A 90,876-nucleotide genomic window follows, 5' to 3' on the forward strand; every position below is an offset into this window, starting at 1 on the left:
CAGTTTTTGTTGACCACTACATATAAACCCCTGTTAGACTTGATAGGGGGTAGCTCACAGTGACCTACCGTTACTACCAATCATCACATAGCACTCACCCTGTGTAATGCCTTTCTATGTGTGTGCCATAATCCCCCTATATTCCCTGTGTAAATCATAGAATAATGCTCTCTATTCCCTGTGTAATTCCATACTAAAAAATTCAATGAAAAGCAGCTTAAAAGTGCAATTCTTACTTTCTTCACTTTTACATCACTTTCGCAAAACCTTGTGTGATGCGGCTTACAGCACACCATCAGAAATTGTTGGCTAAAAATTGTTCTGCTTGTTTCTGAACGAGTTTTCTCGTTTGTGCAAATTTTAAAATTTATTTTGTTTTTACAGCCTTATTTCGTGTAATGCGTGGCATAGCAAGCCCTTTTCTTGTGTTGTCAAGACATTTGGCAACGTTCAAACATCTGTTTAGAAATGCCAAATTGTTGATCTAACAAATAAACCTGTATAAACAGAACACCATTTAATCTATTCCCCTGTGTAATCCACTACATCACACGATAAAAACAAAAAAAACCTTTAATTATATTTCATAGCATACAAAAGTCAACATAAGCCCTCTCGTGCTCCTACGTAAAAAATCCATCACTTTTCCCCTGATACATCAATTCAAGGCGTTCTATGTGTTCCTTAGTGCATATTACGTTTATTATGTTAAATGGATTTTGGCCTATATTTTGACCTGCACCCGCATAAACACTGGTTTCATCGCTTACAGCCCTTGTGAGACGTGGTGCTGTTTCTAGCATCTGATCCGACATAAAACCGATCATTCTCGTGTTTAGTGAAAGTTTAGTGAGAGACATTACAGAAAGGCTTTCTGTGTAATGATTTAATAGGTAAAAACGATGTTGATTACGCAAGAAAATTCCTTGCTGATATTTGGGGATTCTGGATTTTCCAGATCGGGGGGCGCTGAAAATCGCGTTAAGCACTTCTCGCAATCTAGCCATAAGGGAAGGGATATAGGTATTTAGATGTATTTATAGCTATTTATGGCTATTTATTTTTTATTTACCTTTATTTAAAAACAACCTTATAAATCAATAAGATACAGAACTATCTGTTTATATTTTAATCAATTAAATCAAGTTTAATACCCTTAAATACCCTGAAAATAGCCTTAAATACCCCAATAATTAATTTTAAGGCTTTCCGTGTTCTCTTCTGCATTATGAAAATGCAAAATAAGGCACAAAACAAGCTCACAGACGCATTAAACACACATCACCTGTACATTCCTATACCAAGCAATGAAAACAGCGTTAGAATGCGTCCTGTTGCGTTCTGGAGATTTTCAGAAATCCTCTCTAAGCCATTTCAACTCACTAAGGAGTTTTCTTTCTTCGTTCTCTCTCTGTTTACGCTCTAGCCAGGCTTTTCCTTCTGGCGTAGACAGGAACTTACGAGCGTGAATCTTGCGGTTATTACGTTTTATAGCTGCAATGTTTTTCATCGTGTGCCTCTGTATTCATATGAAAATTAACAAGTTACATACTACACAGGGAGACTACGCATAAAACACAATACAAGTAAAGATACATTTTCAAGACAATAGGAGCCATAAAGCGCCTTTGATGGTTATACCAAAAAATAAGCGCCGTAGGCGTATCCACTAAAAAGGGCTTTTTCACAAAAGCTATGAAGTCTTAGCAGTTCTTCTCTTATCAGGCACCCGTTGTACTCCGGTGGACGAAACCGTGCTAGAGCTTGATTCTTTCCCGATCAAGTTAGGTTTTGAAGAGGTGGGCTTTAATCCACTATTGCACTTAAAACTCTTCCCATCATTTAGCCTGTTTATCCTCTGCAACGTCTCACGACGTGTAGCATCATTGGACACCGCGCCAGGTGTGGAACATCTTGCTAAGAGTTTTGGTAGAAGGTTTAGAGACGGTGGCACGTCTTCCAGCTTCAAAGGAACTTGTTACGAGGTTGAGCCTGGGAACTACTCGCCCATACGTGTTACACTACCAAAGCCCATAACAACGTATAGGCGTTTGTAAGTGATAACAGAAGATACAATTTCTTAGAGAAGTTAAGCTAAGTTATTGATTTTCTTGATGGTGCCGATAATAGGAGTCGAACCTACGACCTTCGCATTACGAATTATAAGAATCCGATTCTAATTCAAAGCATTACCCCATCAACACTGCGCTCACACGTCCCACCACATCAAAACATGTAAAGCCTTGCAAGCCATTGTGAGGCCTTATGTGTCTCAGTTTTGTCCCATCTTGTATTACGACTCGCATAGCCAATGAAGATAAACGTGACGACAAACGGCTCAGCAGTCTTCTTTTCTTTCACTACTTCCCCACACCCAACATGCATACCTTTCTGCCATAACTGTAGTGAATGTCTGCTATGAGCGAAGAGCGGAAGTTTAAATTTCGTTATAAATTGACATACCTAGTGTGAAAAAAGTAATAAAGATGCAACTAAACGATTGTGCTCACATCTGGATTCAAAAAATGAAGAGATATCTCAAGATGTGGAGTCGTGTTGCCGATATACATTAGTCAATAAGCTATGGGAGCTAAGCATGTTAAGAAACATGACTGACTTAGAACAAATAACCGCACTATTGTTAGTCGAAGCCGGTGAGTGTGCACGCTGGGAATACTCTGCTTCACTTCATTGCCCTAAAGGTCCGCTACTCGAATTCAGTACAGAAAAACTAGAGAATCGAGCAAATCCCTCTTCAGCATTGCTGGACTCAATCAGTAATCGGCCTAACTTTGTATTGCATCATAACCACCTGAGCGGGGAGTCCTTGAGCTTCGCTGATTGGCGAGGAGCATCCGTTTACTTCAATGAGATATACGCACACTGCAATGATGGAACCTCGTATTATGGTAGAGTGTTAAATAAAGAGAAAGTGTTGTCAGTAATACAAAATAAAAAAGACTTCATAGAGATGAATGCTGAGAACCATCTCTTTAATTATACAAAAAACATTCAACTTGATGCTTTTTTTAGAAAAGAAGTAATTTGTAGGGCTTTGAAAATCAGAGGGTACGTAGAGTATGGGTATTTATGGGGGGCGAAACAGGTTAACCATCAAGCTATTTTGACAATGAATATCCCTGGTATCCAAAGCATAGGGCAATTGGGAACTGCCTATGAGCGATGGATTCAATCTGCAGCCCTTGATTTATCAAAAGATAACTGGTGACCAGTCCTGCTAAGGGGATAGCCTGATGTTATTAAATTCCGCTTGTGACATACAGTGAGCAGAGTTAGGATAGGACTGAAAATGCTGCGAATTTGGTTGCGCTCCACTGCCGGAGCAGAGTTCAACTCTGATATTATCACCTACTTTCATGAGGGTTAAATTATCATGTATGAAGTTTTTTCGCGCCAATCATTACCGTCAAAAAAATATAGAGAACTTGTTGGCACTGCCGTTTGTGTTTTCAACTCCAACAATGGTTTTATCATTGAAAATATTTTAAGGGAAGATGATGATGAAAGTTACAACTGGTATGCGTTAATAGATAAAACTTCTGGCCAGCTTAAAATCCCTATCAAAGAAACCATTTCAAAAAAATCAGACGATACTATTGCTACTCTTTTTGAAGAGCTTGTCATTATCCGCAATAGAATAATGCATAGTTTTCGCATCACCGCTCCGGAAGGTATCTCATCAGATAATGATAACCAGATGTTAGCAACTAAGTATAAGGATGGAAATCAAATAATAATAACTGAAGAGTATTTATTAGACTTCATAAAAAAGAATGAAGAGCTATCTTCAAAATTACATGAATTTAGAGGTTTCTGAAAAATTAATATTTATCCTTTTTCTTGTATAAAATCTCACTTGTAATAAATAATGGATGAACTCCAGTCAGGGTTTAATCTTTCATATTCTATTGGAAATATATCCCATATGACTTGTTTCTCGTAGATGATCTCATCATCACGTTAGTAACGTCCGCTCCTGGCACCAAGCGGACAGCCTCTTGGATCTGAAGGTCCCCCTTTAAGCGAGAAAAGGACATTTAATTTTCAAGTCGTGGAAATCGAAGGCAGTACCTGCCGGAGCCATTGCATCGAAGCCTGGATAATATCCAGGCTTCACCAGGCTCATTTATAAAATGCTGTGGTAAGGATTACTCAACGGTCACGACTATTTTGCCTACCTGGCCATTGGCCTCCATATAGCGCTGGGCGTCTGCAATCTCTTCGAACGGGAACGTTTTATCGATGACCGGTTTCAGTTTGCCAGCTCGTAAGCCTTCTGTTATGAAGGATTTTGCGCGCGCCATTTTTTCAGAATCAGTCGTGATTTCAAACAGCTCATATCCACGCAGAGTGAGATGCTTACCGAGAATATTAAATACAGGCACAAGCATGTCACGGCTATCGAGCGCGCCATACTGGAAAAACATGCCCTGTGATGCCATCACCTGCGTCAGTTTTGCCACGTCCGGCCCGCCGACGGGATCAAAAACAATATGGGCACCTACGCCATCTGTTGTTCGATTGATTTCAGCAACCATATCCAGCTCTGCAGTAGCAATGACGGCAGCTGCGCCAGCTTTCAGTAGCATTTCACTTTTTTCAGAGGTCCGAGTGAGTGCAATTGGGTTTGCACCCAGCATGTTAGCTATCTGTATGGCAGCCAGACCTACGCTGCTTGATGCTGCGCGGATCACAACATTCTGACCAGCCTGAAGATTGCCATATTCAACCAGCGCACCATAAGCGGTGACATACATCATCCAGCTTGCAGCGGCTTCCTCAAAAGAAAGGTTTTCAGGATGCTTCACGATAGCATGCACAGGTGCATTGACCACTTCACCGTACATACCGTATTCATTAAACATAAATGAAGGGATAACGCTGACCAGATCTCCAATGGTAAACTCATCAACATTCTCACCTACGGCCTGCACAACGCCAGCCGCTTCATAACCAAGACGTGCCGGAAATTCCGGCTCAATAACATACTGGCCGTTGCGGTACATGATTTCTGCACGGTTGATACCTATCGCATGTACGCGGATCTGCACTTCACCCGCTGTCGGCGCAGGCACCTGTACATCAACAAATTCCAGCACTTCCGGGCCTCCGGTACGGTTAAAGGTAATAACTTTAGACATATTCAGCTCTCTTCAGTTAAAGGCACTCCTTCAGAATAATGCCGAAGGGATGCCCGAATCATTTGTGAACAATCTACGTTGTTACAAACACACCAGAAATAGCTGAGAGGGAACTTCAGTATTAATTATCCATTAACAATCCGCCTGCTTCAGCGGATCTGCGTGGCCAGAACATCACTGAACCAGTCGATAAAGACGCGCACTTTTGGAGAAAGGTAGCGCCTGTCGGGATACATCACTGACACGGGCTTTGACACCGATGGGTATTGCGGCAGAATCTCTTCAAGAGCGCCGGAAGCAATATGGGGAGCAACGGCATCATAGGTAGCTTGGATAATGCCCAGACCAGCCAGAGCACAGGAAAGCAGAATATCGGAATTATCAACCAGCAGGCTGCCCGCAGGACGTAGCGAAACAATGCTCCCGTTTTCGATAAACTTCCATTCCATGACGTCACGACTGTGGTCGCTAAAAAAGTTAATTGCCCGATGTTTATCCAGATCCGCAAGTGTTTCTGGCCGCTCATGCTGCTGCAGGTAAGACGGGGCTGCACAGGTAACCATCCGGATGTCACCAAGACGTCTGGATATAAAACTAGAATCCTGAAGCGCACCCAGGCGGATAAGGCAATCTACGCCTTCCGTGATCAAATCAGTTTTTTTATCCGAAGAAACCAGCACAACTTCAATACCTGGATACAGTGTCTGAAAATGCCTAAGATTAGGGATCAATATGGAATGCGCCAGCGCCAGGGGCACATCAAGTCTCAGGCGTCCTCGCGGTGGAAGAGTCGGTGAAAAACTGGCCATCATGTCATTAACTTCGGCCAGGACATGCCTGGCATGATGATAGAACTCATCCCCTTCAGCAGTAACGCTCAGCTTTCGGGTTGTGCGATAAATGAGTTTTACACCCAGATCATGCTCTATCTGCTGTATTGCTTTGCTCACGGTGGGGCGATGGATCTGAAGTACATCAGCAGCTTTAGTGAAGCTACCCTGCTCAACAACCTGTATGAAAATATTTAGGTATTCAATCATGTTGGCATGCACGTGATCACCTGTTTTGTAGGCTGTTTAAAACTGACATTGTAAAGTAAACCATCCCAACGACATTATTTTTTTCGTTCAGATAAGGGCTTCCTGGCTGTCATAATGTCCGCTTCTGGCACATAGCAGCCCTAGAAATGGTGGCGTATAGTCATAGATGGTCGGTGGGAGGTGGTGCAAATCCTCTCATGCAAAAAAATACGTAAAATCTATAATGGCTGGAAATCATTCCATACTCGCACTATCGATAGCTCACCAGCCAGCCGCAGTATTCCGCCATGACAAGTTGCTGCGACTTTTTATGTTGAACGGATAAATACCCAGACCAGCAGACACGCCACCACCGGCACAGAAAAATCCATCAGGCTTGCTACATCCCACGCGCGTGGATCAAAACCGCCCCACCACGGCATATTCATACGCTTGCCGTGCCCGAACATTTCAATCCAGCGATATTCTGCCTGGGTGTGTTCACGCGCAATGAAGAACGTACAACCGGCTATAGCTCCGTAAGCCCAGTTTCCGGTAAAAAGGCCAATCAGTACCTGCGCAGCCACAGCACAAAGTGCATGAAGGAAAGGTGTTATATCCATTTTCATCCTACCCAATAAAACGGGGCGCTCGGCCCCTTAATATTATTTAGACACAAGCGTCGCCTCAATTGCAGATAATCTTTGTCTTAATTCTGCGTTTTCTTCTTCCAGTGCTGTTATTCTGTCGTCTGACTCTCTGGCTACCTGAACAAGCAAGCCAGTAACACCAGAATAATCTACAGTGTAATACCGTTCACCTTCTTCTCCATCTAATCCACTCCCACCGTCTGGATATTTCATCATAGACCCTACGGCTTCGGGGATGGCTTCCAGGGCTTCTTGTGCAATAACACCAGCGTAAGGCATACCGTTTTCTTTAAGCGTGTATGTATAGCCGTTCATTTTACGAATGCGGTCGGTTGCATTATCGATCACCTGAATATTGTCTTTCAGATCCCGGTCAGAGCCTTGATTAAATGCACTTGCATTACACGCGCCGTTAACCGTTAATTCGTAGGTATTGCTGGTAGTTTTCTGTGCGTAGAACATATACAGAGCCTCATCTACGCCAACTTCATAAACAACCGGGCGGCTAGAATTGCCCCATATTCGAGTTGTTACGCCAGCGTGAGCGGTTCCCTGTGTATTTAATGTCATGGTTGACCCATGATTAGCATATTTGATTTGTAATGTGTCTGTGTAATCAAATTTAATCATGGCGTTATCAACACGATTCCCATAAGACATGAGGCACTTACCCATTTTCAAGTAACCTTCATTTCCTGGGAAAATCAATGTCCCACCGTAAAGATCGCTAAAATCCCAGAAGATACCTTTTGTTCCATTGTGTGTGACAATCCTTGTCATTGTATCTTTAGTGCCGTCAATATTTTTTCTGGTGTACATCTCACTATAAGCGTTTTCGGTTTCTCCTGTCTTATTTGACAAGTGCATCTTACCGCTAAATATAGTTCCAGTTGTGGGCAATGACTTTTGATCATAGATTACATTACAATAACTATTCCATGTTGTTTTATTGTCTACATATGATTTTGTTGCATAGCTTCCTTGATCAGTTTTTAGTTTACTAACATCGGATTTTAGCGTTTTGATGTCATCAGGAATTACTGTCGATGTAGCCATTTTTCTTCCTCACATCCAGCCACGAAGTTGATGCTCAACAGCAACCACGTATTCATCGAATATTGACGGTGTTTTCACATCATTAATGATGCGCATGTTTACAAAATATCCGTCTTCCTTAACACATACCGGCTCGCCATCTTCAGTAAGTTCTCCGGTTTCTTTGTACACGTTACCTATCACGTCAATAAGAATATCATCCTGCATCGACTCGTCATCATAATAGCCCGTGCTATCCATGAAGGCCGAAAAGTCGGCCCTGTCTGCAAATTTGAGTGTTAAATCTTTCATTTAATACTCTCCCCCATTTGCGCATCAGTTAATTCTTTATGCCATATTCTCAGGTTACGAACGTGACCAAACAAGTGGCGGTCTCCGCCAGCAGAAGTTCCCCCAATACGTATTTCATGTGCAGCTCCGGTATTCTTCCATGACGAAGTCTGAACAGGTGACAGGTAACCATTACAACAGCAACGAAATTCAGTCGAGCTATTACAGACAAAACCAGCAATCATTTTGCGCCCGGCCTTCACAGATGGACTAAGATATGCAGATCTCACTCCAAACTGAACATAAGGTAAAGGCTCTACATCCGGACTTGTAGGCTTCCTGAAAGCAAATACCAGTTGTTCATCATTAGTCGCCACGCCAATAGTGGTTAAAATTCGTGGGGCCTGATTTGGCGTAGAGTCCCAATTTTTATGTATTTCAACAAGACAGCTTAAAGGGACAGAACTTATGTTATTTCTGGTTGAAAAAATAACCATATCACTGGCGCGCGTGGTTGGTGTGTTTCCGGAAATAATAAACGATGAAGCGCATGGCCCTTTTTCAATTTGCGGCGTAGTCATTGTTAATGACGAATCAGAAGAAAAACCACCATCTTCAGGATTGGTTATAAAAAAACCGCATACCACTTCGTCAATATTCTCTGCGGCGGTATATGTTGTTTCAAAGTAACACCAGTCCCCCTGTTTTTCCGTTCTGAATGTCACCAGCGCCTTATTACCGTACGCCTTAACCTCACCTGTATCTGGCTCCAGACATACATCAACGGATGTTTTAACATTTTCGCCAATAACAAGAGATATATGGACGCGACAACGTGAATTAACTCCACGAAAGCGGGCAGAAAAAGTGCAGGTTTCACCGATGGACAGAGAAAACCTGTTCTCTCCTGTTACACTATGAATCTGATAACTACTGGTTGTGCCTACAAGACTGTCTGTCACGGTGACGGTTGCATAATTAAAACCGTAATTATCAACCCCATACTCTTTCGCCAGTAAACTGTGGTAGTACCACAATTCCGGTGTATTAGAATTTTTTAGATAGTTAGTTCTCTGCCCTTCAATTAACAGCCCTTCTTTTTCAAAACGTGGCTCATTAATTTCTGCAATGGTAAGAGCGCCGGACTTATTGATATAGGTCGCGGAACTCGCGCGGGAAAACGGGACAATTTTGTCGGATGGTATAGTGACCACATCATCGCGCACTGTTATTTTTTTATATCCCGGGCCAAATCCGGTGATCATATCCATCGAGTCATTAAACGGTATCCACACATCAGGCAACGGCTGCAAAACTTGTTTATACGGCTCAGCTGCCTGGCTTGCGTACTCCCTGGCTGCATCTTCACTTGCTTTAGCCGCTGTCTGGCTTGCAGCGGATGCTTTCGCCGAGTTAGCCGCCGCAGTCTCGCTCGCCTTTGCGTTGGTTTCACTGGTTTTTGCAGCTTTTTGACTGTTGGCTGATGCAGTGGCAGAAGAAGCCGCCGCACTTGCAGAACCAGCTGCGGCACTCTCGCTTTGGGCCGCTGCATCCTGACTGTTTTTCGCCGCAGTTTCGCTGGCTTTGGCATTTGTTTCGCTGGTCTTCGCTGCCGTCTGGCTGGACTTTGCGTTAGTTTCACTCGTCTTCGCTGCTTTCTGACTGTTAACCGCAGCAGTTGCTGATCCGGCTGCTGAAGTCGCAGAACCGGCTGCCGCGCTCTCACTTTCAGCTGCTGCAGCCTGGCTGTTTTTCGCCGCAGTTTCACTGGCTTTGGCATTCGTTTCGCTGGTTTTCGCTGCCGTCTGGCTGGACTTTGCGTTGGTTTCGCTCGTCTTTGCGGCTGTTTCGCTATTTTTCGCGTTGGTTTCTGATTTTTTGGCTGCTGTCGCGGAGTTTGCCGATGCAGTCTGTGAGGCCGCTGCCGCCTGTGCGCTGTTAGCTGCATTCGTTTCTGAGGTTTTCGCCGCGTTCTTCGATGATGCCGCTGCAGTTTCGGATTTCTTTGCCGCCGCTGCGCTCTGAGAGGCAGCTTCAGCGTTACGTGCTGCTTCTTCCACCATAGCCTCAAAACGGCGCAATGCCTCCGGCATGACATCATCTTCCGTCATGGCACCGAGAAAATCATTCAGCGTCCCCGGACTGGAACCTTCATAGACGGTAATGGTTCCGGCATGTGAAGGCGGAAAACCTTCAACCAGCAGGATAACGCTGTACTGGCCATACTCAACATCCATGCTGTAACGCCCGGCTTCATCCGGATTTTCAGAGGCCACCGTGTTCACCAGTACCGTGGTGCTGTTACGCTTTGCCTTCAGTTGAATAGTGCAGTTCTGTATTGGTTTTCCCGCACCATCTTTCAGCACACCTGAAATCTGTACTGCCATACTCACTCCACAAATATAAAAGGCGCCATTTCTGGCGCCCGTATTGGGGTTATAAATATTTCAACGGATACTGATACCGGAAGCAGCTTTTTTGGTCACAATCACCGTACAGTCTGTGATGTTACCTGCGCCCTGATTGCCTTTCTGGAAAATCTTAAACTCCAGAGTGACACTACCACCACCACTCGGCATATCAATAACCGCACTGTAACTACCGGGAATGGCTCCTTTAGTTTCTCTGGATGCGATTAATACGCCGTTTTTGCGAACTTCAAAACCATAACCCGTGTATCGCGTACCTCCCGGGTTATTACCGCTCCCCGGATCGTCATACGCCACACCATTAAAAATAATGGGCGGAATAATAATCTGGCGATCAAAGTTATGATCATCGTAAATGGTGACTGTAACCGTCCCGCCTGGTGTTTCCGTATCGCCCCACGAGCCAGTTTTTTTCGGGAATGGCTTAGATACAGCTTTAACGAAGTCACCTCTGACCTGAGTAGCCTCGAGCATTCCCTTAATCGTACAGTTCTCATTTATCGTGACGTTGTTGAGCGTCCCGGAGTTCGCATTCACGTTACCGCTGATATCGGCATTTTTCGCCGTCAGCCGCCCGTCCGGTGTCAGGGAAAATACCGGCGGATTGCCGCCGCTGGTAATGGTGGGAGCCGTCAGATACTTCAGGAACACTTCGTTCATGAATATCTGGTTGCCCTGCGCCACAAACATCGGCGTTTCATTCCCGTTTGCCGGGTCAATAAACGCGATACGGTTAGCGGCAACCAGGAACTGGCTCAGTTTGCCTTCCTCTGTATCCTCCATGCTGAGGCCAAGCCCCGCGACATAATGTTTGCCGTCTTCGGTCTGCTCAATTTTGACGCCCCACATGGCATTCCATTTATCGTTGGCGTCTTTCCACTCTTTCGAGAACTCCTCCAGTTTGCTGGCGTTATCCTCCGTCAGCTCGACTTTTTCCAGCAGCTCCTTGCCGAGATGGGATTCGGTTATCTGGCCTTTGAAAAAATCCAGGTAACCTTCCGCATCATCGCTCGCCCGACCGACAGCCTCCACGAATGCCGATTTGCCAACGGTGTTCACACTGCGGATATAAAAATAATAATCATGGCCCGGTTTGATATTGATACTGGCGGCTATCCAGTACAGCGCCGTGCCAAGATAGTGGGCTGTGGTTTCAACCTGCCTGATATCCGCAATCCGCTTTTCCGAGAACCAGAATTCAAACTGTACCGTCGGGTCATAAACGGCAAGATGCGGCGTGGCGGTTATCTGAAAATAGCCCGGCGTCAGCTCAATCCGCGACGGCGCTGCCGGTGCGGCAATCCGGAACGATACCGACGCCGGATCGCCCTGCTGCCCCCAGGCATTTGCCGCCCGGACTGTCAGCCTGTAGTTTCCCAGCGCCAGTTGCGTGAAGCGGTATGTGGTTTCTGTCGTCCGGGCCGTGCTGACCAGCCGCTCACTGCCGTCATCCGCTGCCACGGTCAGGCGAAGCATAAAGCTCACCCCCTTCACCACCTTCGGCGTATCCCAGCGCGCCAGCACCTGGTATTCCCCGCTGTCTGCGGTGACTTCTGCGGTCAGATGCTGCACCGCTGGCGGCGTGACACCATTCACCGTGCCGCTCTGGTCGCCGTCAAAGTGCGCCCCGTTATCCACGATGGCCTCTTTCTCCGGCACATGCTGCACAGCGGTGATGGCATACGTGCCGTCGTCATTCTCACGGATACTCACGCAGCGGAACAGGCGCTGGCGCAGCGTCGGCAGCTTCAGCCCCCATACGCTGTATTCAGCTATCCCGTCAGGAACCCGACTCACTTGCACTTTCACGCCGTCGGTGACGGACTGGACCTCCACACTGACCGGATTACCCTCACCGTCAACCAGGCTTATCAGCGTGGTGCCGGAGGATGGCAGCGTGATTTCACGGTCGAGCGTCAGTGTCCGCGTCTGGCTGTTCACCGCCAGCACGCGCCCGCCGATGCTGATCCCCGCGTAGTCATCATCGCAGATTTCAATAACATCGCCCGGCACATGGCGAAGCCCTTCTGCGCCCACGCTGAAATCCACGGTCTGCGTTTCCAGCAGTTCCGTTTTAATCAGCCACAGCCCGGCGCGGTGCGCCTGCCCCCGGCTGGTACAGCCAAAGGCATCCATCTTCGTGACGTTACGACCGTAACGGGCAATGGCCTGCGTGTCCTCCACAAGCTCTGTCGCCGTCTCCCAGCCGTTATCCGGGTCAATCCAGTTCACCTCAACGGCATTATGGCGGTCCTTCAGGGCGCTGAAGCTGTAGCGGAACGGCGCGCCATCATCCGGCATCACCACATTACTGCGGTTATAGGTCCACACCTTATCTGATGGTCGGTCCTGCACGAACGTCAGCGTCTGCCCGTTCCATACCGGCATACAGCGCATCGCCGAGCAGAAATCACTGAGCACATCCCACGCCTTGCGCTGTGTGGTCAGGTACGCATTACAGGTGATGCGCGGCTCCGTGCCGCCAAAGCCGTCCGGCACTGACTGGTCGCAGTACTGGCCGATGACATACAGCGCCCATTTATCCACATCCGCCGCACCAAGACGTTTCCCCATGCCGTAGCGCGGGTGGGTCAGCATATCCCACAGACACCATGCCATGTTGTTGCTGTATGCTGGCTTAAACGTTCCGTCCCAGATACCGCTGTATTGTCGCGTCTGCGGGTTATAGTTCGACGGCACCTGCAGAATGCGCCCGCGAAGATGATAATTACGGCTCACCTGCTGGCTGCCGAACTGCTCCGAGTCCACCTGTACGCCAACCAGTGCCGTGTTCGGGTAGCACTGTTTCACATCGATGATTTCGGTGTATGACGACCAGAGTGTTTTGTTCTGCAGCTGGTCTGTGGTGCTGTCCGGCGTCATCCTGCGCATCCGGATATTAAACGGGCGCGGCGGCAGGTTATCCACCACCACTGAGGCCAGATACTGCGACGTGGTTTTGCCCTTAATGGTGATGTCTTTTTCTGTCACCCAGCCACCGTTACGTTGTATCTGAACCAGCAGGCGGACTTCCGACGGATTCCTGTCACCCTTTGAGGTGGTTTCCACCAGTGCCTGCACACCGAAGGTAAAGCGCAGACGGTCGATATTTGCAGACGTGATAGTCCGGGTGATCGGCGTGTCGTATTTCACTTCCGTACCCAGTACCGTCTCGGAACCGGAGGATTCAAATCCCTCCGGCGGTGTCTGCTCCTGCTCACCTGCCCGGAACACCACCGTGACACCGGAGATGTTGGTATTCCCCTCACTGTCCAGCACCGGTGTACTGTTCAGCAGCACGCTTTTTAATCCATCCACCGGACCTTCAATCGGCCCTTCGCTGATAGCATCGATCACACTCAGCAACTGCGTGGATTTCAGGTTGTCCTTCGCTTCGCGCGGGGTATGCCCCTTACTGCTGCCTTTACCCATTCGTCATGCTCCATAAACGACAAAACCGCCCGGAGGCGGTTTCACATAAAACATTTTGCATCAGCGACCAATCACCACAACCTGACCACCGTCCCCTTCGTCTGCCGTGCTGATCTCCTGAGATACCACCCGTGACCCCACGCGCATTTCACCATACAGAACAGGCATAACATTGCCCTGGGCAACCATGTTATCCAGTGAGGAGAAATAGGTGTTCTGCTTACCGTTATCCGTTGTCTGTATGCGGGAAGTTCTGGCTTTCGGTGCCAGCATCTGAGCCACACCGCCGAGCACCATACTGGCACCGAGAGAAAACAGAATGCCGGTCATACCACCGGCACCAATGGCAGCCCCCCATGCTGCAAGGGTGGCTCCGGCGGTAAAGAATGATCCGGCAATGGCGGCTGCCCCCAGGACAATCTGGAATACGCCACCTGACTTGGCCCCTGCGACTCTGGGAACAATATGAATCACAGCGCCGTCAGGCAGAGCCTCATGTAACTGCGCCGTTAATCCGGACGTGCTGACATCCCGCCCGGCAATCCGTACCTGATACCAGCCGTCGCTCAGTTTCTGACGAAACGCCGGGATCTGCATGGCCAGCGCCCGGATGGCTTCGGCCCCTGTTTTCACACGAAGGTCGATGCGGCGGCCAAATCGTTGCAAATCCCCGTAAAGGCAGATGCGTGCCATGCCCGGTGACGCCAGAGGGAGTGTGTGCGTCGCTGCCATTTGTCGGTGTACCTCTCTCGTTTGCTCAGTTGTTCAGGAATATGGTGCAGCAGCTCGCCGTCACCACAGTAAATGGCGGCATGATTCGGCACCGATGAACCAAAACAGCACAGCAGCACATCGCCCGGCTGCGCCGCTGGCAACGGCACCTGATACAGCCCTGTGGCCTCCAGATTATCCAGATAGAGATTCTGGCCGTTACGCCACCAGTCATCCTCGCGAGTAAAATCCGGCATCTCAATCCCCGCCAGATGGTAAGCGTCCCGGAACAGCGTGTAACAGTCCGTCACCCTGTGCTCAAAGCGCCGCCCGGTAAGATGCGGCACACAGCGGAACTTGTGAATCGCCCCCCGGCAGACCAGCCACCACGGCAAATCACTCTGCACCTGCAGCCGCCGGTCGGCCTCACTCAGCCAGGGCAGACCACCGGGATGGCTGTGCACCAGCGCCACAATCTCACCCTGCATTTCTGCCCGCAGCCAGTCCTCCGGCGACATCCGGAAATAATCCTCCGGCTCACCGGAGATATTCACGCAGGGAAAATATCTTTCCCCCTCCGGCGTTCTCACTACGAAGCCGCACGACTCCGCTGGCGCACATCGTCGGGCGTGCGCCAGAATCGCTGATTCTGTCTCTGTCATGGGATTTACTGCGAAAGTTTGTTAATGGAAAGGAAGCCGCCAAAGTTGCCGACATTATTGCGAAACTTACAGCCACTCAGGCATTTGCTGCATTTATCCTTCGTGATATCGGACGTCGGCTGGTCATATTCATCCGCGACAGCCGGACCGTTATAACCGCACTCATCACCGCGATAGCTCCAGGTGCAGGTGTTGGCCAGCATGATGCGCCCCGGAAAAACAGCGCCGTCCGTTTCCGTCGGTGTGGACAGTACAAAAGAGGCACTGACCGCGCTCAGTTCGCTGCACTGTTCGATGCGCCAGCGGCTGATCACCTCCTGCTCCGGATCGGCGTCACTGTTTCCGTTGACGAAGTTCACCGAATCCAGAAAACGGGCGTAAACCTTACGCCGGACCACCGTTCCGCCGACCAGACTCTGCAGATCTTCCGCCATCCCGGTGACCATACCGTGCAGATTAGATACTTTCAGCGTTGGTCTGGCACTGGCTCCTTTGCCGTTCATCTCAAATCCGCTCCCCTGAATGGGATACGCCTGATACTGCCGCCCCTGCCAGGTGACCGGCTCACCTTTTTCGTTCTGCTCATTACAGAAAAAATAACGTTCTCCACCGACCTCTGTCAGATCGATCTCCCAGAGCACCACGCTGGCCGACTGCTCCGCACGGGTGCATTCATTCAGTGTTTCCTGCCGGATATCCTGCATCAGTTCACCACCTGCTTAAACTCTGCGCTGAACTCAACACGCAGCATACTGACCCGCGACGTCCATTTTGCGCAGGTCACCTTTATCTGCCGCCAGTCATAAGGCGGCGTCCACAGAAAGGCTTTCCAGCCTCCGTGCTCTGCCAGAAACGATTCCAGCGCCGTGGCCTCCCAACGGGGAACAGAAATCGTCACGTTGTACGTTTTCAGGTTGGCATTCAGCCCGGCAGGCGCGCGCTGGGAGTAACCATCACCAAAGCGCACCTCCCTGACGGAAGGAGCCGAAGCCACATCCATACCCGGTTTCACTTTCCAGCGGAAGGTTTTCATCGCCCACCTCCGGAGAACAGACCACCATCACGCATCTGCCCGGTCACGACATCCATTGCCGCCTTACGGGCTACGTCATAAACAGCCTTCAGCGCCTGTGGCCCTATCTGACCGTTCGTGCCGTCGTTATTAATCACCACATGGTTATTCTGCTCAAACTTCCCGGACGCCTGCGACCGGCTGTCCGCCAGGCTGCCCGGTGTACCGACATAACCACCGGTGGCATAGCCGCGCATCAGCCGGTAGAGATTCCCCACGCCAATCCGGCTGGTTGCCTCCTTCGTGAAGACAAATTCACCACGGTGAACAATCCCCGCTGGCTCATATTTGCCGCCGGTTCCCGTAAATCCCCCGGTCGCAAAATGGAATTTCGCCGCAGCGGCCTGAATGGCTGTACCGCCTGATGCTGATGCGCCGCCACCAACAGCCCCGCCAATGGCGCTGCCGATACTCCCGACAATCCCCACCATTGCCTGCTTAAGCAGAATTTCTGTCATCATGGACAGCACGGAACGGGTGAAGCTGCGCCAGTTCTGCTCACTGCCGGTCAGCATCGCCGCCATATTCTGCGCAATACCATCAAAGGTCTGCGTGGCAGCACTTTTAACCTGCGACATACTGTCCGTGGCGCTCTCTTTCCACTCGCTCCAGCCGGACTTCAGGCCTGCCATCCAGCTTCCACGAAGCTGGTCTTCAGCCGCCCAGGTCTTTCTCTGCTCTGACATGACGCTATTCAGCGCCAGCGGATTATCGCCATACTGTTCCTTCAGGCGCTGTTCCGTGGCGTCCCGCGCTGCCTGCCGGTCAGTCAGCCCCCGGTTTTTCGCCTCAATGGCTGCCCGTTTTGCCCGTTGTTGCTGTGCGAATTTATCCGCCTGCTGCGCCAGCGCATTCAGGTGCTCCTGATACGTGACCTTATCGCCAAGTGCAGCCAGCTGGCGTTTGTACTCCAGCGTCTCGTCTTTATGCGCCAGCAGGGATTTCTCCTGTGCGGACAGCTGGCGACGTTGTGCTGCCTCCTCCAGTACCGCGAACTGACTTTCTGCCTTCCACAAATCCCGGCGCTGCTGGCTGATTTTCTCATTCGCTCCGGCATGCTTCTCCAGTGTCCGGAGTTCTGCCTGAAGCGTCAGCAGGGCAGCATGAGCATTGTCTTCCTGACGATCGCCCGCAGACACCTTCACGCCGGACTGTTTCGGCTTTTTCAGCGTCGCTTCATAATCCTTTTTCGCCGCCGCCATCAGCGTGTTGTAATCTGCCTGCAGGATTTTCCCGTCTTTCAGTGCCTTGTTCAGTTCTTCCTGACGGGCGGTATATTTCTCCAGCGGCGTCTGCAGCCGTTCGTAAGCCTTCTGCGCCTCTTCGGTATATTTCAGCCGTGACGCTTCGGTATCGCTCTGCTGCTGCGCATTTTTGTCCTGTTGACTCTGCTGTTCAGCCTTCTTTCGGGCGGCTTCAAGCGCAAGACGGGCCTTTTCACGATCATCCCAGTAACGCGCCCGCGCTTCATCGTTAACAAAATAATCATCCTTGCGCAGATTCCAGATGTCGTCCGCTTTCTTAAACGCAGCCTCTGCCTTAATCAGCATCTCCTGAGCGGTATCAGGACGACCAATATCCAGCACCGCATCCCACATGGATTTGAATGCCCGTGCTGTCCTGTCTGCCCAGGTTTCCAGCGTGCCCATGTTCTCTTTCAGGCGTCGGGTCTGGTCATCAAACCCTTTCGTTGCGGCCTCGTTCGCCGCCTGCAATGCCCCGGCTTCATCGCCGGAACGCTGCAACTGAGCAACATACGCAATCTGCTCCGCCGTCACGTTATGGAACTGGCGCGCCATCGCTGTCAGCCCTGACGTCGGGTCTGTGGTCAGCTTCCCGAAGGCTTCAGCGACCTTGTCCACCTCCACGCCGGATGCAGAGGAGAAACGCGCCACACTCTGGCTGATGGACGCAATCTGAGCCTCACCGCTTACCCCCGCCTTAACCAGTGCGCTGAGTGACTCGCTGGTCTGGTTAAACGTCAGCCCTGCCGCCTGCCCTGCTCTGGACAGGACCAGCATACGATCTGCCGTCAGACCCGACTGATTGCCGGAAAGGACCAGCGTTTTGTTGAAATCGGACAGGGTTGAGTTGCCCTGATACCAGGCATACGCCAGCGCACCGGTCACCACCGCCAGCGAGGTGGCCCCGACCATCGGCAGGGTGATCGCACCGGCAAGCCCCCTGAACATGGGGATCATCCCGCCGAAGGAGTCCTTCACCTGACCACCCTGTTGCAGCAGGATCAGCCACGGACTTTGCCCGCCTGCAAGCTGCGTGGCCACGTCGGTGAACTGCGCAGGCAGCATACGCATGGCGGCTTTATACTGCCCGACGGAAATCCCCGCTTTCTGTGCAGCCAGCGCCTGCCGGTTCATTGACTGTTCAACGACTGCCGCTGTTTTTTTCGCATCAGTTTCCGTACCGGAAAAATGACGCCTGACTCTGGCCATCTGCTCGTCAAATCTGGCCGCATCCAGACTTAAATCAACGACCAGATCGCCTACCGGTTCAGCCATACCGGACTCCTCCTGCGATCCCTTCTGATACTGTCATCAGCATTACGTCATCCTCCGTCATGTCCGCCACATCCGGGGAAGCGGGGATAACTTCATTCCCGTCCGGGCCAAAACGAACGCCTCCGGCAAGCCCTGCCGCTTTCTGCATCAGCACATCATCTTCAGGCTCTTCGTCAGCCTCGCGCCGGTTCAGCAGACTGAAATCCAGCGGATGCATATCCGGATCGCTGAAAAACAGGCTGAGCACGGTGTACGTCAGCCCGGAAAAGTGCATATCCAGCAGAACATCATGAAAATAATGGGTGCTGTAAAAACGGTGCCAGTCGGCATACTCCGTGGATGACATCCCGGCAAGCATGGCGCGCCAGTCGGGTCGCCCCATCTCACGCGCCAGTTTCAGGGCAAAACTCAGCTCACCGTCGAACACTTTCCCGCAGAAACAGGCTCTGCAGGCCCGGCGTCCTCTGCCTGTTCAGGGGCATTATTCACCACAAACTCATACATACCGGACAGCCGGTACACCACGTTTTCAGCATGAGAAATTGCCTCTGTGGGCCAGGTGGTAAGCACTTCCTGCTCAATCTGTTTAACGGCTTCATTCATGGACGGCATCTGCGTCTTCTTCGGATGGTTATGCCACAGAGACATCGCCACCACAAAAGCGCCGGTTCTGATGACGTCTTCCACAGTAAACTTCCGGTTACTGTCGGATTCTGCCTGCTGTTTCATCAGGGCAAGATGCTCAATACGCTGCAGGGCTGACAGTTCAGAAAGCGTGACGGTCACGCCGTTATATTCAAATGATTCGGTTTTCAGGAACATCGCTGACTCTCCGGATTAACTGGCGGTGACGGTGATTTCTGCAACCGCAGCAAACTCACCATTACCGGAGACAACCGGAATGTTGACCTTGCCTGCAGCAACGCCGTTCACGGTGATGGTCATACCGCTGACCGACACGGTGGCTTTTGTTTTATCCGCAGACACCGCACGGAAGCTCTTGTCGGTTGCGCCCTCCGGCTGGAATGCCACGGTCAGCGTAGTGCTCTGCCCTTTCACTACGGAAGCACTGGCGGGTGTCACCGTCATGCCGGTGGCCGCCGTCACCGTGCTGCGATCTTCTGCCATCGACGGACGTCCCACATTGGTGACCTTCACCGTGCGGGTAATCACTTCCTTAGCCGTCACCGCTTTACCGATACTGCTGACCCAGCCACGGAACACATCGACCGTGCCGTTCGGGAAGCGGATTTTATAGGCACGGGTATCACCTTCATTAAACCACGCCAGCAGCGCCTGCTGCCCCTGCTCTCCGGGCATCCACGCCAGCGTGAAGCTGGTATCTCCGGCTGATTTCTGCCCCTGCCCGGTCGCAGTCCAGTCTGCATCTTCATCATCGAGATAGCTGTCGTCATAGGACTCAGCGGTCAGTTCGCCGGGCGTCAGGTCTTTAACTTTTGCCAGACGCGACCAGTCAACGTCTGAAAGTGGGTTCGCATAAGGGTCACCGTTCCCCTTATAAACCCACAGTGTGGTCCCGGCACCTTTCACCGGCATTGTAGGATTTGGTACAGGCATAGCGTCCTCACATTTCATAGGTAATGACATAAGTCAGATCGGCTGAACTCCACAGGCCCGCATCATCGTCGCGTCGGTAGTCATAGCCACTGGCCACCATACTGGTGATCAACTCTGACAGTGCCGGGATATCGCTCATCACCGGATAAATCCGGGACTCCATCCACGAATCCAGCTCTGAATCCGGCACCTGAGCAGGCAGGAAAACTTCAATATGCAGCTCCGCCTGCCAGGTATCGCTGTCCAGCTCTTCGCCCGTGTATTCAGCGCCGGTGAGATAAACGGCAATTGCCGGAAAATCTTCCTCATCAAAAACAGCGGGGCGACCATCAAAAAGCGTCGCCCCGGTGTCATGCTTCTCCAGTGCATCCAGTACGGCTGCACGGAGTTCAGTATGTTTCATCGCTTTATTACCATTCTCAGTTGATGCTGCAGCGCATAGCCCAGCTCTTTCGGAAGACGCTCACGCCGTATCCGCTCAATATTCTGTTTAAACGCCGTGGTCAGCGGCACCGCCATCGGGATTTTCACCACATCAATGGGGTAACGGTTTTTCCCGGCCACACGCTGCATGACATGCCACCGGCCATTTTTCAGTTGCTGAATAAACGCGCCGGGAATACGACGGTTACCCACCACAAGCACGCTACCGCCACCTTTCAGGGATGAACGCTGCCCCTTTTTACGACGCCTGCGGCGGGACAGGACAACCCGCGCATTACCCAGCTTGATTACGGGCAAATCCCCCCGGTTAACTTTGATTCTGGCCTGCGGATTTTTGACCGTGGCCCTTTTCAGCCTGGCCCTTTCCTTTACCAGTTTCCGGCGTACCTTTGTCTCACGGGCAACCTGTGACGCCGACTGCGATATCGCGGATGAAGCAACGCGGTTAATGGCCATTGCGGCGGCACCGGGCACCGCCGTTTTGCTGATACGGCTGAGGTTTTCAACGGCCTGCTCAAGACCTTTTATGGCCATGCATCCCCCTTTCAGCGGCGACGGTTAACGGCAGGCGGCACGCCACGCCCAAGCCAGAGATGACAACTTCCGCCATCATCCGGCGAAACCCGGTCTACCCAGAAGTTTTCCTCACCGATGGTCAGCGTGTCTCCACGCCGCAGCTGCCGCACATCATCAGTCCGGACAAACAGGGACGGGCTGGAGCCTTCAACGCGCACGCCAGGACCGGCATAGCTGATATTTTCAGGGTCATCAAAAACACCACGTATTACAGCACCGGACTGCTCACCGGATGTAATGGTGGCTGACGTTCCCATGTACCCGCGTATCGTTTCATCGGCGTGGGCAATGGCAGCATCGAACAGGTTATCGAAATCAGCCACAGCGCCTCCCGTTATTGCATTCTGGCCAGGCCGCGCTCTGTCATTTCGGCTGCCACACCGGCAGAGACACGGAACGCCGTTCCCGGCAGCACAAATGCCACAGGTTCATCCCGGATGGCGTGAAGTGCATCAGTATGCAGCGTCACCAGTGCCACGACCGTGACCAGTTCAGCCGTATCCTGAATCACAGTATCCGGCTGCGCTGATACCACCTCATTTTCATGTCCGGTCAGCGCATTTTCCGGGCTGAGAAGGGTATCCTGAACGGCAATATCACTCGTGTCATCAAGCTCCTCTTCCAGCTCTGCCACACGGAGCGCCAGTTCTTCTTTCGTCCCCGTCAGGCTGACATCACGGTTCAGTTGTTCACCCAGCGAGCGGAGACGGGCAATCAGTTCATCTTTCGTCATGGACTCCTCCACAGAGAGAAAATGGCCCCGAAGGGCCATGATTACGCCAGTTGTACGGACACGAACTCATCAGGATCAGCCAGCAGCATCAGCGGTGCTGACTGAATCATGGTGAACTCACGCGCCGGATCGCCGGATGTCTTCCAGTTTTTCGGATAACGAGGAGACGCATTAATACCCTCACTCAATGCATCCGCATCCTGAATACAGCCATAGGTGCGCAGACCGCGTGCCTGAGTGTTCCCAAGCACCATCGTGTTGTCCGGCAGGAAGTTCTTTTTGACACCGTTTTCCACGTACTGTCCGGAATACACGACGATGGCCACATCGCCATACATCCCCTTATAGGACACCGCTTTACCCAGGTCTTTCACCGCTGTCTCCAGCTCGGAATGAGAGCCGCGACGGGTATCCAGCTTCTCCCTGACGGCTTTGAAGGAACGGAACAGCGCCCAGCCTTTCGGATCGAACACTATGATATTCACCACACCGCTGGCGTTCAGCGCGTAGGCTTCGATATCGTCGGTCGGGTCATACGTGGACTTGTCACGCTTGCTCCACTCCGTGCCGCCGGACTGCGTGATGTTATTCGCCGCACTGCGGCCCATATCCACCTCAACCGGATCGAAGGCTTCACCGGTCATGGTGTATTTGCCCTTAAGCACGGCAGAAACTGCCTGCATCTCTTCGACCTGGGCAATGGCCAGCTCTTCGTCACGCATGTTCTGCATGATGATGCGACGGCGACGGTAAGCCGGATCCGCCAGATTCTGCGGATCTTCATCCGGCAGGCGACGCAGGGTCATCTGCGGATTCACTTCATGCTTGGGTTTGACATATCCCGGCGTAAATTCAGAGGTGGAGCCGCCACGGGAACGGATAACCTCACCGGAAACAATCGGCGAAACGTACAGCGCCATGTTTACCAGTCCCGGAATTTGTGAGAGATAGACTTTCTCCGTGGTGAAGGGATAGCTTTCACGGAAAAAGAGACGCAGAAACAGCGGATCAAACTTAAATTTCTGCTCATTTGCCGCCAGCAGCTGGGCGGTTGTGTACATCGACATAAAAAAATCCCGTAAAAAAGCCGCACAGGCGGCCTTTGTTGATGAAGGGTAAAGTTAAACGATGCTGATTGCCGTTCCGGCAAACGCGGTCCGTTTTTTCGTCTCGTCGCTGGCAGCCTCCGGCCAGAGCACATCCTCATAACGGAACGTGCCGGACTTGTAGAACGTCAGCGTGGTGCTGGTCTGGTCAGCAGCAACCGCAAGAATGCCAACGGCAGCACCGTCGGTGGTGCCATCCCACGCAACCAGCTTACGGGTGGCGGTGTCCAGCATCAGCGGGGTCATTGCAGGCGCTTTCGCACTCAATCCGCCGGGTGCGGTTGCGGTATGAGCCGGGTCACTGTTGCCCAGCGGCTGGTAATGGGTAAAGGTTTCTTTGCTCGTCATAAACATCCCTTACACTGGTGTGTTCAGCAAATCGTTAACGGCATCAGATGCCGGGTTACCTGCAGCCAGCGGTGCCGGTGCACCCTGCATCAGACGATCCAGCGCAGTGTCACTGCGCGCCTGTGCACTCTGTGGTGCTGCGGCCAGAATGCGGCGGGCCGTTTCCACGGTCATACCGGGGGTTTCTGCCAGCACGCGTGCCTGTTCTTCGCGTCCGTGAGCCTCCTCACAGTTGAGGATCCCCATAATGCGGCTGTTTTCTGCCGCAACCGCTGCGGTGATCTGCGCGTTCACGTCCGGCTGCGCCGCGCTGGCGTTTTCGCCCTCCGTCGCTGGCACCACCTCAGTAACGTCAGCCTGCGAAGCAGTGGCTGAAACAGTTGTTGATTGAGTCTCTTTGGTCATTCGCCCTCCTGAGAGACGGGATTTACGTGCATCCAGTGCATCACGCATGACGGTGATCGCATCGGTGCTGTTAACAAGTTCATCAGCCAGTCCGGCATCAATGGCCTCCTGACCGCTGTACACTGCAGCCTCGGTATCCAGCACAGCCTGCACAGACAGGCCGGTATATGCCGACACCTTCTGTGCAAACATCTGGCGGGTTGCGTCCATCCGGGACTGCAGTGTCTCCCGGACATCATCCGGAAGATGGCTGTAGGGGTTGCCATCCACCTTATGGCTGCCGCTGTAAATCAGCGTGATTTCCACACCCTGTTTCTCCAGCGCAGCGCCGTAATTACTGTGAGCCATCATGACGCCGATGGAGCCTGTCCGGGCGGTCTGCGTGACCAGACGCCGGGAGGCAGCACTGGCAAGCAGCTGACCTGCACTGCAGTTCATGTCGTTGGCCAGCGCCCATACCGGTTTTATGTCACGCACACGGGCGATGATGTCAGCGCAGTCAAATGCTCCCGCCACCATTCCGCCTGGTGTGTCCATATCGAGCAGAATGCCGTCCACCATCGGGTCGCTGGCAGCCTGTTGCAGACGGGCGATAATGCCGTTGTAACCGGTCATCCCCGAGTACGGCTGCAGCGCCCGCGTCCGGCTGACCAGCGTGCCGGACACCGGCAGCACGGCGATGCCGTTCATGACCTGATAACTGCGGGCCTGTCGTGGTCCGTCATCATCACCGGATAATGCCAGCGTCGCGAGTGCCTCCTGGGCAGTCAGGCTGTCGCCGGACACCGCATCCGTCAGGCGGCTGATCCCAAGCTGGCCTGCAAGCGCACAAAAGAAAACCCGCGCATAGGCGGGTTCAAGCATCAGCGGCTCATTAAAGGCCATGCTGGCAATATGCGGGAGATTACGCAGCTCTGCTGTCACTCTTCTCCTCCTCTGTTGATTGTCGCAGCCCGGATTCAAATGCCGCAGCCGCCCAGGCGGGCGGTTTAAGACCAGCCGCGCGGCGCTCCATCGTTTCACGGACCTGCTGGGCAAAAATTTCCTGATAGTCGTCACCGCGTTTCGCGCACTCTTTCTCGTAGGTGCTCAGTCCGGCTTCTATCAGCATCACCGCTTCCTGTACTTCTTTCAGACCATCGATGGCCATACGACCGGAGCCTATCCAGTCACAGTTCCCCCAGGCACTGCGGGCTTCCTGAAAGCTGAAGCGCGCTTTTGAAGGTAACGTCACCACGCGGCGAACGATGGCCTCTTCCAGCCAGCACAGAAACATCTGGCTCGCCTGACGGGATGCGACGAATTTTCGCCGCCCCATAAAGTGCGCCCACGACTCGTTCGCGCTGGCCCGTGCCGTGGAGTAGCTCATCTGGGCGTAATTCCGGGAAAGCTGCTCATATGAGACACCCAGCCCGGCAGCGATATACCGCAGCAGTGACTGCTCAAAAACGGAGTAGCCGTTATCCGTGTCCTGAGCCGTCTGCAGGTTCAGTGAGTCACCTGGCATCAGGTGTGGCACTTTTGCGCCTCCCAGCCGGACCGGCGCTGCGGCGTAATACGCGGCAATTTCACCAATCCAGCCCGTCAGCCTTTCCCGCTGCTCCTGACTGTTCGCGCCCAGAATAAAATCCATCGCTGACTGCGTATCCAGCTCACTCTCAATGGTGGCGGCATACATCGCCTTCACAATGGCGCTCTGCAGCTGCGTGTTCTGCAGCGTGTCGAGCATCTTCATCTGCTCCATCACGCTGTAAAACACATTTGCACCGCGGGTCTGCCCGTCCTCCACGGGTTCAAAAACGTGAATGAACGAGGCGCGCCCGCCGGGTAGCTCACGGGGTATCCATGTCCATTTCTGCGGCATCCAGCCAGGATACCCGTCCTCGCTGACGTAATATCCCAGCGCCGCGCCGCTGTCATTAATCTGCACACCGGCACGGCAGTTCCGGCTGTCGCCGGTATTGTTCGGGTTGCTGATGCGCTTCGGGCTGACCATCCGGAACTGTGTCCGGAACAGCCGCGACGAACTGGTATCCCAGGTGGCCTGAACGAACAGTTCACCGTTAAAGGCGTGCATGGCCACACCTTCCCGAATCATCATGGTAAACGTGCGTTTTCGCTCAACGTCAATGCAGCAGCAGTCATCCTCGGCAAACTCTTTCCATGCCGCTTCAACCTCGCGGGAAAAGGCACGGGCTTCTTCCTCCCCGATGCCCAGATAGCGCCAGCTTGGGCGATGACTGAGCCGGAAAAAAGACCCGACGATATGATCCTGATGCAGCTGTACGGCGTTGGCGGCATAGCCGTTATTGCGTACCAGATCGTCCGCGCGGGCATTGCCACGGGTAAAGTTGGGCAGCAGGGCTGCATCCACACTTTCACCCGGTGGGTTCCACGACCGCAACTGCCCTCCAAATCCGCTGCCACCGCCGTGATAACCGGCATATTCGCGCAGCGATGTCATGCCGTCCGGCCCCAGAAGGGTGGGAATGGTGGGCGTTTTCATACATAAAATCCTGCAGGTCCCCTGCGTCGCTGTGTCATGCCGGTCTGCACTTCCAGCTCTGCAATATATTTTTTCAGGTCAGACACGGAAGTGGCCGTAAACTCCACTCGCCGTCCGTCTTTCTGTACTGTTGCCACCCGTTTACCTGTCATCAGGTCATGCAGTGCCGCACGGGCAGCGGCAAGTTCTTCCTGTCGCGTCATTCATCCTCTCCGGATAAGGCACGGGCGTAATCTGCCAGTGTTTTCTTGTTGGTTGCTGCACCATCCTCTTCCTGCAGGCTCGCCAGCAGCGCACTGAGATCCAGCTGCCAGCGGGAAATACTGATGCGCAGCGCCGCCAGCGCATAAACGAAGCAGTCGAGTGCCTCATTGCGTCGCTTTTTGCTGTCCCACAGTATTTTTTTCCTGCCATCCACCCATTTTTCGACCTGCTCTTCAGCAGTCAGCTGCTGCGCTTCGGTCAGATCAAAAATATCCGGGTTATTCGGGAAGTGAACGGCACCGGGAAGCGGTTCATCCCCTTCCGGCGTCAGTGTGAAGCGGTTATAAATCTGCTCTTTCGCGGTATCCGTACCGATTTCGGTAAGGTAAACCCCGTTTTTGTTTCGCTTACGTGGCATGCTGGCCACAGGCTTTCCGTAGACGGATGCCCCTTTAATGGGGATCACCCGGAACAGCCCATGCTTTTTCGAGCGTTCATACACAATGGTCGGGTCAATGCCCCCAATATCCCAGCAGATACGGGATACCGACATTTCTGCACCATTCCGGCGGGTATAGGTTTTATTGATGGCCTCATCCACACGCAGCAGTGTCTGTTCATCGTCGTGGCGGCCCATAATAATCTGCCGGTCAATCAGCCAGCTTTCCTCACCCGGCCCCCATCCCCATACGCGCATTTCGTAGCGGTCCAGCTGGGAGTCGATACCGGCAGTCAGGTAAGCCACACGGTCAGGAACGGGCGCTGAATAATGCTCTTTCCGCTCTGCCATCACTTCAGCATCCGGACGTTCACCGATTTTCGCTTCCCATGTCTCACCGAGCGTGGTGTTCACGAAGGTTTTACGTTTTCCCGTATCCCCTTTCGTTTTCATCCAGTCTTTGACAATCTGCACCCAGGTAGTGAACGGGCTGTACGCCGTCCAGATGTGGAAAGTCACGCTGTCCGGCGGCTCAATCTCTTCACCGGATGACGAAAACCAGAGAATGCCATCACGGGTCCAGATCCCGGTCTTTTCGCAGATATAACGGGCATCAGTGAAATCCAGCTCCTGCTGGCGGATGACGCAGGCATTATGCTCGCAGAGATAAAACACGCTGGAGGGATCATCCGGCGTCCATTTGAGGCCAAACGGCGTCTCTTTATCGCCAAATTTAAGGTACTGCTCCTCCCCGCAGTGTGGGCATGCAACATGAAAACGCATGAAATGCGGGGATTCACTGGCAGCACGCTCAATCTGGCAGGTGCCTCTCACTTTGGGCGTGGAGCCACGGATGGACTTTGGCCAGACCGAGCCTTCAATACGCTTATCGCCCAGGAACGTCGGAGAGCCTTCCTGTTCAATATCATCATCAAAGGCAGCAAGTTCATCATAACCCGCCACATCCACCGACTTTTCACGGTAGTTTTTTGCCGCTTTACCGCCCAGGCACCAGAAGCCACGACCATTGGTGAAACGCTTCATGGTGAGCGTGTTATCCCGGTGCTTTTTGCCATACCACGGTGCCAGCGCCAGCAGCGACGGAATATCACGGATGGTCGGCTCAACGTGAGTTTTCATAAAGTTCTCGGCATCACCATCCGTCGGCAACCAGATAAGGGTGTTGCGCTGCTTATGCTCTATGAAGTAGGCATAAACACCCAACAGCATTTTGGAATAACCAACACGGGCAGACTTCACCACATTTACCTCGCGGATGTAGTCGCTGCCCATCGCATTCATGATGGCCCGCTGAAAGGGCAGTGTTTCCCAGCGCCCTTCCTGGTATGCGGATTCTTTCGGGAGATAGTAATTGGCATCCGCCCATTCAACGGCGGTCTGTGGCTCCGGCCTGAACAGTGAGCGAAGCCCGGCGCGGACAAAATGCCGCAGCCTGTTAACCTGACTGTTCGATATATTCACTCAGCAACCCCGGTATCAGTTCATCCAGCGCGGCTGCTTTGTTCATGGCTTTGATGATATCCCGTTTCAGGAAATCAACATGTCGGTTTTCCAGTTCCGGAAAACGCCGCTGCACCGACAGGGGGATCCCGTCGAGAATACTGGCAATTTCACCTGCGATCCGCGACAGCACGAAAGTACAGAATGCGGTTTCCACCACTTCAGCGGAGTCTCTGGCATTTTTCAGCTCCTGTGCGTCGGCCTGCGCACGCGTAAGTCGATGGCGTTCGTACTCAATAGTCCCTGGCTGGAGATCTGTCTCGCTGGCCAGCCGTAATTCTTCAACCTCCCGGCGCAGCTTTTCGTTCTCAATTTCAGCATCCCTTTCGGCATACCATTTTATGACGGCGGCAGAGTCATAAAGCACCTCATTACCCTTTCCACCGCCTCGCAGAACGGGCATTCCCTGCTCCTGCCAGTTCTGAATGGTACGGATACTCGCACCGAAAATTTCAGCCAGCTGCTTTTTGTTGACTTCCATTGTTCATTCCACGGACAAAAACAGAGAAAGGAAACGACAGAGGCCAAAAGGCCTGTTTTCAGCACCTGTCGTTTCCTTTCTTTTCAGGGGGTGTTTTAAATAAAAACATTAAGTTACGGAGAAGAAGAACGGAAACGCCTTAAACCGGAAAATTTTCATAAATAGCGAAAACCCGCGCGCCTTCCGCCCCGTAACGTTCTTGATTGCCGGAAAGGACCCGCCAGCCATTCGGGTTTACTTCGCAATGGGATTTAATATCTGAACGACCAAAGTCGTGCGACCACGGTCGCACAGACCTGAATACACGTCCTGTTTCTTCCACCCCCGCACAGGACTGGCGAGCATGAGGGACAACCCCGCGAATCATAAACGCGGTAAAAACCCGGTGTGCATCGTTTTTGATTATTCCCGCACACTCGCGCAGAAGGAGTTCCCCGTCGGGCTACGGTCATGGTTAATGCAGGAATACAGCGACGATACAGCGCATGATGTGTCAGGCTTGAATACCTTTATCCGTTAAAAGGGATATCAGTTAAGTTATCCCGTGTAGGGTATAAGCCATTATCAAGCCCACCAGTAGATGGGCTTTGTAATGGCTACTTCGCTTTTGCTTCCGCTCGCTTACGCCGGCGCTCTTCTTTCCTCTCGGCTTTTGCCATGTCCATGAATGCCTGCATGATCGAGTTCCGCATCATGTAGCTAACAAAGTGATGATTGACACAGCCGTTGAGGCGCAGCTGCTCGCCAAACTCATCCACCGAGGCCAATGCTTCCATCATGCCCTTCTCGCCTTTCATGAACTCTGAGAAGTCGCGCCCCGCTCTGGAGGCGCATTCAATGACACGATCACTCATCCCGGAAGCCCGGGGATCGTTATCTGCAGCTGGTTAGCCAGGGAGTTAATCTCAGCGACCAACACTGGCTTCGTATAGCGCCATGCCGCCAGCCCTTGTCCACAGAAGCTCGCCATATCTTTTTTCTGATCAAACTCATGACACTTCATATTGAGCTGCGCACTTAAGCTGTTGCGATGCTGAAGTTCTCCGGTGAAGTAGTCATCCAGGACTTTATAGGCTGCATATTTAAATCCGGGGTTTAGCCATGCTGCATAATCATAAGCAACAAACTTCCCGCCATATGTTCCACCGTGTACACCGCGCTCAGTAAAAACCACAGATTCGTGGTTTTTCTCCAGCTCGGCTAAGAACTCTTTGGTCTGCTTGTTTCGCAGGTAGTGGTACGGAGATTCAGATTCACTTTTACCACTGGCTTTCCACATATCAGTGAGGCAGATCATGCCATCTTCACCGATACGAATTGGTTGATTGAAGAGGGTTAATGATTTCATAGCGTGTACCTACTCTTTGAAACGAACCTTTGCCGCACAGGAAACCAGCCCACCGAGGCTCGCCAGCACTAACTGGTATCCTCAAAGGCCCATTCCAAAGGGGCAGGTTCGGTGTAAAAAACATGCGTTGCGGTACGCATTTATTGCAAAAAGCCCCGCATCGCGAGGCTCATTAAATTGACTTTGTGATTTGCAAAAAAATTATTTCAGGCATTGCGTCCTGATGTACTCCTGCAGGTAGTTAACCTGCGCGGTTATCCTGTCGATTCCACTTCTGAGACGGTAATAATTGAGTTCAGCATCTGCTGTAAGTCTTGGGCTTTCTCCATCGCCCATGCTGCTGGCTCCGGTCGTTGACTTTGCACAGGTGGCGGAGACTTGCAGGCGCTTACGACCAGCAGAAACATCAGCACGGAGACTTTCGATAGTCGCGTTAGCATCAGCAAGCTCCTTTGTGTATCTGGCGTCGAGTACTGCTACATCACGTTGACGCTTCTGCATATCAGCGATGATGTACGTGGCTTTATCGCGCTGTTCTTTGTAGGTAATGGCGTTATCACGGTAATGATTAACAGCCCATGACAGGCAGACGATGATGCAGATAACCAGAGCGGAGATAATCGCGGTTACCCTGCTCATTGCTGCCCCCACAAACAGACCTCACGCTCAATCTCACGACGAGTCATCAGGCCTTTCCATTGCTTACCGCCAGCGTATGTCCAGCGACGTAGCTGGTCACATGCGCCCTTGATATCGCCCTGGTTTATTTTGCGAAGAAGAGTAGATGTTCTGAAATTGCCTGCGCCCACGTTATAGACGAACGAGTAAAGAGCGCCGCGCGTTGTTTCCGGTATATCGACTTTGATGTACGGGTTAATTTGTCTGGCGACAGTGGCAAGGTCTTTATTCAGGAGGGCTTTGCATTCTGCTTCGGTATACGCTTTACCGAGCATAATGTCTTTTCCGGTGTGCCCGTAACATACAGTCCATACGCCAACGATATCTTTATATGGTATGTAGCTGACACCTTCCAGACCATCGTCACCACTCGGACCAGTGATGAGCACAGACGCTATGGCAACAGCCCCACCACCAATAGCAGCTGCAACAGCCTTGCGTAATGATGGCGACATTATTCACCTCTCGCAGCCTTACGCTTATCTTCTTTAATCTTGAAATAAAGGTTTGTCAGGTACGTCAGCAGGCCAAATACCAGACTACCCAGCACACCTATTGCCGCCCACTGTGATGGCGTGACTTTATCGAGCAACTGTAAAAACCAGTAGCCAGCACTGCCTGCAGAGGTGCCATAGGCGACACCTGTTGTTAACTTATCCATTGATTTCATATCCTCACCCCGATGTACACGGATGGTGCAATATGTTTGAAAAGATCGGAGTCTACGGGTTAGTTTTTACAGCAAACGTTGTTCTCAACGACGCTCAAAAAACAGAAAATTAAAATAATGTGGTTAAATATTTTAAAAGAAAAACCATCTATTAAATAATAATGCGGGATATATTTTTCTATTTAGTGTAATGTATACGGCCATTTATACAGGAAAAGCCTATGTCAGAACGTAAAGACTCAAAATCACGCCGTAATTATCTCGTAAAATGTTCCTGCCCAAACTGTACCCAAGAATCAGAACACAGTTTTTCTAGAGTACAAAAAGGTGCCCTTTTGATCTGCCCTCATTGCAACAAAGTATTCCAAACAAATCTTAAAGCTGTTGCCTGAGTGTTTTGATTACTTACAAAGAGTTTTTATATTTTAATAATATATTTAAATCAGATAATAAAAAACCCGCCTGCGCGGGTTTGAGATTGTGGTGCTTTTTGTGGTAGTTACCCACTTACGCACTTTGTATTGCTATGCCAGCAGTTAGCTTCTACTGTAAAACTATTCATGCAGCAAACCTGCACTTCACCACAAAATGGGATTCAATACCCACAACTCTATCTGCATCTCTACTCAGGCATCAGCCTTCTTCGTTATCGTATACAGACAAGCTATGAATTTTAATCAGTAATAATGACATTTGCTGCTGCAGGACCTTTAGCACCACTCTCTACAGAGAAGGTAACCTTTTGGCCTTCAAATAAGGTTCGATAATTATCATTCTGAATTGCAGAAAAATGCACAAACACATCTTTACTACCATCAACAGGAGAAATAAAGCCAAAACCTTTATCAGCGTTAAACCATTTTACTAAACCAGTCATTTTATTTGACATTCTACATTCCTTAACTTGAGCCTTTCGGCATAAATGATTTGTATAACAGAAACGACTTCGTACTTAATTGGAGAGACTCAAAGAAGGAATAAGTGAATAACACCTGAAATGAGAACTGCTTTAGTAAACTACTTCGTATATCGTCTGTTCTTCAAACCGACGCAGCCATTAACGCATAGTTGTACACTTGGAAGCAATGTTTATTTTAGACATCCAGCCACCTCCCCATTTAAAACACAAAACCCGCTCATTAGCGGGTTTTCTACTTTTTCTCAACACCGGACATACAAAGCCCATCGTTGAGAAAATCCTATCCATATTTTTTGAAAAATGCAAGCATCATGTCGATATCTTCGGCGAAAATTATTTATCTTGTCACCTTTCTCAACTGTGCTTCTGCATATGCTTCTTCCTGCCAGCACTTTGTAACCAGTTTATCAATAACATCAGCATACCCCTTGTACCACTGATAATCCGTCAGGTCCGGTACCAGTTTCTGGACATGATGCCGCGCCAGTGTGGTTGGTAAACGGCTAAACCGGTTTCCATTGCAACGCCCACAAATCTTATAAACAGGCGTGCCATGAAGCCGGGTCCTTTTTTCATCCAGGACAATACCTTTACCCTTACACCCTCTGCACGCTGTGCTGACTTCTCCCTTACCATGACAATGCTGACATAGTTCCTTCACCCACTCTTCCTTGATAACGGATTCCCCGCTTCTGGAATGTTTCACCACTTCGCGCAATACATTATGAAATCCCGTACCAGCACAATGCTCACAGCGAGCCTTACTTGCCGCAGACCTGGAATAATCAGCAAAGGCAAAATTCACGAGGTAAGGAATAATCTGTAACCGTGTTTCTGCACTCAATTTATTCAATGTCGGGTTATCCAGTGCCATCGCGTAATTGAGCAGACCTTCAATCGCAAACTGAGGGTCCTGAACACCAACTTTTGCCAGGAATAAGGCAAACCCAAGCGGTGCTTTCGACTGCACCATCCCCTGCGCAGCCATCACATCCGTAATTGATAAACCACCTGAGTCTGTCGCCGGTGCGTCATCGCTCAATTTTGGAGATTTTGGGGAGTAATATTTTGGTAAGGCCTCAAGATTCATTCTCGCTCTCCATTTACACCAGCACGCCAATTGGCAGCAAAAAACAATAAAACGGCATCAACCGATCGTTATCTCTGGCTTCATACAATTGTCTCTGCCAGTGTTTTGGCGTAATTCTTCAGTATCCGGTAATCGGTCAAAACAGAACCGGGAAACGATATAAGCGCAGGCGCCCCCAGCGGTAGCGAAGGAGTTCTGCCATATATGACTCACACATCATTCATCCCCCAGTTCGGTGATGATCAGTTCCAGCTTTCCACCCTTGGTAACGGGCATTTTCACAACGCGATAATCAACGACCTGAGCATCATCCAGCCAGAAACCTGCTTTGGTGAGTGCGTCAAAAGCTGCTTTTTGCAGATTATCCAGGTCACGGCGACGGCGATCCGGCATGTGGCACTCAATACGGATTTTCACTGGCATAGCCAGACCGATATCCAGCATGGAGCCTTTGATGATTCGGGCGACGTTATCGCGGTATACCTGCCCCTCTGCGCTGATGTGCGTGCGCCCGCGATTATGGCGGTAGTAGCGGTTATTGCTCGGCGGCCAGGGTAGTGTGATGTAGTAAGTATTCACGCCTTGATTACCCCCTCTTTCAGCCAGATAACCTGCGTTCTCGCCATACCTTCCAGCGCGCATTCTTTTGCATACTCAGCATCGACAAAATGTGTGCGGCGGTCGATTTCGTCGTGACAGGCAGAACATGCAATGGTGGCAATCAGGTCTGGCGGTTTGATACCGGTACCGCACAATCCAGCCAGCCGGATATGTGCCAGTACAGACGTTTCAGGATTGCCATTACATACGCCAGGGATTCTTACCTGGCATTCCCGACCACGCGCTGCTTTTCTCAAATCAGCCATGATTCCTCCTTGCTGCCAGTCGCAACCATTTTTTATCAACCAGGCTGGCGGTATATCCGAGCAGTGTTGGTATTTCGGATGGTTTCAGCTCAGGCTTACGCTTACGACGATTTGGTACTCTGTAGATGTGTCCGCTCATGACACGAATAAGCGGTGTAGCCATTACGCCTCCTGCTTGTCGCGCAGCAGCTGGAACTCGCAGCTCTGCGGAATAGTCAGGTGGCAGCCAATATTCATCGCCCAGGCTTCAACCTTACACAGGAAGACATACATCTCTCCGGTATCAAGATCGGAGGTATGGCGTAACGACTGGATCGTAGTGATTTCGCCGGTTACGACATCAACCAGGTCCTTGGTTTCATAACCGAGGTATGTGTGTTTGAGTGCATCTTTTACCCATACTGCAGTAGCGAACGTTTTACCCCTGCTGATGAGGTACTCACTGATTTCGCTGTACCACATGTGGCTGAGTGCATTCTGGGAAAGACTGCGTCTCTCGCGCCACGGTTTAAGCACCATGCGAAAGCATTTGCCATCCTCCAGATAAGGCTGGATCTGCTGACCGATAGCGGTGAAGTTGCCGCGATGTAATTTGATGCCGTCTTGTGGGAGGTTCACGCTTCACCTCCGCAGAGGTCAAACGTTGGATGCAAAAAATCGCAGGTGCATTTCTGCATCTGTGAAGGGAGAAGAGAGTTTAGATTGTGTGTGCGCATAAACGTCCCCGTTTAGCGCAGAAGTCACCGGAGGTGTTCAGGCTCCGATGACATGATTATGGCGAGTTGATTATGGAAAATCAATTGAAGATGAAATTCAACAATGCCCCATGGTGCTATGGCGCTCAATTAATTATATAACTTCAGAGAAAACTGATAACCCATTGATGATGACATTAGCTCAGACTAAGAAGACTGACAACGGGGACGAACATGAACAGCAACGCCTGACATAGGTAAATCTCAAAAGCGAATCATATAATCCTTACCCCATCACTCAGAGACATCGCATAATAACATTCATACCACTATATAACCTCCAAATAACAACAACAATTCATTGGTTGCATTAATATCAGCGTGTTCCGTTGTTCAGGAATAAAACTTTTTATTTAACAAACAAAGAGAGTTCAATGATGAGCAAAATTACAGGCGTGTTAGTTGATAGCCATATCTATGATATTAAAAATGATATGGAGAGTGGTTACTGTTTCCCTAACAGTTTGTTCCCAGGAGCAACCTTCAAGATGGTCATTGATAATGACCCTATTAATAATGACAAGGTAAAATGGACCTGTAGCACTAATGCAGACAATAATGTTCTGGCGGTTAGCCAGGATGGCACAGTAACTTTTCCGGGCGTAGATGAAAAGTGCGTTGGGAAGATTTTTGTCATTTTCGCCACTGATAAATCAACAAACAAATCTGCCGGCATCTATGTTTTTATTGTGAAGCGTTTTTTCAAATACAGCATTGAACTTTATAACTCAGTTAAAGATATTTTACCGTGGATTGAAAACATGAACGGGAATTTTCCTGAGGCACGTGACATCTATAGTTACGATTATGATAACTATAGTGGACCGCATATTATCAATCGAGAAGTTAACGCAGGGCTTTACCAGGAATGGGGCACGTTATCTAATAGTGGATGGGACGCAAGTTGTGAGCTTGAGGGTATTTGTAGCATTTACGCTTTTGATAAAGACAATAATACTTATTATTGCCTGCGTGATTATGGAGAAATAGAGTGTATTGATCGTTTTTGCGTCGCTCAGGCAGTTGCATCCTACGGAGAATCCATCGACTGATTGTGTTTTTTCAACTATCATTTGCATTATTACAGCGTAAAGATTCACTGAAATTATAAAATTTAACTTGCGCAAAACCACCCGTTCAGCGGGTGGTTCTCATTTTTATCCACTATGTATATGAAGCTTAAAAAAATAAACGGACTTAAGCGCTCCTTTTTATATTGCTACAAACAATTAATTCTCGACACCTAATAACTAAAGCCCCGCCCCCATATACCGCCAATACCCGTTTCATAACAAAATGCTGGTGACATTTCTCACCGGAAACTTTATTGCTACTGCTCAGAACGCAAATGCGGCAATACTCGGCTCCACTTATCATCCTGCCACGGCTGGAATCTTACATGTGCCGTTTCTCTGGCAAGGATTTCGCGCGCCTTATGTAGTATCTGGGGATATTCTTGCTCAATAGAAGTAAAGCGACCGGCTTCGCGATGCTCCGCAACCTGAAGAAGTGGAGTAACATTCTGGCAGGCGGTTAACATCACATCCCCTGCTCGCCATAACCAGGCGAGTGTGCAAAGTTCGTTATCAGTGAATTGTTTTGTGATTGGGGATTGTTGAACTTCTCGATCGAGAATATCCAGAACCCAGCGGCGGAATTCTTTGGCTACAGGAGTGCGGGCGAACATAGCGATCAAATGGGCACCACGGAGGGAGAAAATGCGTATTGTTTTCTGGTAGTTCCCTGAGACACTCAAATTGAGGGTCTCAGTCATATCTGCCCTAAATTCATCGGAATTTCGATCGTAGATCTGAGTTACGGCATCAGATTTTTTATATCCGAGAGCTTGAGCAATCTCAACGGCAGTAAGCCAGATACTGTTGTTGTGTTTAACAGGATGGAATTTTGTTTGATGAAAGACTAGTTGTGTGCTCATGATGATTACCTATAAATCAAGTTAACCACCACCGCTGACGCCAATCAGTTTGGTGGTGAGACATGTAGGGTTGGCGTAACCGGGGTAATCAACCGGCCCGACCGAAGTCGGCCCTACACGCCCCACCATAATTCAGATGTGCGTATGCTTACGACAATAAAAAACACGCTCGCGGCGTGTAGTAGTCGCGATTACCTTATCCGGGACGCCAATCCCGTGTGCCGATTTTGCGGCAACGCACAGAATATAGCGCCAGATATTAGTTATCGTCAACCTCACTGATTTCCTCCCCCCGCCGCATAAACAAATAAAACCCGCTTCATCGCGGCACTCTGGCGACACTCCTTGAAAATCAGATTCGTGCTCACCTTTCCTTCCCGTTCTTCCCTGGTAGCGAACCTGTAATACACCGTTCGCCAGACCTTACCATCAATGACCAAGATTCCTGCCCGCGCCATTTTAGCCGCAGCCTGATTTATGCTGGTTACTGTTGCGCCTGTTACCTCAGCAACGTCCTGCGCACAGAAGCTCTTATGCGTCCCCAGGTAATGAATAATTGCCTCTTTGCCCGTCATACACTCGCCCCTTTCAGCCCAAATTTCGCTTTGATTTCGGCGATCTTCGCCAGCGCCTGAACACGATTAAGCGGCCTGCCATCCATGACAGGAAGTTGTTTTACTGGTTCAGGTATCGCCTCTCCACGGTTAATTCGCGCGGTCATACAGGCCAGTTCATCGGCAGCCTTGCGCCGTAATTCCGCATCAGTAAGCGCATTGGCCCGCATGTTCTGGTACAGGTTGGTAACCAGCCAGTAGTGCGCGTTTGATTTCCACGGATAAGACTCTGCATCTGGATACAGGCCACGCTTCCGGCAATACTCATAAACCATATCAACCAGCTCGCTGACGTTTGGCAGCCCGGCGTTAACGGATGCTTCTTCCCGGCACCAGGCGACAAACTGCCCGGGTGATGGCAGGAATGGTCGATTCTGCCGACGGGCTACGCGCATTCCAGCGTTAACCTGTTCCATCGTGGTGATCCCATTTTCCCGGAAAGCCAGAACCCACTGGCGGCGGATTTCGTTCAGTTCGTTCTGGTCACGGTTAGCCAGGCTCGCCGGGAAAGTTGCCAGTAACTGGCTGAACACACCATTGATAATCTGCGCTACCTGCTGTACCTGCGGCTTTTCGTCGTACTGTTCCGGCATGTTATTGGCGATCCGGCGCATCTGCTCACGGTCAAAATTAACCATCTGTGCGGCGATGTTTTTCATAGCTCCACCCCGTAAATCCAGTCAGTGTTCGTCAGGTCGAGTTTTGGTTTTCCGGCTGTCACGCCAGCCTGTTGCTTGTTACGGTTGATTTCGAGTTGGGTCCACTTGTCGCGGAGTTTGGCCGGACTTAGCACGTTACCGGACCAGAAGTTGTCCTGGCATGCCCAGCGGAACAGCACGCACATGTCGCGGTGGTTACGTCCGTCACGTTCACGCATCAGGCGGATATCGTTAGCCCACCCTGCAAAATTCGGTTTTCTGGCTGATGGCGCGATGGTCTTCACCATGTCAAACATCCACTCTGCGGCGGTCAGGTCTTCTGCTGTCCCCCACTTGCTGCCGCTCTGAATCGCAGCATCCGGTTTCACCACAGGAAGGTCGTTTTCTGGCTGGTCAGAGGATTCGCCAGAATTCTCGGACGAATAAGGTTTTATATTGTCTTTTGTTAGTTTGTCTTTTGTGTTTACCTGATTCAGGTAAACGTCTTTACCTGATTTGGGTAAACTTTTTTTACCTGATTCAGGTAAATTTACCTCTTTCAGGTAAACTTTATTTTTCTTACCTGATTCGGGTAATGTTGACCATTCACTGACCACATTATTAATGCCGGTATTCCGCCCGCTCTGAATAAAAATCCCACGCTTTACCAGAACACTTTTTGCAGCAGAACACTTGTGCGGCAATATCCCGGTTAACTCGGAAAGTTGCTCGTTGCTCACCCAATCCATTTTTTTATTAAAGCCATATGTTTTGCGCATGACAGCCAGGAAGACCAGAAGCTGGTGCTGTGTTAATCCGGCCAGCATCACAGCTTCCAGCAACTCATTAGCAATGCGCGTATAACCATCATCGAGATCTGCCACGCGCGGCTCCTTTTGTGCCACATCCGGCACTGGAAAATTGAATATCTCAGCAGTGTTTGCCATAATTCCTCCCGCAATGAGTGCGTTACGATTTGCACCTGAAAGTCGGTTCTGTTCCAGCAGACCGGCTTTCGCCATTTCTGAACCTGTCATATTGCCCCCAGCATGGTGGTGACCATCGCCATCAGTGGACCAGCCAGATCTGGGTCCACACGAAACATCGACACAATACCTTCACTCATTTCCTTCAGTTTCTGGTGGCGTGGTGCGTTGAGAATGACCGCCTGCTTTGCCTCACTGAGTTCCTTTTCCATTTCAGCCAGCCGAGCCATAAAGCTATCCTGCTCAACCAGGTGGCCGCGATATTCCAGCGGTAGTACCGCCAGAATTGCCGGGGTCAGTTCACGCACGTTATTTCGGTATTTTTCAGAATCGAATTTGTTATCGAGGAAGCGGAACAACTTCTGGCGTGCACGGCTGACATCATCAGGGAAATCGATGGTGCCGCCGCCCAGCTCCCGATACTCATTCACAATGAGTGCGGCAACAACATCCTGATTATCTGCAGCCGACCAGGCGCGAACGGCATCACGGATTTTTTCGTGGCCTGGCGCCTGTTTTGTTTGAGAACGATTTATCACCGCAGTCGGGCTAAATCCGCTAGTCTGTTGGTATGTAAGTGGTTGCATAGTAATTGCCTTATCAGTTAACGCCGCAGATTAGGCGGCAGAATTACTCGCGTTAAACAATGGTGCGAGGTCGGGACGAATATCTGCTGGTTTAATCTTTCCACCAGTGGCTGAGACAATTTTCATTACATAGCGGGCATCAATTCCGCCACCGTGTAGCCAACGCCAAACCGTGGGTTGGGCTACACCGCAGAGATCTGCCAGTCGTTTTTGACTACCTGTAATACTGATTGCGAGTTGAATGGTTTGATTTGTCATTATCAATTCCTATTGGTATTGCAATAAATAGATAATAGCAATGCGTATTAACTCAAGCAATAGCAAAACGTTTTTGACCATCAATACGCAAGCGTATAAATTAAAACTTATGAAAAAAGAAACTCTTGCTGATCGCTTAAACCTAGCGATGGAACAATCTGGAATGTCTCAAGGCGCTCTTGCAAAGGCGTCTGGCGTAGCTCAACCCACAATCTGGAGACTGACAAGCGGCAACGCGCGCGGCTCAACAAAAATTGTTGAAATAGCTAATGCATTGGGTGTTCGAACAGAGTGGCTCTCGTCAGGCATAGGCCCGATGAGAAATGACGGTCAACAATCAGAAAAGCCTGCTGTCAACCATTCCAAATACTTCAAGATTGACGTTCTTGATATAGAAGTCAGTGCCGGGCCGGGTGTCATCAATCGTGAGTTTGTAGAAGTTCTACGCTCGGTTGAGTACTCGTTTGACGATGCTCGTCACATGTTCGATGGCAGGAAGGCGGAAAATATCCGCATCATTAACGTGCGCGGTGACAGCATGTCAGGAACGATCGAACCAGGTGATCTGCTGTTCGTTGATATCACAGTTAAATCTTTCGACGGTGATGGTATCTATGCGTTTCTGTACGACGACACAGCCCATGTAAAGCGCCTGCAAATGATGAAGGATAAGCTGCTGGTTATCTCTGATAACAAGAGCTACTCACCGTGGGACCCGATCGAGAAAGACGAGATGAACCGAGTGTTCATCTTCGGTAAAGTCATTGGAAGCATGCCGCAGACATATAGAAAACACGGATAATTTTTTTGCCAATTTATTTGTTGTATATTCAAAACAAAGGAAATGTCAATGAGAAAACTATTCGTTACAGCAGCTATTCTGATTAGCATCTCTGGATGTGCTCAGAAAATAGATCCCCAAATTGCCGCACAAGCTCAACAACCAGTTTACTGTCAAGGTAAAGAGCAATGCGATACATATTGGTCGAGAGCCAAAGCTTGGATAGCAATGAATTCTGGTTGGAAAATTCAGATGGCAGATGAAACGGTAATTTCCACATACACTCCTATTGGAAATAGTGCCGTGCTTGGATATCAGGTTGTAAAAACACCTTTAGGAAACGATAAGAACGAAATTGTTGTTCAAACTTCATGCGCAAATATGTTTGGATGCATTCCTAGCGCTGTAGAGCAAACTGCAAAGTTGAAAAATTACATTAAAGCCCAATAATCCCTCCCCCCTGACGCAATTGTCGGGGGTATCCCTCCTCAATACCATTGTTATCAACGCTTACAACTATCTTCGTGGCAAGTAATTTGGCCTATCTAGTTCTCCGTAATGTTTTCATTGTTATCAATTGGTTATTTAATTGCAAAATCCATTTTGAGTCGAATGTCACAAAAAACCTCAACATTAAATTCTTTTCAGTATCAACAGCATAACAACAAACGCTATCGCTCGATACTTATACGTATTGATATAATCAATAGCAATAGGTATTATAAATCCATCACAACGGCACAGGAATGCGGCAATCTCCTGATTTACCGCTTCACCGTTGCGATGACCGCTTAGATCCGCAGCTTGAATTTCAGCAGGCTACGGGGAGTGCGAGGGGTGAAACGGACGCGTGAACGTCGGTGTGACCAGCTGAAATCAACTCGATACTTCATACCTCAGTCGCTTCAACGAGGCGGCTTAGTTATGACACCGGCGGCCATCCACCGCCTGAATACGCGCAGAAGTCTCTATATGTTCAGCAGCCCAGCTTACGGGCAGGGGTTTTTATGGTTCATCAACATTACGGAGCGCAGACCGTTAATCGCGGTGCGGTCATGCCAGGAATGCTGGTCAAACACAAAGATGGTACCTGGACAGCATCAGCTAATTTACGCGGACGGCTTTATCTGCATCGCGGCATCGAGCGCACTTATACCCGTGACTTGCTCGTGGAAGTTTTTCTTGACGGACGCGGCAACGGCCTGAATCACTAATCCCCTTTCCTGTTTTTCTAATCAGCCTGGCATTTCGCTGGCGATATTTTCACAGCCATTTTCAGGAGTTCAGCCATGAACGCTTGTTACATTCAGGATCGTCTTGAGGCTCAGAGCTGGGCGCGTCACTACCAGCAGATCGCCCGTGAAGAGAAAGAGGCAGAACTGGCAGACGACATGGAAAAAGGTCTTCCACAGCACCTGTTTGAATCGCTATGCATCGATCATTTGCAACGCCACGGGGCCAGCAAAAAAGCCATTACCCGTGCGTTTGATGACGATGTTGAGTTTCAGGAGCGCATGGCAGAACACATCCGGTACATGGTTGAAACCATTGCTCACCACCAGGTTGATATTGATTCAGAGGTATAAAACGGATGAGTACAGCACTCGCAACGCTGGCAGGGAAGCTGGCTGAACGTGTCGGCATGGATTCTGTCGACCCACAGGAACTGATCACCACTCTTCGCCAGACAGCATTTAAAGGCGATGCCAGCGATGCGCAGTTCATCGCATTGCTGATCGTCGCCAACCAGTACGGCCTTAATCCGTGGACGAAAGAAATTTACGCCTTCCCTGATAAGCAGAACGGCATCGTTCCGGTGGTGGGCGTTGATGGCTGGTCCCGCATCATCAATGAAAACCAGCAGTTTGATGGCATGGACTTTGAGCAGGACAATGAATCCTGTACATGCCGGATTTACCGCAAGGACCGCAATCATCCGATCTGCGTTACCGAGTGGATGGATGAATGCCGCCGCGAACCATTCAAAACCCGCGAAGGCAGAGAAATCACGGGGCCGTGGCAGTCGCATCCCAAACGGATGTTACGGCATAAAGCCATGATTCAGTGTGCCCGTCTCGCCTTCGGATTTGCGGGTATCTATGACAAGGATGAAGCCGAGCGCATTGTCGAAAATACCGCATACACTGCAGAACGTCAGCCGGAACGCGACATCACTCCGGTTAACGATGAAACCATGCAGGAGATTAACACTCTGCTGATCGCCCTGGATAAAACATGGGATGACGACTTATTGCCGCTCTGTTCCCAGATATTTCGCCGCGACATTCGTGCATCGTCAGAACTGACACAGGCCGAAGCAGCGAAAGCTCTTGGATTCCTGAAACAGAAAGCCACTGAGCAGAAGGTGGCAGCATGACACCGGACATTATCCTGCAGCGTACCGGGATCGACGTGAGAGCTGTCGAACAGGGGGATGATGCATGGCACAAATTACGGCTCGGCGTCATCACCGCTTCAGAAGTTCACAACGTGATAGCAAAGCCCCGCTCAGGAAAGAAGTGGCCTGACATGAAAATGTCCTACTTCCACACCCTGCTGGCTGAGGTTTGCACCGGTGTGGCTCCGGAAGTTAATGCTAAGGCGCTGGCCTGGGGAAAACAGTACGAGAACGACGCCAGAACCCTGTTTGAATTCACTTCCGGCGTGAATGTTACTGAATCCCCGATCATCTATCGCGACGAAAGTATGCGCACCGCCTGCTCTCCCGATGGTTTATGCAGTGACGGCAATGGCCTTGAGCTGAAATGCCCGTTTACCTCCCGGGATTTCATGAAGTTCCGGCTCGGTGGTTTCGAGGCCATAAAGTCGGCTTACATGGCCCAGGTGCAGTACAGCATGTGGGTGACGCGAAAAGATGCCTGGTACTTTGCCAACTATGACCCGCGCATGAAGCGTGAAGGCCTGCATTATGTCGTGGTTGAGCGGGATGAAAAGTACATGGCGAATTTTGACGAGATGGTGCCGGAGTTCATCGAAAAAATGGACGAGGCACTGGCTGAAATTGGTTTTGTATTTGGGGAGCAATGGCGATGAAGCATCCTCGCGATAATATCCGGGTAGGCGCGATCACTTTCATCTACTCCGTTACAAAGCGAGGCTGGGTATTTCCCGGCCTTTCTGTTATCAGAAATCCACTGAAAGCACAGCGGCTGGCTGAGGAGATAAATAATAAACGGGGGGCTGTATGACTGATTTCACCGGAAGCAATACTCCTGCCGAACATCGCGACAGCTGGCGCACACCACCAGAGATTTTTGCTGCGCTTAATGCAGAGTTCGTTTTTCAACTTGATGCTGCAGCCAACGAAAAAAACCGGCTATGTCGGCTTTTTATCTCACAGGAGCAGAACACATTAACCACTTCATGGCCTGAAGCAATGGGATATGCCTCTGGTTATGTCTGGCTGAATCCACCATACAGCAATATTTCCCCTTTTGTGAAAAAGGCAGCCACTGAAAACAAATTCAGTAGTGTGGGATGTGTAATGTTACTGCCTGCTGACACATCTGTCGGATGGTTTCATGAAGCGATACAAACCGCCAGTGAGGTCAGATTCATCACGGCAGGACGACTGGCATTTATTAACCCACTCACCGGGAAACCCGTGAGTGGAAATAATAAAGGCTCGATGCTCATTATCTGGCACCCATACCCCCGTACACACTGCCACTTTACGACCGTTGATCGTGGCGAGTTGATGGCGTTCGGCTCAAGGATTCTTGCCCGTCGGGAGGCTGCATGACAACCACGGAATGCATTTTTCTGGCAGCGGGCTTCATATTCTGTGTGCTTATGCTTGCCGACATGGGACTTGTTCAATGACACATCAGCAAGAAAACGCCCTTCGCAGCATTGCCCGCCAGGCTAATTCTGAAATCAAAAAAGCCAGACAGCAGTTTCCGGATAAAAACGTCGATGACATTTGCCGTAGCGTACTAAAGAAGCACCGCGAAACGGTAACGCTGATGGGCTTCACACCGACTCATTTAAGCCTGGCGATCGGCATGTTAAACGGCGTCTTTAAGGAACGGTGAACATGAAAAGCAAAATCATCAGGGAGCTACAGGCTCCTTTTTTATTATTCGCATTCACCCTCACGCGTATTAACCAACAATTCAGGGATTAATGAGATGGCAGACCTCATTGATTCAGCATCAGAAATCGAAGAATTACAGCGCAACACAGCAATAAAAATGCGCCGTCTGAACCACCTGGCTGTATCCGCCACTCATTGTTGTGAGTGTGGCGATCCGATAGATGAACGAAGACGACTGGCCGTTCAGGGTTGTCGGACTTGTGCCAGTTGCCAGCAAGATCTGGAGCTTATCCGCAAACAAAGGGGGATTAAGTGATGGCTAACCTGCAACTTGCTGTTAAAAGTGAATACTTCGATGCCATGATTCGCGGAGAGAAAACGGAAGAGTATCGCCTTGTTAATGACTACTGGAAAAAGCGCCTCGTTAACCGCGAGTATGGCAGTCTGATCATCACGAAGGGATATCCGAAGCGTGACGATTTCAGTCGCAGAATTGATGTTCCGTATGACGGATATGAAGTGAAGACAATCACACATCCGCACTTTGGCGATAAACCGGTAAAGGTGTTCGCTATAAAGGTGAATATCAGCACTGAATATCAATCCGCACAACACAAGGCCAAGAATGTTCAGAGTGATTTACCCTAACACCTGGTACGTCGACCAACACGGCACTCCCTGCAAAATCCTGCGTTCCACTCACAACAAAGTTCACTACATCCGAAAAGGCAGAACATGTATCGCCAGCATGTTCCGCTTTAATCATGACTTTGAACCTGTGAATAAAGCTGATGCAGATCGGATAGCAGAAGAGATCGAAACGGCAGAACACATTAAGAAGTTACGTGACATGCGTTCAAAAAGCAGAGGTAACCATGGAATCATACAGCCTCACACTCGATGAGGCCTGTCAGTTTCTCAAGATATCCAGACCTACCGCTACCAACTGGATACGAACAGGCCGCCTACAGGCAACACGCAAAGACCCCACTAAACCAAAATCTCCTTACCTCACAACACGACAAGCCTGCATTGCGGCGCTTCAGTCTCCGCTGCATACTGTCCAGGTGAGCGCGGGTGATGGCATAACAGAGGAAAGAAAATGTCACTCTTCCGCAGAGGTGAAATATGGTACGCCAGTTTCACATTGCCGAACGGTAAAAGATTTAAACAGTCTCTTGGAACAAAGGACAAAAGGCAGGCGACAGAGCTCCATGACAAGCTAAAGGCTGAAGCATGGCGGGTCAGCAAACTTGGTGAAATACCTGATATGACGTTCGAGGAGGCGTGTGTCAGGTGGCTCGAAGAGAAAGCACATAAAAAATCACTGGACGATGACAAAAGCCGGATCGGATTCTGGCTTCAACATTTCGCAGGAATGCAACTAAGAGACATTACTGAATCAAAAATTTATTCAGCAATGCAGAAAATGACGAACCGGCGTCATGAGGAAAACTGGAAACTCAGGGCAGAAGCATGCAGAAAAAAAGGGAAACCAGTTCCAGAATACACGCCAAAACCAGCGTCCGTTGCAACGAAGGCAACGCATCTTTCATTTATAAAGGCCCTGCTAAGAGCCGCAGAGCGTGAATGGAAAATGCTGGATAAGGCACCAATTATTAAAGTGCCTCAACCAAAGAATAAACGGATCCGCTGGCTGGAGCCTCATGAAGCACAAAGGCTGATTGATGAATGTCCGGAGCCATTAAAGTCTGTTGTTGAATTTGCACTGGCAACAGGTTTAAGACGCTCGAACATCATCAACCTTGAATGGCAACAAATAGATATGCAGCGCCGGGTGGCATGGATAAACCCGGAAGAGAGTAAATCAAACCGCGCAATTGGCGTTGCGCTGAATGATACTGCATGTCGCGTATTGAAAAAACAAATCGGGAATCATCACCGTTGGGTATTTGTGTACAAGGAAAGCTGTACCAAACCAGACGGAACGAAAGCGCCAACAGTAAGGAAGATGCGGTATGACGCAAACACAGCCTGGAAAGCGGCGCTGAGACGGGCTGGTATTGATGATTTCAGATTTCACGACTTGAGACACACCTGGGCAAGTTGGCTGGTTCAAGCCGGAGTCCCGTTGTCAGTGTTACAGGAAATGGGAGGCTGGGAGTCTATCGAAATGGTTCGTCGATATGCTCACCTTGCACCTAATCACCTTACCGAACACGCACGGCAAATAGACTCGATCCTGAACCCATCGGTCCCAAATTTGTCCCAGTCAAAAAATAAGGAAGGTACTAATGATGTGTAACTTATTGATTTAGATGGTGCCGATAATAGGAGTCGAACCTACGACCTTCGCATTACGAATGCGACGTTATTATACTTTTACCCCTTTAAAAACCTACTCTTAAAACAATTAGTTCATTATAAAACATTAACTTATAAAACACACCTGTTGATAAAAATTGACAGGTGTTGATGTGTATTCCCCTAATTTACTTACACCAGCCGTTACATTATGGTGATGTAACCTTTCTCATCTGGAGCCCAAAAATGGCACTTCCGAGACAAAAACTCACCTTCGAGCGTATTCGAAAATTTGCTTTAACTGAAGGGAAAAACCAAGCATTTCTTTGGGATGCGGATGTAACAACTCTGGCATGCCGGGCAACTCGCGGAACAAAAGCTTTTGTGTTCCAAAGCGTATATGCGGGAAAAACCCTTCGCATGACCATTGGCAACATTAACGATTGGAGGATTGATGATGCCAGGGCCGAAGCCAGGCGGCTGCAAACATTAATCGATACTGGGATAGATCCGCGTATAGCTAAAGCAGAAAAAATTGCTGAAGCGGAATCACAGCAGGCTGAATCTCGTAAAACGAAGGTAACCTTCTCAAGCGCTTGGGAAGATTATCTTCAAGAATTGAGAACCGGAATCAGCGCAAAAACTAAACGTCCTTACTCTGCACGTTATATTGCCGATCACGTGAACTTGTCCAGCCGTGGAGGAGAAAGTAAAAAAAGAGGCCGGGGCCCAACCTCGGCTGGACCATTGGCTAGCTTGCTCGACCTACCGTTATCGGAACTAACACCAGAGAACATTGCCGCATGGCTAAGTACAGAAAGACAAAATCGGCCTACCGTCACTGCTCATGCCTACCGTCTGTTGCGTGCATTTATCAAATGGGTTAATTACCAGAAAAAATATCAGGGAATAATCCATGGCGATCTTGCACAAGATCATAACGTGAGAAAATTGGTTCCAGTATCAGCGAGTAAAGCGGGAGATTGCTTACAAAAAGAACAGTTAAAAAGCTGGTTCAGTGCCGTGCGTAACCTCAACAATCCCATTGCATCGGCCTATCTCCAGGTACTTTTACTCACCGGAGCGCGACGCGAAGAAATTGCGTCACTTCGGTGGTCTGACGTCGATTTCAAATGGTCAAGTATGCGGATTAAAGACAAGATCGAAGGCGAACGTATCATACCTCTTACTCCTTATGTCACTCACCTGTTACGCGCATTGGTGCAAACACCAAATTCTGACGTAAATAAGGAGGATTGGGTTTTCAGGAGTAATAGCAAAAGCGGCAAAATTATTGAACCGCGTTCCGCACACAATCGGGCCTTAGCTAAGGCTGAATTACCACACATCAGCCTGCATGGATTACGTCGTAGTTTTGGTACGCTCGCCGAATGGGTCGAAGTGCCAACTGGCATAGTTGCGCAGATTATGGGCCATAAACCTAGTGCTCTAGCTGAGAAACACTACCGTCGTCGTCCATTAGATTTGTTGCGTAAATGGCATGAAAAAATTGAGAGCTGGATCTTAGAACAGGCCTCTATTTATGAAAAAATCGAGTGTTGATACGCGTTGATTTCATTAAATATCAATATGTTACATTAACCCTGAAAAATAAAAGAGTTATTGACAGATATTGAAACTTGGATAAAAATCGCCTCATTAGTTCACGACCCTAGAGGAGAAATATCAGAATGTTTAATAGTTACAACCCCGTGTTAGATGATAGTCAAGAGATTCTGGCGAATCTGCTTGGACTGCCCGAGATCAATTTTGAAATCCAATACCATTCACCATCATCTAATGGACTCCCCATTGAGCAATGGTTTAAAAACCACTATAAGAAAGTCGCCCTTCATGTAATGGATCAGGCTATTTATCGGAAAAATGTACGAAACAAGGCATGCAAAATTGCTTTAGCTAACGTGATTTCTCGTTCAGTGCCATTTAAAACTCATACCTCGAGAGCGCATCGTAGTAGCACCAAGTCAGCAAAGGGATCTTTTTCCACCGGTTCAAGTGAAGGTGGTGATCCCGAGCCTGCAAGTGTACTCAGATCATCCTCCTTATTCTCTATCCTTTCCTTAAACGCCTCCTATCTCTTAAACAAAGCCTGCGTCCTACCTATTGCTTCATTTGCCCACGTTTTTATCTCCGGGGTGGCATCATGAGCAAATTTCAAATAAGTGAAGCATCATCTCCAAGCAACATCCGACTTGTTTCTACTAATGATTTAGCACAACTGTTGAATTGTAAACCGCAAACAATCAGAAAATGGTTGTGCCAAGATCAATTACCATCTGGTTTGGTAAGACCAAAAAAAATTAACAAAAAAAACTACTGGCTCTGGGATGACGTTCAAAGCTATATCCACACTCTCTTCGCTTCTGAAGAAAAACGATGAAAGGAGGTTATTATGTTAGATAAAAATTTCCCTGTACACACGCTGCCCTCACTAGCCAGAAATGCTGTCTATGAAGTAGAACAGCATACTCAAGCCCCACTATCATTGATTTCTTCAGCTATACTAAGTGCCATTTCTTTAGCCTGTCAGAATAGTATAGATGTATGTAGGATAAATAACATTACTGGCCCTGCATCATTATATTTGTTGACAATCGCCGATTCTGGAGAAAGGAAAACAGGTGTTTACAAACAAATATTTAACCCGATATATGAATTTGAAGAATTGTTATTTGAAAAGCATCTAAATGAAATGCTATCATACAAAAACACAATTGAAATAATAGATATTGAAAAGAAATTAATTATAGCAAAAATCAAGTCAGACATTCGCTGCAATAGAGATATTTCTGAGCATCGTAAAAGACTTGAAGAACTTCTTTCTTCTTACCCAGAAGAACCAATAAAATATAGGATGATATTTAATGACGCGACACCCGCTGCTTTAAAAGATTATCTTTCCGGTCATTGGCGTTCTGTCGGAATTTTTTCTGATGAAGCAGGAACTGTATTTAATGGCTATATCCTAGGTGACTTACCCTTCCTCAACAAAATGTGGGATGGTTCTACATACACACTGCAAAGAAAGAATGAACCGGATAGATTAATTAAAAATGCAACCCTAACAGCAGGATTGATGGCGCAACCTAGCGTTATTAGCAGATATATTAAAAATAAAGGTGATATAGCAAAGGGAATTGGGATATTCAATCGATTTTTGATTTGTCAACCTCACTCGAAACAAGGTTACAGAACAATAACTAACCCAGTCACTTCAAATGAACATCTTCCATTGTTTCATAAGAGATTAATGGAGATTATTAAGACAAACATTGCATCAAATAAAAACAGCAAACGGACCTGCCTCTACTTTTCTCCGGAAGCACAAGAAAGATGGATACAATTTCATAATCAAGTAGAGTCCGAAATGGGGATGCTTGGATTTGGATTATTTTCTGACATCAAAGATTATGCTTCTAAAATTGCAGAAAATGCAGCAAGAATATCAGCACTTCTATTTTATTTTAACCATGGGGAAGGTGATATTTCTTTAGAAGCCATAGAGGCAGCAATTGAAATTACACTTTGGTTTACAGATGAATATATCCGTATATTTTCACCTCCTAAGCTCCTAGATAAAAAAGAGGAACAAGTTGATTCTGAAGAATTATTTAACTGGGTTATAAAATATTGCGAAGACAACTCCATAATTTATTTTAACAAAGTGTTAATTTACTCCTTTGGACCTAATCGATTGAGAAGAAAGAAAGTCGCAGATGGTTTATTGGAAATTTTAGTTCAGCAAGGAAAAATCAGAATAGCTAAACGTGGAAGATCTTTATATATCGGTCCTGATATAGACTATATGCAATCTATCAGCACACAATACATCGTGTAAAAGTACAAAGCTAAATGCAGAGCGAATTGCACTCGTAATCTTTAGGCTGGAACAGACCTGATATAGGTAAATGGTGGTGGAAAGGTAATATATTGTCGTTTCTATTGATAACTAATAGAAGTGTTGTATGTGATTGCCAAAACATTAATTCATTTGCTCTATAGAAAAGATATTAATCAACATGCTCTTATTTAAGATAAGAGCAACTATGGTCTTATTATTATGAAAATCTATAATGGTACTCATGGCAATCATATCATCTCTTATAGAGACAATATTGCTACCGTGATTAACAATGCTATTCATCAATTCTCCAAAACTATGGCGTTAAGGGTTGATCTTCATTATCCGAAAATCCTTGATAATGGCGACACAGTTTGTTGTTTTCATAATCTTGAACCTGGAGCAATATCTCGCTTTATAAATTCATTAAAAGCTATATTAGCTGCTAGTGAAAACCGTAGAGTATGCGCTGGGATTAGAATAAAACCAAATTCAATACGCCAACTCTGGGCAAGGGAATACACGCAGAGTGGAAAATGTCATTTTCACACTTGTCTATTTTTCAATAAAGATGCTTACTATCACTTGGGTCATCATGAACATAGCGGTACGCTCACTAATATGATAACTAGAGCATGGTATAGTGCTCTTAATCTTGAACCTGAGGATTGCAGGAATCTGGTTCATTTCCCGGAGAATTGTAGATATGTATTGAATGTTAACGATCCGGATTTTGACATTGTGTATAACGACCTTCTCACCCGTCTAGACTATTTAACCAAGTTAGATACAAAAATATTTGGTGAAGGTGACAGAAATTTCGGATGCAGTCGAGGGTAGTTGGTTATAATACAACCCCATTAAATTCCAGTAAAAGTTTATAAGCACTTATATCATTCCATAATATAAATCCGAATATCATAAAAGATATTATTGATTTATCGCACTGCCAATGTGCCCCCGGTAACTTCGAAAGAAACTGCCCATCTAAAACTTATAGATGGGCAGTTTTATGCAAACATCACATATACTTCATTCTACGATTATCAAATGCAGGCATAGTTCCTTCAAGAACATCAACCACTTTGTTATTAATTACGCTACACTCAATAGCTCCTGGGGTATATGTTATTTTGTGCCCCTTTGTGCGATCAAACTCACAATGGATAATTTGCTCTGCATCACAAACAACTGCAAGATTCGGATTATGTGTAACCATAATAATCTGTCGTTTTTGCTTTGCTTCCGTTAAAACAGGTACAAGCAGGCTAACAATAGTTTCATTGTCAAGATTCTCTTCAGGCTGGTCCAGAATTATTGGTGTATTTCCTTTATCCACAAGCAGATAGAAAATCAGAAGTAAGGCCCCTCTTTGTCCAGGAGACAATTGTCCTATTTGAGCATCTTGAAACATTAATGTATATCTTGGCTCAAGGTACTCTAAGCCAAAAATAAGGTCATAAACTTCATTAGCTGTACGATCTTTGCGTAACAATGAAGCTACACCAACTGGATTCTTAGAAGAACTCTCTAGTTTTCTGTGCAATTCCTGGACAAACATGAGTAAAGATTCTTGGTCATTTAAATCATGTCGATCCATAAGGTCTTTAATTACTGAAAGACTCTCTGATTCGCCCCTAAATTCACCCGACGCTTGCTTAACAATGGAAAATAATCTATTTGAAATTAGATCTGCAGTGCTACTTAGTTCAGCTCTAAATTGTAGTTTGTATTCATCACGGATAAGAATATTATTTTGAATAAGTGATTGTACTGGTTCGAAAAGGGTTTCACGATTCTCTTTTTGCTCATTAAGAATTGTAAAAATTTTTCGAGTCAAATCGTTTCGTTTCTCATGTAATTCTAATCGTTGACTTGGAAGTTGCTCCAGTTTAGATATTCTATGCTTGATACCTTCGAGTGTATCTGGATCATCTTTGTTTCCTAATAATGCTGCATGTTTCTCACCCCAAGCTTTGAGCTGTTCTTTAAACAACTGGTATGCTTGTTGTGGGGCATTCAACTGTGCATTTAGTGGAGCTTTTTTCTCCAAAATTAATTGTTTACTAGCCACTTGGGTTAATTGACGTTCTTTGATTTCTTTTTCACGAAGTGAACCAGCATCGTCTAATGCAGAGAGAGTTTTTTCATCAACATCAACTCTAACTAAACTCTCTATATCCAAACCAAGGAGTTTAGCATCTGAATCAAACTCTGACACAAATTGATTAACTGCACGTTTGACGATTTCAAAACCAGCCTTAATATTCTTGCTTGCTTTTCTCTTTCCGGCTAACTTTGTAAGTTCTTCTAGGTCTGATTCTTGCTGCTTCTGTAACTTTTCTAATTCTTGATTGATGTTTGATAGCTGTTCAGATATTTGTTGTTGTTCCTGTGTAAGCTCATTAGATGGTTCAGGAACTTCTTCTGGCTTTGCTTTGATCAACTCTTCCAGTAATCTAACTTTTTGAGCCAACATTTCATCAAGTGCTTTTTTTGCTTCATCGGTCATTTGGCTCTCAATAAACATTACTTGTTCATTGAGTTTATGCATCTCACTACGATAGCTTTCTAGTTGGCTTCGAAGAGAGCTCTCCTGCTTTTCTATCAGATCTTCAAAATCATGAGCACCTAAGCGTATAGATTCATCTGCATGTGAGAAGATTACAGATCTTAGTTCTTTTTCAAATGCATCTGATTGGCCCGATACATGAGCATTACACAACTCTTCAAAATGGCCTTGTGGAATGTATTTTATTAATTCAACATTTTCAGTTGCTGGATTATCATTAAGGTTTTTTGTTAACTCTTTTTCATCACTCCATACTATTTTTGCATTGAAGTGACGTGCTGGCTCACCTGTTTTTCCTCTAAATCGATTTTCCTTTAGGAAGGAAAAATGATGACTTTGTTTAGAGTTACCAAGCAACGCTGCAATATCAGCCAATGCACTTTTACCACTACCTTTATTACCAATAATAGCGACTAAATCGTGATTTAAATGTATATCCGTATTGTCGAGCCAGGATTCATTGATTGATGAATCAATTGATTTTTTAACTTCTAGCTTTTCAATAAATAGACTTCTGTTTTCGCTTACTAATTTCCGTTTTTTAGGAATAGCACCAATAAATGAACGTTTTGCTGGTTCTCTTATTGCTTGCATTAATCCGTCAAATGTTGGATTAGCCTTTATCCATGTTGCCTTTCCTGAAGGGTAGTCACCATATCCTCGGCGATCATTGTTACCAGGTTCTCCAACAAAGCAGTGAGCATCACTCCCTGAAATAGCAAGTCTAGGTTTATTATTTAAAGCCTTTTGAAAAGCATCAAACCACCTTTCATTTTCAGGGACCTTTACACCAGCGAAAGCTGCCCACGTAGCATAATCCCTTGTTTCAAATATTGGTGATGTCTTGAAAAGAGTTAATGCGAATGCATAATGCGCGTTACGCTCAATTTCAGTAAGCCCATCATTGGTATCAAATGGCATGTACCCAATAGCTTGATTTTTGCTGACACTGTTAATTGCTTTTTGATAACTCTCACATGTAACCTCGGCTATTATTGAACCAGCCTTGAGAGCATCAGCATCAGATTGAAGAATCTTTTGTTGGTTGAGACTATGATGCCGCAATTTATCTGGTGCAGCCTCCCTAGCTATTTGGATTAAGGCTGAATCTGATAATGACTTATTTATTAGAGCAACCTCTAGTTTACTCTTGAAATCAATAAGCTCCTGATCTGGTATATGATCAGAAAAAAGAACGTGAGCATTTAGCCTTCCACGCATTGGCGCCATCAACCGCAATTCAATTCCAGGAAAAACGGTTTTTTCTAGCTTGGGGGCATCTTCTTGCGTCAATCGATGTTTTAACGCAAACCATCCATCAAAGGTCCAATAATCCATAATCGCAAATGCGATTGGTTCTGCTGCATTCATAGCATTGATCATTGCATCCACTAGTGGGGCGTTCTCTGGTGAGCGTGGATCTGACTTAAATCTCGGGCCATTCCAATGAAAAGATGCTGGAGTGTGAATATGTAAATCCCACTTATGCCATTCTGAACCCCGGGGATACTGGCTACTAACCATTTGCTTTTCCTTGTCATCAATAGAATTGGGCGAACGAACACAACCCAATACCTCTTGAAATTCAGTAAAAAGGGATATCAGGCTCAATTATTTTAACCAAATTCAATATGTTATCAACAGAATGATACTCTAGGATATCTTGAATAAGATCAACATCATATATGAATCCATTCTAAAAACATTAAGATATATATCATTCCCCTGAACATTTCCTTTTAAACGGTAAAACCATTTGGTTTTACCGTTTTATGTTTTACTTTTCAGCGGAGTTGAGATGAAAAAAATTGAAGGTCTACTTGACCTGCAGGACTCGCTTTCCGACCTGCCGCAATGGGCATCGGAGCGTATTCTGCAGCAGATAAACCAGCTTACTCACTACGAGCCTGTGATCGGCATTATGGGTAAAACCGGGGCAGGAAAATCGTCGTTGTGCAATGCCCTGTTTGCCAGTGAGGTTTCACCGGTTAGCGATGTAGTCGCCTGCACACGCGTCCCCTTACAATTTAGCCTGCAAGTGGGCGAGAGCGTTATGACCCTTGTTGATCTACCAGGCGTGGGGGAAAGTAGTTTGCGCGATACTGAATACGCCGCCCTGTATCGCGAACAACTTCCCCGGCTCGACCTGGTACTGTGGCTGATTAAGGCTGATGATCGGGCGCTGGGGGTGGATGAACAATTTTACCATCAGGTAATTGGGGAGGCTTACCGACATAAGGTGCTGTTTGTTATCAGTCAGTCGGATAAGGCTGAACCCACCAGCGGCGGTGATAAGCTCTCCAGGGAGCAAAAGCAGAACATCAGTCGCAAAATCTGCTTGCTGCATGAGTTATTCCAACCAGTAAATCCGATCTGTGCGGTGTCGGTTCGTCTGCATTGGGGACTGCGGGTGATGGCAGAGCGTATGATTCGTTGCCTTCCGCGTGAGGCCAGTAGCCCGGTAGCGGTACAGCTTAGTGCTCCTCTTCGTACCGATGCCGTTAATAAAAAAGCCCGTGACGATTTTGGTGAAACAGTAGGCTCGGTACTGGACACTGTAAGTTCCCTGCCACTCATACCGGCCCCGGTTCGGACAGTTATCCAGTCTGTACGCAACATCGTGGTATCAGTCGCCCGTGCAGTCTGGGATTTCTTCTTCTGAACATTAACCATTCCAACCCGTAGTTTCCTGAGCCCTGCCGCGATTTTGCGGCGGGGCTTTTTGTATGTATTTTCCATCATGAGGAGTCTGCTTATGACCCGTCTGGCTTCGCGCTTTGGCGCAGCAAATCTTATCCGTCGTGACCGGCCGTTAACCCGTGAAGAGTTGTATCGCGTGGTACCCAGTGTGTTCAGTGAGGAGAAGCATGCGTCCCGGAGTGCCCGGTATACCTGGATACCAACAATTACTGTACTTGAAAACCTGCAGCGCGAAGGCTTTCAGCCGTTCTTTGCCTGCCAGACTCGAGTACCTGACCCAGGGCGTCGCGAGCATACAAAGCACATGCTGCGCCTGCGTCGGGAGGGGCAGATTACCGGTAAGCAGGTCCCGGAAATTATTCTGCTCAATTCTCACGACGGCTCCAGCTCGTATCAGATGCTACCGGGATTATTCCGTGCGGTATGCCAGAACGGACTCGTCTGCGGTGAGTCGTTTGGCGAGGTGCGTGTGCCGCACAAAGGGGATGTGGTGAGTCAGGTGATCGAAGGAGCGTATGAAGTGCTGGGGATTTTTGACCGTGTGGAAGAGAAGCGGGATGCCATGCAGTCGCTGATGCTGACGCCACCTGCACAACAGGCTCTGGCACAGGCTGCACTGACGTACCGTTTCGGTGAGGACCACCAGCCGGTGACAGCACCTCAGATACTCTCCCCACGCCGCTGGCAGGATGAGAGCAATGATCTGTGGACCACATACCAGCGTATTCAGGAGAACCTGATTAAGGGCGGGCTCAGTGGTCGGAGTGCAAAAGGTGGGCGAACGCATACCCGCGCCGTGCGTGGTATCGACGGAGATGTGAAGCTCAACCGGGCTCTCTGGGTGATAGCGGAAGCGATGCTGAGTGGGTTTCAGTCCTGAGCTTGTTATCAGTATGTTGGGAAAGGACACTCCCTGTCCGTTTTACCACCATTGGATTGAGTGTTTTATCACCGTATTTCACGGTGTGCCGCGTCGGGCCTGCCTCCGGTGGCAGAGAAAAAATAGTTCATTCCGTGTCCATACCCTGTCCGCCCCCCTCTTTAGAATCATTTCATATTCAGTCAGTTAATTATTACGGAGATTCGAGATGACACAGGCAGAGCGCCGTCACGACCGGCTGGCTGTCAGGCTGTCACTGATAATCAGCCGCCTGGTTGCCGGTGAAACGCTGAACATGACGCGACTTGCTGCAGAGTTTGGTGTGTCAGTCCGTACCCTGCGACGGGATTTTCGTGAACGGCTGCTGTACCTCGACCTTGAGTATCGACGGGGGCAATGCCGCCTGCGTAGCACCGGTGGGGGCGTACAGGGCGAGCTCGATGCGCTGACCTTCGCGCACCGGGCCGGACTGGCCGATATTTTTCCGGGGCTGGACCGGCGTCTGGCGGGCATGCTGCTCACTGCAGGAGGGATGCCGTGCCTGGTGTGGCAGCCGCCACAGACTATATCACCGTCCATCTCACTGGTGTTCTACCGTCTTGTCAGTGCCATTACCGCCTGCAAGCGGGTACTGCTGCTGGCCGAGGGAGAGCGCTGTGACGGGCTGGCCCCGTACCGCCTGATATCACTCGACGGCTGCTGGTACCTCACTGGTGAACTTAACGGGCATATCACCGTGCACCCTCTGGCGACCATCCATGCGGTGACAGTCCTGAACACCACTTTTACCCCGCGAAAACGTCTCAGCCAGTTAACCACACAGGCGGGCTTTATCCGGGCTCTTCCGCACTTCAGCTGTATTCGTGAAGTCCTGTCTCCTGGGCCCTCTGAGGAGGAGCAGGGCAACACACTGATTTAATTACCTCTGTTAAGAAGGAAAAACAATGACCTGGCATTACGAGAAAAATGGCATACGTCACGACAATGTGACCGAAGACGACATCACTGGCCTGATTGCGCGCGGTGAACTCACCGCTGCCACGCTGGTGTGGCGACAGGGCATGACAGACTGGCAACCGGTCTCCGCCACCCCGCTGGCTTCAGCGCTGCTCCACAGCACTACACCACCAGCGCTGCCGGGGAACCGCATTCCGGGTGCAGTGGTATGGACGCTGGCATTTGCTCCCTTCATTGGTTATGCGCTCGAGCTGTGGACTGCAGGGCTGAACGGAATGTCTTTTGACGAGGCATATGAGGCTGTCTCGGGCGGGCAGTACTGGTTTATCACGCTGCTGCTCAATATCGCTCTGGGGTATCTCGATGAACGACGCCTGCGTAAGGCCGGAGTGGACACCGCCACGTTCGGCAAACTGGCCTGGCTGGTGCCGTTCTATCTGTGGCGTCGGGCGAAAAACCTCGGTCAGAAACCGGCTTACTTCTGGGTATGGCTTGTGATGCTGGCACTGACTGTATGGGCCTGAATCACCGCTACCTGATACTTCCCTGTTAAGGACCAACGTAATGAAAACACTGATTAAAATACTGGGCATTACCGGCAGCCTTCTGCTTTGTGCAGGGGCTCAGGCCCAGCCCTATAACCGGACGCTACCTGCTGTCGTCAATGACAACAACGGGAATATTTTCTGGTGTGATGCGCATCGTCAGGTTACCGGAAAATGCGAAGCCATGTCTGTTGACCGTCAGGGCGGGATGGTCACGGTGCGTTCAGCACCTTTTAAAGACTGCGAAGGCGGCCTGTGGGGCTGGATAACTATCATGCGCAACGATGTGTCGAAGGGATTCACCATTACTCCGGACAAGAAGTTCGGTCTCACCGTAAAAGACCTGTGCCGTCCGGGCACAGTAGTGACCTTTATGCCCAACCAGAAGAAGCCGGAATATGACGACCTGGTGGCGTTGTACCAGGGCAAAGAGCTGTTTCGCTACCGGCGCTTCTGATAACACCCGATACCTACCTCCCTCATTTTGCCCGACAGCGGGCTGGATTAATTCAGGAAGAAAACCATGCTGAAAATAATGACCTCTGCTGTACCCGCTCTCATTCTGTCACTTGCCGCATTCAGTGCCGGTGCCGCTCAACTTCCGGCAAGCCTGATGGATAAAGACAATCCCGGCCAGGAGTACTGGTGCCAGGGAAACGACATCAACACCTCCATGTGCTCACTGACCGGTGTCAGCGACGACCATAAATTTGCCCTGATTCAGGACCTGCCGGGCCCGGCCTGTGAGGACTTAAGCTTCGGGATTATTGATCTGGTGCGTCAGACCGGCGTCAACATTCCTTACGATGGTGGTGACTGTAAGGGCGATGTGCAGGCCGGTTTTGTGCGAGGCACGAAAGATAATGCCCTGTATGTGAAAATTGTCCGGGGCAGTAAAACCCTGCGGCTGTATAAGGTACAAACCGGTTACTGACAATCACCCGACACCTGCATACTCCCAAAGCCCCTGACGCGTCTGCGTCAGGGGCTTTTGCTTTTAAGGTACACCGAATGTCTGAATCTCATATGTTGCCACCGGGACCGTTCACCCGACAGCAGGCTGAAGCGGTTACCTGCCGGTATAAAAATATCGCTATTGAAGATGACCAGTGCAGCCACTTCCGCCTGGTGGTTCGAGACTCTGAAGGTCGAATGGTCTGGCGGGCGTGGTGCTTTGAACCTGATGCCGGTGAAGGGCTTAACCGTTATATCCGCAAGTCAGGCATCCTCAGAGCATCCTCCTCCTGACCACACCCATTCATCATCCCTGCATGCCCTTTATTTCCCATACGCCAGCCATCGTCGCTGGCGTTTTTATTGACGGAGAATATCCATGACGACACAAACTAAACGCGAATTGATGTCCGCTAATGAACCTCAATTTGACCTCACTGCAACACCAGTACCTGACGAACAGCGCCTCGATTTCTGGCCGCTGTATTTTGGCGCTATTCCGCAGTGGATAACGCTGGAACCCCGTATTTTCGGCTGGATGGAGCGCTTCTGTGATGAGTACAGCGGTGGTATCTGGTCCTTTTACACGCTCAGCAATGGCGGTGCGTTTATGGCCCCTGATGCTGACGGTGGTGATAAATGGCATCTGTTCAACAGCATGAACGGTAATGGTGCGGAAATGAGTGTGGAAGCCGCAGGTATCGCGGTCTGCCTGATTGAATACAGCCATCACGCCTGTCGTACAGAATGTGACGCAATGACCGCACACTATTATCGCTTGCGGGACTATGCCCTGCAGCATCCTGAAGCTCACTCCATTCTGCGTATCATCGACTGAACGGAGGAACAACGGATGAAACAGCTCTCCTTTTTACCCGGCGAGATGACGCCACAGGACCGGCGTCTCATTCAGCGGGCGCTCAGGATTCTGGACCGGCATCTGCATGAGCCCGGGGTAGCCTTCACCTCCACTCACGCCGTTCGGGAGTGGTTGCGACTGCATATGGCCGCACTTGAGCGGGAAGAGTTCCGGGTGCTGTATCTGGATAATCAGAACCAGCTTATCGCCCATGAGACGCTCTTTAGTGGCACGATTAACCGCACCGAGGTTCATCCCCGGGAAGTGGTCAAACGTGCACTGCACTTCAATGCGGCGGCGGTGATACTGGCGCATAACCATCCTTCCGGCGAGACGACGCCCAGCCAGGCTGACAAAGCCCTCACGCAGCGACTGACTCAGGTACTTCAACTGGTGGATATCCGTGTCCCTGACCATCTGATTGTTGGTGGCAGGCAAATCTATTCGTTCGCAGGACACGGTCTGCTGTGAGGTATTACATGAAAATTATCAGTAAACGCCGGGCAATGACGATATACCGCCAGCATCCTGAGTCCCGAATCTTTCGCTACTGCACCGGAAAATATCAGTGGCACGGTAGCGTCTGTCATTACACCGGTCAGGTGGTTCCTGACATTCCCGGTGTGCTGGCGGTATACGCCCAACGCCGCCAGGACCGCAACGGACCGTATGCCTGCCTGATGAGTATCACCCTGAACTGACAATAAAAGAGGTTATAAATGAGCAACACCACATGGGGCCTGCAGCGGGATATCACGCCGCGCCTGGGAGCCCGCCTTGTGCAGGAGGGGAACCGGCTGCATTACCTGGCTGACCGGGCCAGCATCATCGGTAAGTTCAGTGACGCCGAATGCCGGAAACTGGATGAAACTTTCCCGCACTTTATCAGCCAGATGGAATTGATGCTGATCACCGGTGAACTGAATCCCCGACATGCCCACTGCGTCAACCTGTACCACAATGGTTTCACCTGCGAAGCCGATACCCTTGGTAGTTGCGGCTACGCATACATCGCTGTTTATCCCACTCAACGCTAACTAATTCACGAGAGCAAGCATGAAAACTCTACCTGCTACAATTTCGCGGGCGGCGAAGCCCTGTCTGTCGCCCGTAGCTGTCTGGCAAATGCTACTGACACGCCTGCTGGAACAGCACTATGGCCTGACACTGAACGACACGCCGTTCAGTGATAAAACAGTTATTAAGGAACATATTGATGCCGGAATTACCCTGGCCGATGCAGTCAACTTCTTGGTAGATAAGTACGAACTGGTTCGTATCGATCGCAGAGGGTTCTACTGTCGGGAACAATCACCCTATCTTCGAGCGGTAGATATCCTGCGAGCACGACAGGCAACTGGCTTGTTACGACGAAGCCAAAGTGACCTAGGAGGCTGAATTCTACGAGCAGCATTCCCAATCTTCATCACTAATCTTTCTTCTTTATTTACTCCTTGCATAATGCGTCCGCTACTTACAGTGGACGCAATACATCATACGGACAGAACATCATGTAAACAGATAGTAGTTTTTTTCGTGCTCAGTTGAGGCATTTTACTCAACCAGCATTAGACAATGCTTATCTGATCCAGATGATGCCCATAGTACTAATGAATTTTAGTCCTCTGATAAATCGAGGATTCCAAAACAAAGTAGTAGATTGCCTTGTCATACAGTAATCAAGTAACTAAGCTGACCGGTTCAATGGCGACGATACTGCTTGTTTTGTACAATTTGTTGCGTAATGGTCTCTGATCAGATAAATATACAACTGTTTTTATATACAGGTTTAATGGCATGTTACAATATACATCTGTAGAGATTTGTGCAGGGGCAGGAGGTCAAGCTCTAGGGTTACATAACGCTGGCTTCGCTCACCGCGCACTCGTCGAGATTGATCCAGCAGCCTGCGAAACTCTTCGCCTCAACAATAACCTCCATTCTTTAGGTTGGGGAGATATCATAGAGGGTTGCGTTAAGCATTTTGCTGAACACACTGCATATAATTTTTCTGATGTTGACTTGGTTGCAGGGGGAGTGCCCTGCCCACCATTCTCAAAAGCAGGGAAGCAACTTGGCAAAGATGATGAACGTGATTTGTTTCCGACAGCGCTCAAAATTGTGAACACTATTAAGCCAAAAGCAGTAATGATTGAAAATGTTTCAGGTTTGTTAGACCCAAAGTTTAAACAATATCGGCAAGAACTAGATCATGCTTTCTCTGCAATGGGTTATAAGACCTTTTGGAAACTTCATAATGCTTCTGATTACGGAGTTCCTCAGCTTCGCCCACGTGTTCTTTTAGTCGCATTGCGTGGTGAATATGCAGCTCATTTTCATTGGCCGAGTGAAACGTTGATACCGCCGACTGTGGGTGATGCCCTCTTTGACTTAATGTCAATGGGAGGTTGGGAAGGAGCTGAAGCCTGGAGAAAGGCAGCAGATAATATAGCTCCTACACTTGTTGGCGGTTCCCATAAGCATGGGGGGCCAGATCTTGGCCCGACAAGAGCCAAAAGATCCTGGCAAGCGCTTGGAGTCAATGGACATTCCATAGCGGATAATGGCCCTGAAAAGGGGTTTATCGGGTATGTTGGAAGAGACGGAAAGGTTCGGGCTGGTTTTGAAAATATGCCTCGTTTGACTGTAAGAATGGCTGCACGAATCCAAGGTTTCCCCGACTGGTGGAAATTCTCTGGTAAAAAAACAGCTGCTTATCGTCAAGTCGGTAACGCTTTCCCCCCCCCTGTTGCCGAGGCAACAGGAAGGCAAATCCGTAAAGCACTCGAAGCTGTTGACATCATGAAAAAACAACAGTTGGCGTTACCACTCGAGTCAAATGATATTCAGAGCTTGCGTATTGCGTAGGCAACGATTTCGTCTAATGAAATCCCATTTGCATCGGCTAGCTGCTGAGCTTTTCTTAAAGCAGCTTCTGGCAGATGGAGCATTGTAGTAATCCCGAACTTTTCAGGGAATGCCCATGAGCATGTGTAACAATCATCAGTACACCCCTCACATGCTCTTCTCTTACCTACGTTGCAATTGTGGCAAAGAGCTTGCCAATTGGTTAACTCATTTCCACCACCACGTGACAAAGGTATTTTGTGATCCGCTTGTAGCCCCCTGACCCCACCTGCAACAGTTTTACCACATGTTGCACATGTATTGCTGTGGTTAGAAAATAAACCGGATCGTTGTGATTCTGTCAGGTATTCCCTTTCCATTGGTGGGGCAATCATACTTGATTTCAGCCGCCAAGCATGCCCCGAGAACTCCGCAATGTACGAGCTTTCGAGATCACAGCCTAGTTCATCTCGCAATTCTCTTGTTCGTCTATCGAAGTACTTTTGCCCTGTCAGTTCCAGTAGTTCTATTGATGAGACCCAAGGTTTAGGAAAATCAATATCATCCGAGCCCCATAATCTCTTCAGGATAGTCAACTTGACTTCACTCAATCGCTTTTTTTTAGGTAACGCTGACAAATAATTTTCGAATAATTCCATGCTATCTCTCGAAAGAAACCTTAATCTCGCAAGGGATTACACCACACATGGAAGTAGACAGGGAAGGGCTATCTTAAAATCAGCCATATAGAGCGACAATCAACAAAACGACATGTATTGGGATCAGTTTGGGAAACGGAAAATCTTGTATGTTTAGCTCGTTATTTAACCACACCAGCCCATAAGGGATTGATTTAGCGCCAGTGGCTATCGGTTTTAAATTATCGTCTTGGCAGCATCGCGTTTAGGTTATCCGGTTAGGGAAAAGCCACTCCAAATGCCATATAGCGGGGGAGTACACCCTATTGCGATAACACCACCCGTTCAAAAACGGGCATACCGTACAATAATTCTCGATCTCTAAACCGCCCCTAGGTAAGTCAGGCCTCACGTCGTGAAAGCATAGTTGCAGTAAGGTAGAATTACAGCCTAATCAGAAAGATGAAGGTGAGGAAGGATGAACATCTGCAAATGCTTCAAATGCGATACCTGCGGTACATTGATCGATTGCAGGATTGGCATGTCCAACAGAGAAGTACAACCATTTCAGTTTGCTTGCCCGGTATGTGAGGAATGTATTTCTTTCATTATTGGCCATCCGGATGGAACGTTAAAAGGGGCAGAGGACATTGTTGATTTTGATGGGCCATTTAAAGGGGAAAACCCATTTGTCGATTTGCATCTAGATTTCCCTGCCTACTTTGGCAAGTACGAAATGGGGAAAACGACATTCATACGGGTTGTCAGTGAACTTGGTGAAGACGCATATTATCATCTTGCTCAACGCCTTGAGGTATTGAATCGCCTTCTTCCGATGCAAAGAGACTTGCAGCGCATTATTACCCAGTACAAACGTGGCGACATCGATAAGTTAGATGGGATCTGCAACAAGATACCCGGGGTTACATTGCGTTCTCATAAAAAACAAGACGTATTGGCCGCGTTGTACTCAGCTACTTCAATCATGTCATCCCCTTTTACTATTCATGAGCAAAACGAAGAGCTTTCTAATGAACTACCTGGTCTTTATCAATGGCTTCACGCGCATCATCATGACAAAACTGTCGCTTATATTGATGAGATTCTGGCAAATAATTTCCTCCAAAATCTGCATCAAGACTGCCTTAGTCTTTACCCTAAAATCATCGAGTTAGATCTGCCATTTCGCGCGACGTTCTTTTATGACTACGTTAAAGAGGGGGAGTACAACCCGGTTGCTGCAAGGATTTCAACAACAGATTTTGATACCTGTAACAACTTTTATAAAGACTTAGCAGAAGTGTTTTCTAGGCAGTTGATCTTATTGGCGGGGCTTAACAATCTTCTGCATCGCGGTGATCACAATGAATTTGAACCCTCTTTGAAAGTGACGAGAAGGAATGAGCCGCGCCGGGAGGCTGTTTCATTGAATGCTTTTGCCGATGCCGACCTGGGAACCAAACTCCAGTTTATTGATAAATGCTTCTACAAGATTGATGAAACGGCAATTGATAATCGACTAAGAAACGGGATAGCCCATTACAAATATGAGTACAAGGAGTCTACTCAGGTCATCACGTATTACCCTTTCAAAGAAGGGATGAATAGAGAGAAAGCACAAGAAATTACGTTCATTGAATTCATTCGTAAGTCACTGCTTTTATTTAGAGAAGTTCACAACTTGAATCATCTGATCAAGACAACGCTTTACTACTGTGTGTTGGTATTGAAAAAGGATTTCTGATGTAGGATTGGTTAAATAACACCCTAAATGTGCTAGATTTTCCGTTTCCAAACCGCCTCCTGTATAGGCCTGTTAAGCTGCTATTCTTGCTGCCTAAGCAAGAATAGCAGCTTAACATTTCGTGCATATCACTAAAAATGTCCGACATCAATATCTGGAACATCGTTTCATCAAGATGAAAAAATCAACAAGACTGAACCAATCAGATATACGGATGTTCTATTGTTGATGTACGTTTACGAAAATTACTTACACATGCAGTTACACGAAAAAATTCATGATGCAGACAAAGAGGGGTGTTAATCGTAACTAATTGATTTAATGGTGCCGATAATAGGAGTCGAACCTACGACCTTCGCATTACGAATGCGCTGCTCTACCAACTGAGCTATATCGGCCCTGAAAGGACATGTTCACGAACGTGAATCACGGTGGACAAGGTTAAAACTAACCGGGCGATGCGTCAATGGCCTTGTGAATCAAATGGCTACTTTTGCATCACCCGATTTTATTTACGCACGAATGGTGTAATCACCAATGCCGATCCACTTGTAGGTGGTCAGTGCTTCCAGCCCCATTGGGCCGCGCGCGTGCAGTTTTTGCGTGCTTACCGCGACTTCCGCGCCCAGACCAAACTGGCCGCCGTCGGTAAAACGCGTAGAGGCGTTAACGTAAACAGCGGAGGAATCCACTTCGTTAACAAAACGCTGGGCGTTGCGCATATCGCGGGTCAGGATCGCATCGGAGTGTTGCGTGCCATGCTCGCGAATATGGGCAATGGCGTCGTCCAGATCGCTGACGATTTTAACGTTCAAATCTAATGACAGAAACTCATCGTCATACTCTTCGGCTTTAACAGCAACCACCTTCGCAGGGCCTGGCTGCAACTGTGCCATTGCGGCAGCATCTGCGTGTAATGTCACGCTGCTTTCCGCCATTTGTTTGCTTAATGCGGGCAGGAAGCTATCGGCGATGTTTTTATTCACCAGCAACGTTTCTACCGTATTACATGTGCTCGGACGCTGAGTTTTCGCGTTGACGATTACTTTCAGGGCTTCAGCGATCTCTGCACTTTCATCAACGTAAATATGGCATACGCCTATACCGCCTGTGATCACCGGGATTGTCGACTGTTCGCGGCATAGCTTATGCAGACCAGCGCCGCCGCGCGGGATCAGCATGTCGATGTATTTATCCATACGCAGCATTTCACTGACCAACGCGCGGTCAGGATTATCAATTGCCTGTACTGCACCTGCCGGTAAACCGCAGGATTTCAGGGCGTCCTGAATCACCGCCACCGTTGCAGCGTTAGTGCGGCAGGTTTCTTTGCCGCCACGCAGGATCACCGCGTTACCCGTTTTCAGGCACAGCGAAGCAACATCGACCGTCACGTTCGGGCGCGCTTCATAAATCACGCCAATCACCCCCAGCGGCACGCGACGACGCTCCAGACGCAGGCCGCTGTCCAGCATGCCGCCATCGATTACCTGCCCCACCGGATCGGCGAGGTTACACACCTGGCGCACATCATCGGCAATGCCTTTCAGCCGTGCGGGCGTCAGTGCCAGACGGTCAAGCATCGCTTCGCTAAGGCCGTTGGCACGCGCGTCAGCAACATCCTGCGCGTTAGCGTTGAGAATGATTTCGCTTTGTGCTTCCAGTTCATCGGCGATTTTTTCCAGCACGCGATTTTTTTCGCGGCTGGAGAGTTGTGCTAATTTATACGAGGCTTGCTTCGCGGCAATGCCCATTTGTTCCAGCATCGGCCTGCTCCTTAACGGGTAATCATGTCATCACGGTGAACGGCTACCGGGCCGTATTCATATCCCAGTATTGCATCAATTTCTTGCGAGTGGTGTCCGGCAATGCGGCGCAATGCATCGCTGTTGTAACGACTGACGCCGTGGGCGATATCGCGGCCTTCAAGGTTGCAAATGCGGATGACTTCACCACGCGAGAAATTGCCAGTCACGCTCTTAATGCCTTTCGGCAACAGGGAGCTGCCGCGTTCAAGAATGGCGGCGGTTGCCCCTTCATCTACCGTGATTTCACCCGCCGGCGGCGCACCGAAAATCCAGCGTTTACGGTTTTCAAGCGGAGTCGCCTGGGCATGGAACAGCGTACCGACGGAAATACCTTCCATCACATCACCAATGACGCCCGGCTTGCTGCCCGCGGCAATAATGGTGTCGATACCCGCACGGCAAGCCACGTCAGCGGCCTGCAATTTAGTGCTCATGCCGCCGGTTCCAAGACCTGAAACGCTATCACCGGCAATCGCGCGCAGTGCGTCATCAATGCCGTAAACATCTTTAATCAGTTCTGCCTGCGGATTGCTGCGCGGGTCAGCGGTATACAAACCTTTTTGATCGGTCAGCAGCAACAGTTTATCGGCACCCGCCAGAATCGCCGCCAGAGCAGAAAGGTTGTCGTTGTCACCAACTTTAATTTCTGCCGTAGCGACAGCATCGTTCTCATTAATTACTGGAACGATGTTGTTATCGAGCAGCGCACGCAGGGTGTCGCGGGCGTTCAGGAAGCGTTCACGGTCTTCCATATCAGCACGAGTCAGCAGCATCTGCCCGACGTGAATGCCATAAATCGAAAACAGCTGTTCCCACAGTTGAATCAGTCGACTCTGCCCTACCGCCGCCAGCAGTTGTTTTGAGGCAATAGTCGCTGGCAGTTCCGGGTAACCCAGGTGCTCACGTCCGGCGGCAATCGCGCCCGACGTCACAATGACTATCCGATGCCCGGCGGCATGTAACTGCGCGCACTGGCGAACAAGTTCAACGATATGGGCACGGTTCAGGCGGCGCGATCCACCTGTTAGCACACTGGTGCCGAGTTTTACCACCAGCGTCTGGCTGTCACTCATGATTCTCTGCCATTCAATTTTAGGAAAAATGATATCAAACGAACGTTTTAGCAGGACTGTCGTCGGTTGCCAACCATCTGCGAGCAAAGCATAGCGTTTTGTTGCGCGGGATCAGCAAGCGTAACGGCAGTTGTTTACGCTTTTATTACAGATTTAATAAATTAGCACATTTTAAGAATATTATTAAGCTGTAATATATCTTTAACAATCTCAGGTTAAAAACTTTCCTGTTTTCAACGGGACTCTCCCGCTGAATATTCGCGCGTAAATTAAAATCAGGAAAGAAAATGAAAAAGAGCACTCTGGCATTAGTGGTGATGGGTATTGTGGCATCTGCATCCGTACAGGCCGCAGAAGTATATAACAAAGACGGTAATAAACTGGATGTCTATGGCAAAGTTAAAGCCATGCATTATATGAGTGATAATGACAGTAAAGATGGCGACCAGAGTTATATCCGTTTTGGCTTTAAAGGCGAAACACAAATTAACGATCAACTGACTGGTTATGGGCGTTGGGAAGCAGAGTTTGCCGGAAATAAAGCGGAGAGTGATACCGCACAGCAAAAAACGCGACTCGCTTTTGCCGGGTTGAAATATAAAGATTTGGGTTCTTTCGATTATGGTCGTAACCTGGGCGCGTTGTATGACGTGGAAGCCTGGACCGATATGTTCCCGGAATTTGGTGGCGACTCCTCCGCACAGACCGATAACTTTATGACCAAACGCGCCAGCGGGCTGGCGACTTATCGTAACACCGACTTTTTCGGCGTTATCGATGGCTTGAATTTAACCTTGCAATATCAAGGAAAAAACGAAAACCGCGATGTGAAAAAGCAGAATGGCGATGGCTTCGGCACCTCGTTAACCTATGACTTTGGCGGCAGCGATTTCGCCATCAGTGGGGCCTATACCAACTCCGATCGCACCAACGAGCAGAACCTGCAAAGCCGTGGCACAGGCAAGCGTGCAGAAGCATGGGCAACAGGTCTGAAATATGATGCTAATAATATTTATCTGGCAACTTTCTATTCTGAAACGCGCAAAATGACGCCAATCTCTGGCGGCTTTGCCAATAAGACGCAGAACTTTGAAGCGGTCGCACAATATCAATTCGACTTTGGTCTGCGTCCATCACTGGGTTACGTCTTATCGAAAGGGAAAGATATTGAAGGCATCGGCGATGAAGATCTGGTCAATTACATCGATGTCGGTGCTACGTATTATTTCAACAAAAATATGTCAGCGTTTGTTGATTATAAAATCAATCAGCTGGATAGCGATAATAAGCTGAATATCAACAATGATGATATTGTCGCGGTTGGCATGACCTATCAGTTTTAATGAATATTGCCGGATGCGGCGTGAACGCCTTATCCGGCCTACGAAAACCAATATTTCAGGCCGGAATAGATGCGTAAACATCACATCCGGCACATTTCATTCACGCCGTTAACTTCACCGGCTCGTCACGAAAATCATCCGCCGGTTCCAGTTTCAGATTCAACGTCACCAACAGTTCACGCAGCTTCTCGTGAAACTCACGCAAGGTATACTCCAGCCGCTCTACCACTTCGGCATCTTTTACCGGAACACTCGTCCAGTCGCCTGCTTTATCGAACAGACCAAACTGATAGCTGTATGTAAAACGGGATTCCTGCGCTTCCAGTTCCATCCACCAGCCCCAGAACTCACGCACTTCCGGCGCGGGTTTCACGTTGACGCATACAGCCAGACAATCGAAAAAGAATCGATTATCTTCGCACTTACCTTCACGAATATACGGGCCTAGTGCGGTAAATTTTTTGATCAATCTGCTTTTCGGGTGTCCACTCGGTAACGTCATTGCGATCTCCTGTTGTGATGCAACTGTTTTACCAAATTGACAAAATTTAGCAAATTTTTAACACAATCGCTTTTCGATCCAGTTGGTGATTTCCTGAAGCGCCTTGTCAAAATTCCGATACACGGGGTTAAGCGGAATCTCTAACAATTTACCATCCGCAGATGACGACGTGATTAAGCGTGAATCCTCTTCCGGGCTGAACGGATCGTTCTTCCAGTACCCTGATAACATTGGCGTTGGGCAACGACGTCCCAGCAATCCTTGCACTTTTAATGAATAGCGATTCAGCTCAACACGCAATGCTTCATCAGAAGCATCATGCATTCCCAGTCGGCTCGCCAGAACGTCAAGATACATTTCCGGCACTTGTTGCTGGCACTTAAAATCACTCAGCAAGGTGTGAACCACCGGGCCAAGACAGGCCACCGCTTTCAAACGTGATGCCTCGAGATAAGCCAGGCGTACAGCAACGTTAGCACCGAAACGAAAACCAAAGGCGGCAACGCGAGTGTGATCTACCCATGGAACGTTAGGCAGCGCCTTTAAGACATGTTGGTGCAGCAGGCTGGAATCCTGGGTGAGTTTCCATTTTGAGGAAAAACCGACTGAAGGCATATCAATAGTCAGCATCGCAATGCCGCGCGGTGCAAAATAGCGCTCATAAAGGGAGTAATAGTCGGTTTGCATCGCATCCAGACCACCACACATTAATACTGTCGGGAATGGACCATCACCTTTTGGCATATGCAAAAAGCCAGTGATGGGCGCGCCCCCCGGAACGGTAAACTCCATTTGCCGCATTGTTCCAGGCAGACGTTGCGCAGCTTCTTCATACGCGCGATTTGACAACGCCTGTACCTGTTCAGCCAGATCATCGCCCTTCAAGTGCGGATAGGCGGCAATATTGTACAACGTAGCTGCGTGCAGCCAGTGACGCCCGCTGAGTTGCGGATCTTCTTCCGCACAGGCTTTCTGTTGCCACACCATCGCCTGGGTGGCCCACTCGTAAATCCAGTTGCCGCCACGGTAGCCAATCACCGTATCGTATAAATCATTGTCGGTGCGTTCAGCATCGCTCATCACAATGCGCGCCTGAACGTCGAGGATTTCACGCGGATCAACACCGCGCCAGATCCACATCAGGCGGTTAATCATGCGATACCAATGAGGAATATTTTTGCCATCAAGGGCCGACTGCACCGACGGTTGCGCACCGTGGTTAAAACGGCGGACTAGCGTCGAGGTTTCAGGATGTTTAAAGCGGGGTTTGAACAGGGTTTCGCTCAGGTTAGCCTGTGTCATGGATGCAACCTCCAGGAATACTTACTGGAAGCTATTGTAACCTGCCTGACGTTAAAAAGAACAACGCCCGGCAGTGCCAGGCGTTGAAAAGATTAGCGACCGGAGATTGGCGGGACGAATACGACGCCCATATCCCACGGTTGCTCAATCCAGGTATCTTGTGGGATATCAACCACATAATCATCAACCAGCGGGCGACCAGCCGGTTTCGCGAAGATAGTCACAAAGTGTGCTTTAGGATACATTTCACGAATCGCAACCGCAGTACCACCGGTATCTACCAGGTCATCAATGACGATAAAGCCTTCACCGTCACCTTCTGCGCGTTTCAGTACTTTCAGTTCGCGCTGGTTGTCGTGATCGTAGCTGGAAATACATACGGTATCGACATGACGAATACCCAGTTCACGCGCCAGTAACGCACCCGGTACCAGACCGCCACGGCTTACGGCAATAATGCCTTTCCATTGTTCAGAAGGCATCAGTCGGCTTGCGAGTTTACGTGCATGGATCTGCAACATGTCCCAGGTGACGATGTATTTTTCGCTCATGTGAAGTGTCCCAGCCTGTTTATCTACGGCTTAAAAAGCGTTCGAGGGGAAAATAGGTTGCGCGAGATTATAGAGATCTGGCGCACTAAAAACCAGTATTTCACATAAGTCCGCGTCTTTTTACGCACTGCTACTACCTGTCGCTAGATAAAGTGGTATTCTCAAACATATCTCGCAAGCCTGACTTGTGCTGACAACATTTTCTGCTAACCCTGTGACCTGCAATACTGTTTTGCGGGTGATCGACAAGGAGACTTAACGTGTCTGAACTGTCTCAATTATCTCCACAGCCGCTGTGGGATATTTTTGCAAAAATCTGTTCTATTCCTCACCCGTCCTATCATGAAGAGCAACTCGCTGAATACATTGTAGGTTGGGCAAAAGAAAAAGGTTTCCACGTCGAACGCGATCAAGTGGGGAATATCCTGATTCGTAAACCTGCCACCGCAGGTATGGAAAACCGTAAACCGGTTGTCCTGCAGGCTCACCTCGATATGGTGCCGCAAAAAAACAACGACACCGTGCACGACTTCACCAAAGATCCTATCCAGCCTTATATTGATGGCGAATGGGTTAAAGCGCGCGGCACCACGCTGGGTGCAGATAACGGCATTGGTATGGCGTCTGCACTGGCGGTTCTGGCTGACGAAAACGTGGTTCATGGCCCGCTGGAAGTGCTGCTGACTATGACCGAAGAAGCCGGTATGGACGGCGCGTTCGGTTTACAAAGCAACTGGTTGCAGGCTGACATTCTGATTAACACCGACTCCGAAGAAGAAGGTGAAATCTACATGGGATGTGCGGGGGGTATCGACTTCACCTCCAACCTGCATTTAGATCGTGAAGCGGTTCCAGCTGGCTTTGAAACCTTCAAGTTAACCTTAAAAGGTCTGAAAGGCGGTCACTCTGGTGGCGAAATCCACGTTGGCCTGGGTAACGCGAACAAACTGCTGGTTCGCTTCCTGGCAGGTCATGCAGAAGAACTGGATCTGCGTCTTATTGATTTCAACGGCGGCACACTGCGTAACGCCATCCCGCGTGAAGCCTTTGCGACCATTGCTGTCGCAGCTGATAAAGTCGACGCACTGAAATCTCTGGTGAATACCTATCAGGACATCCTGAAAAACGAACTGGCAGAAAAAGAGAAGAATCTGGCCTTGTTGCTGGACTCTGTAGCGAACGATAAAGCTGCCCTGATTGCGAAATCTCGCGATACCTTTATTCGTCTGCTGAACGCCACCCCGAACGGTGTGATTCGTAACTCCGATGTAGCCAAAGGCGTGGTTGAAACCTCCCTGAACGTCGGTGTGGTGACCATGACCGACAACAACGTAGAAATTCACTGCCTGATCCGTTCTCTGATCGACAGCGGTAAAGACTACGTGGTGAGCATGCTGGATTCGCTGGGTAAACTGGCAGGCGCGAAAACCGAAGCGAAAGGCGCATATCCTGGCTGGCAGCCGGACGCTAATTCTCCGGTGATGCATCTGGTACGTGAAACCTATCAGCGTCTGTTCAACAAGACGCCGAACATCCAGATTATCCATGCGGGCCTGGAATGTGGTCTGTTCAAAAAACCGTATCCGGAAATGGACATGGTTTCTATCGGGCCAACAATCACCGGTCCACATTCTCCGGATGAACAAGTTCACATCGAAAGCGTAGGTCATTACTGGCGGCTTCTGACTGAACTGCTGAAAGAAATTCCGGCGAAGTAATAACGATTGCGTCCACGCCTGCGGGCGTGGACTGTTCAAGGATGAACAATGATCCCTAAAAAATTACACCGTATCTGGTATCCGTCTCTCGAAACCTTTTCCTGTTCAACGCCATATTCCATTGATGAAGCCCGTCGGCAATTAATCAACGCTATTGATGACGACGATGAAATGAAAGGTAAGATTGGTCATGAGCAATTGACTATCTCGCATACGACCTGGTATTGGGGAAGAAGCCATACAACGACGTTCCGTGGTTCCTGGCAAGAAACACCTTCGGGGGTAATACTTGAAGGCGTATATACCAACCTGGCGTTTATGTCGTTATGGTTCACAGTAGTTCTGATAATAGGCACATTTTCTGTCATAGCAGGTGTCTTCTCTCTGATATCAGCCTTAATAACATCCCCCCTGCAACAGTCAGCCATCCAGGAAGCTCTGATTTTCATGTTTGCGCCGCCGGGTATGCTCGCACTGGGAACCCTTCTGATGCCCTTCATAACCGCTCATCAGAATCACTTTAATCCAACGTTCGAAAAACTCATTCGGCAGGCATTAAAATAACGACCATTCACCTCAGGAAAGAAGGGCTGAATCGCATGGCGATTTACATTGAAATAACAAAGCATTATGAAACCTATGAAAAGGTCGCATATTTATATAGCTGCGATCATATTTCTTGGGGGAAATTTCTAATCACCAAAGAAAATCTCGCGCTGGAATCCGTGAAAGAACTTAAGGGTGAAAAACAGAATTTTTATATGTTCAGAGCCTGGGGAAAAGTCAGAAGAACATATTTAACCACGGGAGAATTTCCCCAGGAAACATGTTACGCCGCCTGAAGTCAGAAGAATTTTTTATTCTTCGCGATACCTGCCCATACCAATGTCGCCGCCAGCAGAGCAAACCATAATAATGGCCAATGTGTAGGGTAAAGATGATGATGTCGTTGCCCGTTATCAACCAGATAGCACCAGAAAAGAGCAAAATCGGGCGCAACGTCCCCAACTAAGCCAATAACCATCGCCCAGCGCGCATGACGAGCAATCAGCGGCAAACGTTTCATTAAAGTACAAGTTATTAAATAACCAGCCGGAAGATGACCGATAAACATGACTATTCCTTTCGTTTTGCCCGCCGCTTTCATCTAGAAAACGGCGGGAGACATTCCTCAATTACACAGCGATAAAAGCCATCCCTGTAAACGTTCGTCGCGGGTTGCCACGTTCAATCTGGTGATGGAACATTCGCCGCTGCGATTTCAGCGCCGCGCTATTTTCCTGTTGCTGTTGTTCCAGCTTCCAGGCAATCAGCAATCGCGCCAGCCATTTGTTCGCATGCTGGCTGCGCTCTGACTGAACCTTCACGCTAATACCGGATGCCAGATGCGTGGCGCGCACCGCCGAGTCGGTTTTATTGACATATTGACCGCCCGGCCCCGACGAACGCAGCGTCTCATAACGGATTGCATCCGATTGTTCCTGCTCATTAGCGGTAAAACGCCCAATGCCCAGAAACCAGTTTTTGCGCCCATGATGAGGCCGATACGGACTCGGGCAAATCCACTGAATGGCGGGCGTTATTTTCATTGCAAGCTGGATTTAATGTTGCGGTTTATATCGCATATAAAAATTAGTAAACCACGCTCCCCGGCATTCAACGCGCTGCTGCTTAACTGTCTGAAAACCATAACGTTCAAAAAAGGGTTTTGCGGTTATGCTGGCGTCCGCCGTAAGTTCAGATTCAGACTTAATCAAAGGTTTTAACAAAGCGCTGGCAACTCCACGGCGGGTGTATTCAGGGTCAACAAATAACATATCGATATAATGTTCAATGCGGGAAATAAAACCAACCGGTTGTGCATTAATGACTGCAACCCGCACTTGTGATTTCGCGAGTTTCTCCTTCCAGCGAGATTCGTCAATCTGCGCCCAGGCGGCAATTTGTTGTGGAGAATAGTGCTGACTGGCGGTCATCGTAACCGCTCTAATAAAAATAGCGCATATGTGCTGAAAATCGCCAGGCTGATAGTCTCTTATTTGTATGTTATTCATAATATAAATTCAAAAACGCATGCGAAACGCTTCTGCCATTTTCCCAATTTTATGCATTTGGTTGTTATCTCGAGCCAGTTTATGAGGTTCAGGTTTCAAAATGGCAATGAGCAACCATGCTTGCTCATCAAACGCACCCTGACAATATACCAAATGCGCTTCGTCATTCGTTCTGCTGAATTGGCGCAACTGTGGCGGAAATGGGTTATTCTCATTTGCCAGATGAATATGAGCAACTCGCTCAAATTTAATTAATGGCCAGGTAAACGAGTCGTCGTAGAGTGCATCGCGACCAAATATATCTGGCAAAACACCGTCACGCTTATAGGAAATAAAATCCGCCGTTAACGCATCAAGTTCCTCTGCTGTAAGTTGCAGGCGAATAAGTTTTGTTTTGAATACCCGCATCCTTATTCCTTAAAGTCATTGAAATCATCATCCGTCATATCATTAAGATATTGTTCAGCGCGGCGTGTAATTTCCTCTAATCTTGCAGCACTCGGACGGAAGCGCGCCTTCACTGGTTTTTTCTCCTCTTGTTCAGCAAGCATGTCCATTAATGCTTCAAATGCGCTGGCACTTAAGAGATATCCTGCGGGGCGATTATTAGAAAGAACCGCAACCGGTTGATCAATAAAGTATTTTGCTGGATTTTTACGTAACTCAGTGATATTGACCGATTTTTCAGCGAGAATTCGATGCATACAGTGTTCCCCTCATAATAATGCACACTATAATATACATAATAGTATACATTATAATCCCAACACCAGTTGTCTTTCCATTTGAGGGTCAAGCAACGTCACATGCAGCCCCACCAGTCGCACACCGCGCCCGCCGCGACGTTCATCCCAGGTTTTACGCGCGGTGGCGATTAAGTCAGCTTTATTCAGCCGCGGCCAGACGTGCTCCTGAGTTGTTTGCTGAAAATCGTCGAACTTTAATTTCACCCCCTGGCGAGCAATCAGTAAATTAGGTTTTACCTTTGCCAGACGGCGTTCAAGTTCCGGATACAGCCGCTCGATAATCGCTTCACATTCAGACCAGTGATGAATATCTTCCGCCATCGTGCGTTCCACGCCGACGGATTTTCGCAACCGTTCGCTGTTAACGTCGCGCTCGTCAATCCCCTGACTACGCTCCCACAAAATGCGGCCAAATTTGCCAAAGCGTTTAAGCAGAATCACCAGCTCACACTTTTGCACATCACCGCAGGTCCGCAGCCCCATCGCTTCCAGTTTTGCCGCCGAGACTTTGCCGACGCCGGGGATTTTTGCCAGCGGTAAGGTTTGCAGAAATGCCGGAACTTCTGCCGGAGTAATCACAAACTGGCCGTTGGGTTTATTCATGTCGGAGGCGATTTTGGCGAGAAACTTAACTGGCGCAACGCCCGCAGACGCCGTCAGGTGCAGCTCGTTGAAAATCGTCTGGCGGATTTCCTGGGCGATGAGGGTCGCAGAACCATGGCAATGGACACTATCGGTGACGTCGAGATAGGCTTCATCCAGCGACAGTGGTTCAATGCGCGAAGTGTAACGCGAGAAAATTTCGCGGATATGATTCGAGGCTTCTTTGTAGGCGTCAAAGCGCCCCGGAAGCAAGGTGAGATGCGGGCATAATTTGAGCGCCATCCCTGTCGGCATAGCGCTGCGTACGCCGAATTTACGCGCGGGATAATTGGCAGTGCTGATCACCCCCCGACGTTCGCGGCTGCCGCCAATAGCAATAGGGATATCGCGCAGGGCGGGATTGTCGCGCATCTCCACCGCTGCGAAAAAGCAGTCCATATCCACATGAATGATTTTACGCATTACTCACCTCTCAACACTGGTAAAGTATACAGTGATTTCAGGGTTTGAGAAATGCGTAAAGATTCAGCATTTAACGCGTTCGCTGCGAAAGCACCTGCTGCTTATCCAGCTTTTGCACCAGCGGCTGCACCACTTTATCCCCATGCTGACCAAAGTATTGATACAGCGTATCGGACGCGCTTTTAGTCAGCACCATAATCTCGATGCGCCGATTACCCGCGCTTTGCGGATTTTTGGCGTCCAGCAGCATCTGGTCCGCCATTGCGCTCACCTGCATCACTTTATCTTCCGGCATTCCGGCCTCTTCCAGCACCCGACGAGCCGAAAGCGCGCGATCGCCCGAAAGGTTCCAGTTGTTGTAGATATTGTTTTTGTAGGCCATCGCATCAGTATGCCCGGTAATAATAATTTTGTTATCGAGCGAGTCGAACACTGGCGCGAGTTCCACCAGCAGCGTTTTAAAGAACGGCATAATCTTCGCGCTGCCACGTTCAAACATATTGCGGTTCTGGTCGTCTTTAATCAGCACGCGTAATCCCTGGGGAACAATCTCCATCTCCAGATTCGCTTCCATATGCGCATCACGGGCGATGGTGTTAATACTGGTTGCCAGCTCGCCAAGCTCGGTGGCAGATTTCTTCTTCAGCAGCGCCGTTTTCTCGTTAACGTCGCGCACTTTTTTCTCCGTCTCTTCCGGCACCGCCACGGTGGCAGGTTTTGGCGGATGAGACGGGCTAATTTTATTTAACGGCGACAGCCCGCCGCCATTGAAAATCGACTGCCCGTGCAGCGCGGCGATAATGCTTTCACGCTCGGATTTACTGACGCTGTTGACAATCAACTTTATCGTCGTCACCAAAGGGGCCGAGCGTATTTCCGAGGTTTCTGCCCGCTTTACCTTAGACGCGATGCCCGGCAAACAGATGGCGATTGACGCCGATCTTAACGCCGGGTTGATCAACCAGGCGCAGGCACAAACGCGGCGTAAAGATGTTGCCAGCGAGGCTGATTTCTACGGCGCGATGGACGGGGCATCGAAGTTTGTACGCGGGGACGCCATCGCCGGGATGATGATTCTGGCGATCAACCTGATCGGCGGTGTCTGCATCGGGATCTTTAAATACAACCTGAGCGCCGATGCCGCCTTCCAGCAATATGTGCTGATGACCATTGGTGACGGCCTGGTGGCGCAGATCCCTTCCCTGCTGCTCTCCACCGCGGCGGCGATAATCGTCACCCGCGTCAGCGACAACGGCGATATTGCCCATGACGTGCGCCACCAGCTGCTGGCAAGCCCGTCTGTGCTCTACACCGCCACCGGGATTATGTTTGTGCTGGCGGTGGTGCCGGGAATGCCGCACCTGCCGTTTTTGCTGTTCAGCGCTCTGCTGGGCTTTACCGGCTGGCGAATGAGCAAACGCCCGCAGGCGGCGGAGGCGGAAGAGAAAAGCCTCGAAACGCTGACCCGCACCATCACCGAAACCAGCGAGCAACAGGTCAGTTGGGAAACCATTCCGCTGATCGAGCCCATCAGTTTAAGCCTCGGCTACAAGCTGGTGGCGCTGGTGGATAAAGCGCAGGGTAACCCGCTCACCCAGCGGATTCGCGGCGTAAGGCAGGTGATATCCGACGGCAACGGCGTGCTGCTGCCGGAGATCCGCATTCGGGAAAACTTCCGCCTTAAGCCGAGCCAGTACGCTATTTTCATCAACGGCATTAAGGCTGATGAAGCGGATATTCCGGCGGATAAACTGATGGCCCTGCCCTCCAGCGAAACCTACGGTGAGATTGACGGCGTGCTGGGGAACGACCCGGCGTACGGGATGCCGGTCACCTGGATCCAGCCTGCGCAGAAAGCGAAGGCGCTGAATATGGGATATCAGGTGATCGACAGCGCCAGCGTGATTGCTACCCATGTGAATAAGATTGTGCGCAGCTATATTCCTGATTTGTTTAACTATGATGATATTACGCAGCTACATAACCGTTTGTCGTCGATGGCACCGCGCCTGGCGGAGGATTTAAGCGCGGCGCTCAATTACAGCCAGTTGCTAAAAGTGTATCGCGCGCTGCTTACCGAAGGCGTTTCCCTGCGCGATATCGTCACCATCGCCACCGTGCTGGTCGCCAGTAGCACGGTGACCAAAGATCATATTCTGCTGGCAGCTGATGTGCGCCTGGCGCTGCGGCGCAGCATCACCCATCCGTTCGTTCGCAAGCAGGAGCTGACGGTATATACGCTGAATAATGAACTGGAAAATCTGCTGACCAACGTGGTGAATCAGGCGCAACAGGCCGGCAAAGTGATGCTTGATAGCGTGCCAGTGGACCCAAATATGCTCAACCAGTTCCAGAGCACGATGCCGCAGGTAAAAGAGCAGATGAAAGCGGCGGGGAAAGACCCGGTACTGTTGGTGCCGCCGCAGTTGCGTCCTTTGCTGGCGCGCTATGCAAGGTTGTTTGCGCCAGGGCTGCATGTGCTGTCGTATAACGAAGTGCCGGATGAGCTGGAGTTGAAGATTATGGGAGCGTTGAGTTGATTGGGGATTCTTTTCCATGCTTTGCACCATCTGACACCATTGATTGACGTCACACTGCAAACAGACTACGATGACACCATACAATGACGTCATGGATTGATAGTATGATTAAGGTCAGCGCGCTAGGCTCTCGTCATAGAAAAACATTCGACGATGTAATGACGGAGCCGCCAAAATCTGGAATTAAATGGGATGATGTTGTTGCACTCATTAAAGCGGTGGGTGGAACAATAAAAAATAACAATGGTTCCAGAAGGAAATTTCAGATTGGTACGACCAAATTCAGTACTCATGAGCCACATCCAAAGAATGTGATGGATAAAGGCGCAGTAACAGGTCTTAAGGAGTGGTTTGTTAACTGTGTAGGGGTAGATTATGAATAAAGCATCAAACATTATCACCATTAAAGGTCAACCGGCTGCAGTAACATTTGAAGCTGATATCAACGCATTTCGCGGCAAATTCCTCAATGTAAATGGTTATTGCGACTTTGTAGCGACAAGCATTGAGGCATTGTACCGGGAAGGTGAAAGTGCGCTGGATGAGTGGATGGCGGATTGTGAAGAGGACGGCATTGCCCCTTTTCGTGAAGAAGAAGAGCAAAAACGCCTGACGCTTCGTGTTCCTCATCACATCGATTCACGGCTGACCATTGTCGCCAGACAACATTCCATTTCAAAAAATCAGCTTATTGTTGATGTATTAGAACGTGAGTTTTCATCCCAGATGTAAACAGGTCGGATGCCATATGGCATCCGATTTTTTGCCTGATCGTCAGTATTCTCCATTTACAAAATCGTCTCTTCCGTCAAAATCCGCCGCGCGCCCAAAAAATGGTCCTGCCAGAAAGGTTCGGCTAACCGGCTTACTCGTATGGTTTCCCCCGTGCGTGGCGACTCGATAAATTGCCCGTCTCCCAGATACACGCCCATATGGTCGGCAATCTCGCGGCTGTGGATATGGAAAAACAGCAAGTCTCCCCGGCGCAAATCGTTGTTCGCCACAATCGTTGCCCGATGGTAGTGATACATCTCATTAGCCGTGCGCGGGAGCTTCGCCTCGAGGATCTTGTTGTAGGCATAAAAAACCAACCCGCTACAGTCGAAGCCTTGATCGGGCCGCGTACCGCCCCAGACGTAAGGCTTGCCAAGCTGCTGCTCCAGGCGGTGAATCGCCACTTCGGTAATATTGTGCAGATGGTCGCTGCTTAAGAAGTGGTTGTTTTCCGCCAGCGCCTGCCAGCGTCGGTCGCTCAGCTTCAGCGGGCCTGGGAACCACTCCGGGTGCTGTTTTATCTGTTCACGGTTGTGCTGGCGAAGCGCCCTTCTGCTTTCGGCATTGCCTTCCACAATGTAGCTGGCCTGTTTTTTCAGATGTGCCTGGTACAGTTTGAGTACCCGCGCACGGTTTTGCATCCGCTGGCGGGCGGCGTAGCTGAAAGAGATATGTGATGTGGTGGCGCTGGCAAGTAAAGGAAGCAAAAGGGACAAAGAAAACACGCCCAGGCGCAGCAATCTGTCGTGAGAGAACAAATACATGGAGGATATAAACCGGCTGAATGAAGATGAGAATATTAGAGGAAAGGAAGGAGAGGCGGGATTATTAATTGCTTATTTGCATATTACTATCGAGGTTTCATAACCTTAGGAAATAAGAAATAAACCGCTTTACATGCGCTTTTCGGACTTTTGAAAATCGTCACTTATGCTAAATTTGTAAACCCAACGCCGACAGGCTTGCGTAAAACTCTTTTGGTGATAATGTGAGCCTTCCAAATCCAGACTATTCCGATTTGGGATCTATTTTGCCGTCCTGGCGTGTGTAACCGTTTTATCAAGGAATAAGCAGTATGCGTAAAATCGCATTAATTCTTGCGATGTTGTTGATCCCGTGCGTTTCATTCGCCGGTTTGCTGGGCAGCAGTAGCTCTACCACGCCAGTGAGCAAAGAGTATAAGCAGCAGTTGATGGGATCCCCTGTCTACATCCAGATCTTCAAGGAAGAACGTACGCTCGATCTCTACGTCAAAATGGGCGAGCAATATCAACTGCTCGACAGTTATAAAATCTGTAAATATTCCGGCGGGTTAGGACCCAAACAGCGTCAGGGCGATTTTAAAAGTCCGGAAGGGTTTTATAGCGTTCAGCGTAATCAGTTAAAACCAGACAGCCGTTACTACAAAGCGATTAATATTGGTTTCCCCAATGCCTATGACCGTGCGCATGGTTATGAAGGGAAATACCTGATGATCCACGGCGATTGTGTTTCCATCGGCTGCTACGCAATGACCAATCAGGGTATTGATGAGATCTTCCAGTTCGTTACTGGCGCGCTGGTATTTGGTCAGCCGAGCGTGCAGGTGAGTATTTACCCGTTCCGCATGACCGACGCTAATATGAAGCGCCATAAATATTCCAACTTTAAGGACTTCTGGGAGCAACTGAAGCCAGGCTATGACTACTTTGAACAGACCCGTAAGCCACCGACCGTTTCTGTGGTCAATGGGCGTTACGTGGTCAGCAAGCCGTTGAGCCACGAAGTGGTGCAACCACAGCTGGCATCAAACTACACGCTCCCCGAGGCAAAATAAGCGCCATTCGCCTGGCATAATCTTTTGCCAGGTTTCATTGCCCGTCAGCGGCTGTGTCGCAATCACCGTGACCACATCATTCGGTGTGGTCTGCGAGCTGAAGTCGATTTCCACATCCTGATCCAGCAACGTTGCCACGCCAAACGGCGCGCGGCGGGTGATCCAGTGTAAATTAGTCGAGCAATACGCCATTACATAGCGCCCATCCGAAAGCAGCATGTTGAAAACGCCCTTCTGCCGCAGTTCGTCCGCCAGTGAGGCGATATATTTAAACACTGCTGCCATGTTGCCCGGCGTGCGCGGGTAACGCTGCGTTAATTTATGCAGCAGCCAGCAGAAGGCTTTTTCGCTGTCGGTTTCACCTACTGGGCGGAAGTTGCCGGTTTCCAGTGATTTGTAGCCCGTCAGTTGCCCGTTATGGGCGTACGTCCAGTTGCGTCCCCATAACTCGCGGGTAAACGGGTGAGTATTTTCCAGTGCCACCTCGCCCCGATTGGCCTGGCGAATATGAGCCACAACCGAACAGGATTTTATCGGATAGTCCTGGACCAGTTTGGCGATGGGGGAATTAAAGCTGGGTTGTGGATCTTTAAATGTGCGACAGCCTTTACCTTCGTAAAAGGTGATGCCCCAGCCATCTTTATGTGGCCCGGTTCCACCACCACGCTGCACAAGCCCGGTGAAACTAAAGCAGATATCGGTAGGGACGTTGGCGCTCATCCCGAGCAATTCGCACATCGGTAACCTCCACAACAGCGGGAGCACATGGCCCCCGGCGAAGATTGATTTAAGAATTTTCAGGTCGGATGCGGCGTAAACGCCTTATCCGGCCTACGCCAGACTTACTTAACCATCTCTTTTTCAATCAACTGGATCAGGATATGGATCACTTTAATGTGGATCTCCTGAATGCGGTCGGCATAACCAAAGTGCGGAACGCGAATTTCGATATCCGCTGTGCCAGCCATTTTACCGCCGTCTTTACCGGTCAGGGTGATCACTTTCATCCCCTTCTCACGCGCCGCCGCAATCGCTTTGATCACGTTTGCTGAGTTACCGGAGGTGGAGATCCCCAGCAGCACATCGCCTTCGCGTCCTACGGCTTCAACGTAGCGGGAGAAAATATCGTTGAAACCAAAATCGTTGCCAACACAGGTGATGTGGCTGACATCTGAAATGGCAATCGCCGGATAGCCCGGACGGTTTTCACGGTAACGACCGGTCAGTTCTTCTGCAAAGTGCATGGCGTCGCAATGGGAGCCGCCGTTGCCACAGGAAAGCACCTTGCCACCGGCTTTAAAGCTGTCTGCTAACAGGACCGCCGCGCGCTGAATGGCGTGAATATTGGCGTCATCTTTTAAAAAGTTAGCCAGCGTTTCCGCCGCTTCGTTCAGTTCGTTACGAATAAGATCCTGGTACATGAGGATATCCTTCAGCATAAATGAATTAGACAAAATGCAGTGTACCGGATACCACCAAAAGCGAGAAGACCAGTGCGGTGGAATGACCAGGACTTTTTGACCCAAAGTGCGGATAAAAACAGCAACAATGTGAGCTTCGTTGTAATTATATTGTAAACACATTGCTAAATGTTTTTACATCCACTACAACCATATCATCACAAGTGGTCGGACCTCCTACAAGTAAGGGGCTTTTCGTTATGATGATTTTGAGTATTCTCGCTACGGTTGTCCTGCTCGGCGCGTTGTTCTATCACCGCGTGAGCTTATTTATCAGCAGTCTGATTTTGCTCGCCTGGACAGCCGCCCTCGGCGTTGCTGGTCTGTGGTCGGCGTGGGTACTGGTGCCTCTGGCCATTATCCTTGTGCCGTTTAACTTTGCGCCTATGCGTAAGTCGATGATTTCCGCGCCGGTATTTCGCGGTTTCCGTAAAGTGATGCCGCCAATGTCGCGCACTGAGAAAGAAGCGATCGACGCAGGCACCACATGGTGGGAAGGCGATTTGTTCCAGGGCAAGCCAGACTGGAAAAAGCTGCATAACTATCCGCAGCCGCGCCTGACTGCCGAAGAGCAAGCGTTTCTCGACGGCCCGGTAGAAGAAGCCTGCCGGATGGCGAATGATTTCCAGATTACTCATGAGCTGGCGGATCTGCCGCCGGAGTTGTGGGCGTATCTGAAAGAGCATCGTTTCTTCGCGATGATCATCAAAAAAGAGTACGGCGGACTGGAGTTCTCGGCTTATGCCCAGTCTCGCGTGCTGCAAAAACTCTCCGGCGTGAGCGGGATCCTGGCGATTACCGTCGGCGTGCCGAACTCATTAGGCCCGGGCGAGCTGCTGCAACATTACGGCACTGATGAGCAGAAAGATCACTATCTGCCACGTCTGGCGCGTGGTCAGGAGATCCCTTGCTTTGCGCTAACCAGCCCGGAAGCGGGTTCCGATGCGGGCGCGATTCCGGACACCGGGATTGTCTGCATGGGCGAGTGGCAGGGCCAGCAGGTGCTGGGGATGCGTCTGACCTGGAACAAACGCTACATTACGCTGGCCCCCATTGCGACCGTGCTTGGTCTGGCGTTTAAGCTCTCCGACCCGGAAAAACTGCTGGGTGGCGCAGAAGATTTAGGTATTACCTGTGCGCTGATCCCGACCACCACGCCGGGCGTGGAAATTGGTCGTCGCCACTTCCCGCTGAACGTACCGTTCCAGAACGGACCGACGCGCGGTAAAGATGTCTTCGTACCGATCGATTACATTATCGGCGGGCCGAAAATGGCCGGGCAAGGCTGGCGGATGCTGGTGGAGTGTCTCTCGGTAGGCCGCGGCATCACCCTGCCTTCCAATTCAACCGGCGGCGTGAAATCAGTAGCGCTGGCAACGGGCGCGTATGCGCACATCCGCCGTCAGTTCAAAATCTCTATTGGTAAGATGGAAGGGATTGAAGAGCCGCTGGCGCGTATTGCCGGTAATGCCTACGTGATGGATGCTGCGGCGTCGCTGATTACCTACGGCATTATGCTCGGTGAAAAACCTGCCGTGCTGTCAGCTATCGTCAAGTATCACTGTACCCACCGCGGGCAGCAGTCGATTATTGATGCGATGGATATTACCGGCGGTAAAGGCATTATGCTCGGGCAAAGCAACTTCCTGGCCCGTGCTTACCAGGGCGCACCGATTGCCATCACCGTTGAAGGGGCTAACATTCTGACCCGCAGCATGATGATCTTCGGCCAGGGGGCGATTCGTTGCCATCCGTACGTGCTGGAAGAGATGGAAGCAGCGAAGAACAATGACGTTAACGCGTTCGATAAACTGCTGTTCAAACATATCGGTCACGTCGGTAGCAACAAAGTTCGCAGCTTCTGGCTGGGCCTGACGCGCGGTTTAACCAGCAGCACGCCAACCGGCGATGCCACTAAACGCTACTATCAACACCTGAACCGCCTGAGCGCCAACCTCGCCCTGCTTTCTGATGTCTCGATGGCGGTGCTGGGCGGCAGCCTGAAACGTCGCGAACGTATCTCGGCACGTCTGGGTGATATTTTAAGTCAGCTTTACCTTGCCTCTGCCGTTCTGAAGCGTTATGACGATGAAGGCCGCAATGAAGCTGACCTGCCGCTGGTGCACTGGGGCGTACAGGATGCGCTGTATCAGGCTGAACAGGCGATGGATGATTTACTGCAAAACTTCCCGAACAGCGTGGTTGCCGGACTGCTGAATGTGGTGATCTTCCCGACCGGACGTCATTATCTGGCACCTTCTGACAAGCTGGATCATAAGGTGGCGAAGATTTTACAAGTGCCGAACGCCACCCGTTCCCGCATTGGGCGCGGTCAGTACCTGACGCCGAGCGAGCATAACCCGGTAGGTTTACTGGAAGAGGCGCTGGTGGATGTGATTGCCGCCGACCCGATTCATCAGCGGATCTGTAAAGAGCTGGGTAAAAACCTGCCGTTTACCCGTCTGGATGAACTGGCACACAACGCGCTGGCGAAGGGGCTGATTGATAAAGATGAAGCCGCCATTCTGGTGAAAGCGGAAGAAAGCCGTCTGCGCAGTATTAACGTTGATGACTTTGAGCCGGAAGAGCTGGCGACGAAGCCGGTAAAGTTACCGGAGAAAGTGCGGAAAGTTGAAGCCGCGTAATTGAATAACGGAGCCGAAAGGCTCCGTTTCTTTATCCGCTAATTATTTAAAATTAAAGCCATCCGGATGGTTTTCCAGGCTGCCGGTCAACGCCGCGAACAGCACCGTTTTACCATCAATCGAAAGCGCATCGTTCACATTCAGCCAGGTGAGTTTCTCTTGCGACGTTTTCTCATCAATAGTCGAGAACAGCCCCGTCATCTGATTAGATTTCTCGGACCACATCACAGCGATACGTTGCGAGCCACAGTCATGCGGTTTGCACGCGCTCATCACCTGATACGTCTCATCTCCCAATGTCACGGTTTGTGCGGGAGTATAAGTACCGCCTTTCACCACCCAGGCAGGCAGCTTATGCCCTTGCACCATCTGATTAAACGCAGCTTTGGTGGTTTCGCCCTTTGCCAGGCTGCTAATAGTTAAATCATCCTGCGCCATTGCACTGGTGGCGATGACCAGAGCGGCGACTGTCGTTATTGCCTTAAACATCATTCCTCCCGAGCTTATCCTGCCCATGTTATTAACCTCCTAAAGCCTGGCGATAACACGATAATTTGCAAATCAGATATTTCCAATATCAGCATTTGTTATCAATTTATTCCGCAGTAAGGTAATAGCCTGATAAGGTGTTAAAGTTATAAAACCCTTCGCATAAAGGAGTTGTACACCGTGCCTGGTTTGAAGATTACGCTTTTGCAGCAACCGTTGGTGTGGATGGATGGTCCTGCCAACCTGCGCCATTTTGATCGTCAACTGGAAGGTATTACCGGGCGCGATGTGATCGTTCTACCGGAGATGTTTACCAGCGGCTTTGCCATGGAAGCGGCAGCTTCGTCGCTAGCACAAGATGACGTAGTGAACTGGATGACAGCCAAAGCGCAGCAGTGCAATGCGCTGATTGCAGGCAGTGTTGCATTACAAACGGAGTCTGGTTCGGTTAATCGATTTTTGCTGGTTGAGCCTGACGGCAAGGTGCATTTTTATGACAAGCGTCATCTGTTCCGAATGGCAGATGAGCATCTGCATTATAAAGCGGGCAATGCGCGAGTGATTGTGGAATGGCGCGGCTGGCGTATTTTACCGCTGGTGTGCTACGACTTACGTTTTCCGGTGTGGTCGCGCAATCTCAACGATTACGACCTCGCCCTGTACGTCGCCAACTGGCCTGCTCCGCGCTCTCTGCACTGGCAGGCATTGCTGACGGCCCGCGCGATTGAGAATCAGGCGTATGTGGCGGGATGTAATCGCGTCGGCAGTGATGGCAACGGCTGTCATTATCGCGGTGACAGCCGGGTGATTAATCCACAGGGCGAGATTATCGCTACTGCCGACGCGCATCAGGCAACGCGCATTGATGCGGAGCTGTCGATGGCTGTGTTAAGGGAATATAGAGAAAAGTTTCCGGCATGGCGGGATGCGGATGAGTTTAGGTTGTGGTGAGTGGGGGTTGTGTTTAGGGCCGGGGAGAGTCGGGGTAAGATTATGAAAGCCCCTGCAAGCAGCTAACTGAGGTAGTTAATGATGGCTGAACACGATATTACGCCAGAAGTCACCATTTCCAAAACACAGCGCCACTATCAGGTGGGCTATGTCAGCGTCTGCCACCAGAACCGTAAAACAGGCATGACCACGCATTATTCACAGCATCCCAGCCAGCACCTTAAAGGCGACTGGCTGGCTGAGGCGGGATTTGATACCGGGCGAGGTGTGACGGTGAAGATTTCGGAGGGGTGCCTGACCATCATCGCTGACAGTGGCGAGGTGCAGGAACTGCGGGAAGAGCTTTATCAGGTTAAACAGGTGGTTAAGGGGATACGGAACGGGATGTTTAGTGTGCTGAAAGATAATTAAATAAAAAAGCCGGGAAGTTTAATTTCTTACCCGGCTTTTGAGTGAACGTTATTGACTCCCTGGATATCTATCTAAATAACCCTGACTTGATGGATATTTTGTAAAAAATGAAATTTTATCCCCATCAATAATTTCAATATCAAAAATCATAGAGCCACTTTCTTTTAAACCAATGTTATATGAATACAATTTTTCCTCTATTTCATCCAAAAGAGATATTGCCATATCATCAATAATTCCATTGCGCTCTTCAATAAGGAAAATTATTTCTTCTGGAAAATAAGATTCTATAATAACACCTTCATAATAGTAGTCGAACTTATCAACCCTGTTATATTCTATAAGAGCATATTTCTCATTCTCTCTAAATGAAATGATATAGTCTTTCATCCTTATCCTCCACACCCTCTGAAAGTACCAGATAGTTTCCCTTTGTTGGCATTAAAACCATCAACACCCTCTGGATGAATTAATCTTGCATGATTTTCCCCCAACTTACCTCCCGACGGATCGTGAATAACATCAAATCCAATTTTTCTGAGGTCCGCTGCACTGACCTCCCCAACACTTGTCGCGGGTCTTTTAGGAAATGCTTCATTCCATATTCTGATGGCGTCGTCAGCACTATTAGCTCTGATAACAGATACTCCTGGAGGATTTAACTTCCCTTTATTAATAGCGTCTATTTCACGAGGATTGAAATCAAACCCATAAGAACCGTCGGTACTAATTCTATAAACTTTAGTTGCATCAGGAAGAGGAGCACCTTTTTCAAGGGGTGTGCCTGTTAATCCCTGCGGGTCGATCCACCCCAGAGGATTAGGCGCATAAGCATATAAGTTCAGCCCGCCTCTCAGCCCTATCGGATCCTGGCTGATAAACCGCCCGCACTCCGGCGCATAATATCTGAACAGATTGTAATGCAGTCCTGTTTCTTCGTCAAAGTACTGCCCCGGCAGTCGCAGCGGCTGTTCAAAGTACGCCCCGCTGTTGCTGATGTCGCCCCGGTTTTCGCCAAATCCCGCCTGATAGCCCGCCCACACCAGCGTCCCGTCCGACGCGGTCACCTCCTGTACCGTGCCCGTCAGGTCCGTGTGGTAATACCAGATTTTCCGGCTCTCTCCGCGCGCGGTGATGGCCGCCACCGGCGTGTACGGCTGTTCCGCGTCGTACAGGAATGTCCGCTTTCCCTGCCACGTTGTCTCCTGCATCAGCCGGAATCCTTCCCACACAAACGTCGTCCGGCTTCGTTCTCCCCGGTCGGCATGGAGATTGCTGGTCGCCTTGCTGATGCGCCTG

The 90,876-nt window shown here is 49.3% G+C and carries 113 protein-coding genes, 1 tRNA gene and 4 pseudogenes; 49 read left to right on the plus strand and 69 right to left on the minus strand.

Going from position 1 to position 90,876, the window contains the following annotated elements:
- Positions 1-1,351 precede the first annotated feature (1,351 nt).
- Positions 1,352-1,510 carry a hypothetical protein gene (locus FEK46_RS23445; RefSeq protein ID WP_000788777.1) on the minus strand — a complete coding sequence of 53 codons (159 nt, stop codon included), beginning with the start codon at positions 1,508-1,510 and terminating at the stop codon, positions 1,352-1,354.
- Between the two features lie 1,086 nt (positions 1,511-2,596).
- On the opposite strand from FEK46_RS23445, the gene FEK46_RS18635 reads away from it, so the two are divergent.
- Both FEK46_RS18635 and FEK46_RS18640 read left to right on the plus strand, forming a co-directional pair.
- Entirely contained in the window at positions 2,597-3,229 is a 633-nt protein-coding gene (locus FEK46_RS18635) for a hypothetical protein (RefSeq protein WP_138194795.1), read from the plus strand.
- A 165-nt stretch (positions 3,230-3,394) separates the two neighbouring features.
- A complete protein-coding gene (locus tag FEK46_RS18640; protein ID WP_087900645.1) occupies positions 3,395-3,838 on the plus strand; it encodes a selenium binding protein in 444 nt (147 codons plus the stop codon).
- A gap of 331 nt (positions 3,839-4,169) precedes the next feature.
- On the opposite strand, the gene FEK46_RS18645 is transcribed toward FEK46_RS18640, so the two are convergent.
- From FEK46_RS18645 to FEK46_RS18770, 27 genes and pseudogenes are all read right to left on the minus strand, one after another.
- Positions 4,170-5,162 carry a zinc-dependent alcohol dehydrogenase family protein gene (locus FEK46_RS18645; protein ID WP_135560175.1) on the minus strand — a complete coding sequence of 331 codons (993 nt, stop codon included), beginning with the start codon at positions 5,160-5,162 and terminating at the stop codon, positions 4,170-4,172.
- 149 nt (positions 5,163-5,311) lie between these two features.
- Complete coding sequence (locus FEK46_RS18650) at positions 5,312-6,202, minus strand: LysR family transcriptional regulator (RefSeq protein ID WP_024193551.1); 891 nt, start codon at positions 6,200-6,202, stop codon at positions 5,312-5,314.
- Between the two features lie 218 nt (positions 6,203-6,420).
- Positions 6,421-6,483, minus strand: a pseudogene (locus tag FEK46_RS24005) (capsid protein); the annotation flags it as partial.
- A gap of 27 nt (positions 6,484-6,510) precedes the next feature.
- A complete protein-coding gene (locus FEK46_RS18655; protein ID WP_135560174.1) occupies positions 6,511-6,804 on the minus strand; it encodes a hypothetical protein in 294 nt (97 codons plus the stop codon).
- Positions 6,805-6,846: 42 nt separating this feature from the next.
- Positions 6,847-7,887, minus strand: a complete 1,041-nt coding sequence (locus FEK46_RS18660) for a tail fiber domain-containing protein (protein WP_135560173.1) — start codon at positions 7,885-7,887, stop codon at positions 6,847-6,849.
- 9 nt (positions 7,888-7,896) lie between these two features.
- Positions 7,897-8,178, minus strand: coding sequence for a hypothetical protein (locus FEK46_RS18665; RefSeq protein ID WP_135560172.1), 282 nt, complete (start codon positions 8,176-8,178; stop codon positions 7,897-7,899).
- Complete coding sequence (locus FEK46_RS18670; protein ID WP_135560171.1) at positions 8,175-10,544, minus strand: prophage tail fiber N-terminal domain-containing protein; 2,370 nt, start codon at positions 10,542-10,544, stop codon at positions 8,175-8,177. Before FEK46_RS18670 ends, FEK46_RS18665 begins: the two co-directional genes overlap by 4 nt.
- A 60-nt stretch (positions 10,545-10,604) precedes the next feature.
- Positions 10,605-14,018 (minus strand): host specificity protein J, encoded by a 3,414-nt coding sequence (locus FEK46_RS18675; protein ID WP_135560170.1) that lies wholly within the window; start codon positions 14,016-14,018, stop codon positions 10,605-10,607.
- A 60-nt stretch (positions 14,019-14,078) separates the two neighbouring features.
- Positions 14,079-14,651, minus strand: coding sequence for a tail assembly protein (locus FEK46_RS18680; RefSeq protein WP_240731134.1), 573 nt, complete (start codon positions 14,649-14,651; stop codon positions 14,079-14,081).
- Positions 14,648-15,391, minus strand: a complete 744-nt coding sequence (locus FEK46_RS18685) for a C40 family peptidase (protein WP_135560168.1) — start codon at positions 15,389-15,391, stop codon at positions 14,648-14,650. The genes FEK46_RS18680 and FEK46_RS18685 overlap by 4 nt, the downstream gene beginning before the upstream one ends.
- A gap of 5 nt (positions 15,392-15,396) precedes the next feature.
- Positions 15,397-16,095, minus strand: a complete 699-nt coding sequence (locus FEK46_RS18690; RefSeq protein ID WP_135560167.1) for a phage minor tail protein L — start codon at positions 16,093-16,095, stop codon at positions 15,397-15,399.
- Positions 16,095-16,424: a phage tail protein gene (locus tag FEK46_RS18695; RefSeq protein ID WP_135385855.1), complete on the minus strand. Its 330-nt coding sequence runs from the start codon at positions 16,422-16,424 to the stop codon at positions 16,095-16,097. The genes FEK46_RS18690 and FEK46_RS18695 overlap by 1 nt, the downstream gene beginning before the upstream one ends.
- A complete protein-coding gene (locus tag FEK46_RS18700) occupies positions 16,421-18,982 on the minus strand; it encodes a phage tail tape measure protein (RefSeq protein ID WP_135560166.1) in 2,562 nt (853 codons plus the stop codon). The genes FEK46_RS18695 and FEK46_RS18700 overlap by 4 nt, the downstream gene beginning before the upstream one ends.
- On the minus strand, positions 18,975-19,409 hold the full coding sequence (locus tag FEK46_RS18705; RefSeq protein ID WP_000459457.1) for a phage tail assembly protein T: 435 nt from the start codon (positions 19,407-19,409) through the stop codon (positions 18,975-18,977). The genes FEK46_RS18700 and FEK46_RS18705 overlap by 8 nt, the downstream gene beginning before the upstream one ends.
- A complete protein-coding gene (locus FEK46_RS18710) occupies positions 19,391-19,804 on the minus strand; it encodes a phage minor tail protein G (RefSeq protein WP_000479202.1) in 414 nt (137 codons plus the stop codon). The genes FEK46_RS18705 and FEK46_RS18710 overlap by 19 nt, the downstream gene beginning before the upstream one ends.
- Positions 19,805-19,819: 15 nt before the next feature.
- On the minus strand, positions 19,820-20,560 hold the full coding sequence (locus tag FEK46_RS18715; RefSeq protein ID WP_001467857.1) for a phage tail protein: 741 nt from the start codon (positions 20,558-20,560) through the stop codon (positions 19,820-19,822).
- 7 nt (positions 20,561-20,567) lie between these two features.
- Complete coding sequence (locus FEK46_RS18720; RefSeq protein ID WP_000683146.1) at positions 20,568-20,963, minus strand: phage minor tail U family protein; 396 nt, start codon at positions 20,961-20,963, stop codon at positions 20,568-20,570.
- Positions 20,960-21,538 (minus strand): phage tail protein, encoded by a 579-nt coding sequence (locus tag FEK46_RS18725; protein WP_000975070.1) that lies wholly within the window; start codon positions 21,536-21,538, stop codon positions 20,960-20,962. Before FEK46_RS18725 ends, FEK46_RS18720 begins: the two co-directional genes overlap by 4 nt.
- Before the next feature lie 11 nt (positions 21,539-21,549).
- A complete protein-coding gene (locus FEK46_RS18730; RefSeq protein ID WP_097494250.1) occupies positions 21,550-21,903 on the minus strand; it encodes a head-tail joining protein in 354 nt (117 codons plus the stop codon).
- 11 nt (positions 21,904-21,914) lie between these two features.
- Positions 21,915-22,313, minus strand: a complete 399-nt coding sequence (locus FEK46_RS18735; protein WP_135560165.1) for a DNA-packaging protein FI — start codon at positions 22,311-22,313, stop codon at positions 21,915-21,917.
- Between the two features lie 41 nt (positions 22,314-22,354).
- Complete coding sequence (locus FEK46_RS18740; RefSeq protein WP_000063263.1) at positions 22,355-23,380, minus strand: major capsid protein; 1,026 nt, start codon at positions 23,378-23,380, stop codon at positions 22,355-22,357.
- 54 nt (positions 23,381-23,434) lie between these two features.
- The gene (locus tag FEK46_RS18745; RefSeq protein ID WP_001345004.1) at positions 23,435-23,767 is read right to left on the minus strand and encodes a head decoration protein; all 333 of its coding nucleotides are present in this window, start codon (positions 23,765-23,767) and stop codon (positions 23,435-23,437) included.
- Between the two features lie 9 nt (positions 23,768-23,776).
- Entirely contained in the window at positions 23,777-25,096 is a 1,320-nt protein-coding gene (locus tag FEK46_RS18750; RefSeq protein ID WP_135385845.1) for a S49 family peptidase, read from the minus strand.
- Positions 25,077-26,678: a phage portal protein gene (locus FEK46_RS18755; RefSeq protein WP_135560164.1), complete on the minus strand. Its 1,602-nt coding sequence runs from the start codon at positions 26,676-26,678 to the stop codon at positions 25,077-25,079. Before FEK46_RS18755 ends, FEK46_RS18750 begins: the two co-directional genes overlap by 20 nt.
- Positions 26,675-26,881 (minus strand): gpW family protein, encoded by a 207-nt coding sequence (locus FEK46_RS18760; protein ID WP_000198149.1) that lies wholly within the window; start codon positions 26,879-26,881, stop codon positions 26,675-26,677. The genes FEK46_RS18755 and FEK46_RS18760 overlap by 4 nt, the downstream gene beginning before the upstream one ends.
- Positions 26,878-28,803: a phage terminase large subunit family protein gene (locus FEK46_RS18765; RefSeq protein WP_001027295.1), complete on the minus strand. Its 1,926-nt coding sequence runs from the start codon at positions 28,801-28,803 to the stop codon at positions 26,878-26,880. Before FEK46_RS18765 ends, FEK46_RS18760 begins: the two co-directional genes overlap by 4 nt.
- Positions 28,778-29,323: a DNA-packaging protein gene (locus FEK46_RS18770; RefSeq protein WP_135560163.1), complete on the minus strand. Its 546-nt coding sequence runs from the start codon at positions 29,321-29,323 to the stop codon at positions 28,778-28,780. Before FEK46_RS18770 ends, FEK46_RS18765 begins: the two co-directional genes overlap by 26 nt.
- 343 nt (positions 29,324-29,666) lie before the next feature.
- On the opposite strand from FEK46_RS18770, the gene FEK46_RS23450 reads away from it, so the two are divergent.
- Positions 29,667-29,843 carry a hypothetical protein gene (locus FEK46_RS23450; protein WP_167852930.1) on the plus strand — a complete coding sequence of 59 codons (177 nt, stop codon included), beginning with the start codon at positions 29,667-29,669 and terminating at the stop codon, positions 29,841-29,843.
- A gap of 76 nt (positions 29,844-29,919) precedes the next feature.
- Here FEK46_RS23450 and FEK46_RS18780 read toward each other — a convergent pair whose 3' ends face one another.
- From FEK46_RS18780 to essD, 5 genes are all read right to left on the minus strand, one after another.
- Entirely contained in the window at positions 29,920-30,177 is a 258-nt protein-coding gene (locus tag FEK46_RS18780) for a hypothetical protein (RefSeq protein ID WP_001283921.1), read from the minus strand.
- Positions 30,174-30,671 carry a KilA-N domain-containing protein gene (locus FEK46_RS18785; protein WP_000839225.1) on the minus strand — a complete coding sequence of 166 codons (498 nt, stop codon included), beginning with the start codon at positions 30,669-30,671 and terminating at the stop codon, positions 30,174-30,176. The genes FEK46_RS18780 and FEK46_RS18785 overlap by 4 nt, the downstream gene beginning before the upstream one ends.
- Positions 30,672-30,872: 201 nt before the next feature.
- Positions 30,873-31,310: a lysis protein gene (locus tag FEK46_RS18790; protein ID WP_135493762.1), complete on the minus strand. Its 438-nt coding sequence runs from the start codon at positions 31,308-31,310 to the stop codon at positions 30,873-30,875.
- A complete protein-coding gene (gene rrrD, locus FEK46_RS18795) occupies positions 31,307-31,804 on the minus strand; it encodes a lysozyme RrrD (protein ID WP_135560162.1) in 498 nt (165 codons plus the stop codon). The genes FEK46_RS18790 and rrrD overlap by 4 nt, the downstream gene beginning before the upstream one ends.
- Positions 31,804-32,019: a phage lysis protein EssD gene (essD, locus tag FEK46_RS18800; RefSeq protein ID WP_000839596.1), complete on the minus strand. Its 216-nt coding sequence runs from the start codon at positions 32,017-32,019 to the stop codon at positions 31,804-31,806. Before essD ends, rrrD begins: the two co-directional genes overlap by 1 nt.
- A gap of 221 nt (positions 32,020-32,240) precedes the next feature.
- On the opposite strand from essD, the gene ynfU reads away from it, so the two are divergent.
- On the plus strand, positions 32,241-32,411 hold the full coding sequence (gene ynfU / locus FEK46_RS23785) for a putative zinc-binding protein YnfU (protein WP_001405948.1): 171 nt from the start codon (positions 32,241-32,243) through the stop codon (positions 32,409-32,411).
- Positions 32,412-32,692: 281 nt separating this feature from the next.
- On the opposite strand, the gene cspB is transcribed toward ynfU, so the two are convergent.
- The 8 genes and pseudogenes from cspB to FEK46_RS18840 form a co-directional block, all read right to left on the minus strand.
- Positions 32,693-32,908: a cold shock-like protein CspB gene (cspB, locus tag FEK46_RS18805; protein ID WP_000066486.1), complete on the minus strand. Its 216-nt coding sequence runs from the start codon at positions 32,906-32,908 to the stop codon at positions 32,693-32,695.
- A gap of 367 nt (positions 32,909-33,275) precedes the next feature.
- Positions 33,276-34,028: an antitermination protein gene (locus FEK46_RS18810; protein ID WP_060710349.1), complete on the minus strand. Its 753-nt coding sequence runs from the start codon at positions 34,026-34,028 to the stop codon at positions 33,276-33,278.
- Positions 34,029-34,108: 80 nt separating this feature from the next.
- A pseudogene (locus FEK46_RS18815) lies at positions 34,109-34,248 on the minus strand (YlcG family protein).
- Positions 34,245-34,607 carry a crossover junction endodeoxyribonuclease RusA gene (gene rusA, locus FEK46_RS18820; RefSeq protein WP_130210682.1) on the minus strand — a complete coding sequence of 121 codons (363 nt, stop codon included), beginning with the start codon at positions 34,605-34,607 and terminating at the stop codon, positions 34,245-34,247. Before rusA ends, FEK46_RS18815 begins: the two are co-directional and overlap by 4 nt.
- Entirely contained in the window at positions 34,604-34,894 is a 291-nt protein-coding gene (locus tag FEK46_RS18825) for a DUF1364 domain-containing protein (protein ID WP_000774477.1), read from the minus strand. Before FEK46_RS18825 ends, rusA begins: the two co-directional genes overlap by 4 nt.
- Positions 34,887-35,057, minus strand: a complete 171-nt coding sequence (locus FEK46_RS18830; protein ID WP_021550626.1) for a NinE family protein — start codon at positions 35,055-35,057, stop codon at positions 34,887-34,889. Before FEK46_RS18830 ends, FEK46_RS18825 begins: the two co-directional genes overlap by 8 nt.
- The gene (gene ybcN, locus FEK46_RS18835) at positions 35,057-35,512 is read right to left on the minus strand and encodes a DNA base-flipping protein YbcN (protein ID WP_059272308.1); all 456 of its coding nucleotides are present in this window, start codon (positions 35,510-35,512) and stop codon (positions 35,057-35,059) included. The genes FEK46_RS18830 and ybcN overlap by 1 nt, the downstream gene beginning before the upstream one ends.
- Positions 35,509-35,610: a hypothetical protein gene (locus FEK46_RS18840; RefSeq protein WP_130210686.1), complete on the minus strand. Its 102-nt coding sequence runs from the start codon at positions 35,608-35,610 to the stop codon at positions 35,509-35,511. Before FEK46_RS18840 ends, ybcN begins: the two co-directional genes overlap by 4 nt.
- A 413-nt stretch (positions 35,611-36,023) precedes the next feature.
- Between FEK46_RS18840 and FEK46_RS18845 the strand changes: the two genes are divergently transcribed.
- Positions 36,024-36,701, plus strand: a complete 678-nt coding sequence (locus FEK46_RS18845) for a hypothetical protein (protein ID WP_130210688.1) — start codon at positions 36,024-36,026, stop codon at positions 36,699-36,701.
- A 278-nt stretch (positions 36,702-36,979) separates the two neighbouring features.
- Here FEK46_RS18845 and FEK46_RS18850 read toward each other — a convergent pair whose 3' ends face one another.
- The 7 genes from FEK46_RS18850 to FEK46_RS18875 all read right to left on the minus strand — a co-directional run bounded on the left by FEK46_RS18850 (position 36,980) and on the right by FEK46_RS18875 (position 40,668).
- Positions 36,980-37,585, minus strand: a complete 606-nt coding sequence (locus FEK46_RS18850; protein ID WP_130210690.1) for a P22AR C-terminal domain-containing protein — start codon at positions 37,583-37,585, stop codon at positions 36,980-36,982.
- A gap of 21 nt (positions 37,586-37,606) precedes the next feature.
- A complete protein-coding gene (locus FEK46_RS23790; protein ID WP_215629063.1) occupies positions 37,607-37,714 on the minus strand; it encodes an ash family protein in 108 nt (35 codons plus the stop codon).
- A gap of 146 nt (positions 37,715-37,860) precedes the next feature.
- Positions 37,861-38,160 carry a protein ren gene (locus FEK46_RS18855; RefSeq protein WP_130216499.1) on the minus strand — a complete coding sequence of 100 codons (300 nt, stop codon included), beginning with the start codon at positions 38,158-38,160 and terminating at the stop codon, positions 37,861-37,863.
- Positions 38,157-38,858 (minus strand): replication protein P, encoded by a 702-nt coding sequence (locus FEK46_RS18860; RefSeq protein WP_135560161.1) that lies wholly within the window; start codon positions 38,856-38,858, stop codon positions 38,157-38,159. Before FEK46_RS18860 ends, FEK46_RS18855 begins: the two co-directional genes overlap by 4 nt.
- Positions 38,855-39,874 carry a replication protein gene (locus tag FEK46_RS18865; protein WP_171021377.1) on the minus strand — a complete coding sequence of 340 codons (1,020 nt, stop codon included), beginning with the start codon at positions 39,872-39,874 and terminating at the stop codon, positions 38,855-38,857. Before FEK46_RS18865 ends, FEK46_RS18860 begins: the two co-directional genes overlap by 4 nt.
- Positions 39,871-40,410, minus strand: a complete 540-nt coding sequence (locus tag FEK46_RS18870) for a toxin YdaT domain-containing protein (protein ID WP_135560160.1) — start codon at positions 40,408-40,410, stop codon at positions 39,871-39,873. Before FEK46_RS18870 ends, FEK46_RS18865 begins: the two co-directional genes overlap by 4 nt.
- A gap of 30 nt (positions 40,411-40,440) precedes the next feature.
- Positions 40,441-40,668, minus strand: coding sequence for a helix-turn-helix domain-containing protein (locus FEK46_RS18875; protein ID WP_000184665.1), 228 nt, complete (start codon positions 40,666-40,668; stop codon positions 40,441-40,443).
- A 109-nt stretch (positions 40,669-40,777) separates the two neighbouring features.
- On the opposite strand from FEK46_RS18875, the gene FEK46_RS18880 reads away from it, so the two are divergent.
- The 19 genes from FEK46_RS18880 to FEK46_RS18985 all read left to right on the plus strand — a co-directional run bounded on the left by FEK46_RS18880 (position 40,778) and on the right by FEK46_RS18985 (position 52,473).
- On the plus strand, positions 40,778-41,470 hold the full coding sequence (locus FEK46_RS18880; protein ID WP_135560229.1) for a helix-turn-helix transcriptional regulator: 693 nt from the start codon (positions 40,778-40,780) through the stop codon (positions 41,468-41,470).
- Between the two features lie 48 nt (positions 41,471-41,518).
- Positions 41,519-41,899, plus strand: a complete 381-nt coding sequence (locus FEK46_RS18885) for a hypothetical protein (protein ID WP_001228516.1) — start codon at positions 41,519-41,521, stop codon at positions 41,897-41,899.
- Between the two features lie 557 nt (positions 41,900-42,456).
- Entirely contained in the window at positions 42,457-42,663 is a 207-nt protein-coding gene (locus FEK46_RS18895; protein WP_135560158.1) for a cell division inhibitor protein, read from the plus strand.
- 75 nt (positions 42,664-42,738) lie between these two features.
- A complete protein-coding gene (locus FEK46_RS18905) occupies positions 42,739-43,035 on the plus strand; it encodes a host-nuclease inhibitor Gam family protein (protein ID WP_135493754.1) in 297 nt (98 codons plus the stop codon).
- A 5-nt stretch (positions 43,036-43,040) separates the two neighbouring features.
- On the plus strand, positions 43,041-43,826 hold the full coding sequence (gene bet, locus FEK46_RS18910) for a phage recombination protein Bet (RefSeq protein WP_135560157.1): 786 nt from the start codon (positions 43,041-43,043) through the stop codon (positions 43,824-43,826).
- Positions 43,823-44,503 carry a lambda exonuclease family protein gene (locus FEK46_RS18915; protein WP_000186846.1) on the plus strand — a complete coding sequence of 227 codons (681 nt, stop codon included), beginning with the start codon at positions 43,823-43,825 and terminating at the stop codon, positions 44,501-44,503. Before bet ends, FEK46_RS18915 begins: the two co-directional genes overlap by 4 nt.
- A complete protein-coding gene (locus FEK46_RS18920; RefSeq protein ID WP_000682559.1) occupies positions 44,500-44,658 on the plus strand; it encodes a DUF1317 family protein in 159 nt (52 codons plus the stop codon). The genes FEK46_RS18915 and FEK46_RS18920 overlap by 4 nt, the downstream gene beginning before the upstream one ends.
- Positions 44,655-45,212 carry a phage N-6-adenine-methyltransferase gene (locus FEK46_RS18925; RefSeq protein WP_000129282.1) on the plus strand — a complete coding sequence of 186 codons (558 nt, stop codon included), beginning with the start codon at positions 44,655-44,657 and terminating at the stop codon, positions 45,210-45,212. Before FEK46_RS18920 ends, FEK46_RS18925 begins: the two co-directional genes overlap by 4 nt.
- A gap of 76 nt (positions 45,213-45,288) precedes the next feature.
- Positions 45,289-45,504 (plus strand): hypothetical protein, encoded by a 216-nt coding sequence (locus tag FEK46_RS18930; RefSeq protein ID WP_000149655.1) that lies wholly within the window; start codon positions 45,289-45,291, stop codon positions 45,502-45,504.
- Between the two features lie 96 nt (positions 45,505-45,600).
- Positions 45,601-45,822: a TraR/DksA family transcriptional regulator gene (locus FEK46_RS18935; protein ID WP_135560156.1), complete on the plus strand. Its 222-nt coding sequence runs from the start codon at positions 45,601-45,603 to the stop codon at positions 45,820-45,822.
- On the plus strand, positions 45,822-46,154 hold the full coding sequence (locus tag FEK46_RS18940; RefSeq protein WP_097430197.1) for an ASCH domain-containing protein: 333 nt from the start codon (positions 45,822-45,824) through the stop codon (positions 46,152-46,154). The genes FEK46_RS18935 and FEK46_RS18940 overlap by 1 nt, the downstream gene beginning before the upstream one ends.
- Positions 46,132-46,410, plus strand: a complete 279-nt coding sequence (locus FEK46_RS18945) for a DUF4222 domain-containing protein (RefSeq protein WP_097430198.1) — start codon at positions 46,132-46,134, stop codon at positions 46,408-46,410. Before FEK46_RS18940 ends, FEK46_RS18945 begins: the two co-directional genes overlap by 23 nt.
- The gene (locus tag FEK46_RS23795) at positions 46,382-46,732 is read left to right on the plus strand and encodes a helix-turn-helix domain-containing protein (protein WP_071688186.1); all 351 of its coding nucleotides are present in this window, start codon (positions 46,382-46,384) and stop codon (positions 46,730-46,732) included. The genes FEK46_RS18945 and FEK46_RS23795 overlap by 29 nt, the downstream gene beginning before the upstream one ends.
- Positions 46,654-47,772 carry a site-specific integrase gene (locus tag FEK46_RS18955; protein ID WP_224628705.1) on the plus strand — a complete coding sequence of 373 codons (1,119 nt, stop codon included), beginning with the start codon at positions 46,654-46,656 and terminating at the stop codon, positions 47,770-47,772. The genes FEK46_RS23795 and FEK46_RS18955 overlap by 79 nt, the downstream gene beginning before the upstream one ends.
- Positions 47,773-47,942: 170 nt before the next feature.
- Positions 47,943-49,334, plus strand: a complete 1,392-nt coding sequence (locus FEK46_RS18965) for an integrase family protein (RefSeq protein WP_135560155.1) — start codon at positions 47,943-47,945, stop codon at positions 49,332-49,334.
- 128 nt (positions 49,335-49,462) lie between these two features.
- On the plus strand, positions 49,463-49,939 hold the full coding sequence (locus tag FEK46_RS18970; protein WP_135560154.1) for a hypothetical protein: 477 nt from the start codon (positions 49,463-49,465) through the stop codon (positions 49,937-49,939).
- On the plus strand, positions 49,936-50,172 hold the full coding sequence (locus tag FEK46_RS18975; RefSeq protein WP_135560153.1) for a helix-turn-helix domain-containing protein: 237 nt from the start codon (positions 49,936-49,938) through the stop codon (positions 50,170-50,172). Before FEK46_RS18970 ends, FEK46_RS18975 begins: the two co-directional genes overlap by 4 nt.
- Before the next feature lie 12 nt (positions 50,173-50,184).
- Positions 50,185-51,630, plus strand: coding sequence for a YfjI family protein (locus FEK46_RS18980; RefSeq protein ID WP_346763850.1), 1,446 nt, complete (start codon positions 50,185-50,187; stop codon positions 51,628-51,630).
- A 222-nt stretch (positions 51,631-51,852) separates the two neighbouring features.
- The gene (locus FEK46_RS18985; RefSeq protein WP_135560151.1) at positions 51,853-52,473 is read left to right on the plus strand and encodes an inovirus Gp2 family protein; all 621 of its coding nucleotides are present in this window, start codon (positions 51,853-51,855) and stop codon (positions 52,471-52,473) included.
- Between the two features lie 181 nt (positions 52,474-52,654).
- On the opposite strand, the gene FEK46_RS18990 is transcribed toward FEK46_RS18985, so the two are convergent.
- Positions 52,655-55,729, minus strand: coding sequence for a TrlF family AAA-like ATPase (locus tag FEK46_RS18990; protein WP_135560150.1), 3,075 nt, complete (start codon positions 55,727-55,729; stop codon positions 52,655-52,657).
- A 274-nt stretch (positions 55,730-56,003) separates the two neighbouring features.
- On the opposite strand from FEK46_RS18990, the gene FEK46_RS18995 reads away from it, so the two are divergent.
- From FEK46_RS18995 to FEK46_RS19055, 13 genes are all read left to right on the plus strand, one after another.
- Entirely contained in the window at positions 56,004-56,867 is an 864-nt protein-coding gene (locus FEK46_RS18995; RefSeq protein ID WP_135560149.1) for a GTPase family protein, read from the plus strand.
- Positions 56,868-56,960: 93 nt separating this feature from the next.
- Entirely contained in the window at positions 56,961-57,785 is an 825-nt protein-coding gene (locus FEK46_RS19000; RefSeq protein ID WP_135560148.1) for a DUF932 domain-containing protein, read from the plus strand.
- Between the two features lie 208 nt (positions 57,786-57,993).
- Positions 57,994-58,704 carry a DeoR family transcriptional regulator gene (locus tag FEK46_RS19005; protein ID WP_135560147.1) on the plus strand — a complete coding sequence of 237 codons (711 nt, stop codon included), beginning with the start codon at positions 57,994-57,996 and terminating at the stop codon, positions 58,702-58,704.
- Positions 58,705-58,729: 25 nt separating this feature from the next.
- Positions 58,730-59,266 (plus strand): DUF4339 domain-containing protein, encoded by a 537-nt coding sequence (locus FEK46_RS19010; RefSeq protein WP_135560146.1) that lies wholly within the window; start codon positions 58,730-58,732, stop codon positions 59,264-59,266.
- Positions 59,267-59,306: 40 nt separating this feature from the next.
- Complete coding sequence (locus tag FEK46_RS19015) at positions 59,307-59,744, plus strand: hypothetical protein (RefSeq protein ID WP_097512819.1); 438 nt, start codon at positions 59,307-59,309, stop codon at positions 59,742-59,744.
- 66 nt (positions 59,745-59,810) lie between these two features.
- Positions 59,811-60,221 (plus strand): hypothetical protein, encoded by a 411-nt coding sequence (locus FEK46_RS19020; RefSeq protein WP_103766790.1) that lies wholly within the window; start codon positions 59,811-59,813, stop codon positions 60,219-60,221.
- A 77-nt stretch (positions 60,222-60,298) separates the two neighbouring features.
- Positions 60,299-60,535: a DUF905 domain-containing protein gene (locus tag FEK46_RS19025; protein ID WP_135560145.1), complete on the plus strand. Its 237-nt coding sequence runs from the start codon at positions 60,299-60,301 to the stop codon at positions 60,533-60,535.
- Positions 60,536-60,620: 85 nt separating this feature from the next.
- Entirely contained in the window at positions 60,621-61,079 is a 459-nt protein-coding gene (locus tag FEK46_RS19030; RefSeq protein ID WP_135560144.1) for an antirestriction protein, read from the plus strand.
- A gap of 15 nt (positions 61,080-61,094) precedes the next feature.
- Positions 61,095-61,571, plus strand: a complete 477-nt coding sequence (locus tag FEK46_RS19035; protein WP_135560143.1) for a RadC family protein — start codon at positions 61,095-61,097, stop codon at positions 61,569-61,571.
- A gap of 8 nt (positions 61,572-61,579) precedes the next feature.
- Complete coding sequence (locus tag FEK46_RS19040) at positions 61,580-61,801, plus strand: DUF987 domain-containing protein (protein ID WP_112880232.1); 222 nt, start codon at positions 61,580-61,582, stop codon at positions 61,799-61,801.
- Positions 61,802-61,819: 18 nt separating this feature from the next.
- Positions 61,820-62,137, plus strand: coding sequence for a type IV toxin-antitoxin system YeeU family antitoxin (locus FEK46_RS19045; protein ID WP_097569205.1), 318 nt, complete (start codon positions 61,820-61,822; stop codon positions 62,135-62,137).
- 19 nt (positions 62,138-62,156) lie between these two features.
- A complete protein-coding gene (locus FEK46_RS19050) occupies positions 62,157-62,498 on the plus strand; it encodes a TA system toxin CbtA family protein (protein WP_097569206.1) in 342 nt (113 codons plus the stop codon).
- 399 nt (positions 62,499-62,897) lie between these two features.
- Positions 62,898-63,968 (plus strand): DNA cytosine methyltransferase, encoded by a 1,071-nt coding sequence (locus FEK46_RS19055; RefSeq protein ID WP_016248355.1) that lies wholly within the window; start codon positions 62,898-62,900, stop codon positions 63,966-63,968.
- On the opposite strand, the gene FEK46_RS19060 is transcribed toward FEK46_RS19055, so the two are convergent.
- Positions 63,947-64,606: an HNH endonuclease signature motif containing protein gene (locus FEK46_RS19060; protein WP_016248354.1), complete on the minus strand. Its 660-nt coding sequence runs from the start codon at positions 64,604-64,606 to the stop codon at positions 63,947-63,949. The genes FEK46_RS19055 and FEK46_RS19060 overlap by 22 nt on opposite strands.
- 520 nt (positions 64,607-65,126) lie before the next feature.
- On the opposite strand from FEK46_RS19060, the gene FEK46_RS19065 reads away from it, so the two are divergent.
- Positions 65,127-66,329, plus strand: a complete 1,203-nt coding sequence (locus FEK46_RS19065) for a hypothetical protein (protein ID WP_112880236.1) — start codon at positions 65,127-65,129, stop codon at positions 66,327-66,329.
- A 322-nt stretch (positions 66,330-66,651) separates the two neighbouring features.
- On the opposite strand, the gene FEK46_RS19070 is transcribed toward FEK46_RS19065, so the two are convergent.
- The 3 genes from FEK46_RS19070 to proB form a co-directional block, all read right to left on the minus strand.
- Positions 66,652-66,727 (minus strand) — tRNA-Thr (locus FEK46_RS19070).
- 114 nt (positions 66,728-66,841) lie between these two features.
- Positions 66,842-68,095 carry a glutamate-5-semialdehyde dehydrogenase gene (gene proA, locus FEK46_RS19075; RefSeq protein WP_135560142.1) on the minus strand — a complete coding sequence of 418 codons (1,254 nt, stop codon included), beginning with the start codon at positions 68,093-68,095 and terminating at the stop codon, positions 66,842-66,844.
- Between the two features lie 11 nt (positions 68,096-68,106).
- Positions 68,107-69,210 carry a glutamate 5-kinase gene (gene proB, locus FEK46_RS19080; RefSeq protein WP_001285288.1) on the minus strand — a complete coding sequence of 368 codons (1,104 nt, stop codon included), beginning with the start codon at positions 69,208-69,210 and terminating at the stop codon, positions 68,107-68,109.
- A gap of 287 nt (positions 69,211-69,497) precedes the next feature.
- Here proB and phoE point away from each other — a divergent pair, with 287 nt between their 5' ends.
- Positions 69,498-70,553: a phosphoporin PhoE gene (gene phoE, locus FEK46_RS19085; RefSeq protein WP_062883175.1), complete on the plus strand. Its 1,056-nt coding sequence runs from the start codon at positions 69,498-69,500 to the stop codon at positions 70,551-70,553.
- Between the two features lie 100 nt (positions 70,554-70,653).
- Here the strand turns inward: phoE and crl are convergent, their stop codons facing one another.
- The 3 genes from crl to gpt form a co-directional block, all read right to left on the minus strand.
- A complete protein-coding gene (gene crl, locus FEK46_RS19090; protein WP_130209675.1) occupies positions 70,654-71,055 on the minus strand; it encodes a sigma factor-binding protein Crl in 402 nt (133 codons plus the stop codon).
- Positions 71,056-71,112: 57 nt separating this feature from the next.
- Positions 71,113-72,357: an esterase FrsA gene (frsA, locus tag FEK46_RS19095; protein ID WP_130209677.1), complete on the minus strand. Its 1,245-nt coding sequence runs from the start codon at positions 72,355-72,357 to the stop codon at positions 71,113-71,115.
- 92 nt (positions 72,358-72,449) lie between these two features.
- The gene (gene gpt / locus FEK46_RS19100; protein WP_001291990.1) at positions 72,450-72,908 is read right to left on the minus strand and encodes a xanthine phosphoribosyltransferase; all 459 of its coding nucleotides are present in this window, start codon (positions 72,906-72,908) and stop codon (positions 72,450-72,452) included.
- A 260-nt stretch (positions 72,909-73,168) separates the two neighbouring features.
- Here gpt and pepD point away from each other — a divergent pair, with 260 nt between their 5' ends.
- The 3 genes from pepD to FEK46_RS19115 are packed head-to-tail and all read left to right on the plus strand — an operon-like array spanning position 73,169 to position 75,468.
- On the plus strand, positions 73,169-74,626 hold the full coding sequence (pepD, locus tag FEK46_RS19105) for a cytosol nonspecific dipeptidase (protein WP_135409524.1): 1,458 nt from the start codon (positions 73,169-73,171) through the stop codon (positions 74,624-74,626).
- Between the two features lie 48 nt (positions 74,627-74,674).
- The gene (locus FEK46_RS19110; protein WP_135560141.1) at positions 74,675-75,190 is read left to right on the plus strand and encodes a hypothetical protein; all 516 of its coding nucleotides are present in this window, start codon (positions 74,675-74,677) and stop codon (positions 75,188-75,190) included.
- Positions 75,191-75,225: 35 nt separating this feature from the next.
- Entirely contained in the window at positions 75,226-75,468 is a 243-nt protein-coding gene (locus tag FEK46_RS19115) for a hypothetical protein (RefSeq protein WP_135406108.1), read from the plus strand.
- A 14-nt stretch (positions 75,469-75,482) separates the two neighbouring features.
- Here FEK46_RS19115 and FEK46_RS19120 read toward each other — a convergent pair.
- The 7 genes and pseudogenes from FEK46_RS19120 to lafU all read right to left on the minus strand — a co-directional run.
- Positions 75,483-75,740, minus strand: a pseudogene (locus FEK46_RS19120) (metal-dependent hydrolase); the annotation flags it as partial.
- Positions 75,741-75,801: 61 nt separating this feature from the next.
- Entirely contained in the window at positions 75,802-76,215 is a 414-nt protein-coding gene (gene prfH, locus FEK46_RS19125; protein WP_276608988.1) for a peptide chain release factor H, read from the minus strand.
- A gap of 12 nt (positions 76,216-76,227) precedes the next feature.
- Positions 76,228-76,680 (minus strand): GNAT family N-acetyltransferase, encoded by a 453-nt coding sequence (locus tag FEK46_RS19130; RefSeq protein ID WP_135560140.1) that lies wholly within the window; start codon positions 76,678-76,680, stop codon positions 76,228-76,230.
- Positions 76,681-76,689: 9 nt separating this feature from the next.
- The gene (gene yafO, locus FEK46_RS19135) at positions 76,690-77,088 is read right to left on the minus strand and encodes a type II toxin-antitoxin system mRNA interferase toxin YafO (RefSeq protein WP_001263489.1); all 399 of its coding nucleotides are present in this window, start codon (positions 77,086-77,088) and stop codon (positions 76,690-76,692) included.
- A gap of 2 nt (positions 77,089-77,090) precedes the next feature.
- The gene (gene yafN, locus FEK46_RS19140) at positions 77,091-77,384 is read right to left on the minus strand and encodes a type I toxin-antitoxin system antitoxin YafN (RefSeq protein ID WP_135560139.1); all 294 of its coding nucleotides are present in this window, start codon (positions 77,382-77,384) and stop codon (positions 77,091-77,093) included.
- A 51-nt stretch (positions 77,385-77,435) separates the two neighbouring features.
- The gene (dinB, locus tag FEK46_RS19145; RefSeq protein WP_135560138.1) at positions 77,436-78,491 is read right to left on the minus strand and encodes a DNA polymerase IV; all 1,056 of its coding nucleotides are present in this window, start codon (positions 78,489-78,491) and stop codon (positions 77,436-77,438) included.
- Between the two features lie 70 nt (positions 78,492-78,561).
- On the minus strand, positions 78,562-79,347 hold the full coding sequence (lafU, locus tag FEK46_RS19150; protein WP_165383296.1) for a putative lateral flagellar export/assembly protein LafU: 786 nt from the start codon (positions 79,345-79,347) through the stop codon (positions 78,562-78,564).
- Here lafU and FEK46_RS19155 point away from each other — a divergent pair.
- From FEK46_RS19155 to FEK46_RS19165, 3 genes and pseudogenes are all read left to right on the plus strand, one after another.
- Positions 79,319-81,031 (plus strand): annotated as a pseudogene (locus FEK46_RS19155) (flagellar biosynthesis protein FlhA); the annotation flags it as partial. The gene lafU and the pseudogene FEK46_RS19155 overlap by 29 nt on opposite strands.
- 104 nt (positions 81,032-81,135) lie before the next feature.
- The gene (locus FEK46_RS19160) at positions 81,136-81,414 is read left to right on the plus strand and encodes a type II toxin-antitoxin system HicA family toxin (RefSeq protein ID WP_130209691.1); all 279 of its coding nucleotides are present in this window, start codon (positions 81,136-81,138) and stop codon (positions 81,412-81,414) included.
- On the plus strand, positions 81,407-81,763 hold the full coding sequence (locus FEK46_RS19165; protein WP_130209693.1) for a type II toxin-antitoxin system HicB family antitoxin: 357 nt from the start codon (positions 81,407-81,409) through the stop codon (positions 81,761-81,763). Before FEK46_RS19160 ends, FEK46_RS19165 begins: the two co-directional genes overlap by 8 nt.
- Before the next feature lie 56 nt (positions 81,764-81,819).
- Here FEK46_RS19165 and FEK46_RS19170 read toward each other — a convergent pair whose 3' ends face one another.
- Positions 81,820-82,569, minus strand: coding sequence for a C40 family peptidase (locus tag FEK46_RS19170; protein WP_135490823.1), 750 nt, complete (start codon positions 82,567-82,569; stop codon positions 81,820-81,822).
- 311 nt (positions 82,570-82,880) lie between these two features.
- Between FEK46_RS19170 and dpaA the strand changes: the two genes are divergently transcribed.
- Positions 82,881-83,621: a peptidoglycan meso-diaminopimelic acid protein amidase gene (gene dpaA, locus FEK46_RS19175; RefSeq protein ID WP_001225679.1), complete on the plus strand. Its 741-nt coding sequence runs from the start codon at positions 82,881-82,883 to the stop codon at positions 83,619-83,621.
- Here dpaA and FEK46_RS19180 read toward each other — a convergent pair.
- Both FEK46_RS19180 and lpcA read right to left on the minus strand, forming a co-directional pair.
- A complete protein-coding gene (locus FEK46_RS19180; protein WP_000333380.1) occupies positions 83,592-84,359 on the minus strand; it encodes a class II glutamine amidotransferase in 768 nt (255 codons plus the stop codon). The genes dpaA and FEK46_RS19180 overlap by 30 nt on opposite strands.
- A 104-nt stretch (positions 84,360-84,463) precedes the next feature.
- The gene (lpcA, locus tag FEK46_RS19185) at positions 84,464-85,042 is read right to left on the minus strand and encodes a D-sedoheptulose 7-phosphate isomerase (RefSeq protein WP_016159301.1); all 579 of its coding nucleotides are present in this window, start codon (positions 85,040-85,042) and stop codon (positions 84,464-84,466) included.
- 239 nt (positions 85,043-85,281) lie between these two features.
- Here lpcA and fadE point away from each other — a divergent pair, with 239 nt between their 5' ends.
- Positions 85,282-87,726: an acyl-CoA dehydrogenase FadE gene (gene fadE, locus FEK46_RS19190; protein ID WP_135560137.1), complete on the plus strand. Its 2,445-nt coding sequence runs from the start codon at positions 85,282-85,284 to the stop codon at positions 87,724-87,726.
- 42 nt (positions 87,727-87,768) lie between these two features.
- Here the strand turns inward: fadE and ivy are convergent, their stop codons facing one another.
- A complete protein-coding gene (gene ivy / locus FEK46_RS19195) occupies positions 87,769-88,215 on the minus strand; it encodes an Ivy family C-type lysozyme inhibitor (RefSeq protein WP_205712940.1) in 447 nt (148 codons plus the stop codon).
- A gap of 180 nt (positions 88,216-88,395) precedes the next feature.
- Here ivy and yafV point away from each other — a divergent pair, with 180 nt between their 5' ends.
- Entirely contained in the window at positions 88,396-89,166 is a 771-nt protein-coding gene (yafV, locus tag FEK46_RS19200) for a 2-oxoglutaramate amidase (protein WP_135494426.1), read from the plus strand.
- A gap of 81 nt (positions 89,167-89,247) precedes the next feature.
- Positions 89,248-89,577 (plus strand): SymE family type I addiction module toxin, encoded by a 330-nt coding sequence (locus tag FEK46_RS19205; protein ID WP_138194797.1) that lies wholly within the window; start codon positions 89,248-89,250, stop codon positions 89,575-89,577.
- 48 nt (positions 89,578-89,625) lie between these two features.
- Here the strand turns inward: FEK46_RS19205 and FEK46_RS19210 are convergent, their stop codons facing one another.
- Both FEK46_RS19210 and FEK46_RS23800 read right to left on the minus strand, forming a co-directional pair.
- A complete protein-coding gene (locus tag FEK46_RS19210; RefSeq protein ID WP_135560135.1) occupies positions 89,626-89,967 on the minus strand; it encodes a hypothetical protein in 342 nt (113 codons plus the stop codon).
- A 2-nt stretch (positions 89,968-89,969) separates the two neighbouring features.
- On the minus strand, positions 89,970-90,876 hold a 907-nt coding region (locus FEK46_RS23800; RefSeq protein WP_240731136.1), incomplete at its 5' end, for an RHS repeat-associated core domain-containing protein.

The organism is Escherichia sp. E4736, assembly GCF_005781225.1.
Classification (GTDB): Bacteria; Pseudomonadota; Gammaproteobacteria; order Enterobacterales; family Enterobacteriaceae; genus Escherichia.

Bases quoted from the DNA above. Each gene is read 5' to 3' on its own strand.
- FEK46_RS18995 (WP_135560149.1), top strand. From the start codon at position 56,004: ATGAAAAAAATTGAAGGTCTACTTGACCTGCAGGACTCGCTTTCCGAC.
- FEK46_RS18655 (WP_135560174.1), bottom strand. From the start codon at position 6,804: ATGGATATAACACCTTTCCTTCATGCACTTTGTGCTGTGGCTGCGCAG.
- FEK46_RS18970 (WP_135560154.1), top strand. From the start codon at position 49,463: ATGTTTAATAGTTACAACCCCGTGTTAGATGATAGTCAAGAGATTCTG.
- FEK46_RS19065 (WP_112880236.1), top strand. From the start codon at position 65,127: ATGTCCAACAGAGAAGTACAACCATTTCAGTTTGCTTGCCCGGTATGT.
- FEK46_RS19035 (WP_135560143.1), top strand. From the start codon at position 61,095: ATGAAACAGCTCTCCTTTTTACCCGGCGAGATGACGCCACAGGACCGG.
- FEK46_RS18940 (WP_097430197.1), top strand. From the start codon at position 45,822: ATGGCTAACCTGCAACTTGCTGTTAAAAGTGAATACTTCGATGCCATG.
- FEK46_RS18930 (WP_000149655.1), top strand. From the start codon at position 45,289: ATGACACATCAGCAAGAAAACGCCCTTCGCAGCATTGCCCGCCAGGCT.
- crl (WP_130209675.1), bottom strand. From the start codon at position 71,055: ATGACGTTACCGAGTGGACACCCGAAAAGCAGATTGATCAAAAAATTT.
- fadE (WP_135560137.1), top strand. From the start codon at position 85,282: ATGATGATTTTGAGTATTCTCGCTACGGTTGTCCTGCTCGGCGCGTTG.
- FEK46_RS18870 (WP_135560160.1), bottom strand. From the start codon at position 40,410: ATGCAACCACTTACATACCAACAGACTAGCGGATTTAGCCCGACTGCG.
- FEK46_RS19040 (WP_112880232.1), top strand. From the start codon at position 61,580: ATGAAAATTATCAGTAAACGCCGGGCAATGACGATATACCGCCAGCAT.
- FEK46_RS18635 (WP_138194795.1), top strand. From the start codon at position 2,597: ATGTTAAGAAACATGACTGACTTAGAACAAATAACCGCACTATTGTTA.
- FEK46_RS18755 (WP_135560164.1), bottom strand. From the start codon at position 26,678: ATGAAAACGCCCACCATTCCCACCCTTCTGGGGCCGGACGGCATGACA.
- FEK46_RS18710 (WP_000479202.1), bottom strand. From the start codon at position 19,804: ATGTTCCTGAAAACCGAATCATTTGAATATAACGGCGTGACCGTCACG.
- bet (WP_135560157.1), top strand. From the start codon at position 43,041: ATGAGTACAGCACTCGCAACGCTGGCAGGGAAGCTGGCTGAACGTGTC.
- FEK46_RS19010 (WP_135560146.1), top strand. From the start codon at position 58,730: ATGACCTGGCATTACGAGAAAAATGGCATACGTCACGACAATGTGACC.
- FEK46_RS18840 (WP_130210686.1), bottom strand. From the start codon at position 35,610: ATGCGCACACACAATCTAAACTCTCTTCTCCCTTCACAGATGCAGAAA.
- FEK46_RS19055 (WP_016248355.1), top strand. From the start codon at position 62,898: ATGTTACAATATACATCTGTAGAGATTTGTGCAGGGGCAGGAGGTCAA.
- FEK46_RS19210 (WP_135560135.1), bottom strand. From the start codon at position 89,967: ATGAAAGACTATATCATTTCATTTAGAGAGAATGAGAAATATGCTCTT.
- FEK46_RS18935 (WP_135560156.1), top strand. From the start codon at position 45,601: ATGGCAGACCTCATTGATTCAGCATCAGAAATCGAAGAATTACAGCGC.
- FEK46_RS18770 (WP_135560163.1), bottom strand. From the start codon at position 29,323: ATGGAAGTCAACAAAAAGCAGCTGGCTGAAATTTTCGGTGCGAGTATC.
- FEK46_RS23790 (WP_215629063.1), bottom strand. From the start codon at position 37,714: ATGGTGGGGCGTGTAGGGCCGACTTCGGTCGGGCCGGTTGATTACCCC.
- FEK46_RS23795 (WP_071688186.1), top strand. From the start codon at position 46,382: ATGGAATCATACAGCCTCACACTCGATGAGGCCTGTCAGTTTCTCAAG.
- FEK46_RS18895 (WP_135560158.1), top strand. From the start codon at position 42,457: ATGGTTCATCAACATTACGGAGCGCAGACCGTTAATCGCGGTGCGGTC.
- FEK46_RS19180 (WP_000333380.1), bottom strand. From the start codon at position 84,359: ATGTGCGAATTGCTCGGGATGAGCGCCAACGTCCCTACCGATATCTGC.
- FEK46_RS18780 (WP_001283921.1), bottom strand. From the start codon at position 30,177: ATGAGTGATCGTGTCATTGAATGCGCCTCCAGAGCGGGGCGCGACTTC.
- FEK46_RS18845 (WP_130210688.1), top strand. From the start codon at position 36,024: ATGATGAGCAAAATTACAGGCGTGTTAGTTGATAGCCATATCTATGAT.
- FEK46_RS18715 (WP_001467857.1), bottom strand. From the start codon at position 20,560: ATGCCTGTACCAAATCCTACAATGCCGGTGAAAGGTGCCGGGACCACA.
- FEK46_RS19020 (WP_103766790.1), top strand. From the start codon at position 59,811: ATGCTGAAAATAATGACCTCTGCTGTACCCGCTCTCATTCTGTCACTT.
- FEK46_RS18850 (WP_130210690.1), bottom strand. From the start codon at position 37,585: ATGAGCACACAACTAGTCTTTCATCAAACAAAATTCCATCCTGTTAAA.
- FEK46_RS18885 (WP_001228516.1), top strand. From the start codon at position 41,519: ATGAGAAAACTATTCGTTACAGCAGCTATTCTGATTAGCATCTCTGGA.
- FEK46_RS18880 (WP_135560229.1), top strand. From the start codon at position 40,778: ATGAAAAAAGAAACTCTTGCTGATCGCTTAAACCTAGCGATGGAACAA.
- FEK46_RS18990 (WP_135560150.1), bottom strand. From the start codon at position 55,729: ATGGTTAGTAGCCAGTATCCCCGGGGTTCAGAATGGCATAAGTGGGAT.
- FEK46_RS19165 (WP_130209693.1), top strand. From the start codon at position 81,407: ATGAATAAAGCATCAAACATTATCACCATTAAAGGTCAACCGGCTGCA.
- lpcA (WP_016159301.1), bottom strand. From the start codon at position 85,042: ATGTACCAGGATCTTATTCGTAACGAACTGAACGAAGCGGCGGAAACG.
- FEK46_RS19025 (WP_135560145.1), top strand. From the start codon at position 60,299: ATGTCTGAATCTCATATGTTGCCACCGGGACCGTTCACCCGACAGCAG.
- FEK46_RS18700 (WP_135560166.1), bottom strand. From the start codon at position 18,982: ATGGCTGAACCGGTAGGCGATCTGGTCGTTGATTTAAGTCTGGATGCG.
- FEK46_RS18740 (WP_000063263.1), bottom strand. From the start codon at position 23,380: ATGTCGATGTACACAACCGCCCAGCTGCTGGCGGCAAATGAGCAGAAA.
- essD (WP_000839596.1), bottom strand. From the start codon at position 32,019: ATGAAATCAATGGATAAGTTAACAACAGGTGTCGCCTATGGCACCTCT.
- FEK46_RS18810 (WP_060710349.1), bottom strand. From the start codon at position 34,028: ATGAATCTTGAGGCCTTACCAAAATATTACTCCCCAAAATCTCCAAAA.
- FEK46_RS23450 (WP_167852930.1), top strand. From the start codon at position 29,667: ATGAGGGACAACCCCGCGAATCATAAACGCGGTAAAAACCCGGTGTGC.
- FEK46_RS18690 (WP_135560167.1), bottom strand. From the start codon at position 16,095: ATGCAGGATATCCGGCAGGAAACACTGAATGAATGCACCCGTGCGGAG.
- FEK46_RS18790 (WP_135493762.1), bottom strand. From the start codon at position 31,310: ATGAGCAGGGTAACCGCGATTATCTCCGCTCTGGTTATCTGCATCATC.
- proB (WP_001285288.1), bottom strand. From the start codon at position 69,210: ATGAGTGACAGCCAGACGCTGGTGGTAAAACTCGGCACCAGTGTGCTA.
- FEK46_RS18725 (WP_000975070.1), bottom strand. From the start codon at position 21,538: ATGGCCATAAAAGGTCTTGAGCAGGCCGTTGAAAACCTCAGCCGTATC.
- gpt (WP_001291990.1), bottom strand. From the start codon at position 72,908: ATGAGCGAAAAATACATCGTCACCTGGGACATGTTGCAGATCCATGCA.
- FEK46_RS18760 (WP_000198149.1), bottom strand. From the start codon at position 26,881: ATGACGCGACAGGAAGAACTTGCCGCTGCCCGTGCGGCACTGCATGAC.
- FEK46_RS18980 (WP_346763850.1), top strand. From the start codon at position 50,185: ATGTTAGATAAAAATTTCCCTGTACACACGCTGCCCTCACTAGCCAGA.
- FEK46_RS18830 (WP_021550626.1), bottom strand. From the start codon at position 35,057: ATGGCTACACCGCTTATTCGTGTCATGAGCGGACACATCTACAGAGTA.
- dpaA (WP_001225679.1), top strand. From the start codon at position 82,881: ATGCGTAAAATCGCATTAATTCTTGCGATGTTGTTGATCCCGTGCGTT.
- FEK46_RS18875 (WP_000184665.1), bottom strand. From the start codon at position 40,668: ATGACAAATCAAACCATTCAACTCGCAATCAGTATTACAGGTAGTCAA.
- frsA (WP_130209677.1), bottom strand. From the start codon at position 72,357: ATGACACAGGCTAACCTGAGCGAAACCCTGTTCAAACCCCGCTTTAAA.
- FEK46_RS18975 (WP_135560153.1), top strand. From the start codon at position 49,936: ATGAGCAAATTTCAAATAAGTGAAGCATCATCTCCAAGCAACATCCGA.
- FEK46_RS19115 (WP_135406108.1), top strand. From the start codon at position 75,226: ATGGCGATTTACATTGAAATAACAAAGCATTATGAAACCTATGAAAAG.
- FEK46_RS18685 (WP_135560168.1), bottom strand. From the start codon at position 15,391: ATGACAGAGACAGAATCAGCGATTCTGGCGCACGCCCGACGATGTGCG.
- FEK46_RS18640 (WP_087900645.1), top strand. From the start codon at position 3,395: ATGTATGAAGTTTTTTCGCGCCAATCATTACCGTCAAAAAAATATAGA.
- FEK46_RS19030 (WP_135560144.1), top strand. From the start codon at position 60,621: ATGACGACACAAACTAAACGCGAATTGATGTCCGCTAATGAACCTCAA.
- FEK46_RS18825 (WP_000774477.1), bottom strand. From the start codon at position 34,894: ATGGCTGATTTGAGAAAAGCAGCGCGTGGTCGGGAATGCCAGGTAAGA.
- FEK46_RS19160 (WP_130209691.1), top strand. From the start codon at position 81,136: ATGATTAAGGTCAGCGCGCTAGGCTCTCGTCATAGAAAAACATTCGAC.
- FEK46_RS18925 (WP_000129282.1), top strand. From the start codon at position 44,655: ATGACTGATTTCACCGGAAGCAATACTCCTGCCGAACATCGCGACAGC.
- FEK46_RS19205 (WP_138194797.1), top strand. From the start codon at position 89,248: ATGGCTGAACACGATATTACGCCAGAAGTCACCATTTCCAAAACACAG.
- FEK46_RS18660 (WP_135560173.1), bottom strand. From the start codon at position 7,887: ATGGCTACATCGACAGTAATTCCTGATGACATCAAAACGCTAAAATCC.
- yafN (WP_135560139.1), bottom strand. From the start codon at position 77,384: ATGCATCGAATTCTCGCTGAAAAATCGGTCAATATCACTGAGTTACGT.
- FEK46_RS18650 (WP_024193551.1), bottom strand. From the start codon at position 6,202: ATGATTGAATACCTAAATATTTTCATACAGGTTGTTGAGCAGGGTAGC.
- ynfU (WP_001405948.1), top strand. From the start codon at position 32,241: ATGTCAGAACGTAAAGACTCAAAATCACGCCGTAATTATCTCGTAAAA.
- FEK46_RS18745 (WP_001345004.1), bottom strand. From the start codon at position 23,767: ATGACGAGCAAAGAAACCTTTACCCATTACCAGCCGCTGGGCAACAGT.
- ivy (WP_205712940.1), bottom strand. From the start codon at position 88,215: ATGTTTAAGGCAATAACGACAGTCGCCGCTCTGGTCATCGCCACCAGT.
- cspB (WP_000066486.1), bottom strand. From the start codon at position 32,908: ATGTCAAATAAAATGACTGGTTTAGTAAAATGGTTTAACGCTGATAAA.
- FEK46_RS19045 (WP_097569205.1), top strand. From the start codon at position 61,820: ATGAGCAACACCACATGGGGCCTGCAGCGGGATATCACGCCGCGCCTG.
- FEK46_RS18670 (WP_135560171.1), bottom strand. From the start codon at position 10,544: ATGGCAGTACAGATTTCAGGTGTGCTGAAAGATGGTGCGGGAAAACCA.
- FEK46_RS19015 (WP_097512819.1), top strand. From the start codon at position 59,307: ATGAAAACACTGATTAAAATACTGGGCATTACCGGCAGCCTTCTGCTT.
- FEK46_RS18720 (WP_000683146.1), bottom strand. From the start codon at position 20,963: ATGAAACATACTGAACTCCGTGCAGCCGTACTGGATGCACTGGAGAAG.
- FEK46_RS18905 (WP_135493754.1), top strand. From the start codon at position 42,739: ATGAACGCTTGTTACATTCAGGATCGTCTTGAGGCTCAGAGCTGGGCG.
- FEK46_RS18695 (WP_135385855.1), bottom strand. From the start codon at position 16,424: ATGAAAACCTTCCGCTGGAAAGTGAAACCGGGTATGGATGTGGCTTCG.
- rrrD (WP_135560162.1), bottom strand. From the start codon at position 31,804: ATGTCGCCATCATTACGCAAGGCTGTTGCAGCTGCTATTGGTGGTGGG.
- FEK46_RS18675 (WP_135560170.1), bottom strand. From the start codon at position 14,018: ATGGGTAAAGGCAGCAGTAAGGGGCATACCCCGCGCGAAGCGAAGGAC.
- FEK46_RS18665 (WP_135560172.1), bottom strand. From the start codon at position 8,178: ATGAAAGATTTAACACTCAAATTTGCAGACAGGGCCGACTTTTCGGCC.
- phoE (WP_062883175.1), top strand. From the start codon at position 69,498: ATGAAAAAGAGCACTCTGGCATTAGTGGTGATGGGTATTGTGGCATCT.
- yafO (WP_001263489.1), bottom strand. From the start codon at position 77,088: ATGCGGGTATTCAAAACAAAACTTATTCGCCTGCAACTTACAGCAGAG.
- FEK46_RS19170 (WP_135490823.1), bottom strand. From the start codon at position 82,569: ATGTATTTGTTCTCTCACGACAGATTGCTGCGCCTGGGCGTGTTTTCT.
- FEK46_RS19130 (WP_135560140.1), bottom strand. From the start codon at position 76,680: ATGAATAACATACAAATAAGAGACTATCAGCCTGGCGATTTTCAGCAC.
- FEK46_RS19050 (WP_097569206.1), top strand. From the start codon at position 62,157: ATGAAAACTCTACCTGCTACAATTTCGCGGGCGGCGAAGCCCTGTCTG.
- FEK46_RS19110 (WP_135560141.1), top strand. From the start codon at position 74,675: ATGATCCCTAAAAAATTACACCGTATCTGGTATCCGTCTCTCGAAACC.
- dinB (WP_135560138.1), bottom strand. From the start codon at position 78,491: ATGCGTAAAATCATTCATGTGGATATGGACTGCTTTTTCGCAGCGGTG.
- FEK46_RS23445 (WP_000788777.1), bottom strand. From the start codon at position 1,510: ATGAAAAACATTGCAGCTATAAAACGTAATAACCGCAAGATTCACGCT.
- FEK46_RS18860 (WP_135560161.1), bottom strand. From the start codon at position 38,858: ATGAAAAACATCGCCGCACAGATGGTTAATTTTGACCGTGAGCAGATG.
- FEK46_RS19060 (WP_016248354.1), bottom strand. From the start codon at position 64,606: ATGGAATTATTCGAAAATTATTTGTCAGCGTTACCTAAAAAAAAGCGA.
- FEK46_RS19000 (WP_135560148.1), top strand. From the start codon at position 56,961: ATGACCCGTCTGGCTTCGCGCTTTGGCGCAGCAAATCTTATCCGTCGT.
- FEK46_RS19005 (WP_135560147.1), top strand. From the start codon at position 57,994: ATGACACAGGCAGAGCGCCGTCACGACCGGCTGGCTGTCAGGCTGTCA.
- FEK46_RS18855 (WP_130216499.1), bottom strand. From the start codon at position 38,160: ATGACGGGCAAAGAGGCAATTATTCATTACCTGGGGACGCATAAGAGC.
- FEK46_RS18735 (WP_135560165.1), bottom strand. From the start codon at position 22,313: ATGACGAAAGATGAACTGATTGCCCGTCTCCGCTCGCTGGGTGAACAA.
- FEK46_RS18945 (WP_097430198.1), top strand. From the start codon at position 46,132: ATGTTCAGAGTGATTTACCCTAACACCTGGTACGTCGACCAACACGGC.
- FEK46_RS18965 (WP_135560155.1), top strand. From the start codon at position 47,943: ATGTGTATTCCCCTAATTTACTTACACCAGCCGTTACATTATGGTGAT.
- FEK46_RS18865 (WP_171021377.1), bottom strand. From the start codon at position 39,874: ATGACAGGTTCAGAAATGGCGAAAGCCGGTCTGCTGGAACAGAACCGA.
- FEK46_RS18785 (WP_000839225.1), bottom strand. From the start codon at position 30,671: ATGAAATCATTAACCCTCTTCAATCAACCAATTCGTATCGGTGAAGAT.
- FEK46_RS18915 (WP_000186846.1), top strand. From the start codon at position 43,823: ATGACACCGGACATTATCCTGCAGCGTACCGGGATCGACGTGAGAGCT.
- FEK46_RS18985 (WP_135560151.1), top strand. From the start codon at position 51,853: ATGAAAATCTATAATGGTACTCATGGCAATCATATCATCTCTTATAGA.
- FEK46_RS18645 (WP_135560175.1), bottom strand. From the start codon at position 5,162: ATGTCTAAAGTTATTACCTTTAACCGTACCGGAGGCCCGGAAGTGCTG.
- proA (WP_135560142.1), bottom strand. From the start codon at position 68,095: ATGCTGGAACAAATGGGCATTGCCGCGAAGCAAGCCTCGTATAAATTA.
- FEK46_RS18920 (WP_000682559.1), top strand. From the start codon at position 44,500: ATGAAGCATCCTCGCGATAATATCCGGGTAGGCGCGATCACTTTCATC.
- prfH (WP_276608988.1), bottom strand. From the start codon at position 76,215: ATGAAAATAACGCCCGCCATTCAGTGGATTTGCCCGAGTCCGTATCGG.